Origin of the sequence: Pseudomonas sp. HMSC067G02 (assembly GCF_001813485.1) — a bacterium.
In the GTDB taxonomy this organism is placed as follows: domain Bacteria; phylum Pseudomonadota; class Gammaproteobacteria; order Pseudomonadales; family Pseudomonadaceae; genus Pseudomonas; species Pseudomonas aeruginosa.
In genome coordinates, this window is the sequence record NZ_KV812700.1 from 155,612 (window position 1) to 268,224 (window position 112,613).

Consider the following 112,613-nt stretch of genomic DNA (forward strand, 5'->3'; position numbering starts at 1 on the left):
CTGCAGGTCTATGCCGCCACCGCCATGGCCCTCATGCGCTGGGAACCGCGCATCCGCCTGAGCCGTGTCCAGATCACCGGCCAGAACCTGGCCGGCCAGGTGCTCATGGAGATTGACGCCACCCTGGTGGACAGCAACGAGCCACACAACCTGAGCATCCCCCTGCAGATGGGCGCCAGCGCATGACAACGAACTTCGTCGCCATCGACCTCAGCCAGTTGCCGCCACCACACGCGGTGGAGCAGTTGGACTACGAGCAGATACTCGCCGAGCGCAAGGCCTACGCCATCAGCCTCTGGCCGGAGGATCAGCAGGCGGAAATCGCCGCCCGCCTCGCCCTGGAGTCCGAACCGCTGACCAAGCTGCTCGAGGAAAACGCATACCGCGAAATGCTCTGGCGCCAGCGGGTCAACGAGGCGGCTCTCGCCAACATGCTGGCCAGCGCCCAGGGCGCCGACCTCGACCAGCTCGCCGCGAACTACAACGTCAGGCGCTTGGTCATCCAGCCCGGAGATCTGTCGAAGGTGCCGCCCGTGCCGGAACTGCTGGAGTCCGACGACAGCCTACGCGAGCGCGCGCAGATGGCCTGGGAAGGCCTCAGCACCGCGGGACCGCGTAACAGCTACATCTTCCACGCCCGCGCCGCCGACGGTCGCGTCGGCGATGCCTCGGCCGTCAGCCCATCGCCTGCCGTTGTCGTGGTGACGGTGCAGGCCGCCCAGGGCAACGGCAGCGCCCCGGCGGACCTGCTGGCCATCGTCGACGCCTACCTCAACGACGCCGACCGTCGCCCCGTCGCTGATCGCCTGACAGTCCAGTCCGCCCAAGTGTTCGAGTACCGCGTCGACGCGACGCTCTACCTGGCCACCATCGGCCCGGAGTCCGAGCCGATACTCGATGCCGCCCGGGCCCGCTTGACGGCCTACGTCCATCAGCGTCGACGCCTGGGCATGGAAGTGTCCGAATCGGCGGTGCATGCGGCCCTCCACGTGGAAGGCGTGCGCAAGGTCACGCTCAGCAACTGGTCGGACATCGCCGCCACACCAGCCCAGGCGCCCTACTGCACCGGAATTACGCTGACGCTGGGGGATGAGTGATGCCCAGCTTGCTCCCACGCAACGCCACCGAACTTGAGCGCCTGGCCGCCGAAGCCCTGGCGCAGATCGAACGGGTACCGATCCCATTGCGCCAACTGTGGAACCCCACCACCTGCCCGGTCGCCCTTCTGCCATACCTGGCCTGGGCGTTCTCCGTCGATCGCTGGGACAGCACCTGGCCGGAGCGTGTGAAGCGCCAGGTCATTCGGGATGCCTACCTCGTCCACTCCCACAAGGGAACCTTGAGCGCCCTGCGCCGCGTGGTCGAACCCGTCGGCTCGCTGACCGACATCCTCGAGTGGTGGCAACAGACCCCCGCCGGCGTCCCCGGCACCTTCGAAATCACCGTCGACGTCAGCGACAACGGTCTCGACGAGGAGACCGTGCTCGAGCTCGAGCGGCTGCTCGACGACGTGCGCCCAGTCAGCCGACACCTGACCCGCCTGGACCTGCGCATCACGCCGGACATCCTGGCCCGCCACGGCCTGGCGACGATCGACGGCGACACCCTGGAAATCAGCCCCTGGAAGCAGTGATATGACGACTCCCAAGTACGGCGGCCTGCTCACCGACATCGGCGCGGCAGCGCTGATCGCGGCGAGCGAAGCCGGGAAGAAGTGGCAGCCCACCCATATGCTCATCGGTGACGCCGGCGGCGCGCCCGGCGAGACGGCTGACCCCATCCCCTCGGCCGCTCAGACCAAGCTGATCCGCCAGCGCTACCGCGCTCAACTGAACCGTCTGTTCGTCTCCGAGCAAAGTGCAAACGTGCTGGTCGCCGAGCTGGTACTGCCGATGGCCATCGGCGGCTTCTGGATACGGGAGATCGGCCTCGAGGACGCCGACGGGAAGTTCGTGGCGGTCGCCAACTGCCCGCCCAGCTTCAAGGCCAGCGTCGAGAGCGGGAGCGCGCGCACCCAGACCATCCGCGTGCAGATCATCCTATCCGGCATGGAGCACGTCGAACTGATCATCGACGACGGCATCGTCTACGCCACCCAGGACTGGGTGACGGCGAAGGTTGCCGCGGACTTCAAGGGACGCAAGGTGCTGGCCGGCAACGGCCTGGTCGGCGGTGGCGATTTGTCTGCGGATCGCACCATCGCCTTGCCAGCCTCCGGCGTGGGTGCCGGCACCTACCGTGCGGTCACCGTCAACGCCAATGGCATAGTCACCGCCGGCAGCAACCCGACCACGCTGGGCGGCTACGGCATCACGGACGCACTGCATGCCAGCGAGGCGGTCACTACCCCGACGGCGAACAAGCTGCTCAGGCTGAACGCGGCCGGACTACTACCGGCCTCGATTACGGGCAACGCAGCCACTGCCAGCCGGCTTGCAGCGCCCATCACGCTCAGCGCGAGCGGCGATGCAACGTGGTCAGTTCGGTTCGATGGGGCCACAAACGTCAACGGAGTCCTGACGCTGGCCAACTCCGGCGTCACCGCCGGGACCTACGCGAAAGTCACGGTGAACGCCAAAGGACTGGTTACCGGAGCCAGTGGGCTTGTAGCGAGTGATATTCCGGCCCTTGATGCCGGAAAAATCACCTCCGGCATCTTACCTGCTGCCAGAGGCGGTACCGGCAATGGTATTGGTCAGGCTGCAACGGCGGTCAAACTCGCCGCCCCTCGTACGATCTACCTCGGTGGGGACGCCAGCGGCTCGACAACGTTCGACGGTAGCGCGAACGCTGGAATCACGGTCACGCTGGCGAACTCGGGTGTAAATGCCGGCTCCTACCCCAAAGTCACTGTTAACGCCAAGGGGCTGGTTACCGGTGGCGGTGGACTGACGGCAGCGGACATTCCTGCGCTGGATGCTTCGAAGATTGCTACCGGCCGACTCGATCTTGAGCGCTTGCCGTTGGTCTCTCAGGGACTGGCCACGGCTGTGCATACCAGCGTTGATCCCAACTCGGTAGTCATTCCGCTTGTGCTGACCAACCACGCGAATGGCCCAGTGGCTGGCCGCTACTACTACATCCAGACGATGTTCTACCCGAGCGTCGAAGGCAACGCGACGCAGATCGCAACCGGCTATGCCGGCGTGGCTGATATGTACGTTCGTTATGCCTACGGCTCCCCCGCAACGACCGATCCTTCCAAGCGAGAGTGGTCAGCATGGGTCCGCTGCGATCTGGGAGGGGCGTTCGCTCATGCGCCGGATGGCGTCCTGGGTGGCGGAGTCAACTTGGATTCAATGATTGCGTCGGGCTGGTGGCATCAACCGTTCAGCGCGAACGCACAGAACGGCGCGAACTATCCAGTGGGCGAGGCCGGCATATTGACGGTGCATGCTCCAACCTCCTCGATGATCTATCAGACCTATCGTGGCTATGCTGCTGGCGGTCTGTACTGGCGCTGCAGATACAACGACACCTGGGGAGGATGGTTCCGGGCATGGGACTCCGGCAACTTCAACCCGGCCAACTACGTGGCCAAGTCGGAGTACAACTGGTCTTCGCTGCCAGGGAAGCCGGCAACCTTCCCGCCGGCAGGGCATAACCATGACGCTAGCCAGATTACCTCCGGCATCCTGCCGCTGGCTCGAGGCGGCCTTGGGGCGAACAATGCCACGACGGCGCGTAGCAACATCGGAGCCGGCACCATCGCCACAGCATCCTTGGGAGCAAGCGGTTGGTGGAGGGACAACGATACGGGTTACATCCGGCAATGGGGCCGGGTGACTGTGCCTGGTGATGGTACCGCGGCGATCACCTTCCCCATCGCGTTCCCGAATGTCTGCTTGGGCGGGTTCGCTGGTCAAACTGCGAATTTCCACCCAGGAACCGACGCGAGCACCTCGTTCTATAACCCGTCGACGACAGGTGCAACTTTGGAAAACGGGTATCAATTCCAGGCGGTTTTGCTTTGGGAGGCATTCGGTCGATGAGCGCTAGCTATGTTTTCTCGCCGTCCGCGAGGGTCTTCTACCCCGTGTCCTTGCGCGAGGTCTACGAGGCCGGGATCGGCTGGCCGGATGACGGCGTCCCCGTCAGCGATGAAGTACACGCCCGCATTCTGCTAGAACAGGAGTCTGGCCGTGTGATCTGCGCGGACGCCGGTGGACAGCCAGCAACGAAAGAACCACCGCCGCCCACAGAGGAGGTGCAAGCCGCGATTGAGCGCAACTGGCGCGACCGCCAGCTCGTCGACACCGACGCCCTAGTCGTCCGTCACCGCGACGAGCTCGAGGTTGGTACCACGACGCTCAACGCGGAGCAGTACCAGGCGCTGCAGGCCTACCGCCGCCAACTGCGCGACTGGCCGGAGTCCGGTGAGTTTCCGCTCGCAGAACACCGGCCGACCGCACCGGACTGGCTTTATCACCAGATCGAAGACGGCGTCTTGTAGCTTCCCGCCGTACAAGCGTCCCACCTCGCCCCATCGCCGCGCGCGCGGCAGCCTGTGCAGTGTCATCCAACCACTGCACAGGCACACCCCATGGCCGCTGACCAATACCATCACGGTGTCCGGGTCCAAGAGATCAATGACGGGACCCGCCCCATTCGCACCATCGCCACCGCGATCATCGGCCTGGTAGCCACCGCCGAAGACGCAGACGCCACCGCCTTTCCACTCGATACACCGGTACTCATCACCAACGTGCAGGCCGCCATCGGAAAAGCAGGCACCAGCGGTACGCTGCCCGCAAGCCTGCAGGCGATCGCCTACCAGGCCAACGCAGCCACCGTTGTGGTACGGGTGAAGCCGGGCGAGGATGAAGCCGCGACCAATAGCGCCGTCATCGGCGGCGTCAGCGCCGAAGGCAAGTACACCGGCATGAAGGCCCTGCTCGCTGCCAAGGCCCGCTTGGGCGTGGTACCGCGCATCCTCGGCGTGCCGGGCCTGGATACACAGCCGGTCGCTACCGCACTCATCGCCATCGCACAGCAGTTGCGCGGCTTCGCCTACGTCTCCGCCAACGGCTGCAAGACCAAGGAAGAGGCCACCGCCTACCGCGAGAACTTCGCCGCGCGCGAAGCCATGGTGATCTGGCCGGACTTCCTGACTTGGAGCACCGTGGTCAACCAGACCGTACCTGCGCCAGCTGTTGCCCAGGCCCTGGGCTTGCGCGCCCGAATCGATCAGGAGGTCGGTTGGCACAAGACTCTGTCGAACGTCGCCGTCAACGGCGTGACCGGCATCAGCGCCGACGTGTTCTGGGACCTGCAGAGCCCCAGCACCGACGCCAACTACCTCAACGAGAACGAGGTCACCACCCTGGTGCAGGAAGGGGGATTCCGCTTCTGGGGTTCGCGCACCTGCAGCGATGATCCGCTGTTCGCCTTCGAGAACTACACCCGCACCGCCCAGGTGCTGGCCGACACCATCGCCGAAGCGCACATGTGGGCGGTCGACAAGCCCATGCACCCGTCGCTGGTGCGCGACATCCTCGAGGGCGTGAACGCCAAGTTCCGCGAACTCAAGGGGCTCGGCCTGATCATCGATGCCCAGGCCTGGTACGACCCCAGCATGAACGACAAGGACACGCTCAAGGCCGGCAAGCTGCGCATCACCTACGACTACACCCCGGTGCCGCCGCTTGAGGACCTGACCTTCTTCCAGAAGATCACCGACAGCTACCTCGTCGACTTCGCCAGCCGCGTCAACGCCTGACGCCCAGCGCTCCCCGGACGGGGAGCCGACCCACCTGATTTCCGGAGAGCCCCACAATGGCCATGCCGCGCAAGCTCAAGAACATGAACCTCTTCAACGATGGCGGTAGCTACCAGGGCCTCGTGAAGTCCTGCACCCTGCCCCCGCTGGCCCGCAAGATGGAGGCCTTCCGCGGGGGCGGCATGAACGGCCCGGTCAAGGCCGACCTCGGCCACGACGACGACGGCATCCAGTTCGAGTGGACCGTCGGGGGCCTGGATCTGACTGTCCTCAAGCAGTACGGCGCAGTCAGCGCCAGCGGCGTGATGCTGCGTTTCGCCGGTGCCTACCAGCAGGACGATACCGGCGCGGTCACGTCCGTCGAAATCGTCGTTCGCGGCCGGCACGAGACCATCGAAATGGGTGACGCCCAGCCCGGCGAAGACACCGAGCACAAGATCACCACCACCTGCAGCTACTACAAGCTCGTCGTCAACGGCGAGGAAATCATCGAGATCGACCTGCTGAACTTCGTCGAGAAGGTCAACGGCAAGGACCTGCTCGAGGCACAGCGCAAGGCCATCGGCCTGTAGTCCCTTCCCGCCGGCCCGGCCGGCGGTTTCTTTCCCCCTTGGATACCGAACCCATGAAAAACGAAAAAAACACCGCAACGCCGGCCGAACACCAGACCATCACCGACAACTTCGTAGTCCTTGACCAGCACATCAAGCGCGGGGAGCAAATCATCAACACCCTCACTCTGCGCAAGCCCTCATCTGGCGAACTCCGCGGCCTGCACCTGCTCGACCTGCTGCAGTTCGACGTGACTGCGACCATGAAAATCCTGCCGCGCATCAGCCAGCCGACCATCACCGAGCCCGAGGCCGCCGGCATGGACCCGGCTGACCTGCTCGCCTGCGGCCAGGTGATCGCCGGTTTTTTGCTGCAGAAGCGGGCGAAGGCGGCAGCCTCCCTGATCGCGTAGAAAACGCCATGGCCGACCTGGCCGTGACGTTTCACTGGGCGCCGGACCATATGGACCGGCTCTCGCTCACCGAACTGATGGAATGGCGCGAACGCGCCCGGGTACGGAGTTCCGCCGATGGCGAATGACCTGCAGCTGCGCGTGCTGCTCAGCGCGATCGACAGAGCCACCGCTCCCCTGCGTCGCATCATGCAAGGCAGCGACGCGACGGCCCGGGCGCTCAAGGCAACTCGCGAGCGCCTGAAGCAGCTCAACGCTCAGCAGAGCGACGTGCGCGCATTCCGCACCCAGCGCGGCGCCCTGGAGCAGGTCAGCACCGCGCTGGCCGCGCAACAGGCCCGGGTGAAAGCACTGGCCCAGCAGATGGCCACCGCCGGCAACCCCACCCGTGCGCTCACCCGCGACTACAACCGGGCCATCCGTGAAGCCGGTTTCCTCAAGCAGCAACACCTGCAGCAGAGCCAAGCCCTGCAGCAACTGCGCACGCGCCTCAGCAACGCCGGCATCAGCACGCGCAACCTCGGCCAGCATGAGCGCGACCTGCGGGCGCAGATCCAGGCGGCCAATGGCGCCATCAACAGCCAGGCGCAGCGCTTACGCAACCTCAGCCAGCAGCAGGAGCGCCTAACCCAAGCCCGCAACACCTACAGCCGTGGCATCCAGAGCGCTGCCGCGCTGGCCGGCACCGGCATGGCGGCGCGCGCGACGGGCATGTACACCGGCGACAAGCTGCGGCAGATGCTCGGCGTGGGCTACGAGTTCGACGCAACGATGTCGGCCACCCAGGCGGTGACCCGCATCGAGCGCAAGGACGATCCGCAGATGCAGGCGCTGCGGCAACAGGCCCGCACCCTGCCGCTGTCCAGCAAGTTCACCGACAAGGAAGTCGCCCAGGGCCAGTACTTCCTGGGCCGCACCGGCTACAACGCGAAGCAGATCCTCGGCGCAATGCCCGGCATGCTCAACCTGGCCGCCGCGGGCGACATGGACCTCGGCGACACTGCTGACATCGCCTCGAACATCCAGACGGCGATGGGTATTCCGGCCGAGAAGATGGACCAGGTGGCCGACGTACTGACTGCGGCGTTCACCCGGAACAACGTCGACATCCGCATGCTCGGCGACTCGCTGAAGTACTCCGCCGGCGTCGGCCGCGAGTACGGCCAGAGCCTGGAGACGGTCACCACCGCCACGGCCCTGCTCGGCAACGCCGGCGTCCAGGGCAGCATGGCGGGCACCTCGATGCGCTCTGTTCTGACCCGCCTGGGCACGTCCAAGGCGGTAGCCAAGCTGGGCGTCCAGACCAAGGATGCCAACGGCAACATGCGCGACATGCTGGACATCCTGAAGGACATCAACAAGAAGACCGCCGGCATGGGCAACGTACAGCGCGGCGCGATCTTCAAGGACATCGCCGGGCAGTACGCGGTGACCAGCTTCGGCACCCTGATGCGCGCCGTCGAGGGCGGCCAGTTCCAGACCATGCGCGAAAGCCTGAACAACTCCGAGGGCGAGGCCGCCCGGGTCGCGGCCACCCAGCTGGACAACCTCAAGGGCGACATGACCATGCTGCATGCGGCCCTGGAAAACATTTCGGTCGAGCTGTTCGACAAGAACAGCCCCTGGCTGCGCGAACTCGCCGCCGACCTCAGTCACCTGCTGCACAACGTCGGCGAGTTCCTGAAGGCCAACCCGCAAGTCAGCAAGGGCATCGTCATCACCGTCGCCGCGTTCTCGGCGCTGATGGCCATCGTTGGCAGCCTGGCCATCACCCTCGCCGGCATCCTCGGCCCGATGATCGCGGTCCGCTTCATGCTCAGCACCATCGGCATTCGCCTGCCCGGTCTGATCGGCTTGCTGAAACTGCTGTTCGCACCGATCCGCATGCTGGCCGGCCTGTTGATCGGCCCACTGGTGACCGCCCTGCGCGTCGTGAGCATCGCGCTGTGGGGCCTGGCCGCCAACCCGGTGGTCCTGGCAATTGCCGCCGTCGTCGCGGTGCTGGCCGGCGCCGCGTACCTGATCTATCGCAACTGGGACGCCGTCAAGGCGTACCTACTGGGGCTGTGGGAAGAGATCAAGGCAGGTTTCGACGGCGGCATCGGGGGCATTCTTTCAACCCTGATGAATTTCAGCCCCCTCGGTCTGATCTACCGTGCGTTCTCCGGCGTCCTGGGCTACCTGGGCATCGATCTACCGGCACGCTTCACCGATTTCGGCAACATGATCGTCCAGGGCCTGGTGAACGGCCTGCTCGCCGGCATAGGGCAGATCAAGCGCGCGGTCCAGCGCGTCGGCGGCGCCGCGATCGACTGGTTCAAGGACAAGCTCGGCATCCATTCACCATCGCGGGTGTTCGCCGATCTGGGCGGGTTCACCATTGCTGGCCTGGCTCAGGGCCTCGACGCCGGCCAGGCCGGCCCGCTGGGCGTAATTGCGCGTATCGGCCAGGGCCTGGTCAACGCAGGGCGCCAGGCTGTCGCCGGCCTGGACAGTGAGCTGACCCGAAGCGCCCGCCCGACGATCACCCCGCCGGCAGTGGTGACCGAACTGGTCGCGGCCCAGCGCCAACGCTCGCCGACGTTCGACCAGCCGCTGCTGGCCATGCTGGGCGACCTGGGCAAGAGCGCCGGCGCCATCGGTGCCCTGGTGCTCGGCGCCAGCGCCCCAGCGCAGGCCATCACCATCGACAACCGTCCCCCGGTCAGCTCGGCGCAAGCGGCAGTCAGCATCGGCGGCGACACCTACTACATCACCATCCAGGCCGGTGCGGGCAGCGACGCCGCAGATCTGAAACGCACGCTCAGCCAACTGCTGGACGAGCGCGAACGCAACAAGGCGGCGCGCCTGCGCGCCCGCCTGCAGGACCGGGAGTAACCACCATGATGCTGTCCCTCGGGATGTTCGTCTTCAGCCTGCACACGCTGGCCTACCAAGAGTTCCAGCGGCAGACCGAGTGGCGACACGCCAGCAGCAGCCGCATCGGTGCCCAGCCGGCGCGCCAGTTCGTCGGTCGCGGCGACGACGCAATCACCCTGCCCGGCGTGCTGCTGCCGGAGCTGGCCGGCAGCGCGTTGAGCCTGGACGTGCTGCGGCAGATGGCTGACACCGGGTCGGCCTGGCCCATGGTCGAGGGCACCGGACGCATCTACGGCCTGTGGGTGATCGAGCGTGTCACCGAGACGCGGACACTCTTCTTCGCCGACGGCACCCCGCGGCGGATCGAGTTCTCCCTCGAGCTCAAGCGCATCGACGACGGCCGCACCGATCTGCTCGGCTCGGTCCTCGGTACCGCCGGCAACCTGCTGAGACGCCTCCTGTGATCGATGCCGCCCTTGCCCGCGTGACGGGCTACCTGACCAGCGCCGTCGACCAGCTGCAGCGCGACGCCGGCTACCCGGTGCCGGTGTTCCGGCTCACGGTCGACGGCAACGACATCGCCCAGCTCATCAGCCCACGACTGATCGCCCTGGACCTGACCGACAATCGCGGCCTCGAGGCCGATCAGTTGAGCGTGACACTCAGCGATCATGACGGGCTGCTCGCGATCCCCCCGCGCGGCGCCGTGCTGCACCTCTGGCTGGGCTGGAGTGACAGCGGACTGGTCGACAAGGGCACCTACACCGTCGACGAAACCGAGCACAGCGGCGCGCCGGACGTGCTCAGCATCCGCGCCCGCTCGGCAGACCTGCGCAAGGGACTGAAGGTCAAGCGCGAGCGCAGCTGGAGCAGCCCGAAGACGTTGGGCGACGTGCTCACCGACATTGCCCTCGGCAACAACCTGAAGCCGGTGCTCGCGCCGGCGCTGGCGGGCCTGCCGATCCTGCAACTGGACCAGGCCAACGAGTCAGACGCCAACCTGCTGACCCGCCTGGGCGAGGACTTCGATGCGGTGGCCACCGTGAAAGCCGGCTGCCTGCTCTGCCTGCCGGCCGGCGGCGGCAAGACTGCCAGCGGCCTGGCGCTGCCGCACATCATCCTCACCCGCCAGGATGGCGATCAGCACCGCTACCTGCAGGCCGACCGCGACAGCTACGACGGCGTGCGCGCGTACTTCTACGACGTGAACAGCGCGAAGAAGCAAGAGGCCATCGCCGGTGCCAAGGGCGACAACCTGAAGGACCTGCGCCACACCTACAGCGACCGCCAGAGCGCCCTGCGCGCCGCCCGCGCCGAGTGGAACCGCCTGCAGCGTGGCAGCGCCACGCTCAGCTACGTGCTCGCCAGAGGCCGGGCGGACCTGATCCCGGAGCTGACCTACACCCTGCAGGGCGTGAAGACGGAGATAGACGCGATCATCTGGTACGGCGGCAATGTGCAGCACAGCCTCAGCGCCGACGGCGGCTACATCACCAGCCTGGAGCTGGAAAGCAAGTTGCCCGAGGACCTGGTCAGCGACCTGGCCGACGACACCGGCGGCGACTACACCGGCATCATCGCCTACTACCGCGACGAGAAGAGCGGGAAGGAGAAGACCATCACCGCGGGAGACCAGAGCAAGCCACGCCGCCTGCGCTACCTGTACAGCACCAAAGCGACGGCGAAACGTGCGGTGGATCGGGAGTGGAAGCGGCTGCAAGCAGGCACGGCACGGCACGGATATGGCACCAGCTAAGGATGCGGACGAACGAGGCTGGGCGAATTTTCTGAGGTGGTTCCCAAGCCTGCCTTGTCTCAAAAATTTGGTTTGTTGAAATGAGGATCGACGTGTAGTCTTATCTCAATAAGCCTATTTTTTGAGACTCGTCATGCTGAAAAATCCACCTCCGACGATCATGAACCCTTTCCTAAAGCTAGACTTTAAAAACCCCGTGCTATTGAGGGAATACATGGCCCTGCATAGCCCGCTCGATTCGAAGGGCCGGTATCTCCACTATGACAAGCTTCGATTCAGACTCCATAAGGAACTGGATCACACCATTGCTTGGTCGCTCGTAAAACAGGCTAGAAGAAGCCAGTTAAAAGAGGTTATCAAGTTAGGAGAGCCAGCGCAGCCAGGTCACTTGCTCCTGACCCCAAACATACAGCGGGCAATTTCCGAGTGCGACAGGAGAACTACTACTGCCGCATTAGAGTGGATGTGCAATAAAATTGGCGAACAGCAGCACTTAGAATATCTACTAAATGACTTAGTAGAAGACGAAGCTATTAGTAGCAGTCAGCTAGAAGGGGCCGCAACAACTACCCAAATCGCGAAAGATATGTTAAAGCGGAAGCGTCAACCCCGGACCCCTTCCGAGAAAATGATACTTGGCAATTTCAAGATGATGAACTTTGCCTGGAAGAATAGAAATCTCCCCTTGAGCTTAGATCTGATTGCTGAACTCCACTCAACAGGGGTAGAAGGAATTGACGACGAAAAATACCGGCCTGGCACTTTTAGGCAAACCGATGATGTTGTAGTGGTCGACGGAGAAGGCAATACAGTTCACATACCGCCACCTGCGGACGGCCTTGAAGAACGGCTCCAGCGACTGGTTGACTGGGTGAATACTGACCACTGCCACGCAAAGGATGACCACTATATTCACCCGCTGGTAAAAGCAATCATAATTCACTTTTCCATAGGCTTTGAGCATCCCTTTCATGATGGAAACGGCCGAGTTGCAAGATCATTGTTTTACTGGCTTTTGTTCAAGCACGAATTTGGCGCTTTCAGATACATTGCCATAAGCACCCTATTGAAATCAGCACCAGCCAAGTACGGCAAAAGCTACCTATATACTGAAACCGACAATCTCGACTTGACCTACTTTATTGATTACCAGTGCGACATCATAAGCAGGGCAATCGATGCTTACATGGACCAATACAACAAAACCTTAAGAGACATCGAAGAATTTAACGCCTTTCTCTATAAATCCGGCCTCTACGGGGAGCTTAGCGACAAACAAAGAACCATCTTTCAAGTAGCAAAAAATGGACGCGCAACCAACTTCACAGCCCAAAATGTTCGTGAAAACCTACGCTGCTCTTACAATACCGCTTCAACGGCACTTAATGGACTAGTAGAGAAAGGCCTCTTCACGAAGTACAAGGAAGGAAGGGAGTGGGTCTTCTCCATGCTTCCCCGTGGCGACATCATCAGCAATTGGAAAAGATAGCGTCGGCCCGACTATGGTGGAATCACCACAACTGGCGGCGATGGAGGACCGTACGGCGTGAATTCCATGCCCCGATGGAACAAGATTCTGCCACCAACCGTGTGTGCCACACACATGGTTGCCAACGACAGAAAGATGCGGGAGGCCGCAACCATTCTTGGGTGTCCAAAAGGCTCATGTCCCAAGGGAAAAAACAGAAGCCCAGCGCTGGGCCGGGCTTCTGATGGAGTGTCGTGAGTTGGCTACCCGCCGGGTATGAATCGTGCGGCGGTAAAAGCAATGCCGGCAAGAACAACAGCCGTACCAACGAACCACTTGGTCTGAGAGCCGAACTCAGAGGCAATGGCCGCCTTGAGTTCAGCCATGTCCGTCTTGGTGGCCATCGTCTTCTCTATGCCATCGAGTTTGGTTTCGACACGCGCCAACCGCTCCCTCATATCAGGAAGCAGTTTCTCCAACGTCTCTATGCGCTTTTCCAAGTCGTCACCTCCGGGTGGCTGGCTACCCGTAGTATCGCCACCACCACGTCGTCCTGTCCAATGAGCCTGGATTATCTCACCCACGCTGGTCCCTGCCTTCTTTGAATGCCGCGATCTTGTACATGCTGATCAGCGAGAAATGCCCGCATTGGGGGCACGTCACACCAGCACACTTCGTCCAACCATCGGCCTTGTCCGCCATACCGATACAGAAAGGAATCAACACAGGATCGTCATCCGACTTGCCCGTCTCAGGATCGATCTTAATGTGGAAATCCCAAGTTCCATCATGGTCACAATGGGGGCATTTCGAGTAGCGGCCGGCATGCTCGAAGAAGCGAATTAAGTCGCTAGCCCTAAGCACACCCATTCGGGATTCATCAATTTTCATGGTGGTCATAGGGACGTTATCCGTTGTTCACCTAGGTCAGCACTGACGTAACGGCAGTCCATGTCACGTTCTCAACGGGAACAGATCATGCCAGCCTTTTAACATCAGCGACAACGGCCTCCAGCTCCGCAAGGCGCTGCTCCAGAATTTTCAGACGTTTCTTTTCCTCAGCAGCAAGCTGTATTTCTCGCTGCTCGCCCTCGTCTAGTTCGCGCCAAAGTGCCAGCAGGGCCTGCTCACGAGGGTTCTCCGCCCCACCGGGCGCTTCTCCTACGGATACGCCTCTGAGCATCCGGCCATCCCCTGTAAGCAGCCAGTCAACAGAGATACCCAATCGAGAACTTATCGTTCCCAAGGCCTCAGCGTTCGGCTCCCGCAGCCCCAGGGTATAGTTCTGGAACGATCTGTACGGTATTCCGCAGGCTTCTGCAGCTTCCTTTATCGAAAGCCCCTTGGCTTCCAAGGCCGCACGCAGCCGCACAGAAGTTTCCATTTGTGCATTTTTATCTGTTGACATTTCCAAACGAGTGCCTAACATATGTCCGAGTGAGTACATCTTATCTATATGGGAACACTCGATCTATGACCCCTAATCAGATCCGTGCACGTCTCGTCGAAAAGGGCAGCAGTTACCGGAAGTTCGCCCTGGCTCGCGGCTACGAGCCACGCAATGTCACCCAGGTAGTGGCTCGCTGGGCAGGAGCGGATCGCTTTCCTAATGGCCGCCTCGCCTACGCGATTCTCAAGGACCTATCTGAAGAGATAGGGGCAGATGTTGTCCCCGGTATCCGCCGAGCTGCAGACAAACAGTAATGGCCACCGCCCTGGAGAGACACCAGAAGATGAAACGCCCGCTCCTAGAAACGCGGCGCCAGGTAGTCAGCGCGATCATCGGTGCCTACCCCGGCGGTCGCGAATGCGCCGCCGCCCGCCTGGGCCTCGATCTGAAGAAGTTTGACAACCACGCTTATGAGAACGCCGGCAGCAAGCCGCTCAGCGACGACCAGTTGCGCTTGCTTGAGCAGGAAACCGGCACCAGCCACTTCCCCGAGTACGTCGCACACCTGTATGGCGGCATGTTCGTACAGATGCCCGATCCGGCTCAGCTGGACAACCTCGACCTGTACGCGAGGGGCGTCGCCACCGCCATCAAGCGTGGAGAGGTCGACCGCATCATCGCCGAGGCGCTGCGCGATGGTGAGATCGACGAAGCCGAACTCGCTGAAATCATTGTCGCTCACCGCCAACACCTGGCCGCACGGCACGCCGAGGTCGGCGCAGTGATCACCCTGCACAGGAGGGTCAAGGCGTGAGCGTCTACAAGCTAGTCTGCCCCTGCTGCCACAGCCGGATGCGAATCCGCTCCTCCGAAGGCCAGACCCCGTGCTTCCGCTCGATGTACGCGCAATGCACAAACGCGCTCTGCGGCGCCACCTTCGCCGGCTCCCTGAGCTGGGACTACCAGCTCAGCCCCTCGGGCCTCGAGCGGCCACTGCTGGTGCTCCCCATGGCACCTTCGAAAACCCGTCAACTGGCACACCGCGACCTCGCGGCCGCAACCAACCAGTTGGACCTGCTGGACCACATGGAGTGCATGCAATGAACGGCAGCAACGACTATCGCAGCACCATGCAACAGGCCGCCGCTGCCTACTTGCGGAGCAACGCGAACCAGTACCTGTCCTCCGGCTCCGACCGGCTGTTCAGCGCCTGCGTCAATCATCTGGTCAAGGGCCTCGAGGTTCCCCAGTTCATGGCCGAGCGACTCGCCCAGCGCGCCTGGGACCAGCTCTTCGCAGGTCCGGAGCCGATCTGGCTGGGTATCGACTGGGGCGAGGGTGACAACGAAGTGGTCTACCTGATCGACACCCGCAGCCACTGCCGCTTCCCGATCCCGGCCCGCTACCTGCCGGACCATCTGCTCAAGCAGCGCCCGCAGCACACCCCGTAACCACCCTGAAATCGACCCACCCACTGCCGTGGGTTTGGGGAAGTTACGCCCAGAATTCGAGGTATTCCGCCATGAGCGGCCACATTTCAATCACCGTCGAAGTCGACCAGAACCAGGCTGAGAAGTACCTGCTCTGGCTGGTCAGCCAGTACGAAGCCGCCATGGCCGAGTGCTGGTACGACGACCGCTACCGCTATACCCCGCAGGGGCTACGCGGCAAGCGCATCCTCGAGGATCGCCCACACATTGCCGGCATCTGCCGGACCATCCGCGAACTGCGCAAGCAGATTCGGGGGCGCGCATGAAGGAAATGGACCGCGAACTCAAGGCCGACGTGCTGCGCCGCCTGCAGGATCAGTACGGCCTGACGCCGATCAAGGGCACGAAGTACATGCGCAAGGGCGAGTGCCCGACGTGCGGCAAAAAGGAGCTCTACACCCTGGTCGACAGCCCCTGGTTCATCCGCTGCGGGCGCGGCAAGTGCGGCGACACCTGGCACATCAAGGAAATCTACCCGGAGCTCTTCGACGACTGGAGCAAGCGAGCGCCGGCCACCGACAAGGAACCCGCCGCCTCGGCCCGGGCGTACCTGGCACATGCCCGCGGCTTCGACTTGACGCTGATCGATGGCTGGTACAGCCAGGAAAACTACTGGGACCGCGACCTTGAGATCGGTAGCGCGACAGTACGCTTCCCGCTGAAGAAAGGCGGCTACTGGGAACGCCTGATCGATCGCCCGAGCCGCTTCGGCAAGAAGAAGGCGCGCTTCAAGCCGGGCGACAGCCCGCGCGGTGTCTGGTGGTGCCCACCCAGCGTCGACCTGCAGGAGGTGAAGGAGCTGTGGATCGTCGAAGGTATCTTCGACGCCATCGCGCTGCTGCACCACGGCATCGACGCCGTGTCGGCCATGAGCTCCAACGCCTTCCCCGAGCAGTCCTTGCGCGAGCTCGCGGCAGCCCGTGGCGGCAAGCTGCCGAAACTGATCTGGGCGCTGGACAACGAACCAGGTGCCCACAAGTACACCCGGCGCTGGGTGACCGAGGCGCGTGCCCTGGGCTACGTCTGCGAAGCGGCCCAACTACCGCAGCGCAACAACCGCAAATTCGACTGGAACGACCTGCACCAGCGCTGGATGTTCATCGATGACGCGGCCGAGCGCGCCGCACAGATCGAGAAGGACCTCAAGACCGCGCGTCATGAGGGCGCGCTGCTGATCGCCGAGAGTGCGGCGGAGAAGGCCCTGCTGATGTACGACTGGGGCAAGCGCGGTGAATTCCACTTCCGCTTCGCCAACCGCCTCTACTGGTTCAAGCTGGATATCGAGAAGTTCAACAAGGCCATGCAGAGCCTGGAGGACAGCGACAACCACGACGACCAATTGCTGAACCAGAAACAGATGCGCGACAAGGCCCTGCAGCAAGCCGGCGGCGTCGTGGAAATCGCCAACTGCTTCCCCCAGGCCCTGTACTTCCAGCGCAACGAGGTCACAGACGAGAGCTGGTACTACTTCCGCATCGATCGCCCCGACGACGAGAGCGTGAAGAACACCTTCACCAGCGCCCAAGTCGCGGCGGCCAGCGAGTTCAAGAAGCGCCTGCTCGGCGTGGCAGCCGGGGCGATCTTCACCGGCAGCGGCGCGCAGCTCGACCAGATCATGAAGCTGCAACTCACCGGCCTGAAGACGGTGGCCACCATCGATTACCTGGGCTACAGCCGGGAGCATGCCTGCTACGTCCTGGGCGACGTGGCGGTGCGCGGCGGCGTGATCGAGAAGGCCAACGCCGAAGACTTCTTCGAATTCCAAAAGCTGCGCCTGAAGACCCTGCAGCGTTCGATCAAGCTGCAGATCGCCACCGACGCCAAGGACTACCGCCCGGAGTGGCTGGACTGGCTGTGGACCTGCTTCGGCGCCAAGGGCCTGGTGGCGCTGGCATTCTGGTTCGGCTCGCTGTTCGCGGAGCAGATCCGCGCCGAGTTCCAGTCCTTTCCGTTCCTCGAGGCCACCGGCGAGGCCGGTGCCGGCAAGTCCACGCTGATCACCTTCCTGTGGAAGCTGCTCGGCCGGGCGGACGAGGAAGGCCAGGACCCGTCGAAGATGACCAAGGCGGGCCTGCGCCGCTGGCTGACCCAACTGTCGAACATGCCCATGGTCATGCTCGAGGCCGACCGCAGCGACAACAGCCGCGCCGGCGGCGCCGCCAAGTCCTTCGACTGGGACGAGTTCAAGCCGCTGTTCAACGGCCGCGCGTTGGGCGTGACCGGCCAGAAGACCGCCGGCAACGAGACCTACGAGCCCCCCTTTCGCGGCACTCTGGTGATGAGCCAGAACGCCACGGTGCAGGCCTCCGAAGCGATCATGACCCGTATCGTGAAGCTGCACTTCATTCGCCCAGAGATCACCCGCGAGAGCCAGGCCGCGGCCGACAACCTCAACCACCTGGACGTGCTCGAGGTCAGCCACTTGCTGCTGATGGCCATCCGCTCCGAGGCCCGCGTGCTGGAGTGCTTCCGCGAGCGGCTGAAGGTTCACAGCGCGACGCTGCGCGGTCTGAAGCAGATTCGTATCGAGCGGCTGATCCTCAACCACGCGCAGATGATGGCCCTGGTCGACGCGCTGCGCCTGGTGGTGCCGCTGTCCGAGCACCAGCTCGCCTGCGCTCAGCAGACCCTGATGACGATGGCCCTGGAGCGCCAGGACGCCGTCAACGCCGACGCGCCCGAGGTGGCCGAGTTCTGGGAGGTCTACGCCTACCTCGAAAACCTCAGCGAAGAGCCGGTGCTCAACCACAGCAAGAACCCCGGAACCATCGCCATCAACCTTAATGAGTTCGTGAAGCTGGCCGCCGACCACCGCCAGAAGGTGGCCGACGCGGCAACCCTGCGCGACCTGCTGAAAGAGTCCCGCCGGCACAAATTCATCGAATACAAGGCCGTCGACAGCGCAGTGCGGGCGGCACACGCCCGCCAGAACCCTTTCACCAACCGACCCAGCACCGTCAAGTGCTGGATTTTCCAAGCCTGACCGGCGCGGCAACGCCGGAACTGCAATCCCAAAGGAGAGACACCATGCAACTGAACGTAGAACGCGGCGCACGGATGACCGGCAAGACCATTCGCCTGCGCCAGACCGCACGTAAGGCCGGTCAGGAAGAGCACCAGATCATCAGCGGCAGTCTCTACACACCGTTCGACCTAGAGCTGTTGGTGCGCCACCGCATCAGCCACGGCGCCAAGGTGATCTGCATCGACGAATGCAGTGAGCAACAGATCAAGCACCTGCGGCACCTCAAAGGCGATATCCCCAGCGACCTCACCATCCACGCCGTTGTAGCGAACTGACCGACGACCTTCGACCCGGCGCGGCAACGCCGGGACCACAAACCGATAGGAGAGACACCATGCAACCCCTCCCCCACGACTATCTGCAGTTGATCCACGACTTCCAGGCCAGGCAGCAGGAGAACGAGGTAGCCGGCATCACAGCGTTGAAACGCCTGCTCCCGATCGCACAGCGCGACAGCGGCCAGAGCGGCGTGATCGGTCGGTTCCTGCTCGGCCTGTACAACGGCCAAGCCCACCGCTTCGACCTCACCGAGCTACGCCGCCTCGACCCAGCTCTGTTCGATGCGTGCCTGTCCGTGCTGCGTATGGACTACGCCCCGAAACAGGAAGTGCATGAGTACTTCGAGGACGGCGACGCGATCTGGCAGGACCTGCGCAAACGCTGGGCCGCAGCATCGCTGCCGGCATAGGGAGACTGACTGTGGATGTGATCGACCAGGCCAACGAACGGGCCGAGAACATGATCCAGGCCGCCCTGGCCCAGCGGACGAACACCCGCCTGGCGCCCAGCGCCCTCTGGTGCGAGGACTGCGGCGAGCAGATACCCGAGGCCCGCCGCCAGGCCGCCCCAGGCTGCGAGTGCTGCATCAGCTGTCAGGAACTGCGCGAGCACCCCGCGCGGCGCTGAAGAAGAGGCGCCAGGGAGCGGCAACTCCCTGGCGCCGACCACCCCAAAGGAGAGACACCATGCAAGCGAATCAACCCCAAGGCGGCGACGCCAAGGCTAGCACAGCCACGTCAGCCACCCACACTCGTCCAGCGATGGCCAGCAAGCGGCTGGACCTTCCGAGCACCTGCGACATCTGCGGCAACGCGCGTTCCACCGGCAAGCACCAGCGCTGCAGCCGGATTCGCCAACAGGCCAAGGCGGTCGAGTGGGCCAGCTACATGGCCAACCTGGCGGCCAAGAAAGCGCAGGGAGGGCGTCGGCATGCTTAAGCGTACCCTCTACCACTTCCACTTCTGCTGCGGCCTCGGCGGCGGCGCCGCAGGCTTCAACCGGGCGCGTCCGCGGGTCGGCAACGTCGAGGCCGAATGGGTCTGCCTCGGCGGGATCGACGTGGACCCTGCCGGCCTGCGCGACTTCGAGCGACTGGCTGGTGTCCCGGGCACCCTGCTGGACCTCTTCACCCGCGACCAGTACGTGCGGTTCCACGGCAAGGAGCCGCCGGCGGGCTGGCGGGAGGCAACCCCGGAGGACATCCGCCGCGCCGCGGGCGGGCGCCGACCGGACGCCGTGTTCATTAGCTCGCCCTGCAAGGGTGCCAGCGGCCTGCTGTCGGAGAAGATGAGCCTGACCCCGAAGTACCAGGCGCTGAACGAGTTGACGCTGCGCTGCATCTGGCTGATGGGCGAGGCATGGGCCGATGACCCGGTGCCGCTTATCGTCTTCGAGAACGTCCCGCGCCTGGCGAGCCGCGGCCGGCACCTGCTTGACCAGATCAACAGCCTACTCGGCGGCTTCGGCTACGCCGTGGCGGAAACCACTCACGACTGCGGCGAACTCGGCGGCCTGGCGCAGTCCCGGAAGCGCTTCCTGCTTGTCGCCCGCCACGTCGAGAAAGTGCCGCCCTTCCTGTACGAACCAGAGAAGAAGTCGCTCCGCGCCGTCGGCGACATCCTCGGCCGCATGCCGCTTCCCGGCGACATCGAGGCCGCCGGCCCAATGCACCGCGTACCGTCCCTGCAGTGGAAGACCTGGGTGCGCCTCGCCCTGGTGCGCGCCGGCAGCGACTGGCGCAGCCTGAATGACCTGGCCGTCGAGGACGGCTACCTGCGCGATCTGATCATCGTGCCGGAGTACCACCGGGGCGTCCTGGGCGTGAATCACTGGGGCGATTCGTGCGGCGTTGTCGCCGGCGCGAGCCGCCCGATGAACGGGCGGTTCTCAGTCGCGGATCCTCGCGCGCCGGCAAACGCCCTGCAGTACCAGCAGTACGGCGTGCGCCGCTGGACTGACACCTCGGGCGCCATCATCGGCGTCAAGTCGCCCGGCCAGGGCACGTACTCCGTCGCCGATCCCCGCGGCCAGAGCTTCGGCAAGTACCCCGTCACCGACTGGGACGGTCCGTCCGGCACCGTGATCGCGGCCAGTACTACCGGCCAGGGCGCATTCGCCGTGGCCGACCCGCGCCCAGGCGGCGTCCGGCACAACAACGTGTTTCGCGTCGTCAGCATGGGGAGCCACGCCGGAACCGTCACCGGCGGGCACTCACCCAGCTCCGGCGGCCAGGCTGTTGCCGATCCCAGGTACCACAACTGGCACCCAGGGGCGAGCAGCCGCAAATTGCACGTCGGCGAGTGGGGAAGCGCTACCGGCACGGTCACCGGCTCCCAGCAGGTGGCCAGCGGCGCGCTGTCGATCGCTGATCCGCGCGTGCTCGATCGCACCAAGGGCGACGCCTACCTGACCGGCGGCCACTACGGCGTAGTTGGGTTCGACCAATCCGCCGGCGCGGTGTCGGCCAGTGCGAGGCACGACAACGGTCGATGGAGCGTGGCCGATCCGCGCATGCCGGAGGCGAACGACCGGCTGACCTGCATCATCCAGTCGCTGGACGGCACCTGGCACAGGCCGTTTACCACCCTGGAACTCGCCGCACTGCAGAGCTTGGTCGACCCCGAAGAGCAGTTGGCCCTCGACGGCCTGAGCGACAGCGACTGGCGCGAGCGGATCGGCAATGCGGTTCCGCCGGCTGCGGCCGAGGCCATCGCCGGCGTGATGGGCACCACCCTGTTGCTGGCTGAGGCTGGCGAGACCTTCCTGCTCAGTAGTACGCCAATCTGGGTGCGTCAGGTCGCCGTTGGACTGAGTATTTCAGAACCTGCTGGGAGTCTCTGAGGAGAAGCAACATGCACGAACTATTGAAGATGTTAGACAGCCCGAGGAGCCTGCTGAACTTCTCGCTGGCAACCCTGGCCGTCCTGGCCTTGTGCTTCGTAGTGGCGGCCGGTCGGTAGAGAGCTACCAGAAACAGGCAACGAATCTTCTTGGCCCGCTTGCGGGCCTATTTTTTGGAGGCTTGATAGCCTGAACGCTTGGTGTGGATCAGGGGAACCAGATGGCAGACGGAGTCGAGGTACGCGGAAACCGGATCAGGATCTACTTCCGCTACCAGGGCGAGCTGTGTAGGGAGTCCATACCAGGGGACGCAACGCCCGAAAATATAGCCAATGCCGAACGGCTGGCCGGCATCATCAACTACGAGATCAAGCAAGGAGTCTTCAACTACAGCCGACACTTCCCGGACTCACCCCGGGTGAAAAGCAACACCCTCGGCCATTACATCGACCTCTGGCTCGATATCAAACGCAACCAGATCGCCGCCAGCGGCTTCCGCGGCTACACCAGCCGCGTGGAAACCCACATCCGACCCCGCTGGGGTGACAGCCAGGCCGACAGCATCGACCACCTGGACATTCAAGACTGGGTGCAGAACACGCTCATGCCCAAGCTGCACAACAAGACGGTGCGAGAGATCGTCAGCAACCTGCGGCAGATCTTCCGGCTGTATCGAACTCGGAACCGGACCGCGCACGACCCAACAGACGGCATCGTGATCACTCTCCCGGATGCGGATGACCCAGACCCATTCACTCGAGAGGAAATCGACCTCATCCTCGGTACCGAAACCGCGCGCATCGGTGAGCTGAACCTGGCGGAATTCATGATCTGGAGCGGCCCCCGCGTCAGCGAGGCCATAGCTCTGGCCTGGGAAGATGTCGATTTGGACACGGGGACCGTGGTTTTCCGCCGCGCCCGTGTACGCAGCCAGTACAAGGTCACCAAGACTCGCCGATCGACGAGGAAGGTCCAGCTACTGGCCCCGGCGCTGCGCGCACTGCAGCAGCAGGCCAAACTAACCAGACGCCTTCCGCCCGTACAGATCGAGGTGATAGACCGCGACAACCGGACCAGAAAGGCTCAACGGGTACGCTTCGTGTTCCACAACAGTGCTAGCGGGGCGGCGTACTCCACGTCGGATACGCTGCGCAACGGCTGGTGGCATGGCCACCTCAGGAATGCGGGCGTCCGCTCGCGTGGTCCCAATCAGTGCCGTCACACCTTCGCCAGCCAGATGCTCAGCAGCGGCATCGCCACTCCCGAATGGATCGCGGACCAGATGGGGCACACCTCGACGGCGATGATCTTCAAGCATTACGCCAAGTGGATCAGCAAGGACGGCCCCGACATCGTAGGTCTGCTGAACCAGGCGCTGAAACTTTCCTGAAGCAACGAAAAAGGGGCCCTGCAGGGCCCCTTTTTTCTGCGCCTCGTTCCCAGTTTGTTCCCAAATCGTTCACTCCTGAGAGTGGATCGAATGAAAACATCAATGAAAACAGAAGGTTATATGGCGGAGGCGGTGAGATTCGAACTCACGGAAGAGTCTCCCCTTCGACGGTTTTCAAGACCGTTGCCTTAAACCACTCGGCCACACCTCCGCATCGCGGGGCGCCATAGTACCGGATAGCAACACACTGTCAAACTCTATCGATTGGCCCTGGCAGAGGCTTTGCTATCATGCCCATCAGTACGTCATGGACCCGTTCCCGTTAAGGAGTACCCACACCATGCAAGAACAGCAATATCAGCTGAACTCCGCCGTCGCGGAACAGCGTGAAGTCAGCGGCGTTCTGCGCAATACCTACGGCCTGCTGGCACTCACCCTGGCCTTCAGCGGCCTGGTGGCCTACGTTTCGCAGCAGATGCGCCTGCCCTATCCGAACGTGTTCGTGGTGCTGATCGGCTTCTACGGCCTGTTCTTCCTTACCGTGAAGCTGCGCAACAGCGCCTGGGGCCTGGTCAGCACCTTCGCCCTGACCGGCTTCATGGGCTACACGCTCGGCCCGATCCTCAACATGTACCTCGGCCTGCCCAACGGCGGCAGCGTCATCACTTCGGCGTTCGCCATGACCGCCCTGGTGTTCTTCGGCCTGTCCGCCTATGTGCTGACCACCCGCAAGGACATGAGCTTCCTGTCCGGCTTCATCACCGCCGGCTTCTTCGTCCTGCTGGGCGCCGTGCTGGTATCGCTGTTCTTCCAGATCAGTGGCCTGCAACTGGCGATCAGCGCCGGCTTCGTCCTGTTCTCCTCGGCGATGATCCTCTACCAGACCAGCGCGATCATCCACGGCGGCGAACGCAACTACATCATGGCCACCATCAGCCTGTACGTGTCGATCTACAACCTGTTCATCAGCCTGTTGCAGATCTTCGGCATCGCCGGCGGCGACGACTGATAGAAAGCGCCTCCGGAAAAGCCCGTCCCCGCGACGGGCTTTTTCATTTGCGGACCGGCAAAACACAGGCATTGGTTTATCATTCGAAGAAATCCTTCGCGTATCGCAGCATGAAATTCGCCATCGCCCTATTCGCCCCCCCCCACTCCCCCGCCGCCCGCCGCGCGCTGCGCTTCAGCGAAGCCGCGCTGGCCGGCGGGCACGAAATCGTCCGCCTGTTCCTCTACCAGGACGGCGTGCACAGCGCCTCGGCCAACGTCGTGAGCGGCCAGGACGAGTTCGACCTGCCCGCCGCCTGGCGCGAGTTGGTCGAGCGCAACGGCCTGGACGCCGTGGTCTGCATCGCCGCCGCCCTTCGCCGCGGCGTGCTGAACGCCGAGGAAGCCGAACGCTACGGCCGTCCCGGCGCCAACCTTGGCGCACCATGGGAACTGTCCGGACTCGGCCAGTTGCACGAGGCGGCGCAAACCGCGGACCGCCTGGTCTGCTTCGGAGGCGACCGATGAGCCAGTCGCTGCTGATCATCAGCCGCCAGTCGCCCTGGTCCGGCCCGAGCGCCCGCGAGGCGCTGGACATAGCCCTGGCCGGCGGCGCCTTCGATCTACCGGTCGGCATGCTGTTCCTCGACGACGGCGCGTTCCAGCTGGCTCCCGGCCAGCATCCTGCGCACCTGCAGCAGAAGGACCTGCAGGCCAACCTGCAGGCCCTGCCGATGTTCGGCGTGGACGACCTCTACGTCTCGGCCCGCAGCCTGCGCGAGCGTGGCCTGGCGGAAGAGCGCCTGGCCCTCGCGGTCGAGGTGCTCGACGACCAGGCCCTGCGCGACCTGCTGCAACGCTACGACCAGGTGATTACCCTCTGATGGCCACGACCCTCCACGTACTGTCCCGCTCGCCGTTCAATGACGGCCGCCTGGGCAGTTGCCTGTACCTGCTCAACCCCGGCGACGGCCTGCTGCTCTGCGGCGACGCCGTGCACGCCTTGCTGGCCGGCAGCCACGCCTGCCAGGCCCTGGAACTGATGCCGGCGGAAATCGAACTGTTCGCCCTGCTGGAAGACCTCCAGGCGCGCGGTATCGAGGACGTCCCCGCTCGCCTGGTGGCGGTGGACTACCCCGGCTTCGTCGAACTCGCCACCCGCTTCGACAAGGTCAACAGTTGGCTATGACGCTCCTTACGCTGGAAGGCCGGGAAATCCGGCTGGACAAGGACGGCTACCTCGCCGCCCTCGACGATTGGTCGGAGCCGGTGGCGGAAGCCCTGGCCGCCCGCGAGGAGCTGGCCCTGACCGCCGAGCACTGGGAGATTCTCCAACTGCTCCGCGAGTTCTATGCGGAGTTCCAGCTGTCTCCGGCCAACCGCCCGCTGATCAAGTACGTCGCCCAGCGACTGGGGCCGGACAAGGGCAACAGCCTGCACCTCAACCACCTGTTCAAGGGCGCCCCGGCCAAGCTTGGCGCGAAGCTGGCCGGCCTGCCGAAACCGAGCAACTGTCTATGACTCTCTCGACTCCCGCCGAACATCCGTTCGCCCAGTTCGTCCGCATCCTCGGCAAAGGCAAGCGCGGAGCGCGCAGCCTGACCCGGGAGGAAGCCCGCGAGGCCCTCGGCATGATCCTCGACGGCAGGGTCGAGGACACCCAGCTGGGCGCCTTCCTCATGCTCCTGCGGCACAAGGAGGAAAGCAGCGAGGAACTGGCCGGTTTCACCGAGGCGGTGCGCGAGCGCCTGCAAGTCCCGTCCTTGCGCGTCGACCTCGACTGGCCCAGTTACGCCGGCAAGAAGCGCCACCTGCCCTGGTACCTGCTGGCCGCCAAGTGCCTGGCCGGCCATGGCGTGCGCATCCTCATGCACGGCGGCGGCGCGCATACCGCCGGACGCCTGTACAGCGAACAGTTGCTGGCGGCGCTGGAGATCCCGCTCTGCCACGACTGGCTGCAGGTAGAACAGGCCCTGGAGCGCGGCCACCTGGCGTTCATTCCGCTCGGCGCCTGGATGCCGGTGCTGCAACGTATGATCGATCTGCGCAATACCCTCGGTCTGCGCTCGCCGATCCATTCGCTGGTTCGCCTGCTCAACCCCCTGAATGCGGATTGCATCCTGCAGAGCATCTTCCACCCCGGTTACCAGGAAACCCACCGCGAGGCCAGCCGCCTGCTCGGCGACCGGGCCATCGTCATCAAGGGCGAAGGCGGCGAGATCGAAGTCAACCCGGACGTCGTCGCCCACCTGTATGGTTGCGACCAGGGCGAAGCCTGGGACGAGGAATGGCCGGCATTGTCGACGCACCGGCACATGAAGCCGGAACAGCTCGACCCGGGTTTCCTTCGGGCCGTCTGGGACGGCCGCGAAGGCGACGCCTATGGCCACCTGGCGGTGCTCTCCAGCATGGCCCTGGCGCTACGGGCCCTTGGCAAGAATCGCGAAGAAGCCTTCAAGGAAGCCGCACACTACTGGGCGACCCGAAACGAATCGATCTGATCGATACGAATAGCCCTTTATTTATATAAATTTATCGATCAACCGACACTAGACTGTTCCTCCAACGACGTATGGAGGAACCCGCTCATGGGACAGTTGATCGATGGCCGCTGGCACGACCAGTGGTATGACACACAGAAAGACGGCCGCTTCCAGCGCGAAAACGCCCAGCGCCGCCATTGGCTGGGCGAGCCGGCGTTCCCCGCCGAGGGCGGGCGCTACCATCTCTATGTCTCGCTGGCCTGCCCCTGGGCCCATCGGACCCTGATCGTGCGCAAGCTGAAGGGGCTGGAGTCGCTGGTGGATGTTTCGGTGGTCAGTTGGCTGATGCGCGAGAACGGCTGGACCTTCGACCCCGCCCACGGCTCCACTGGCGATCGCCTCGACGGCCTGGCCTTTCTGCACCAGCGCTATACCCGCGACGACCCGCACTACAGCGGCCGGGTCACGGTGCCGCTGCTGTGGGACAAGCAGGCGCAGAAGATCGTCAACAACGAATCAGCCGATATCGTCCGCATCTTCAACAGCGCCTTCGACGCCATCGGCGCCAACGCGCTGGACTTCTACCCGGAGCCGCTGCGCGAGGAGATCGAACGCCTCAACGGACGCATCTATCCGGCGGTCAACAACGGCGTGTACCGTGCCGGCTTCGCCACTCGCCAGGACGCCTACGAGGAGGCCTTCGTCCAGTTGTTCGAGGAGCTGGACTACCTGGAAGGCTTGCTCGGCGAACGCCGCTACCTGGCCGGCGAATACCTGACCGAGGCCGATATCCGCCTGTTCACCACCCTGGTGCGCTTCGATGCGGTGTACCACGGACACTTCAAATGCAACCTGCGGCGCATCGAAGACTACCCGAATCTCTCCGGCTGGCTGCGCGAGCTGTACCAACGCCCGGGCATCGGCGAGACAGTGGACTTCGAACATATCAAGGGGCACTACTACGCCAGCCACCGTACCATCAACCCGACCGGGATAGTACCGCTGGGCCCGCGCCTCGACCTGGCGCGCGCGCCAGGCCGGGAACGACTTCCCGGCAAGGGCATCTGGGGAGAAGGCTGAAGGCTCAGGCGTCCTCGCGGGCGCCTTCGAACCAGGCCAGCTTGTCGCGCAGTTGCACGACTTCGCCGACGATCACCAGGGTCGGCGCATGCACTTCGTGCTCGGCCACCAGCTGCGGCAGGTTTTCCAGGGTTCCGGTGAATACCCGCTGCTGGACGGTGGTCCCCTGCTGGATCAGCGCCGCCGGGGTCTGCGCGGAGCGACCGTGGACGACCAGTTGCTCGCAGATCACCGGCAATCCCACCAGGCCCATGTAGAACACCAGGGTCTGGCCAGGCGCTACCAGGTCCTGCCACGGCAGGTCGGTGGTGCCGTCCTTCAGGTGACCGGTGACGAAACGAACCGATTGCGCATGGTCGCGATGAGTCAGCGGAATCCCGGCGTAGGCCGCGCAGCCGCTGGCCGCAGTGATTCCCGGCACGACCTGGAAAGGTATGCCGTGGGCAGCCAGTTCGTCGATTTCCTCACCGCCGCGGCCGAAGATGAACGGGTCGCCGCCCTTCAGGCGCAGCACGCGCTTGCCCTGGCTGGCCAGCTCCACCAGCAGGCGGTTGATCCGATCCTGCGGCACCGCATGTTCGGCGCGGCGCTTGCCGACGTACAGACGTTCGGCATCGCGGCGGCATAATTCGAGGATCGAAGGCGCCACCAGGCGATCGTAGAGCACCACGTCGGCCTGCTGCATCAGGCGCAGGGCACGGAACGTCAGCAGGTCCGGATCCCCCGGCCCGGCCCCGACCAGATATACCTCGCCCGTGGCTATGTGCGCGAGGCCGCCGGCCAGGCGCTCTTCCAGGAGACGCTCGGCTTCCGCCGGACGGCCGGCCAGGACACGCTCGGCGATCTCGCCCTGGAACAGGTTTTCCCAGAACACCCGGCGCTGCTGCAGGTCGGGTAGCAATTCCTTGACCCGGTGGCGGAAGCGGCTGGCGAGTCCGGCCAGTTGCCCGTAGGTCGAGGGAATCCAGGTTTCCAGCTTGGCCCGGATCAGCCGCGCCAGCACGGGCGCATCGCCGCCGCTGGAGACCGCCACCACCAGCGGCGAACGGTCGACGATGGCCGGGAAGATCACGCTGCACAGGGCCGGCGCGTCCACCACGTTGACCGGTATCCCGCGCGCATTGGCCGCTCGCGACACCTCGGCGTTCAGCGGTTCGTCGTCGGTGGCGGCGATGATCAGGGCGCAGCCGGGCTGGTCGCCGTCCTGGTAGTCGCGTTCGAGCAGCTCGCCGCCGCCCTGCTCCACCAGATGCCGCAGTTCGATGTGGATCTGCGGCGCGACCACGCGCAGGCGCGCGCCGGCGTCGGCCAGCAGGCGCGCCTTGCGCAGGGCGACTTCGCCGCCGCCGACCACCAGCGCGAGGCGCCCTTGCAAGGAGTGGAACAGCGGCAGGAAATCCATGTCAGCCGATCACCTCGATGCCAGCCATGTAGGGCTTGAGGACTTCCGGCACACGGATCGAGCCGTCCGCCTGCTGGTAGTTCTCCAGTACCGCCACCAGGGTGCGACCGACGGCCAGGCCGGAGCCGTTGAGGGTGTGCACCAGCTCGGGCTTGCCGGTTTCCGGATTGCGGTAGCGGGCCTGCATGCGCCGGGCCTGGAAGTCGCCGCAGTTGGAGCAGGAGGAAATCTCGCGGTACTTGTCCTGGCTGGGAACCCAGACTTCCAGGTCGTAGGTCTTGGTCGCACCGAAGCCCATGTCGCCGGTGCACAGCGCCAGCACCCGATACGGCAGCTCGAGCAGTTGCAGGACGCGCTCGGCGTTGGCGGTCAGGCCTTCCAGCGCCTCGTAGGAGGTGGCCGGATCGACGATCTGCACCATCTCCACCTTGTCGAACTGGTGCTGGCGGATCATGCCGCGGGTATCGCGCCCGGAGGCACCAGCCTCGCTGCGGAAGCACGGGGTATGGGCGACGAACTTCAGCGGCAACTGCTTGGCATCGAGGATCTGCCCGGAGACGATGTTGGTCAGCGAAACCTCGGCGGTCGGGATCAGGTAGAGGTCGGCTTCGCCGTCGCGGCCGATCTTGAACAGGTCCTCCTCGAACTTCGGCAACTGGCCGGTGCCTTGCAGCGCCGGAGCCTGGACGAGATAGGGGGTGTAGGCCTCCTCGTAGCCATGCTCGGCGGTATGCAGGTTGATCATGAACTGCGCCAGGGCGCGATGCAGGCGGGCGATCGGGCCGCGCATGAGGGCGAAGCGCGCGCCGGAAAGCTTGGCGGCGGTCTCGAAATCCAGCCAGCCGTGCCGTTCACCGAGGGCGACATGGTCCTTGACCTCGAAATCGAAGGTCTTCGGCGTGCCCCAGCGACGCACTTCGACGTTGGCGTCCTCGTCGGCACCGACCGGCACCGACTCGTGCGGCAGGTTGGGAATGCCCAGCAGCATGGCATCCAGTTCGCCCTGGATGGCGTCCAGCTGGCGCTTGCCTTCCTCCAGCTCGGAGCCCATGCGGTCGACATCGGCCAGCAGCGGCGCGATGTCCTCGCCACGTTGCTTGGCCTGGCCGATCGCCTTGGAGCGCGCGTTGCGCTCGGCCTGCAGTTGCTCGGTACGGGTCTGTACCGACTTGCGCTGCTCTTCCAGCGCTTCGATGCGCGCGACATCCAGTTGGAAGCCACGGGTGGCCAGGCGGGCAGCCACTTCTTGCGGCTGGGTGCGTACCAGTTTGGGATCGAGCATGCTCTTTTCTCGTCTCGTGTCGGTTATCGGCGGTTCGTGGCCCGGTTGGCGCTTCGCCGGCCCCGGCGACGTCATCGACGCCGTCGCGGAAGCCTGGCTAGCTCCGCCGAGCCCATACCGCTCAGGATTTTCTGCGTTGGCGGGGACTGGTGCGATCCAGCTCGGCCAGGTGTTCCAGCTTGTCGCGGATCTTCAGTTCCAGGCCCCTCGGCACCGGTTGATAGTAACGCCGCGGCTCCAGATCCTCGGGGAAATAATCCTCTCCGGCGGCATAGGCATCCGGCTCGTCGTGGGCGTAGCGGTATTCCTCGCCATAGCCGAGGCTCTTCATCAATTTGGTCGGCGCGTTGCGCAAGTGCAATGGCACTTCCCGCGAGCCGCTTTCGGCGACGTCGCGCATCGCCGCGTTGAACGCGCTGTACACCGCATTGCTCTTCGGCGCGCAGGCCAGGTAGACGATGGCCTGGGCCACCGCCAGCTCGCCTTCGGGGCTGCCCAGACGCTCCTGCACGTCCCAGGCCGACAGGCACAGGCCGAGAGCGCGAGGATCGGCGTTGCCAACCTCCTCGCTGGCCATGCGCACCACCCGCCGGGCGATGTACAGGGGATCGCAGCCACCGTCGAGCATGCGCGCGAACCAATAGAGTGCCGCGTCGGGATTGGAGCCGCGCACCGACTTGTGCAGCGCGCTGATCTGGTCGTAGAACGCCTCGCCACCCTTGTCGAAACGCCGGCGGGTGTCGCCGAGCAGATTCTGCAGCAGTTCGGGACTGATCTCGCTGCCGTCCTCGGCGAGGTCGGCAGCATTCTCCAGCAGGTTCAGCAGGCGCCGCCCATCGCCGTCGGCGGCGGCCAGGAGAACCTGGAAGCTCTCCTCCGGCAGCCTCAGCTTGCGCTTGCCGAGGCCCTTGTCCTCGTTCAGCGCGCGGCCCACCAGCTTGCGCAGGGCGGCTTCGTCGAGGCTCTTGAGGACATACACGCGAGCCCGCGAAAGCAGCGCATTGTTCAACTCGAAGGACGGGTTCTCGGTGGTCGCGCCAATGAAGATCAGCGTGCCGTCTTCCACATAGGGCAGGAAGGCATCCTGCTGGCTCTTGTTGAAGCGGTGCACCTCATCGACGAACAGGATGGTCCGGCGCCCGTATTGCGCCGCGTGCTGCTTGGCCACCTCGACCGCCTGGCGGATCTCCTTGACCCCGGACAGCACCGCGGAAATGGTCTCGAAATGGGCGTCCGACACCTGCGCCAGCAGCCGCGCCAGGGTGGTCTTGCCGACTCCCGGCGGGCCCCAGAAGATCATCGAGTGCAGCGCGCCCTGCTCCAGCGCCTCGCGCAAGGGCTTGCCGCGGGCCAGCAGGTGTTCCTGCCCCACGTACTCGTCCAGGTTTGCGGGCCTCAGCCGTGCCGCCAGGGGCTGCGCGACGGGCTCGCTGCGGAACAGATCCACGGCTTGCGCTTACTCCTGGATCACGTCGACGCCCGGCGGAACGTCGAAGGTGAATTGCTTGGCATCCAGCGCCTCGTTCATCTTCACGTCGAAGAACAGGATGTTGGTGCGCTGGCCGACGCCATCGATCATCTGCATGTCGTTCACCTTGCCGCTGCGGAACGACAGGCGCAAGGTGTCGAAGAGGGTGTCCTTGGTCTTCGGCTTGAGCACGAAATCGACTACGTTGCCGCCTTCCTTGTAGGTGATGGCGAAGCTTTCGCTGATCTTCGAGATGTCGCCGGAGAGCAGCAGCGCCGGCGTCTGGGTCAGGCGCTGATCGAGCTTCTGGATGGTCACCTGCTCCAGGTCCGGGTCGTACAGCCAGACCTTCTCGCCGTTGGAAATGAGCAATTGCTCGTTCGGCGCATCGGTATGCCAGCGGAACAGTCCCGGCCGCTTCAGGCTCAGTTGGCCGGCGGTTTCCTGCAGGCGCGTGCCGCTACCGTCCAGGGTCAGCTGGGAAAAACGCGCGGTCAGGGTCTGGGCCTTGTTCAGCAGGCCGGTCAGGCGCTGGACGGCGGCGCTGTCGTCGGCATGGGCCAGCGAAGCGCCCATGGCCAGGGCGGCAACGAACAACGTGCGGATCAGTCGCATCGGAATCCTCTAAAACCTGTCGGGTTCAATCACGAACCGGCGCCGGCGCGATGACTTCGCGGGAGCCGTTGGTATTCATCGGGGTGACCACGCCGGCCATCTCCATCGCCTCGATCATCCGCGCGGCGCGGTTGTAGCCGATCTTCAGCTTGCGTTGCACGGCGGAGATCGATGCCCGGCGACTCTCGGTGACGAAACGTACCGCCTCGTCGTAGAGCGGGTCGTCCTCGCTGCCTTCGCCGGAGCCGTCGCCGCCATCGAAGGAACCGCCACCGCCGCCGCCTTCGTCGACGCCAGCGAGGATGTCCTCGATGTAGTCGGGCGCGCCGCGCAGCTTCCAGGCCTCGACCACCCGGTGCACCTCGTCGTCGGAAACGAAGGCGCCGTGTACGCGAATCGGCAGGCCTGTGCCCGGCGGCAGGTAGAGCATGTCGCCGTGGCCGAGCAGTTGTTCGGCGCCCCCCTGGTCGAGGATGGTGCGCGAGTCGATCTTGCTGGAGACCTGGAAGGCGATCCGGGTCGGGATGTTGGCCTTGATCAGGCCGGTGATCACGTCCACCGACGGCCGCTGGGTCGCCAGGATCAGGTGGATACCGGCCGCCCGCGCCTTCTGCGCGATACGGGCGATAAGCTCCTCGACCTTCTTGCCGACGATCATCATCATGTCGGCGAATTCGTCGACCACCACCACGATGGTCGGCAGGGTGCTCAGCTGCGGCGGCTCGTCGTCCGGGCTTTCGCGACGGAACAGCGGGTCGGTCAGCGGCGTGCCGGCCTCCTCGGCGTCCTTCACCTTGCGGTTGAAGCCAGCCAGGTTGCGCACGCCCATGGCCGCCATCAGGCGGTAGCGCCGCTCCATCTCCGCCACGCTCCAGCGCAGGGCGTTGGCGGCTTCCTTCATGTCGGTGACCACCGGGCAGAGCAGGTGCGGGATCCCTTCGTAGATCGACAGTTCGAGCATCTTCGGGTCGATCATGATCAGTCGCGCCTCGCTCGGCGTGGACTTGAACAGGATCGACAGGAGCATGGCGTTGACCCCCACCGACTTACCGGAGCCGGTGGTACCGGCCACCAGCAGGTGCGGCATCTTCGCCAGGTCGGTGATGATCGGCCGACCGCCGATGTCGTGGCCCAGGGCCAGCGGCACGGTGGACTTGTGCTCGTCGTACTCCGGCGACGACAGCACTTCGGAGAAGCGCACCATCTGCCGGTCTTCGTTGGGAATCTCGATGCCGACGGTGGTCTTGCCGGGAATCACTTCCACCACCCGCACGCTGATCACCGCCAGCGAGCGCGCCAGGTCCTTGGCCAGGTTGGAAATGCGGCTGACCTTGACCCCCGCCGCGGGCTGGATCTCGAAACGGGTGATCACGGGGCCCGGATGCACCGAATCCACGCTGACCTCGACGCCGAACTCCTTCAGCTTGATCTCCAGCAGGCGCGACATCGCCTCCAGCGACTCGGGCGAGTAGCTCTTCTGCTTCACTTCCGCCGGGTCGAGCAGCGACAGCGGCGGCAGGGTGCCCTCCACCGCCGTATCGACGAACAGCGGCGCCTGCTTCTCTTTCAGCACGCGCTTGCTCGGCTCCGGGGCCTTCGGCGGCGGTGGCGGATCGATCTTCGGCGGCGGGCGCTTCTCCCGCTCGCTCATGTGCTTGGCCAGGGCCTCTTCGCGTTCCAGCAGGCGCTCCTTGGCCTTGGACTGTTCGCGGCGGTCCGGCACGCTCGGCGCCACCACCTCGGCGACACGCTCGTCGACCTCGCGCAGTTGCGCGACCAGTTGCTTGCGCTCGGCGCGCGCGCCCATCCAGCGATTGAAGGCGTTCTGGATCAGTTCGAAGAAGTCCAGGGTGATCTTGCCGGTGACATCCATCACCTTGAACCAGGAGAGGTCGGCGAACACCGTCAGGCCGAAGAGGAACAGGGCGAAGAACACCAGCGTGCTGCCCTGCACGTTCAGCGCATCCACCGCGACGCGGCCCAGGCTCTGGCCGATGGCGCCGCCGGCCGAGGCGCTGGCCGGCATGTGGCCGCTGGCGTGGAAATGGATGTAGGCCAGTGCCGAGCCGGCCAGGATCAGGAAGATCAGCCCGACCAGGCGCCAGGAAAACAGCCAGGTGTTCCATTCCCACGGCAGGTTGCGGCGGCGGAATACCTGCCAGGTCTTGATGCCCAGCAACAGCGGAAAGAGGTAGGCGAAGTAGCCGAGCGTCATGAACAGGATATCGGCGGATACCGCACCGAGCCGACCGGCGGCATTCTGCACCTGGTCAACCTGGCTCGAGTGACTCCAGCTCGGATCGGCCGGGTCATAGGTGAGCAGAGCCATCCACAAGTAGAGGCAGAGCGCGCCCAGCGCGATCAGGACCCCTTCCTTCAGGCGGGAATGCAGTTGCTGACGCCATGCGGCGGCATGGCTCGCGGTGGTCGAATCCTTCAAATCGCTATTTTTCCTGCGCACGGCTGGTGCTTTAGAAGCTGTCTTGGTCAAAACGCGCCTATTGTACGGCTTTAGGGAAACTCTGAAAAATCACACCCGAAATCAGCGGCAATCCGTGCGTGGCTGATCCCGGCCCCGGGGTTTTGCCGGCCTTTTGCGGATAGGTGTAGCATAGCCGGCAGAACTCTTCAGGCGGCTCCATTGGAGCACGCATTTTCTTATGTGACAAAGGCTTATGGAGTCTTTTTATGAGTGAAGTCAAGCATTCGCGCCTCATCATCCTGGGCTCCGGTCCGGCCGGCTATACCGCCGCCGTGTACGCCGCACGCGCCAATCTCAAGCCAGTGGTGATCACCGGCATCCAGCCAGGCGGCCAGCTGACCACCACCACCGAAGTCGACAACTGGCCGGGCGACGTCGAAGGCCTTACCGGCCCGGCGCTGATGACCCGCATGCAGCAGCACGCCGAGCGTTTCGACACCGAGATCGTCTACGACCACATCCACACCGCCGAGTTGCAACAGCGCCCCTTCACACTGAAGGGCGATAGTGGCACTTATACCTGCGATGCATTGATCATTGCCACCGGTGCCTCCGCGCAATACCTGGGCATGTCGTCGGAAGAAGCCTTCATGGGCAAGGGCGTTTCCGCCTGCGCCACCTGCGACGGCTTCTTCTACCGCAACCAGGTGGTCTGCGTGGTCGGCGGCGGCAATACCGCCGTCGAGGAAGCGCTGTACCTGGCCAACATCGCCAAGGAAGTCCACCTGATCCACCGTCGCGACAAGCTGCGTTCGGAGAAAATCCTCCAGGACAAGCTGTTCGACAAGGCCGAGAACGGCAACGTGCGCCTGCACTGGAACACCACCCTGGACGAGGTGCTGGGCGACGCCAGCGGCGTCACCGGCGTACGCCTGAAGAGCACCATCGACGGCAGCACCAGCGAACTGTCGCTGGCCGGCGTGTTCATCGCCATCGGCCACAAGCCGAACACCGACCTGTTCCAGGGCCAACTGGAAATGCGCGACGGCTACCTGCGGATCCACGGCGGCAGCGAAGGCAACGCCACCCAGACCAGCATCGAAGGCGTGTTCGCCGCCGGCGACGTGGCCGACCACGTCTACCGCCAGGCCATCACTTCCGCCGGCGCCGGCTGCATGGCCGCGCTGGATGCCGAAAAATACCTCGACGACCATTGATCGGACCCGGGGGAGGCCCGCCCTCCCCTACCCCGCCATGCTGACCTGGCTTTCCCGCACCGACTTCGACTTTCCGCCCCTCGACAAGGCCCTGCAGGAGCCCAACGGGCTGCTCGCGGCCGGAGGCGACCTCAATCCGCAACGCCTGGTCGCAGCCTATCGCCACGGCTGCTTCCCCTGGTACCAGGATGGCCAGCCGATCCTCTGGTGGTCGCCCGACCCGCGCACCGTCCTGTTCCCCGACGAACTGCACGTTTCCCGCAGCCTGGCCAAGTGCCTGCGCCAGCAACGCTTCGAAGTCACCTTCAACCGTGACTTCCGGGCGGTGATCCAGGCTTGTGCCGCGCCGCGCGACTACGCCGACGGCACCTGGATCACCACGCCGATGCAACTGGCCTACCAGGAGCTGCACCTGCGCGGAATTGCCCACTCCGTGGAAGTCTGGCAGGAGCGACAACTGGTCGGCGGCCTCTACGGCCTGGCCATGGGCAGGCTGTTCTTCGGCGAATCGATGTTCAGCCGCGCCGACAACGCTTCCAAGGTCGGCTTCGTCACGCTGGTCCGCCATCTGCGCGACGCCGGCTTCGTCCTCATCGACTGCCAGATGCCGACCCGCCACCTGCACAGCCTGGGCGCCCGCGCCATCGGCCGGGGGGAATTCGCCGACTACCTGCAACGCTATCGCGACCAGCCTCCTACCGGCGACCTGGATTTTTAGGCGAGTTTCCGTGCCTGGCATAAACTTGCTTATGGGTCCCTGCTGGAGTTCACCATGACCGAACTCGCCCGACTGAAGTTCTACGCGACGCAACCGCACCCGTGCAGCTACCTGCCCGAGGAGCAGGCAACCACCCTGTTCCTCGATCCCAGCCAGCCCATGGACACGCAGCTGTACGCCTCGCTGTCGGAAGTCGGCTTCCGCCGCAGCGGCGACCATCTCTATCGTCCGCACTGCCAGCATTGCACCGCCTGCATCGCCGCGCGCATACCGGTCGCCGACTTCAGCCCGAACCGCCAGCAGCGGCGCATCCTCAAGCGCAATGCGGAACTGGAGGTGATCCGCAAGCGACCGAGCTTCAACGAGGAGTACTACGACCTCTATCGGCGCTACATCGAGCAACGCCACGCCGACGGCGACATGTATCCGCCCAGCCGCGACCAGTTCGCCACCTTCCTGGTCCGCGACCTGCCCTTCTGCTGCTTCTTCGAGTTCCGCCTGCATGGCCGCCTGCTGGCCATAGCCGTGACGGACGTGCTGCCGAACGGACTCTCGGCCGTCTATACCTTCTACGATCCCGACGAAGAGCAGCGCAGCCTGGGACGCTATGCGATCCTCTGGCAGATCGCCGAGACCGAACGCCTGGGCCTGCAGGCCGTCTACCTGGGCTACTGGATCAAGAATTGCCGCAAGATGAACTACAAGACCCAGTACCGGCCCATCGAACTGTTCGTCAACCAGCGCTGGGTCGCCCTCACCTGATAGCCGTGTGGCGCTATTGTCGATTTTCTGGCACAATGCACGCCGCTTTTCACGGCCCACCTCTCATTGAAAGGGCCACCCATAGATACCGAGGGCTCTACTGCATGTCGAAAGAAGACAGCTTCGAAATGGAAGGTACTGTCGTCGACACCCTGCCCAACACCATGTTCCGTGTGGAGTTGGAAAATGGGCACGTCGTCACCGCGCACATCTCCGGCAAAATGCGCAAGAACTACATCCGCATCCTCACCGGCGACAAGGTCCGCGTGGAACTGACGCCCTACGACCTGAGCAAGGGCCGCATCACCTACCGCGCCCGCTGAGTCGACACGAGCCGCTGCGGCTCGCCGATTGCAAAAGAAAACGCCCGGCATCTGCCGGGCGTTTTCGTTGCCGCGCTCGGATCAGGCGGGCTCCGCCGCCGTGATCTCGAACTCGAAGGCCAGCTCGTCGCCCTTCAGGTCGACATGCACCAGGCCGCCATGCTCGGCCAGCTCGCCGAACAGGATCTCCTCGGCCAACGGCCGCTTGATCTTGTCCTGGATAAGCCGCGCCATCGGTCGCGCACCCATCTGCACGTCGTAGCCCTTCTCCGCCAGCCAGCCGCGCGCCGCATCGCTGACCTCGAGCTGGACGCGCTTGTCCTCCAGCTGCGCCTGCAGCTCGGTGAGGAACTTGTCGACCACGCTCTTGATCGTCTCGGTGCTCAGGCGGCCGAACTGGATGATGGTATCCAGGCGGTTGCGGAACTCCGGGGTGAAACTCTTCTTGATCACTTCCATCGCATCGGTGGTGTGATCCTGCTGGTTGAAGCCGATCGACGCGCGCGCCGCCACTTCCGCGCCGGCGTTGGTGGTCATGATCAGGATGATGTTGCGGAAGTCCGCCTTGCGCCCGTTGTTGTCGGTCAGGGTGCCGTGGTCCATCACCTGCAGCAGCAGGTTGAAGACCTCCGGGTGAGCCTTCTCGATCTCGTCGAGCAGCAACACGCAGTGCGGGGTCTTGGTGATCGCCTCGGTGAGCAGGCCGCCCTGGTCGAAGCCGACGTAGCCCGGAGGCGCACCGATCAGCCGCGACACGGTATGCCGCTCCATGTACTCGGACATGTCGAAGCGCACCAGTTCCACGCCCAAGGCCTTCGCCAACTGCCGCGCCACTTCGGTCTTGCCCACGCCGGTGGGACCGGCGAAGAGGAACGAGCCGACCGGCTTGTCCGGCGCCTTGAGCCCGGCCCGGGACAACTTGATCGCGGTGGACAGCGACTCGATGGCGTCGTCCTGGCCGAACACGGTCAGCTTGAGGTCGCGTTCGAGGTTGCGCAGCAACTCCTTGTCGGAGGTGGTGACGTGTTTCGGCGGGATCCGCGCGATCTTCGCCACGATATCCTCGACCTGCGCCACCTCGATGCGCTTCACGCGCTTCTCTTCCGGCTGCAGGCGCTGGTAGGCGCCCGCCTCGTCGATGACGTCGATGGCCTTGTCCGGCATGTGCCGGTCGTTGATGTAGCGCGCCGCCAGCTCGGCCGCGGCGCGCAGCGCCTCGTCGCTGTACTCGATGTGGTGATGCTGCTCGAAGCGCCCCTTGAGACCCTTGAGGATGCCATAGGTGTCTTCCACCGACGGCTCGGTCACGTCGACCTTCTGGAAGCGCCGCGCCAAGGCCCGGTCCTTCTCGAAGATGCCGCGGAACTCCTGGAAGGTGGTCGAGCCGATGCAGCGGATCTCGCCCGAGGACAGAACCGGCTTGAGCAGGTTGGAGGCGTCCATTACCCCGCCGGATGCCGCACCGGCACCGATGATGGTATGGATCTCGTCGATGAACAGCACCGCGTGCGGGCGCTTGCGCAACTCGTTGAGCAAGGCCTTGAAGCGCTTCTCGAAGTCGCCGCGGTACTTGGTACCCGCGAGCAAGGCACCCAGGTCGAGGGAGTAGACCACGCTGTCGGCCAGCAGGTCCGGCACCTGGCCATCGACGATGCGTTTGGCCAGGCCCTCGGCGATGGCCGTCTTGCCGACCCCCGCCTCACCTACCAGCAACGGGTTGTTCTTGCGCCGACGGGCAAGGATCTGCGCCACCCGCTCGACTTCATGCTCGCGCCCCACCAGCGGGTCGATCCGCCCCTGGCGAGCCAGTTCGTTGAGGTTGCTGGCATAGGCGTCCAGCGGATGGTTGGACGTGGCCGACTCGCCACCTTCCTCATCCTGCATATCCTGCTCCCCATCCTGCGGATGTTCGGCATGCCCGGGCACCTTGGAGATACCATGGGCGATGTAGTTCACCACATCGATACGCGCGATGCTCTGCTGCTTGAGCAGGAACACCGCCTGGCTTTCCTGTTCGCTGAAGATCGCCACCAGGACATTGGCCCCGGTCACTTCGCGCTTGCCGGAACTCTGCACGTGGAACACCGCACGCTGCAGGACGCGCTGGAAGCCCAGCGTCGGCTGGGTTTCGCGCTCGTCGTCGTGCTGCGGGATCAGCGGCGTGGTGGAATCGATGAATTCCTGCAGGTCGCGCCGCAGCTTGTCCAGGTTGGCACCGCACGCACGCAATACCGTTGCCGCCGCCTCATTGTCCAGCAAGGCCAGCAGCAGGTGCTCAACCGTCATGAATTCATGGCGTTTGGCCCTCGCCTCCTTGAAGGCGAGATTGAGGGTGACTTCGAGCTCTCGATTCAACATGGCTTCACCTCGCTCCCAAACATCCGATCAACTGTCTTTCTCTATCTCGCAGAGCAATGGATGCTGGCTCTCCCGTGCATACTGATTGACCTGCATCGCCTTGGTTTCGGCCACGTCCCGGGTAAACAAGCCGCAGACCGCCTTACCCTGAGTATGTACCGTCAACATGATCTTGGTGGCTTTTTCCCGGTCCATGTTGAAGAACACTTCCAGCACTTCAACAACAAAGTCCATCGGCGTGTAATCGTCGTTGAACAGTACCACCTTATACAACGGTGGCGGCTGTAATACAGGCTTCGACTCCTGTACCGCGAGCCCCGCCCCTTCGTCCTCGTGTTCATGAGGCTCGGGATGGTCCTGATTGAATGTTAGTCGAATCTGGCTAGGTGCATGCATGAGGAAAAAAAGCTTTGCCTTTCTGGAAAGTTATGGACCGACATGATGTTGATCCGTTTCTCAGGCGTATGGTTCAGCGCCTTGACTAACTGCAAAAGGGTGTTACAAACAATGGAATACCCCTACAGGGTATCAGGGGTTCCGCACCCGTCTCGACCCAGGTCGGACGCGGGATCGTAGTGGATGATACTCCAGCGTTGGAGTCCTTTGCAGAGGGATATGAGCATGCTCAGCGGTAAGGTCAAGTGGTTCAACAACGCCAAGGGCTACGGGTTCATCCTGGCCGAGGGCCGAGATGAGGACCTGTTCGCCCATTACTCGGCCATTCAGATGGACGGTTACAAGACACTCAAGGCGGGCCAGCCGGTCAATTTCGAGATCATCCAGGGACCGAAGGGACTGCATGCCATCAACATCAGCCCCGCCACCGCGACAACCGCCGCACCCTCCGCCCCCGCCCCGCAGGAAGAGCCGCAGGCGACGCCCATCGAAGCCTGACCCCCAACGCGGATGCGGAAATGAAAAAGGCCGGTGCGAACCGGCCTTTTTCTCGTTCGGGCGCTAGCCCTTCCTACATCTTGGCGATCATCGCGTCGCCGAACTCCGAGCAGGACAGCAGGGTCGCGCCGTCCATCAGGCGTTCGAAGTCATAGGTCACGGTCTTGGCGGCGATCGCCCCGTTGGTGCCCTTGATGATCAGGTCGGCCGCCTCGGTCCAGCCCATGTGGCGCAGCATCATCTCCGCGGAGAGGATCAGCGAACCCGGGTTGACCTTGTCCTGGCCGGCGTACTTCGGCGCGGTGCCGTGGGTCGCCTCGAACATGGCCACCGAATCGGACAGGTTGGCGCCGGGCGCGATGCCGATGCCGCCGACCTCGGCCGCCAGGGCGTCGGAGAGATAGTCGCCGTTCAGGTTCAGGGTGGCGATCACGTCGTACTCGGCGGGGCGCAGCAGAATCTGCTGCAACATGGCGTCGGCGATCACGTCCTTGACCACGACGTTCTTGCCGGTCTTCGGGTTCTTGAACTGCATCCACGGACCGCCGTCCAGCAGCTCGGCGCCGAATTCATCGCGCGCGACTTCGTAACCCCAATCCTTGAAGGCACCCTCGGTGAACTTCATGATGTTGCCCTTGTGCACCAGGGTCACCGAACTGCGGTCGTTGTCGACGGCGTATTGCAGGGCCTTGCGCACCAGGCGCTTGGTGCCTTCCTGGGAAACCGGCTTGATGCCGATGCCGCAGTTCTCGGTGAAGCGGATTTTCTTGACGCCCATTTCCTCGGTGAGGAACTTGATGACCTTCTCCGCCTCCGGCGAACCGGCCTTCCACTCGACGCCGGCATAGATGTCCTCGGAGTTCTCGCGGAAGATCACCATGTCTACGTCGCCGGGCTTCTTCACCGGGCTGGGCACGCCTTCGAACCAGCGTACCGGGCGCTGGCAGACGTAGAGATCGAGTTGCTGGCGCAGGGCCACGTTCAGGGAGCGGATGCCGCCACCGACCGGGGTGGTCAGCGGGCCCTTGATGGAAACCACGTAGTCGCGCACGGCGTCCAGGGTTTCCTGGGGCAGCCAGGTGTCCTGGTCATAGACCTGGGTGGCCTTCTCGCCGGCGTAGACTTCCATCCAGGCGATCTTGCGCTCGCCCTTGTATGCTTTTTCCACTGCAGCGTCGACAACCTTGATCATGACCGGGCTGATATCGACGCCGATGCCATCACCCTCGATGAACGGGATGATCGGGTTCTTCGGTACGCTCAAGGACATGTCGGCATTCACAGTGATTTTGTCACCGGTCGCCGGCACCTGGATCTTTTGGTATCCCATGCTGAACTCCGTGTTGTGGTTAAAACCCTGTTGCAGCCTTCTAGGGTAGCCCAGTTGTCCGCCCGGAAACCACATCTTCCTTAGTCTAAACAGGCGAGCGCATCAGCCCGGCGAGAGGGTGGTATACTGCGCGCCATGACTTCGCAGTCATCGAGGTCCGAGCAGTCTGGGACCAGACCCTCTCCCCTCGCAGCGTCGGGTTCGCCACCATGAGCCCGCCGTACAACGCTCTACTGGCGCCCCTATATCCCGCGGCATATCTCGATTTCGATTCAACCCGATGTTGAGCGAAGGCATCGCGTCCACCAACGCGTATCGAGACTCTGTGCGCGCCCAGCAAAAAAGAGAGTTACCGTAGATGTCCATCCGCTCGAAGATCACCTACACCTTCACCGACGAAGCACCTGCGCTCGCCACCTACTCGCTCCTCCCCATCGTCAAGGCCTTTGCCGCGTCCGCCGGCATCGACGTCGAGACCAGCGACATCTCTCTTGCAGGACGCATCCTGGCCAACTTCGCCGACCGCCTCGACGCCGACCAGCGTATCGAAGACGACCTCGCCCGCCTGGCGGTCCTGGCCACCTCGCCCGACGCCAATATCATCAAGCTGCCCAACATCAGCGCCTCGGTGCCCCAGCTGAAAGGCGCAATCGCCGAGCTGCAGGGCCTGGGCTACAAGGTTCCCGACTTCCCGGAAGACCCGCAGACCGACGAAGAGAAAGAGGTTCGCGCACGCTACGCGAAGATCCTCGGCAGCGCCGTGAACCCGGTCCTGCGCGAAGGCAACTCCGACCGTCGCGCGCCTGCCGCGGTGAAGGCCTACGCCCGCAAGCACCCGCACTCCATGGGCAAGTGGAGCATGGCCTCGCGCTCCCACGCCGACTACATGCGCGGCGGCGACTTCTTCTCCAGCGAACAGTCCATCACCATGGCCAAGGCCGGTGACGTGCGCATCGAGTTCGTCGGCAAGGACGGCAAGGTCGAGGTCAAGAAGCAACTGAGCCTGCAGGAAGGCGAAGTGCTCGACAGCATGTTCATGAGCTGCGGCAAGCTGCGCGACTTCTTCGAGAAGACCCTGCAGGACTGCAAGGAAACCGGCGTCATGTGGTCCCTGCACGTCAAGGCGACCATGATGAAGATTTCCCACCCGATCGTCTTCGGGCATGCGGTGAGCGTCTACTACAAGGACGTCTTCGACAAGTGGGGCCAACTCTTCGAAGAGCTCGGCGTGAACCCGAACAACGGTATCTCCAGCGTCTACGACAAGATCAAGTCGCTGCCCGCCTCCCAGCAGGAAGAGATCCTCCACGACATCCACGAGGTGTACAGCCACCGCCCGGAAATGGCGATGGTCGACTCCGTGAAAGGCATCACCAACCTGCACATTCCGAGCGACGTCATCGTCGACGCCTCGATGCCGGCGATGATCCGCAACTCCGGCCAGATGTGGGGCAAGGACGGCAAGCAGAAAGACACCAAGGCGGTAATGCCGGAAAGCACCTACGCCCGCATCTACCAGGAGATGATCAACTTCTGCAAGACCAACGGCGCCTTCGACCCGACCACCATGGGCAGCGTGCCGAACGTCGGCCTGATGGCGCAGAAGGCCGAGGAATACGGCTCCCACGACAAGACCTTCGAAATGACCGCCGACGGCACCATGCGCGTGGTCCTGGCCGACGGCAGCGTGCTGATGCAGCACGACGTGGAGACCGGCGACATCTGGCGCGCCTGCCAGACCAAGGACGCACCGATCCGCGACTGGGTCAAGCTGGCCGTCACCCGCGCACGCCAGTCCGATACCCCGGCGATCTTCTGGCTGGACCCGGAGCGCGCCCACGACCGCGAACTGCGCAAGAAGGTCGAGCTGTACCTCAAGGACCACGACCTGACCGGTCTCGACATCAGCATCATGGGCTACAACGAGGCCATTCGCGTCAGCATGGAACGCCTGATCCGCGGCAAGGACACCATCTCGGTGACCGGCAACGTCCTGCGCGACTACCTGACCGACCTGTTCCCGATCATGGAACTGGGCACCTCGGCCAAGATGCTCTCCATCGTTCCGCTGATGGCGGGCGGCGGCATGTACGAAACCGGCGCCGGCGGCTCGGCACCCAAGCACGTCCAGCAACTGGTGGAAGAGAACTACCTGCGCTGGGACTCCCTGGGCGAGTTCCTGGCCCTGGCCGTGTCCCTGGAGGAAACCGGGATCAAGACCGGCAACGCCAAGGCCAAGCTGCTCGGCAAGGCGCTGGACGAAGCCACCGGCAAGCTGCTGGACAACAACAAGTCGCCGTCGCGCAAGGTCGGCGACATCGACAACCGCGGCAGCCACTTCTACCTGGCGATGTACTGGGCCCAGGCCCTGGCCGCCCAGGACGAAGACGCCGAACTGAAAGCGCACTTCGCACCGCTGGCCAAGGCCCTGACCGAGCAGGAAGCGACCATCGTCGCCGAACTCAATGCGGTCCAGGGCAAGCCGGCCGAGATCGGCGGCTACTATCGCTCCAACCCGGAGCTGACCAGCAAGGTGATGCGCCCCAGCGCCACCTTCAACGCGGCGATCGACAGCCTGGCCTGACAGCGTCACGCTGACGAAGCAGAAACCCCGGGCCTACGCTCGGGGTTTCTTTTTATCGAGGCCTTTTCCGTACCGAGGAGACATCCATGAGCTGGCATCCCCATGTCACCGTAGCGACCATCGTCGAGGACCAGGGCCGCTTCCTGCTGGTCGAGGAACAGGCCGACGGCCGCGAGGTGCTGAACCAGCCCGCCGGGCACCTGGAGCCCGCCGAAAGCCTGCTCGAGGCCGCCCTGCGCGAAACCCTCGAGGAAACCGGCTGGGAGGTCGAGCTGAGCGCCGTCACCGGCATCTACCTGTACACCGCGCCGTCCAACGGTGTCACCTATCAGCGCGTATGCTTCGCCGCCCGCCCCGTGCGCCACCACCCCGAGCGCGCCCTCGACGACGGCATCATCGGCCCGCGCTGGCTGAGCCGCGACGAACTGGCCGCCCAGCCGCAGCGCTGGCGCAGCCACCTGGTGCTGCGCTGCATCGACGACTACCTGGCCGGCGGCCGCTATCCCCTGGCGCTGATCCGCGACACCCACGTGTCGCCCTCCCTGCCCCAGGCCTGATAGAATCCGCGTTTTACGAATTCGCCCGTGACGCCTGATCGCTATGTCTGAATCCGCCCCCACCCCACGCCGCGAGCGCGTGATCGTCGGCATGTCCGGCGGCGTCGACTCGTCCGTCTCCGCCCTGCTCCTGTTGCAGCAGGGCTATCAGGTCGAAGGCCTGTTCATGAAGAACTGGGACGAGGACGACGGCACCGAATATTGTACCGCCCGCGAGGACCTGGCCGACGCCCAGGCCGTCTGCGACCGGATCGGCATCAAGCTGCACACGGCGAACTTCGCCGCGGAATACTGGGATAACGTGTTCGAGCACTTCCTTGCCGAGTACAAGGCCGGCCGTACGCCGAACCCGGACATCCTCTGCAACCGCGAAATCAAGTTCAAGGCGTTCCTCGACTACGCGCTGATGCTCGGCGCGGACCTGATCGCCACCGGCCACTATGTGCGGCGCCGTGACCGCGACGGGCGCACCGAGCTGCTCAAGGGCCTGGACCCGAACAAGGATCAGAGCTACTTCCTGCACGCGGTGGGCGGCGAGCAGATCGCCCGCAGCCTGTTCCCCGTCGGCGAACTGGAGAAGCCGGAAGTCCGCGCCATCGCCGAGAAGCATGGCCTCGCCACGGCGAAGAAGAAGGACTCCACGGGCATCTGCTTCATTGGCGAGCGACGCTTCACCGATTTCCTCAAGCAGTACCTGCCGGCCCAGCCGGGCGACATCGAGACCACCGAAGGCAAGGTCATCGGTCGCCACAGCGGCCTGATGTACCACACCATCGGCCAGCGCCAGGGCCTCGGCATCGGCGGCCTCAAGGAGGCCGGCGACGATCCCTGGTACGTACTCGGCAAGGACCTGCAACGCAACGTGCTGCTGGTCGGCCAGGGCAACGACCACCCGCTGCTGTTCTCCCGCGCCCTGCTGGCCTCGCGAATCTACTGGGTCAACCCGGTCGAACTGGAGCGGCCGCGCCGCCTGCGGGCCAAGGTGCGCTACCGGCAGAGCGACCAGGACTGCGTCCTGGAGAAAACCGCCGAAGGCTACCGCGCGGTGTTCGACGAACCGCAGCGCGCAGTGACCCCGGGGCAATCGGTGGTGTTCTACGACGGCGACGTCTGCCTCGGCGGCGGCGTGATCGAAACGGCGGAAGCCTGGGATTTCGGAGGACGCCCGTGAGCGATCCGCGACAGCAACTGATTGCCCTCGGCGCCGTCTTCGAATCCGCAGCCCTGGTCGACAAGCTGGCACGCACCGGGCAGATCAGCGAAGCCCCGCTGGGCTGCATGCTCGGCAGCCTGCTGGCGCGCAACCCGGCCAGCACCCTGGACGTCTACGGTGGCGACAGCCTCAACCTGCGCGACGGCTTCAAGGCCCTGGCCAGCGCCCTGGAGCGCAAGCCCGGCAGCCTGCAGCGCGAACCGCTGCGCTACGCCCTGGCGATGCTGACCCTGGAACGGCAACTGGACAAGCGCGGCGACATGCTTGACCTGATCGGCCAGCGCCTCGACCAGGTCGAACAGCAGGTCCAGCACTTCGGCCTGGTCCACGAGAACGTCATCGCCTCGTTCGCCAGCATCTACCAGGACACCCTCAGCACCTTCCGCCAGCGCATCCAGGTACACGGCGACATGCGCCATCTGCAGGTCAGCAGCAACGCCGCGCGGATCCGCGCCCTGCTGCTCGCCGGCATCCGCTCGGCGCGGCTCTGGCGGCAACTGGGCGGCAGCCGCTGGCAGATGGTGTTCAGCCGGCGCCGGCTGCTCAACGAACTCTATCCCCTGCTGCGCGGCTAGCCATGGCCATGGCCGGAAGCCAGCCGCAACGGCGCAACAGCCCGACCCAGGGCGCTGCCATGCTGGCTCTTTCGGCGCTGTTCTTCGCCCTGATGGGCGGCCTGATCCGCGAGGCTTCCAGCACCGTCAACAACGAAACCGTGGTGTTCTTCCGCAACCTCGTCGGCGTGCTGTTCTTCCTGCCCCTGGCGCTGACTCGCGGCATCGGCCCGCTGCGCACCCGCCGCCCGCTATCGCACCTGCTGCGCACCACCTACGGCCTGGGCGGCATGTACTGCTACTTCTACGCCCTCGCCCACCTACCGCTGACCGACGCCATGCTGTTCAGCTATGCCGCGCCGGTGTTCACGCCGCTGATCGCACACCTGTGGATCAAGGAGCCGCTGACCCGCCGCATGATGGTCGCCACCCTGGTCGGCTTCCTCGGCGTGCTGCTGGTGGCCAGGCCCAGCGGCGTGGTAGTGGCGCCGATCGCCCTGGTCGGCATCGCTTCCAGCCTGATGGCCGCCTGTGCCTTCGTCTCGATCCGCGAAATGAGCGACAGCGAGCCGGCCTATCGCATCGTCTTCTACTTCGCCCTGTTCGGCACCCTGTTCTCCGCCGTGCCGCTGGCCTGGGCCTGGCAGCCGCTGAACGGCCAGGAACTGCTCCTGCTGCTCGGCGCCGGACTGTTCGCCAGCCTCGGCCAACTGACCATGTCGCAGGCCTATGCCCTGGCCTCCCCGGGAGTGATCGGACCGATCGCCTACATGGCCATCGTTTTCGCCGGGGTGATCGCCTGGCTGCGCTGGGACGAACTGCCCAGCCACACGTCGCTGCTCGGCGCCGCCCTGATCTTCGCCGCCAGCCTGATCCCCCTGCTGGGCAACCGCCCCGCCGAAAGGCCCCGCTGAATGCCCCACCGGGGCGCACCTTTCATGTATGATATGCGCCCCTTTTTCGTTGACTTCCAGCCACGAGAACGTCTCATGCAGCTTTCCTCGCTCACCGCGGTATCCCCCGTCGATGGCCGCTATGCCGGCAAAACCAGCAGCCTGCGTCCGATCTTCAGCGAATACGGCCTGATCCGTTTCCGCGTCATGGTGGAAGTCCGCTGGCTGCAGCGCCTCGCCGCCCACGCCGGGATTCCCGAGGTCGCGCCGTTCTCCGCCGAAGCCAACGCCCTGCTCGACAGCCTGGCCAGCGACTTCCAGCTGGAACACGCCGAACGCATCAAGGAAATCGAGCGCACCACCAACCACGACGTGAAAGCCGTGGAGTACCTGCTCAAGGAACAGGCCGCCAAGCTCCCGGAGCTGGCCGCGGTCAGCGAGTTCATCCACTTCGCCTGCACCTCCGAGGACATCAACAACCTGTCCCACGCCCTGATGCTCCGCGAGGGTCGCGACAGCGTGCTGCTGCCGCTGATGCGCCAGATCGCCGAGGCCATCCGCGAACTGGCGGTGAAATTCGCCGACGTGCCGATGCTCTCCCGCACCCACGGCCAGCCTGCCTCGCCGACCACCCTGGGCAAGGAACTGGCCAACGTCGTCTACCGCCTGGAGCGGCAGATCAAGCAGGTCGCCGGGATCGAGTTGCTGGGCAAGATCAACGGTGCCGTGGGCAACTACAACGCCCACCTGTCCGCCTATCCCGAAGTCGACTGGGAAGCCAACGCCCGCCAGTTCATCGAAGGCGACCTCGGCCTGACCTTCAACCCCTACACCACCCAGATCGAGCCGCACGACTACATCGCCGAGCTGTTCGATGCGATCGCCCGCTTCAACACCATCCTCATCGACTTCGACCGCGACGTCTGGGGCTACATCTCCCTCGGCTACTTCAAGCAGAAGACCGTGGCCGGCGAGATCGGCTCCTCGACCATGCCGCACAAGGTCAACCCGATCGACTTCGAGAACTCCGAGGGTAACCTCGGCATCGCCAACGCGCTGTTCCAGCACCTGGCCAGCAAGCTGCCGATCTCGCGCTGGCAGCGCGACCTGACCGACTCCACCGTGCTGCGCAACCTCGGCGTCGGCATCGCCCACAGCGTCATCGCCTACGAGGCCAGCCTGAAGGGCATCGGCAAGCTGGAGCTGAACGCCCAGCGCATCGCCGAGGACCTGGACGCCTGCTGGGAAGTCCTCGCCGAGCCGGTGCAGACCGTGATGCGTCGCTATGGCGTGGAAAACCCCTACGAAAAGCTGAAGGAACTGACCCGCGGCAAAGGCATCAGCGCCGAAGCCTTGCAGACTTTCATCGAAGAGCTGGCGATTCCCGCCGAGGCCAAGGTCGAGCTGAAGAAGCTGACCCCGGCCGGCTACGTCGGCAATGCCGCCGCCCAGGCCAAGCGCATCTGAGCACGCAACCCTTTTGCACGCCCGGCTGCGCCGGGCGTTTTTGTTTCAAGGACTTAACCATGAATGCTGATACTCCCCTGCAACTTCTGGGCGGACTGACCGCTGCCGAATTCCTCCGCGACTACTGGCAGCGCAAACCGCTGCTGGTCCGCCAGGCAATCCCGGACTTCGAAAGCCCGCTGTCCGCCGACGAGCTGGCCGGGCTGTCGCTGGAGGAATCGGTGGAATCGCGCATCGTCCTCGAACACGGGAAAACCCCGTGGGAAATGCGCCGTGGCCCGTTCCAGGAGGAGGACTACCAGCACCTGCCGGAACAGGACTGGACCCTGCTGGTGCAGGCGGTCGACCAGTTCGTCCCGGAAGTCGCCCAACTGCTGGAGCAATTCCGCTTCCTGCCCAGCTGGCGGATCGACGACGTGATGATCAGCTACGCCGCTCCCGGCGGCGGCGTCGGTCCGCACTTCGACAACTACGACGTATTCCTGCTTCAGGGCCACGGACGCCGGCGCTGGAAAGTCGGACAGATGTGCAGCAGCGACAGCCCGCTGCGCGAGCACGCCGACCTGCGCATCCTCGCCGACTTCGAACAGAGCGACGAGTGGGTCCTGGAGCCCGGCGACATGCTCTACCTGCCCCCGCGCCTCGCCCACTACGGCATTGCCGAAGACGAGTGCATGACCTACTCGATCGGCTTCCGCGCGCCCAGCGCCGCCGAAGTGCTGACCCATTTCACCGACTTCCTCGGCCAGTTCCTCTCCGACGAGGAGCGCTACACCGATGCCGGCCTACAACCGGTAGGCGACGATCCGCACCAGATCCAGCGCGACGCTCTGGAGCGCCTGCAGGGCCTGATCCAGGAGCACATGAGCGACGAGCGCCTGCTGCTGACCTGGTTCGGCCAGTTCATGACCGAGCCGCGCTATCCTGAACTGGTTGCCGGCGAGGATATCCCCGAAGAGGAGCTATTCGGCGCCCTCGAGGATGGCGCGCTGCTGGTGCGCAACCCCAGCGCCCGCCTGGCCTGGAGCGAGATCGACATCGGCCTGGTGCTGTTCGCCAGCGGCCAGAGCGTACTCCTGCCCGGCCAGCTCAAGGAACTGCTGAAGCTGGTCTGCTCGGCCGATGCGTTGCATCTGGAAAACCTCGGCCAATGGCTGGCCGACGACGATGCGCGTAAGCTGTTGGCGGAGTTGGTCAAACAGGGCAGTTTGGAGTTTGCAGATGAATAAGATCCGCGTACGCGTAGCCGACTGGCAGAAGGACAATGCCGAGCTGCGCCGCATCCGCGAAGCGGTCTTCATTGCCGAACAGTCGGTTCCGCCGGAACTGGAGTGGGACGCCGAAGACGACGAAGCCGTGCATTTTCTCGCCTATGAAGGCGAATACGCGATCGGCACCGCGCGCCTGCTGGGCGACGGGCACATCGGCAGGGTCTCGGTACTCAAGGACTGGCGCGGCCTGAAGGTCGGCGACGCGCTGATGCGCGCGGCCATCGAGGAAGCCGAGCGACGCGGCCTGAAGCGCCAACTGCTGACCGCGCAGGTCTATGCCATACCCTTCTACGAGCGACTGGGCTTCAAGGTCGACAGCGGCGAGTTCCTCGACGCCGGCCTGCCCCATGTCGACATGGTTCGCGACAGCGACTGAGGCCCGATGAGCGACGCCCCGGAGACCTCGCCGGCCGACCTGCCGGCCATCGAATTCAGCTCTCCGGGGCGCTTTGCGGTACGCAACCCGGCCAGCGCCGCGCTGCCTGCGGAACGCTGGGAACCAGCGCCATTCCGCCTCGGCGAACATGAGCCGCTGGAGCGCTTCGAGCATCCGCAGGAAGCCCGCGCCCATGCCCTGGCCCTCCTGCAGCAGGCCCGCCGCTCGCTCTGCCTGCACAGTCCCGACCTGGAAAGCTGGCTCTATCACCACAGCAGCATCCAGGAAGCCTGCACCCGTTTCCTCCTGGCCAATCCACGCAATCGCCTGCGTATCCTCGTTGGCGACAGCGCCCAGGCCGTGCGCAACGGCCACCGCCTGATCAGCCTTTCGCGCCGCCTGTCGAGCAACTGCCTGATCCGCCGGCTCAACCCGGACTACCCTAAAGAGGACGACGCCTTCCTCCTGGCCGACGACCAGGGCCTGCTACTGCGCCCGAAACCGGCGCAACCGGCGGGCTACGCCTGCTACCGTGCCGCCGGGCGGGTGCGTCAACTCCAGGCCCGCTTCGAGCAGGCCTGGGACACCAGCCTTTCCGACCCGGACCTGCGGAGCTTCCTCCTGTGACCCTGTTGCGCACCACCCTGCTCTCCTCGCTGCTGGCGACGGTCGTTCTCGGCGCCTCGGCCGCCCCGCGCACCGAAGTGATCCCGCTCAACTACCGCACCGCCGACGACGTGATGGCGGTGGCCCAGTCGGTCATCGGCAGCGAAGGCAAGGTCACCGCCTATGGCAACCAGCTGATCGTCAATGCCGAGCCGGCGAAGATCCGCGAGTTGCAATCGGTCCTGCAGCAGATCGACTCGCGCCCGCATCGCCTGCTGATCACCGTGGATACCAGCGAGAACCTGCAACAGGACAGCCGCGGCTATTCGGTGGATGGTTCGGCCAGCGCCGGCAACATCGAGATCCAGAGCGGCCGCGGCGAGGTCAACGGCAAGGATCGCGTCCGCATCATCCGTCGCTCCACCGACAGCCGTTCCGGCGGCAGCCAGCAGGTCCAGGCCACCGAGGGCTACCCGGCGCTGATCCAGGTCGGCCAGAGCGTCCCCATCACCAGCACCGCCACCGGTCCCTACGGGCAGATCTACAGCCAGACCGAATACCGCAACGTCAACCGCGGCTTCTACGTCACCGCGACGCTGACCGGCAATCTGGTGCACGTCACCATCAGCTCCAGCAATGACCACCTCAGCCAGAGCCATCCCGGCGTCATCGATACCCAGAGCACCGACACCCGGGTCAGCGGCAAGCTCGGCGAGTGGATCACCCTGGGCGGCGTCAGCGAACAGAACCAGGCCGACCAGCGCGGCTTCGTGCGTCGCTACTCGACCCAGGGACGCGACGACACCAGCCTGCGCCTGAAAGTCGAAACCCTCGACTGACCGACGGCGCTCTTTCCAGCGCGAATTGCCTCCCGCTCCGGCAAAGCCGCGGGGCGCGGGCTCTTGCGGGCATTTTCGATGCAAACGGAAACATCTCGACCAGACAAGACCATCCGGTCACTCTTAGACCTTCGTGTAGTAGTCTTGAAAAAACACTACAAAACGTTTGACGACGGATTTTTTCCAGAGCATGATGGCCCCGCTCCCGCTAATCAGGGGCTCTGAAACGACGAGCTCCCGGTGCCTGCGCCGATACGCCCTCGGCCTCCACCGTGTTGATCTGCCCACAAGGCGGCTTGACGAGATTGCGACTGGAACGAAGTTGTCCTGAGGGACGGGGAAGCGTTTACGTATCAGCCAGATCGAAAGACTCGACAGCGAGTCGCCCACCGGCAACCACGAGCCGAACGGCACTTGAGCCAGTCGAGAAGCACGGTCCGCGAACTGTTCGTCTCCACCCCCTCCTCGGCGTCATTCTTCGCCACGGTCATTCTCTCGCCATGCAGCGGTGAGCCACCCGCAAGACAACCTTCACCAGCAGGTTTTGAGTGGGTCAGTCGGTGCTCAACCAATACATTTCTTGAAGGATTGACCATGTCCGCATATCAGAACGAGATCAAGGCAGTTGCCGCGCTGAAAGAGAAGAACGGCAGCAGCTGGAGCGCGATCAACCCCGAGTACGCAGCTCGCATGCGTATCCAGAACCGCTTCAAGACCGGCCTGGATATCGCCAAGTACACCGCGGCCATCATGCGCAAGGACATGGCCGAATACGATGCGGACTCCTCCGTCTACACCCAGTCGCTGGGTTGCTGGCACGGCTTCATCGGGCAGCAGAAGCTGATCTCGATCAAGAAGCACCTGAAGACCACCAACAAGCGCTACCTCTACCTGTCCGGTTGGATGGTCGCCGCGCTGCGCTCCGACTTCGGCCCGCTGCCGGACCAGTCCATGCACGAGAAAACCGCGGTTTCCGGCCTGATCGAAGAGCTGTACACCTTCCTGCGCCAGGCTGACGCCCGCGAGCTGGACCTGCTGTTCACCGGCCTGGACGCTGCCCGCGCCGCTGGCGACAAGGCCAAGGAAGCCGAGCTGCTGGCCCAGATCGACAACTTCGAAACCCACGTGGTGCCGATCATCGCCGACATCGACGCCGGCTTCGGCAACGCCGAGGCGACCTACCTGCTGGCCAAGAAGATGATCGAAGCCGGCGCCTGCTGCATCCAGATCGAGAACCAGGTGTCCGACGAGAAGCAGTGCGGCCACCAGGACGGCAAGGTCACCGTTCCGCACATCGACTTCCTCGCCAAGATCAATGCCGTACGCTACGCCTTCCTCGAGCTGGGCGTGGACGATGGCGTGATCGTCGCCCGTACCGACTCCCTGGGCGCCGGCCTGACCAAGCAGATCGCCGTGACCAACGAGCCGGGCGACCTGGGCGACCTGTACAACTCCTTCCTGGATTGCGAAGAGATCTCCGAGGCCGAGCTGGGCAACGGCGACGTCGTGATCAAGCGCGAAGGCAAACTGCTGCGTCCGAAGCGCCTGGCTTCCAACCTGTTCCAGTTCCGCAAGGGCACCGGCGAAGATCGCTGCGTCCTGGACTGCATCACCTCGCTGCAGAACGGCGCCGACCTGCTCTGGATCGAAACCGAGAAGCCGCACGTCGGCCAGATCAAGGCAATGGTCGATCGCATCCGCGAAGTGATTCCGAACGCCAAGCTGGTCTACAACAACAGCCCGTCCTTCAACTGGACCCTGAACTTCCGCCAGCAGGTGTTCGATGCGTTCGTCGCCGAAGGCAAGGACGTTTCCGCCTACGACCGCAACAAGCTGATGAGCGTCGAGTACGACGACACCGAGCTGGCCAAGGTCGCCGACGAGAAGATCCGCACCTTCCAGCGCGATGGCTCGGCCCACGCCGGCATCTTCCACCACCTGATCACCCTGCCGACCTACCACACCGCCGCGCTGTCCACCGACAACCTGGCCAAGGGCTACTTCGCCGACGAAGGCATGCTGGCCTACGTGAAGGGCGTGCAGCGCCAGGAACTGCGCCAGGGCATCGCCTGCGTCAAGCACCAGAACATGGCGGGCTCCGACATCGGCGACAACCATAAAGAGTACTTCGCTGGCGAAGCCGCTCTGAAGGCCAGCGGCAAAGACAACACCATGAACCAGTTCCACTAAGGAACAGGGGCCAGCCGGGCAGCCACGATCTGCCCGGCCCGCCTCGCGAAAACCCCGGCTCCGGCCGGGGTTTTTCATTTCCGGATCATGGCAAAAGGCCTCGAGTGCCTGTCATCGTCCCGTCGCTTTCAGCGGTTAGCGTCAATGCTCCGTCGATCAGCCCACAAGGAGCACGTCCGTGAGCCTGGAGAAAAAAGATGCCATCCTGTTCGGTGATGGCGACGAGTTGCCCAGCAACCATTCGAACAACCCGCACATGAACGACCTGATCGCCGGCCTCGGCCGCCGCCAGGTCCTGGCCGGCGGCGCGGCGCTCGGCGCCCTCGCCTTCCTCGGCGTCGCGCTCCCCGCCAGCGCCGCTCCCGCCGAAGCGCAGGCGCCCGCCGCGGAAGGCCTGCGCGGCTTGCCTTTCAAACGCCGCAACCGCTTACCCTTCGAAGCCCTCGCCAGCGGCCGCGCCGATACCATCCGGGTGCCCGCCGGCTACAAGGCGACGCCCTTCATACCCTGGGGCACCCCGATCAGCGGCAGTTATCCGGGATTCCTCGACGACGCCAGCAACAGCGCCCAGGACCAGGCCGAACAGATCGGCATGCACCACGACGGCATGCACTTCTTCCCGATCGACGCGCAGTTCGGCTTCGGCGGCGGACACATCAGCAACCATGGCCTGCTGGTGCTCAACCATGAATACATCGACGCGCCGCTGCTGCACACCAATGGCCCGACCGTGGTCGATGGCAAGCGCACCGTCGCCGATGAAGTGCGCAAGGAAATCAACGCCCATGGCGTTTCCGTCGTGGAGATCCGTCGCAACGTGCGTGGCGAGTGGAATGTCGTGCCGTCGCAACGCAATCGGCGGATCACCGCCGCCACGCCGATGCGTATCGCCGGCCCGGCGCGCGGCCACGAACTGCTGCGCACCCGCCACAGTCCGGACGGCACCCGCACCCGCGGCACCCACAACAACTGTTCCAACGGTTTCACCCCCTGGGGCACCTACCTCACCTGCGAGGAGAACTGGGTCGGCTATTTCTCCACCCAGGACAGCGAACTGCCGCGCGAACTGACCCGCTACGGCATTCGCAACACCAGCCGTTTCGGCTGGGAGACCCTGGCGGGCGACGAGTTCGAGCGCTTCGACGCCACCCGCAAGGGCAAACAGGCTCAGGACGACTACCGCAACGAACCGAACAACTTCGGCTGGATCGTCGAGATCGACCCGTTCGACCCGCAATCGGTACCGGTCAAGCGCACCGCTCTCGGCCGCTTCGCCCACGAAGGCCTGGTCTTCGCCCCGGTCAAGCCGGGCCGCCAGGTAGTCTGCTACTCTGGCGACGACTCGCAGAACGAGTACATCTACAAGTACGTCAGCCGCGACAAGTTCCGTCCGGGTCGCAGCAACGCTCGCCTGCTCGACGAAGGCACCCTCTACGTCGCCCGCTTCAACGCCGATGGCAGTGGCCAGTGGCTGCCGCTGGACATCGCCGACGGCAACTTCCGCGCGGCCTGTCGCAAGGCCGGGGTGAGCTTCGCCGACCAGGGCGAAGTGCTGATCAACACCCGCCTGGCCGCCGATGTCCTCGGCGCGACCAAGATGGATCGCCCGGAGTGGGGCGCGGTCAACCCGGACAACGGTGACGTCTACTTCACCCTCACCAACAACACGTCGCGCACCGTCGCCGACGCGGCCAACCCACGGGTGAAGAACGCCTACGGCCATATCATCCGCTGGCGCGAACGCAGCCGCGACTATGCCGGCCAACGCTTCACCTGGGACCTGTTCATGCTCGCCGGTCCCGGCGAAGACAGCCGCGGCCCGGACGGCAAGCCGCTGAACCAGGACAATATCCTGGCCAGCCCCGACGGCCTCTGGTTCGACCCGGAAGGCCGCCTGTGGATCCAGACCGACATGAGCGGCAGCCAGTTGAGCAGCGGCCCGTTCGGCAACAACCAGATGCTGGTGGCCGACCCGCGCACCGGCGAACTGAAGCGCTTCCTCACCGGTCCGCTGGGTTGCGAGGTGACCGGCATTGCCGCGACGCCGGACTTCCGTACGCTGTTCATCAACATCCAGCACCCGGGGGAAGGCTCGACCGCCGATAACCTCCTCAGCACCTGGCCGGACGGGCCGGGCCGCCGGCCACGCTCGGCCACCGTGGTGATCACCCGCGAAGACGGCCGACGCCTGCTCTGACGCGCCACGACGACCTGCGTTGGCCGGAATGCCGGCGCAGGTCGCCGCTACAGCCGTGGGCAAGCCCGGGCAAAGCGGGTGGAATGCAGGCTCCCCTCTCTATGGAAGGACGCCAGCATGCCCAAGCGCAATCGTCTCAGCCGCGCCGTCGGCGCCATCAACCTCCTCCCCCGCCGCCTGCGCAGCCGCAGCCTGACGCTGCTGCTGGGCTCCCAGGTGCGCTTCGCCGGCACGGCGAGGGTGCGCATCCATGAACTGGGGCAGGAGCGCGCCATCCTCAGCCTGAAGAACCGTCGACCGGTGCAGAACCACATAAAAGGTATCCATGCCGCAGCGATGGCCTTGCTCGCCGAGTCGGCCAGCGGCTTCCTGGTCGGAATGAACGTACCGGACGACAAGCTGCCGCTGATCAAGACCATGAAGATCGACTATCTCAAGCGCGCCCAGGGCGACCTGACCGCCATCGCGACGCTGGAGGCCGGACAGATCGAGCAGATCCGGCAACAGGACAAGGGCGAGGTCCGCGTGGCGGTGCTGGTCAGCGACGAGAACGGCAACCAGCCGATCGCCTGCGAGATGGTCTGGGCCTGGGTCGGCAAGAAACCCCGGGACGCTACCGCAGCCCCTAGGTAGCGCACCTCCAGAGCGACTACATCTGCGCTGCGAAGCTAACCGCCGCAAACCTTGCCCAGCGCCTTCGCATCCGTCACGAAGAACCGCGGGCGCAGCCCCAGGCGGCGCCACAGCCGGGTTGTCATGGTGCGGAAAGAAGAAAAACCGCCAGGCGCCCGGCCCGGAAAATATTCCCGGTTTAATGCAATAACGGATTGATCGCGAGTAATTACCAATAAAAGGGTAAACAATAGTAACGCGGCGAAGAATATATGTAGCGAAGTTATACGGATGCGACATTGCAAACGATATTCATTATCGTTTGAGGTCTTGCAAAGAGCCCTCCCCCACGCTTCGCGGCAATACGACCAAAAGCCAGCCAGGCCGCGCCATTTCTCGCAGAGACAGCATTCACGAGGCTTTCGGGGATTAACCAAAGCGCTGGAAAAAGCAGAGAAGCGTCTGTTTGTGTTAGAAAAATTTACTTGTCCGGCGCTTTGGGCATAAAATCGGAAAGATACATACAACCCTTAGCTCACTACGCAGCGGGTTGCACAAGAAGTCGGGCATTGCGCCCAGAACCCACGATCTTATATATCCGGTACAGAAGGAGTATCAGCATGCCAAACCCAGCTGAACTTGCAGCTCATCACTGGGGATTCGCTGCCTTCCTTCTAGGGGTCGTTGGCCTTCTCGCCTTCATGCTAGGGGTTTCGTCCCTGCTTGGCAGCAAGGCATTTGGTCGCAGCAAGAACGAACCCTTCGAATCCGGGATCGTCCCCACCGGAGGCGCACGCCTGCGTCTCTCGGCAAAATTCTATCTGGTCGCGATGCTCTTCGTGATCTTCGACGTCGAAGCCCTCTTCCTCTTCGCCTGGTCGGTGTCGGTTCGCGAAAGCGGCTGGGCCGGCCTGATCGAGGCAACCATTTTCATAGCAATTCTGTTGGCGGGTCTTGTCTATCTTTGGCGGATCGGTGCGCTCGATTGGGCTCCCGAAAGCCGTCGCAAGCGGCAGGCGAAGCTAAAACAATGAGGCTTTGGCGATGCAATACAAACTTACCCGGATCGATCCCGATGCGGCCAACGACCAATACCCGATAGGCGAACGGGAAACCGTAGCCGACCCGCTGGTCGAGGGCCAGGTTCACAAGAACATCTTCATGGGCAAGCTCGAGGATGTGCTGAACTCCACCGTCAACTGGGGTCGCAAGAACTCGCTCTGGCCCTATAACTTCGGGCTGTCGTGCTGCTACGTGGAGATGACCACCGCCTTCACCGCGCCGCACGATATCGCCCGCTTCGGCGCCGAAGTGATCCGGGCGTCGCCGCGCCAGGCCGATTTCATGGTCATCGCCGGCACCTGCTTCATCAAGATGGCCCCGGTCATCCAGCGCCTCTACGAGCAGATGCTCGAACCCAAGTGGGTCATCTCCATGGGCTCGTGCGCCAATTCCGGCGGCATGTACGACATCTATTCGGTGGTCCAGGGGGTCGACAAGTTCCTCCCCGTGGACGTCTACATCCCCGGCTGCCCGCCCCGTCCGGAGGCGTTCCTGCAAGGCCTGATGCTGCTGCAGGAATCCATCGGCCAGGAGCGCCGCCCGTTGTCCTGGGTCGTTGGCGACCAGGGGGTCTACCGCGCCGAAATGCCGGCCCAGAAAGACCTGAAACGCGAGCAGCGCATCCAGGTGACCAACCTGCGCAGCCCCGACGAAGTGTGATCCGGAACTCCCGGCCAGCCCCGCTGGCCGGCCGAGACCAGCCGCGTTCACCCCACCGTTGACCGAAAGCGACCGAGACCATGACTGCAGACTCCGCTCTGTACATCCCGCCTTACAAGGCAGACGACCAGGATATCGTCGTCGAACTGAATTCCCGCTTTGGCGCCGAGACCTTCACCGTCCAGCCCACCCGTACCGGCATGCCGGTGCTCTGGGTCCCGCGCGAAAGACTGATCGAAGTCCTGACCTTCCTCCGTCAGGTACCCAAGCCCTACGTGATGCTCTACGACCTGCACGGCGTCGACGAGCGGCTGCGCACCCATCGCCGCGGCCTGCCGAGCGCCGACTTCAGCGTGTTCTACCACCTGATGTCGCTGGAGCGTAATAGTGACGTGATGATCAAGGTCGCCTTGTCCGAGCGCGACCTCAACCTGCCCACCGCCACCCGTATCTGGCCCAACGCCAACTGGTACGAGCGCGAAGTGTGGGACATGTACGGCATCACCTTCACCGGCCACCCGCACCTGACCCGCATGCTGATGCCGCCGACCTGGCAGGGCCATCCGCTGCGCAAGGACTACCCGGCGCGCGCCACCGAGTTCGATCCCTACTCCCTGTCCGCCGCCAAGCAGGACCTGGAGCAGGAGGCCCTGCGCTTCAAGCCGGAAGACTGGGGCATGAAGCGCCACGGCGAGAACGAGGACTACATGTTCCTCAACCTCGGCCCGAACCACCCGTCCGCCCACGGTGCGTTCCGCATCATCCTGCAACTGGACGGCGAGGAGATCATCGACTGCGTCCCGGAGATCGGCTACCACCACCGCGGCGCCGAGAAGATGGCCGAGCGCCAGTCCTGGCACAGTTTCATCCCCTACACCGACCGCATCGACTACCTCGGCGGGGTGATGAACAACCTGCCCTACGTACTCTCGGTGGAGAAGCTCGCCGGGATCAAGGTGCCGCAGCGGGTCGACGTGATCCGGATCATGATGGCGGAGTTCTTCCGCATCCTGAACCACCTGCTGTACCTGGGCACCTATATCCAGGACGTCGGCGCCATGACCCCGGTGTTCTTCACCTTCACCGACCGCCAGCGCGCCTACAAGGTGGTCGAGGCCATCACCGGCTTCCGCCTGCACCCGGCCTGGTACCGCATCGGCGGCGTCGCCCACGACCTGCCGCGCGGCTGGGACAAGCTGGTCCGCGAGTTCCTCGACTGGATGCCCAAGCGCCTCGACGAGTACGAGACCGCGGCCCTGAAGAACAGCATCCTGCGCGGCCGGACCATCGGCGTCGCCCAGTACAACACCAAGGAAGCCCTCGAGTGGGGCACCACCGGCGCCGGCCTGCGCGCCACCGGTTGCGACTTCGACCTGCGCAAGGCCCGCCCCTACTCCGGCTACGAGAACTTCGAGTTCGAGGTACCGCTGGCCCACAACGGCGACGCCTACGACCGCTGCATGGTCAAGATGGGCGAGATGCGCCAGAGCCTGCGGATCATCGAACAGTGCCTGAAGAACATGCCGGAAGGCCCGTACAAGGCCGACCATCCGCTGACCACGCCGCCGCCGAAAGAACGCACGCTGCAACACATCGAAACCCTGATCACCCACTTCCTGCAGGTTTCCTGGGGCCCGGTCATGCCGGCCAACGAAGCCTTCCAGATGATCGAGGCGACCAAGGGTATCAACAGCTACTACCTGACCAGCGACGGCAGCACCATGAGCTACCGCACGCGTATCCGGACGCCCAGCTTCGCGCACCTGCAACAGATCCCCTCGGTGATCAACGGCAGCATGATCGCGGACCTGATCGCCTACCTGGGTAGCATCGATTTCGTTATGGCTGACGTGGACCGCTGACATGAGCCAGAGCAACCTGATTCAGACCGACCGTTTCGTCCTCAGCGAAACCGAGCGCTCGTCCATCGAGCATGAAATGCATCACTACGAGGACCCGCGCGCGGCGTCCATCGAAGCCCTGAAGATCGTCCAGAAGCAGCGCGGCTGGGTGCCGGACGGCGCCATCCCGGCGATCGGCGAGGTGCTGGGGATCCCGGCCAGCGACGTCGAAGGCGTCGCCACCTTCTATAGTCAGATATTCCGCCAGCCGGTGGGCCGCCACATCATCCGCGTCTGCGACAGCATGGTCTGCTACATCGGCGGCCACGAGTCGGTGGTCGGCGAGATCCAGAAGCAACTCGGCATCGGTCTCGGCCAGACTACCGCCGACGGACGCTTCACCCTGCTCCCGGTCTGCTGCCTGGGCAACTGCGACAAGGCCCCGGCGCTGATGATCGACGACGACACCCATGGCGACGTGCGTCCCGACGGTGTCGCCAAACTGCTGGAGGCCTACGTATGACCCTTACCTCCATTGGTCCGGCCAACCGCATGGCGCGTTCGGCGGAAACCCATCCGCTGACCTGGCGCCTGCGCGAAGACGCCCAGCCCATCTGGCTCGAGGAATATCAGAGCAAGGACGGCTATGCCGCGGCGCGCAAGGCGCTGACCCAGATGGCCCAGGACGACATCGTCCAGACCGTCAAGGACTCCGGCCTCAAGGGCCGCGGCGGCGCGGGCTTCCCCACCGGCGTGAAGTGGGGCCTGATGCCGAAGGACGAGTCGCTGAACATCCGCTACCTGCTGTGCAACGCGGACGAGATGGAGCCGAACACCTGGAAGGACCGCATGCTCATGGAGCAGCTGCCGCACCTGCTGGTGGAAGGCATGCTGATTTCCGCGCGTGCGTTGAAGGCCTACCGCGGCTACATCTTCCTGCGCGGCGAATACGTCGACGCGGCGCGCAACCTCAACCGCGCCATCGACGAAGCCAAGGCCGCCGGCCTGCTCGGCAAGAACATCCTCGGCAGCGGCTTCGATTTCGAGCTGTTCGTCCACACCGGTGCCGGCCGCTACATCTGCGGCGAAGAGACCGCGCTGATCAACTCGCTGGAAGGCCGCCGCGCCAACCCGCGTTCCAAGCCGCCCTTCCCCGCCGCCGTCGGCGTCTGGGGCAAGCCGACCTGCGTGAACAACGTGGAGACGCTGTGCAACGTGCCGGCCATCGTCGGCAACGGCGTGGACTGGTACAAGACCCTGGCCCGCCCCGGCAGCGAAGACATGGGCACCAAGCTGATGGGCTTCTCCGGCAAGGTGAAGAACCCCGGCCTGTGGGAACTGCCGTTCGGCGTCAGCGCCCGCGAGCTGTTCGAGGACTACGCCGGCGGCATGCGCGACGGCTTCCAGCTCAAGGCCTGGCAGCCCGGCGGCGCCGGTACCGGCTTCCTGCTCCCGGAGCACCTGGATGCGCAGATGTTCGCCGGCGGCATCGCCAAGGTCGGCACCCGGATGGGCACCGGCCTGGCCATGGCGGTGGACGACAGCATCAACATGGTTTCCCTGCTGCGCAACATGGAAGAGTTCTTCGCCCGCGAGTCCTGCGGCTGGTGCACCCCCTGCCGCGACGGCCTGCCGTGGAGCGTAAAGCTGCTGCGCGCCCTAGAGCGTGGCGAAGGCCAGCCCGGCGACCTCGAGACCCTCGAGCAACTGGTCAACTTCCTCGGCCCAGGCAAGACCTTCTGCGCCCATGCGCCGGGAGCCGTCGAGCCGCTGGGCAGCGCCCTCAAGTATTTCCGTGCCGAATTCGAGGCGGGCATCTCCCGCCAGCCTTCGGCCGCGCCGCGCCCGGCAACGGTCGGCGCCTGATGCTTTGCAGCCGGACGGCCAGCCGTCCGGCGATGTTTCGTCGTCGTGCCGCGGCCCGGCCGCAGGCCCGACGGAACCGTGAGTTTCTATTAGCCACGCCCGCTGACAACGGGCCAACGAAGACTTGAACCATGGCCACTATCCACGTAGACGGCAAGACGCTCGAAGTCGATGGTGCAGACAACCTCCTGCAGGCCTGTCTGTCCCTCGGTCTCGACATTCCCTACTTCTGCTGGCACCCGGCGCTCGGTAGCGTCGGCGCCTGCCGCCAGTGCGCGGTGAAGCAGTACACCGACGAGAACGACAAGCGTGGTCGCCTCGTCATGTCCTGCATGACCCCCGCCACCGACAACACCTGGATCTCCATCGAAGACGAAGAGGCCAAGCAGTTCCGCGCCAGCGTCGTCGAATGGCTGATGACCAACCACCCGCACGACTGCCCGGTGTGCGAGGAAGGCGGTCACTGCCACCTGCAGGACATGACGGTGATGACCGGCCACAACGAGCGCCGGTACCGCTTCACCAAGCGCACCCACCAGAACCAGGAACTCGGCCCGTTCATCGCCCACGAGATGAACCGCTGCATCGCCTGCTACCGCTGCGTGCGCTACTACAAGGACTACGCCGGCGGCACCGACCTCGGCGTCTACGGCGCCCACGACAACGTCTACTTCGGACGGGTCGAGGACGGCGTGCTGGAAAGCGAGTTCTCCGGCAACCTCACCGAGGTCTGCCCCACCGGCGTGTTCACCGACAAGACCCACTCCGAGCGCTACAACCGCAAGTGGGACATGCAGTTCGCCCCGAGCATCTGCCACGGCTGCTCCAGCGGCTGCAACATCAGCCCCGGCGAGCGCTACGGCGAGATCCGCCGCATCGAGAACCGCTACAACGGCTCGGTCAACCACTACTTCCTCTGCGACCGCGGTCGCTTCGGCTACGGCTACGTCAACCGCGAAGACCGTCCGCGCCAGCCGCTGCTGGTGCTGAGCAAGCAGAAGCTGAGCCTGGACGGCGCCCTCGACCAGGCCGCCGCCCTGCTGAAGGAGCGCAAGGTGGTCGGCATCGGTTCGCCGCGCGCCAGCCTGGAAAGCAACTTCGCCCTGCGCGAGCTGGTTGGCGAAGGCAACTTCTACAGCGGCATCAACGAAGGCGAGCTCGACCGCCTGCGCCTGATCCTGCAGGTCATGCAGGAAGGCCCGCTGCCGGTGCCGAGCATCCGCGACATCGAGGACCACGACGCGGTCTTCGTCCTCGGCGAGGACCTGACCCAGACCGCCGCCCGCATCGCCCTGGCCCTGCGCCAGTCGGTGAAGGGCAAGGCCGTCGAGATGGCCGCCGACATGAAGGTCCAGCCGTGGCTCGACGCCGCGGTGAAGAACATCGCCCAGCATGCGCAGAACCCGCTGTTCATCGCCAGCGTCAGCGCGACCCGCCTCGACGACGTGGCCGAGGAAACCGTCCACGCCGCGCCGGACGATCTCGCTCGCCTCGGCTTCGCCGTGGCCCACGCGATCGACCCAAGCGCCCCGTCCGTGGCCGACCTCGACCCGCAGGCCCAGGCCTTCGCCCAGCGCATCGCCGATGCCCTGCTGGCGGCCAAGCGTCCGCTGGTAGTGTCCGGCAACTCGCTGGGCAACAAGGCATTGATCGAAGCCGCGGCGAACATCGCCAAGGCCCTCAAGCAGCGCGAGAAGAACGGTTCCATCAGCCTGGTGGTCGGCGAAGCCAACAGCCTCGGCCTGGCGCTCTTCGGCGGCGACTCCGTGGAAGCCGCGCTCGAGCGACTGACCTCCGGACAGGCCGACGCCGTGGTGGTGCTGGAGAACGATCTCTACCGCCGCACCGACGCCGCCCGTGTCGACGCAGCCCTGGCGGCGGCCAGGGTGGTGATCGTCGCCGATCACCAGCAGACCGCCACCACCGCCAAGGCGCACCTGGTGCTGCCGGCGGCCAGCTTCGCCGAAGGCGACGGCACCCTGGTCAGCCAGGAAGGCCGCGCCCAGCGCTTCTTCCAGGTGTTCGACCCGACCTACTACGACGCCAGGAACATGGTCCGCGAGGGCTGGCGCTGGCTGCATGCGATCCACAGCACCCTGCAAGGCAAGCGCGTCGACTGGACCCAGCTGGACCACGTCACCGAAGCCGTGGCCGAGGCCAAGCCGATCCTGGCCGGTATCCGCGACGCCGCACCGGCCGCCTCGTTCCGCATCAAGGGCCTCAAGCTGGCCCGCGAACCGCACCGCTACAGCGGGCGCACCGCCATGCGCGCCAACATCAGCGTGCACGAGCCGCGCACCCCGCAGGACATCGACTCGGCGTTCGCCTTCTCCATGGAAGGCTACTCCGGCAGCCAGGAAGACCGTCAGCAGATCCCGTTCGCCTGGTCGCCGGGCTGGAACTCGCCGCAGGCCTGGAACAAGTTCCAGGACGAGGTCGGCGGCCACCTGCGCGCCGGCGACCCCGGCGTGCGCCTGATCGAACCGAAGGGCGAAGGCCTCGACTGGTTCCAGGCCGTGCCGGTGCCGTTCAGCGCCAAGGCCGACAGCTGGAAGGTAGTGCCTCTGTACCACCTGTTCGGTAGCGAGGAAAACAGCTCGCGGGCCGCGCCGATCCAGCAGCGCATCCCGGAGACCTACGTCGCCCTGTCCAAGGAAGACGCGGACCGCCTCGGCGTCAACGACGGCGCGACCCTCGGCTTCCAGCTCAAGGGCCAGGCCCTGCGCCTGCCGCTGCGCATCGATGAACAACTCGGCGCCGGCCTGATCGGCCTGCCGGTCGGCTTCGCCGGCATCCCGGCGGCGATCGCCGGCTGCTCCGTGGAAGGTCTGCAGGAGGCTGCACAATGAGTTGGCTGACTCCCGCTCTGGTCACCATCATCCTCACCGTGGTCAAGGCCATCGTGGTGCTGCTCGCCGTGGTCATCTGCGGCGCCCTGCTCAGTTGGGTCGAGCGCCGCCTGCTCGGCCTCTGGCAGGACCGCTACGGCCCCAACCGGGTCGGTCCGTTCGGTGCGTTCCAGCTCGGCGCGGACATGGTCAAGATGTTCTTCAAGGAGGACTGGACCCCGCCGTTCGCCGACAAGATGATCTTCACCCTGGCCCCGGTGATCGCGATGGGCGCCCTGCTCGTCGCCTTCGCCATCGTGCCGATCACCCCCACCTGGGGCGTGGCGGACCTGAACATCGGCATCCTGTTCTTCTTCGCCATGGCCGGCCTGACGGTGTACGCCGTGCTGTTCGCCGGCTGGTCGAGCAACAACAAGTTCGCCCTGCTCGGCAGCCTGCGCGCCTCGGCCCAGACCATCTCCTACGAGGTGTTCCTGGCCCTGTCGCTGATGGGCATCGTCGCCCAGGTCGGCTCGTTCAACATGCGCGACATCGTCCAGTACCAGATCGACAACGTCTGGTTCATCATTCCGCAGTTCTTCGGCTTCTGCACCTTCATCATCGCCGGCGTCGCCGTGACCCACCGTCACCCGTTCGACCAGCCGGAAGCGGAGCAGGAACTGGCGGACGGCTACCACATCGAGTACGCCGGGATGAAATGGGGCATGTTCTTCGTCGGCGAGTACATCGGCATCGTGCTGGTCTCGGCGCTGCTGGCGACCCTGTTCTTCGGCGGCTGGCACGGTCCGTTCCTGGACACCCTGCCCTGGCTGTCGTTCTTCTACTTCGCCGCCAAGACCGGCTTCTTCATCATGCTCTTCATCCTGATCCGCGCCTCGCTGCCGCGTCCGCGCTATGACCAGGTGATGGCGTTCAGCTGGAAGGTGTGCCTGCCGCTGACCCTGATCAACCTGCTGGTGACCGGCGCGCTCGTGCTGGCCGCGGCCCAGTAAGGAGAACCACCGTGATCAAAGAAATCATCAACGTCGTGCATGGCACCTTCACCCAGCTTCGCAGCCTGGTGATGATCTTCGGCCATGCCTTCCGCAAGCGCGATACCCTGCAATACCCCGAAGAGCCGGTCTACCTGCCACCGCGCTATCGTGGCCGGATCGTCCTGACCCGCGACCCCGACGGCGAGGAACGCTGCGTAGCCTGCAACCTGTGCGCCGTGGCCTGTCCGGTTGGCTGCATCTCCCTGCAGAAGGCCGAGACCGAGGACGGTCGCTGGTATCCGGAGTTCTTCCGCATCAACTTCTCGCGCTGCATCTTCTGCGGCCTGTGCGAGGAAGCCTGCCCGACCACCGCGATCCAGCTCACCCCGGACTTCGAGATGGGCGAGTTCAAGCGCCAGGACCTGGTCTACGAGAAGCACGACCTGCTGATCTCCGGGCCGGGCAAGAACCCGGACTACAACTACTACCGCGTTGCGGGGATGGCGATCGCCGGCAAGCCGAAAGGCGCCGCGCAGAACGAAGCCGAACCGATCAACGTGAAAAGCCTGCTGCCATAAGGAGACGTCGCGTGGAATTCGCTTTCTATTTCGCTGCCGGCGTCGCCGTACTGGCCACGCTGCGGGTCATCACCAACAGCAACCCGGTGCATGCCCTGCTCTACCTGATCATTTCCCTGCTGGCCATCTCGATGACCTTCTTCAGCCTCGGCGCACCCTTCGCCGGAGCCCTGGAGATCATCGTCTACGCTGGCGCCATCATGGTTCTGTTCGTCTTCGTGGTGATGATGCTCAACCTCGGCCCGGCCGTGGTCGAGCAGGAGCGCAAGTGGCTCACGCCCGGCATCTGGGTCGGGCCTTCGGCCCTGGCCCTGGTCCTGCTGGTGGAACTGCTGGTGGTCCTCGCCCGCACCCCGAGCGGTGCCGGCATCGGCCATACCACGGTAGACGCCAAGGCGGTCGGCATCAGCCTCTACGGCCCGTACCTGCTGGTGGTCGAACTGGCCTCCATGCTGTTGCTCGCGGCCCTGGTCGCTGCCTATCACCTGGGTCGTCAAGACGCCAAACAATAAAGGTTCGGCGGGCGCCCTGCGCCCGCCCCAAGGGAACGTAACGCTATGAACGCAATACCACTGGAACACGGCCTGGCCCTCGCCAGCGTCCTGTTCGCCCTCGGACTGGTCGGCTTGATGGTGCGACGCAACATCCTGTTCGTACTGATGAGCCTGGAAGTGATGATGAACGCCGCCGCCCTCGCCTTCGTGGTCGCCGGCAGCCGCTGGGGCCAGCCCGACGGCCAGGTGATGTTCATCCTGGTGCTGAGCCTCGCGGCCGCCGAAGCGAGCATCGGCCTGGCGATCCTGCTGCAACTGTATCGCCGCTTCCACACCCTCGATATCGACGCTGCCAGCGAGATGCGCGGATGAACCTTCTACCTCTTACCTTCCTGTTCCCCCTGGTCGGCTTCCTGCTGCTGTCGTTCTCCCGCGGCAGGTGGTCGGAAAACCTTTCGGCGCTGGTCGGCGTCGGCTCGGTCGGCCTCTCCGCCCTGAGCGCGGCCTGGGCCATCTTCAGCTTCCACAGCAGTCCGCCGGAAGGCGGCGCCTACAGCCTGGTGCTGTGGCAGTGGATGGCGGCCGGCGACTTCAGCACCAACTTCACCCTGTACCTGGACGGCCTCTCGGTAACCATGCTCGGCGTGGTTACCGGCGTCGGCTTCCTGATCCACCTGTTCGCCTCCTGGTACATGCGTGGCGAAACCGGCTATTCGCGCTTCTTCGCCTACACCAACCTGTTCATTGCCAGCATGCTGTTCCTGGTGCTGGGCGACAACCTGCTGTTCCTCTACTTCGGCTGGGAAGGCGTGGGCCTGTGCAGCTACCTGCTGATCGGCTTCTACTACAGCAATCGCAACAACGGTAACGCGGCGCTCAAGGCATTCATCGTCACCCGCGTCGGCGACGTGTTCATGGCTTTCGGCCTGTTCATCCTGTTCCAGCAGTTCGGCACCCTGAACATCCAGGAGCTGCTGGTGCTGGCGCCGCAGAAGTTCCCGGAAGGCAACCTCTGGCTGACCCTGGCGACCCTGGCCCTGCTCGGCGGCGCGGTCGGCAAGTCCGCCCAACTGCCGCTGCAGACCTGGCTGGCCGACGCCATGGCCGGCCCGACCCCGGTCTCCGCGCTGATCCACGCCGCCACCATGGTGACCGCCGGCGTCTACCTGATCGCCCGTTGCCACGGCCTGTTCACCCTGGCCCCGGACATCCTCGAACTGGTCGGCATCGTCGGCGCGGTGACCCTGGTCCTGGCCGGCTTCGCCGCCCTGGTGCAGACCGATATCAAGCGCATCCTCGCCTACTCGACCATGAGCCAGATCGGCTACATGTTCCTCGCCCTCGGCGTCGGCGCCTGGGACGCGGCGATCTTCCACCTGATGACCCACGCCTTCTTCAAGGCCCTGCTGTTCCTCGCCTCGGGCGCGGTGATCATCGCCTGCCACCACGAGCAGAACATCTTCAAGATGGGCGGCTTGTGGAAGAAGCTGCCGCTGGCCTACGCCAGCTTCGTGGTCGGCGGCGCGGCGCTGGCCGCCCTGCCCTTCCTCACCGCGGGCTTCTACTCCAAGGACGAGATCCTCTGGGAGGCCTTCGCCAGCGGCCATCGCGAACTGCTGATCGCCGGCCTGGTGGGTGCGTTCCTGACCTCGATCTACACCTTCCGCCTGATCTTCGTCGCCTTCCACGGCGAGCCGAAGACCGAAGCCCACGCCGGCCACGGGATTTCCCACTGGTTGCCGCTCAGCGTGCTGATCGTCCTGTCGACCTTCGTCGGCGCCCTGATCACCCCGCCGCTGGCTGGCGTCCTGCCGGAAAGCGTCGGCCACGCCGGTGGCGAAGCCAAGCACAGCCTGGAACTGGCCTCGGGCGCCATCGCCATCGCCGGCATCCTGCTGGCCGGCCTGCTGTTCCTCGGCCAGCGCCGCTTCGTCAGCGCCCTGGCGAAGAGCGCCCCGGGTCGCTTCTTCGGTACCTGGTGGTACCACGCCTGGGGCTTCGACTGGCTGTACGACAAGCTGTTCGTGAAACCCTACCTGCTGCTCTGCCAATTGCTGGGGCGCGACCCCATCGACCGTACCCTGGGCGTCGTTCCGTTCAGCGTGCGCGGCGGACACAACCTCCTCAGCCTCACCGAGAACGGCCGCCTGCGCTGGTACGCCGCTTCCCTGGTGGGTGGCGCCGCCATCCTGCTCGGCGCGCTGCTGCTGGCCTAACGAATTCACGGAGAGACTGAGCCTGTCATGATTCTGCCCTGGCTAATCCTGATCCCCTTCATCGGCGGTTTCCTCTGCTGGATCGCCGAACACAGCAGCAAGACCCTGCCCCGCTGGATCGCGCTGCTTTCGATGACCCTGGTCCTGATCCTGAGCCTGTGGATCTGGGCCACCGGCGACTTCCAGCTGGCGCCCGCGCCCGGCGGCGAGCCGGAATGGACCCTGCAATTCAAGGTGCTGTGGATCGAGCGTCTCGGCATCAGCGTCCACCTGGCGATGGATGGCCTGTCGCTGCTGATGGTCGCCCTCACCGGCCTGCTCGGCGTGCTCTCGGTCCTCTGCTCGTGGAACGAGATCCAGCGCCGCATCGGCTTCTTCCATCTGAACCTGCTGTGGATCCTGGGCGGTGTGATCGGCGTGTTCCTCGCCATCGACCTGTTCCTGTTCTTCTTCTTCTGGGAAATGATGCTGGTGCCGATGTACTTCCTCATCGCGCTGTGGGGACACAGCTCCGATGACGGCAAGAAGACCCGCATCTACGCCGCCACCAAGTTCTTCATCTTCACCCAGGCCAGCGGCCTGGTGATGCTGGTGGCGATCCTCGGCCTGGTGTTCGTCAACTTCAATGCCACCGGCGTGATCACCTTCGACTACGCCACCCTGCTGAAGACCCAGCTGAGCCCCCACGTGGAATGGCTGCTGATGCTCGGCTTCTTCGTCGCCTTCGCAGTGAAGATGCCAGTGGTGCCGGTGCATTCCTGGCTGCCGGACGCCCACGCCCAGGCGCCCACCGCCGGCTCCGTGGACCTCGCCGGCATCCTCCTGAAGACCGCCGCCTACGGCCTGATCCGCTTCGCCCTGCCGCTGTTCCCCAACGCCTCGGCGGAATTCGCGCCGATCGCCATGTGGCTCGGCATCATCGGCATCTTCTACGGTGCCCTGCTGTCCTTCGCGCAGACCGACATCAAGCGCCTGGTCGCCTACTCCAGCGTTTCGCACATGGGCTTCGTGATGATCGGCATCTACTCCGGCAGCCAGGTCGCGCTGCAGGGCGTGGTGGTACAGATGATCGCCCACGGCCTCTCCGCCGCGGCGCTGTTCATCCTCTGCGGCCAGCTCTACGAGCGCCTGCATACCCGCGACATGCGCAAGATGGGCGGCCTGTGGTCGCGCATGCCCTACCTGCCGGCGATCAGCCTGTTCTTCGCCTCGGCGTCGCTGGGCCTGCCCGGCACCGGCAACTTCGTCGGCGAGTTCCTGATCCTGATCGGCGCCTTCAAGGTGGTCCCGGTGATCATCGTGATCGCCACCTTCGGCCTGGTCTTCGCCTCGGTCTACTCGCTGATCATGATCCACCGCGCCTACTTCGGACCCAGCCAGTCCGACGAGCCGATCCTCGGCCTCGACGCCCGCGAACTGAGCATGGTGCTCGGCCTGGCGGTCCTGCTGGTCCTGCTCGGGGTCTACCCGCAGCCGGTGCTGGACATCTCCGCGGCCAGCATGCACGGCGTGCAGCAATGGCTGGGCGCAGCCCTTTCCACCCTTGCAGGACGGTAGTCGCGAAATGACCTTTACGATCCAACACTTCATCGCGCTCCTGCCACTGCTGATCACCAGCGCCACCCTGGTGGTGGTGATGCTGGCGGTAGCCTGGAAACGCAATCACTCGTTCACCGCCACTCTCTCGGTGATCGGCCTCAACCTGGCCCTGCTGTCGCTGCTGCCGGTCCTCGGCGTCACCCCGATCGAGGTGACCCCGCTGGTGCTGGTGGACAACTACGCCTGCTTCTACATGGCCCTGGTGCTGGTCTCCGCCCTGGCCTGCGTGACCCTCGCCCACGCCTACATGGAAAGCTATCCGGGTAACCGCGAAGAGCTGTACCTGCTCCTGCTGCTGGCCACCGCCGGCGGCCTGGTGCTGGTCAGCGCGCAGCACCTGGCCAGCCTGTTCATCGGCCTGGAGCTGCTCTCGGTCCCGGTCTACGGGATGGTCGCCTACGCCTTCTTCAACAAGCGCTCGCTGGAAGCCGGCATCAAGTACACCGTGCTCTCGGCCGCCGGCTCCGCCTTCCTGCTGTTCGGCATGGCCCTGCTCTACGCCGAGTCCGGTACCCTGGGCTTCGCCGGCCTTGGCGCCAAGGTCGCCGAGCATGTGCTGAGCGGTCCGCTGGTCAGCGTTGGCGTCGGCATGATGCTGGTCGGCCTGGGCTTCAAGCTGTCGCTGGTGCCCTTCCACCTGTGGACCCCGGATGTCTACGAAGGCGCCCCGGCGCCGGTCTCGGCGTTCCTCGCCACCGCCAGCAAGGTCGCGGTGTTCGCCGTGCTGCTGCGGCTGTTCCAGATCGCCCCGGCGGCCCTGGACAACCAACTGCTGAACATCTCCCTGAGCGTCATCGCGGTCGCCTCGATCCTCTTCGGCAACCTGCTGGCACTGACCCAGAGCAACATCAAGCGCCTGCTCGGCTACTCGTCCATCGCCCACCTGGGCTACCTGCTGGTCGCCCTGATCGCCAGCAAGGGCATGGCCGTGGAAGCGGTCGGCGTCTACCTGGCCACCTACGTACTGACCTCCCTCGGCGCGTTCGGCGTGATCACCCTGATGTCCACCCCGTACAGCGGCCGCGACGCCGATGCGCTGTTCGAGTACCGCGGCCTGTTCTGGCGCCGGCCGGTGCTGACCGCGGTGATGACCGTGATGATGCTGTCGCTGGCAGGCATCCCGCTGACCGCCGGCTTCATCGGCAAGTTCTACGTGATCGCGGTCGGCGTCGAGTCGCACCTGTGGTGGCTGATCGGCGCCCTGGTGCTGGGCAGCGCCATCGGCCTGTACTACTACCTGCGGGTCATGGTCACCCTGTTCCTGGTCGAGCCCGGCATCCGCCAGCACGACGCACCGTTCAACTGGGGCCAGCGCGCCGGCGGCATCATGCTGGTGGCCATCGCCCTGCTGGCGTTCTTCCTCGGCGTCTACCCGCAGCCGCTGCTGGAAATCCTCCAGCATTCCGGCCTGGCCCTCGCCGGCTGAGTCGCCCGCTCCACGAAAACCCCGCCTCGGCGGGGTTTTTCTTTGGCCCGCCCCACGCACCCTCCCCCGCTGCCGTGGCATGCTCCGCGCTCCATGGATGAACCCGGAGGCCTCATGCCCACCTTCCACGATATCGACGTCCTGCGACACAACAGCGCCAGTTGGGACGCCCAGGCCGCCCGTGACTGCGAATGGTCGCGACCGGTCAGCGCCGAGGAGGTCACCGCCGCACGCCGCGGCGACTGGGCGGTGAAGCTGACCCCGGGCGCGTTACCCACTCACTGGCTGGGCGACGTACGCGGCCGCGAGATCCTCTGCCTGGCCTCGGCCGGCGGCCAGCAAGCGCCGATCCTTGCCGCCGCCGGCGCACGGGTCACGCTGTTCGACGCCTCGGCGGGACAGCTGGACAAGGACCGCCAGGTCGCCGCCCGCGACCGCCTCGAACTGGCCTGCGTGCAGGGCGACATGCGCGACCTCTCGACCTTCGCCGATGCCTCCTTCGACCTGGTCTTCAATCCCATCTCCAATCTCTACGTCGACGATGTCCTGCCGGTCTGGCGCGAATGCGCGCGGGTGCTGCGGCCGGGCGGCAAGCTGCTGGCGAGCTTCTACAACCCGGCGCTGTTCATCGAGGACCGCTCGCCGGAACTGGCAGAGCAGGGCCTGATCCGGCCGCGACATCGCCTGCCCTACTCCGACCTGGAAAGCCTCTCCGCCGAAGCCCTCGCGGCGAAGCGCGAGAAAGGCGAAGCCCTGGTGTTCGGCCATAGCCTGACCCAGCAGATCGCCGGCCAGCTCGCCGCCGGCCTGCTGCTGCAGGATTTCTACGAAGACTGGCAACCGCACCCGCGCTTCGTCATCGACCGCTTCATGCCGACCTTCCTCGCCACCTGCGCGCTCAAGCCGAAGTCCGCCGCCGGTTGACAGCGGCGCGCGCGGACCTTAGAGTCCGCGCTCCCTTCCCGCCTGTGCTGCTGAGCGGAAAGACGCCAGCCTCCGGTTTCCACCGGACGGCTTCGCATCGTCTGTAGAGCGGCACTGTCATGTCCAAACATTCCCGGCTTGAAAAAGCCTTCCTGCGCAGCGGCATCCTCGTCGACCGCCAGCAGGACATCGTCACCCTCACCCGTCGTCACGACGGTACTTCGGCCCAGGTCCTGCTGCCCGCTAGCTTCGCGCTGGAGGAAAAGGCCGTGCGCCAGTTGCTCGACTTCGCCTCGGTCCAGGCGCCCGGCGACACCGGGCACGTCTGCAAGGCCTGCGCCACGCCGGACTTCCATCCCGGTAGCATCGCCCCGGTCGGCTCCATCGTCGCCAGTACGGCGGACTTCGTCATTCCCGCTGCCATCGGCACCGACATCAATTGCGGCATGCGCCTGCTGCGTACCGGCCTGACCCTGTCCAGCGCCGAGGAGCACAGGCAAGCCCTGGTCGCCGGCCTGACCCACGTCCTGCTGCGTAACGGCCGCGACGTACCATTGCGGGTCCAGGCGTTCGAAGCGCTGTTCGCCGAAAGCCCCGGGCACTGCCTGGAGCGTCTCAGCGAAGACGGCCTGTGGGCCGAGGTCGACCAAGCGCGGCTGTTCCGCGAGCTACAGGGCTGCATCGGCCTGGATGAATTCGGCGGGCGTCTCGAGTATGCCCCCGAGGCCTTGCGCGATCGCCGCCGCAGCCTGATCCGCGATCCCGGCCTGGGTACCACCGGTTCCGGCAATCACTTCGTCGAGTTGCAGGTGGTGGACCGCCTGCTCGACCGCCACCAGGCCTTCGCCCTGGGCCTCAGGGCCGACGAACTGGTGGTGATGATCCACAGCGGCTCGCGCGATGTCGGCTTCCACGTCGGCCAGCGCTGGATGGACCGTGCCCGCACCGCCTGGCCGCGCGGCCGACGCCACCCCGCGTCCGGCCTCTACGCGCTGGGCGGCGAGCTGGCCGGAGAATACCTCCAGGCCATGGGTGGCGCTGCGCGCTATGCCTGGCTGAACCGGGTGGTGCTGGCGGAGCTGGTGCGCAAGGTCTTGCGCGAGACCTTCCAGCGCGACGACAGCGCCCTGCTGGTGGACGTCCCGCACAACGTGGTGCTCCAGGAACAGGGCCTGAATCTCCACCGCAAGGGCGCCACGCCGGCCCGCCAGGGCGACCTGCTGCTGATTCCCGGCTCGATGGGCGACTACTCGTACATCGCCAGCGGCCTGGGCCACCCGGACTGGCTATGGTCCTGCAGCCATGGGGCCGGCCGCAGCATCCGCCGGCAGGCGCTACGAGCGCTGAAAGGCCCGGGCGACAGCGCGCTGCCCTGGCACTGTGTGACCCTCCGTGAGGAGCGCCGCATCGAAGAGGCCCCGGGCGCCTACAAGCCGGTGGGGCCGGTGATCGATACCCAGGAGCGTGCCGGGCTGATCCGGCCGCTGGTGCGCTTGCGTCCGTGGCTGACCTTCAAGGCCTGAAACGAACAAGCCCCGCATTCGCGGGGCTTGTCTGCCACGGGCGCGACTCAGGCCTGTGGTTCTTCCTCGCGACCAGTGAACAGGTCCCAGCTGGCCATGAACAGCGCGGCGATCAGCGGGCCGATGACGAAGCCGTTGAGGCCGAACAGGGCCATGCCGCCGAGGGTGGAGATCAGCACCACGTAGTCCGGCATCTTGGTGTCCTTGCCGACCAGGATCGGGCGCAGGATGTTGTCCACCAGGCCGATCACCACCACGCAGAACAGGATCAGCACTACGCCCTGCCAGATCGCCCCGGTGAGCAGGAAATAGGCCGCCACCGGCGCCCAGATCAGCGCCGCGCCGATGGCCGGCAGCAGCGACAGGAAGGCCATCAGGGTGCCCCAGAGCAAGGCGCCCTCGATGCCCAGCACCCAGAAGATCAGGCCGCCGAGAGCGCCCTGGGTGGCAGCCACGGCGATGTTGCCCTTCACCGTGGCGCGGATCACCGTGGTGAACTTGGCGAACAGGTGGTGCTTGTGTTCCTGGCTCAGCGGCACCGCCTGCTTGATCCGCCGGCCGAGCACGCGACCGTCGCGAAGGAGGAAGAACAGCAGGTAGAGCATGATGCCGAAGCTGATGACGAAGTCGAGGGTGTTCTGGCCGATGCTGAACGCCTTGGTCGCCACCACCTGGCTGGCCTGCATCGCCACCGAGGAGAGCTTCTCCTGCAGGCTCGAGAGATTGGCCAGGTCGAAGCGCTCCAGCCACTGGTGCACCGATGGCGGCAAGGCGGCCACCGCCTGCTGCAGGTAGGCGGCGAAGTTCAGTTCGCCGGACTTGACCCGCTGGTAGACGCTCGCGCCTTCCTGCACCAGCGAACCGGCGATGAAGATCACCGGGATGATCACGATCAGCACGCAGATCAGCAGGGTGATCAGCGCGGCGAGGTTCTTCCGATCCCTCAGACGCACCTGCAGGCGGCGTTGCACCGGGGCGAAGATGATCGCCAGGATGGTGCCCCAGAACACCGCGCCGTAGAACGGCAGCAAGAGCCAGCCGAAGGCGAGCGTGACCACCGCCAGCAACAGGAGAAAAGTCCGGGATTCCAGTTTCGTGTCGAGCATGTCCAATCCATCTGGCAGTGGGAAGCAAAGCATTAGTCAGCCGGCGGAGGTGGATCGTTCACGACTGCCGGCCGACTCCGCCGAATAATGACAGGAAGGCTCTGTGGCGCACCACTGCCGGCTGGCTCTTTTGCCGGCAGCGGTCGCGCGGGGAAAGGGTCAGATGCGGAACTGACCGACCAGCCGGCCCAGGCCCTGGCCCAGTTGCGCCAGGCTGCGGGCGGTCTGCGCGCCCTGCTGGGCCTCGTCGGCGACGCTGTCCACCGCGCCGGCGATCTGGTGCACGCTGCGGTTGATCTCCTCGGCCACCGCGGTCTGTTCCTCGGCGGCGCTGGCGATCTGCGCGTTCATCGCGTTGATGGTGGCAATCAACTGGGCGATGGCGTCCAGCGAATCGCCGGCCTGGTTGGCCTGGTTGCTGGTGCCCTCGCCGGCCTCGCCGGAACGGCGCATGGCGTCGACCGCGGCGTTGGTGCCCTGCTGCAGGCGATCGATCATGCCCTGGATTTCCTGGGTGCTCTGCTGGGTGCGGCTGGCCAGCGCCCGCACTTCGTCGGCGACCACCGCGAAGCCACGTCCGGCCTCGCCGGCACGGGCCGCCTCGATGGCCGCGTTGAGCGCCAGCAGGTTAGTCTGTTCGGCAATGGAGCGGATCACCCCGAGCACGCTGACGATCGACTGCACGTCCTGTTGCAGGCTGTCCAGCGAGGAACCGCTGTCGCGGATCTCGTCCACCAGCGCGTGGATGCGCTCGATGCTGCCGTCCACCACGCGCTTGGCCGCCTGGCCTTCGTGGTCGGTCTGCTGCGCGGCCTCGGCGGCGCGCTGGGCGCTCTGCGCCACTTCATGGGCGGCGGCGGACATCTCGTTGATCGCGGTGGCGACCTGATCGGTCTCGTGGCGCTGGCGCTCCATGGCCTGCTCGGAACGCTCGGCCTGGGCCGACATCTGCTCCACCAGTTGCTTGAGGTCGCCGGTCATCCCGGCGATCTGCCGCACCAGACCGTGGATCTTCTCGACGAAGCGGTTGAAGGAACCGGCCAGCTCGCCCAGCTCGTCGTGGCTGGTCACCGGCAGGCGGCGGGTCAGGTCGCCCTCGCCGGCGGCGATGTCGTCGAGGTTCTGGCGGATCTGGTGCAGCGGACGCAGCATCGCGTTGGCCACCGCCAGGCCGATCACCAGCAGGACCACCAGGAGGACCCCGGCGATCGCCACGATGCTGGCGATCAGGGTGCCGATACGCTCGTCGATGGCTTGCTTGATCTCCACCAGTTGGGCCTCGACGCCGTCGAGGTTGATCGCCGAGCCGATCACCATGTCCCACTTCGGCAGGTACAGGGTGTACGACAGCTTCGGCACCATGACGCTTTCGTTACCTGGCAGCGGCGAGGTATAGGTCACGTAGTGGCTGCCGTTCTTGCCTGCCTCCACCAGTTCGCGGTTGAGGTAGACGCCGCTGGGATCGCGGCGGTCGCGGAAGCTCTTGCCGACGTCCACCGGGCTGTCGCCACGGAACAGGCGCACCACCTGGGAGTCGTAGCCGAAGATATAGCCGTCCTTGCCGTACTTGACCTTCGACAGGCGCGCAATGGCCTCGGCGCGGGCGTTCAGGTCGCCGTTGGCCGAGCGGTCGTACTCGGCCTGGATACTGCCCATGGCGATCTGCACATAGTGCTCGAGTTCGGCACGACGGTCGCCGAGCAGGCGCTCGCGGGTATCCTTGACTTCGGTATCAGCCTGTTTTTTCAGGATCAGCACCGCTCCGCCGCTGAGCACCAGGGCGAAGAGCAGCACCGGCACCATGGCCAGCAGGAGGACTTTGGATTTCAGGGTCAGACGCATCATCAACTCCTAGCATGACGCCCAATAAAAAACGGGATTCCCGTTTCATCGGCAATCCCGTCGGAAGCTTAAGCGGCCGGCCCGACATTCCGTCAGGCGACCGCCCGAAATGGGACTCAGAGCAACATCGCGGCGGCCCAGCCGAACACCAGCAACGGCAGGTTGTAGTGCAGGAAGGTCGGCACCACGGTGTCCCAGATGTGATTGTGCTGGCCGTCGACGTTGAGCCCGGAGGTCGGCCCGAGGGTCGAGTCCGACGCCGGAGAACCTGCATCCCCCAGCGCGCCGGCGGTGCCGACGATGCTGACGATGGCCAGCGGGCTGAAGCCCAGTTGCACCGCCAGCGGGACGAAGATCGCGGCGATGATCGGCACGGTGGAGAACGACGAGCCGATGCCCATGGTGACCAGCAGGCCGACCAGCAGCATCAGCATGGCGCCGACCGCCTTGCTGTTGCCGATCCAGGCCACCGAGGCGTCGACCAGGCTCTGCACCTCGCCGGTGGCCTTCATCACCTCGGCGAAACCGGCCGCGGCGATCATGATGAAACCGATGGTGGCCATCATCTTCATGCCTTCGGTGAACAGGTCGTCGGTCTCCTTCCAGCGCACCACGCCGGACAGCGAGAAGACCACGAAACCGACCAGCGCGCCGATGATCATCGAGTCCAGCCACAGCTGCACGACGAACGCGGCGACGATGGAGACCCCGGCCACCGCCAGGCTTTTCGGGCTATAGCTGACATCGACGCGTTCGGCCTGCTCGATCCGCTGCAAGTCGTAGACGCGCTTGCGGCGGTAGCTGAACAGCACCGCGATGAGCAACCCGGCGAGCATGCCCAGGGCCGGGATGAACATGGCGTGGGTGACGTTGATCCCGCTGACGTCGACGCCGTTGCGCGCCACGTTGGCCAGCAGGATTTCATTGAGGAAGATGTTGCCGAAGCCCACCGGCAGGAACATGTACGGGGTGATCAGGCCGAAGGTGATGACGCAGGCGATCAATCGCCGGTCGATCTGCAGCTTGCTCAGCACATAGAGCAGCGGCGGCACCAGCAGCGGGATGAAGGCGATGTGGATCGGCAGGATATTCTGCGAGGATACCGCCACGCAGAGCAGCAGGCCGACCAGGATCCACTTGAACGCACCGGCGCCCTTGCCCTGCTCGTCGTGCCGGCCGAGCAGCGCCAGGACCTTGTCGGCCAGCGCATGGGCCACGCCGGAGCGAGCGATGGCCACGGCGAAGGCGCCGAGCATGGCGTACGACAGGGCCACCGTGGCGCCGCCGCCGAGGCCGCCGTTGAAGGCCTTGAGAGTCCCCTCCAGGCCTAGGCCACCGAACAGTCCGCCGACCACCGCGCCGATGATCAGCGCCAGCACGACATGCACACGGCAAAGGCTGAGGACGAGCATCAGTGCGACCGCCAGCACCACTGCGTTCATCGTTGAACTCCTTGCAAATGAAACGAACCCGGCCGCCTGCGACCGAAAAAAGGGGCGTACTCTGCTACAGCCATCCCCGCCTGTCAAAGCCGCGCATGGGCGAATGTCGCCTGGCTATAAACCGTTGTGCACGGTTCTTGCGTGCGATTCGCCGCACGACGGCAATCCGGCGCCAGCGAACGAACCGTCGTCAAGAATGGGCGAGCCCTGCCGATAAGCCTTGGGCCCCCGCAGTTTCTTCGTACAAGGACCCCTCCCATGTTCCTTCGCCGCCTGTCCATCCAATGGAAGATCACCCTGCTGGCAGGCCTCTGCCTGCTCGGCGTGGTCGCCTTGCTGGTCGGCCTTTCGGTCTACCGCATGCAGCACAGCAGCGTACTGGTGAAAGGCGCCAGTACGCAGATGCTCGACGAATCGGCGCGCCTGCGCCTGGAAGCCCGCGGGGAATTGCAGGCGTTGCGCATCCAGCGCTATTTCATGGATGCCTTCCAGTACGGCAAGGGTTTCTCCCGGCAGATCCTGTTCCTCCGCGACCAGGCGCAGAAGCGCTTCCTCGACGCCTACGACCTGCGCGAAGACCTGACCCGCCAGGTGCGCACCGCGCTCGCCGCCAATCCCGAGGTGCTCGGCCTGTACGTGGTCTTCGAACCCAACGCACTGGACGGCAAGGACGAACTGTTCGTCGACCAGCCCGCCCTGGGCAGCAACGACAAGGGACGCTTCTCCCTGTACTGGGCGCAGGCCACGCCGGGACAGCTGGAGTCCGAGTCGATGGTCGAGTCCGAACTCGCCGACACCAGCAGCGGGCCCAGCGGCGCGGCCTACAACGCCTGGTACACCTGCCCGAAGGAAAGCGCTCAACCCTGCGTGCTCGATCCCTACTTCGACAAGGTCGGCGAGCGCCAACTGCTGATGACCAGCATCGCCTTCCCCCTCGAACTGGATGGCAAGGTGATCGGCGTGATGGGCCTGGACATCAACCTGAGCAATCTGCAGGCGCTCAGCGAACAGGGCAACCGCGAACTCTACGACGGCGTTGGCCAGGTCGGCATCCTCAGCCCGGCCGGGCTGTTCGCCGGCAACAGCCGCGACGCCGGCCTGCTCGGCAAGAACCTGGCCAAGGCGGATCCGCAGCACGCCGGCGAACTCCTGCAACTGCTGGCCGCCGGCAAGAGCCAATTGTTCAACGAGAACGACGACCTCAAGGTGCTGCAACCGTTGCAGCCGATTCCCGGCGCCAAGCCCTGGGGCGTGCTCCTCGAAGTGCCGAAGAGCGCCCTGCTCGGCCCGGCCCTGGCGCTGGAGCGGCAACTGGACGACATGCGCCGCGAAGGCACCTGGGTCGAACTGGGCCTCGGCCTCGGCGCCGCGGTGCTCGGCCTGCTGGTGCTGTGGCTGACCGCCCGCGGCGTAACCCGGCCGATCCTCGGCGTCGCCCACATGCTGCGCGACATCGCCAGCGGCGAAGGCGACCTGACCCAGCGTCTGCCGCACACCGGGCGCGACGAGCTGGGCGAACTGGCCGGTTGGTTCAACCGTTTCCTCGACAAGCTGCAGCCGATCATCCGCGACGTGAAGGTCTCGGTGCGCGATGCGCGCAGTACCGCCGACCAGTCGGCGGCGATTTCCAGCCAGACCAGCGCCGGCATGCAGCAGCAGTTCCGCGAGATCGACCAGGTCGCCACCGCATCCCACGAGATGACCGCCACTGCCCAGGACGTCGCCCGTAGCGCCGCCCAGGCCGCCGACGCCGCGCGCGGTGCCGACCAGGCGACCCGCGACGGCCTGGCGCTGATCGACCGCACCACCCAGGGCATCGACAGCCTGGCCGCCAACCTGACCAGCGCCATGGGCCAGGTCGAGCAACTGGCCAGCAGCAGCGAGGAAATCGGTTCGGTGCTGGAAGTGATCCGCGCCATCGCCGAGCAGACCAACCTGCTGGCGCTCAACGCGGCCATCGAGGCGGCCCGCGCCGGCGACGCCGGCCGCGGCTTCGCGGTGGTCGCCGACGAAGTGCGCAACCTCGCCCGGCGCACCCAGGACTCGGTGGAACAGATCCGCGGGGTGATCGAAGGCCTGCAACAGGGCACCCGCGACGTGGTCGACGCCATGCACGGCAGCCATCGCCAGGCCCAAGGCAGCGTCGAGCAGGTGGATGAAGCGGTGGCCGCGCTGCAACGGATCGGCGAGGCGGTGACGGTGATCAACGACATGAATCTACAGATCGCCAGCGCCGCCGAGGAACAGAGCTCGGTAGCCGAGGAGATCAACCGCAATGTCGCGGCGATCCGCGACGTCACCGAGTCGCTGTCGAGCCAGGCCGAGGAATCGGCCCAGGTCAGTCAGTCGCTGAACCGCCTGGCCAACCACCAGCAGGGCCTGATGGAACAGTTCAAGGCCTGACCGTTCACGGCCTGAATAGCGCCGGGGGGCCGTAGGTCCCCCAGATCGCCAGGCGGGCCAGCGAGCGCAGCCAGCCACGCAGACGCGCCGGGGCTCCCGTCTCGGCCACCTTCGCTGCCGCTGTCCCGGCCTGTCGCGGCTCGCCGCGCTCGCTGCGCAACGCGTTTTCCACGGCCTGCTCGTAGCGAGCCTGCGCGGGTAACCGCGGCGACCGCCCCTCCTCTCGCTGTCCACTGGACTCGCCCAACAGGAACACCAGCACCGGCAGCATCAGCGCCCAGCGCCAGCGGCCCGTACCCGTCCGCCGTTTCATCGTCCAAGACCTCCTTGCAAGAAGCCCGGGATGCTAGGGAAAGCGCAGGAGGAAATCTTGCCGGGACTGTCGGCAAATGGTGAAGAACTGTTAAGCCCTGGCGGCGCGGCCGCTCTTCTGCAACGACAACTCGATGCTCACTCGCAGGCCGCCCAGCGGGCTGTCTTCGAGACTCAGGCGGCCACCGCAGGCCTCGGCGATGTCGCGCGCGATGCCCAGGCCCAGGCCATGGCCGCTGACCTGTTCGTCGAGCCGGGTACCCCGCTCGAGCACCGCCTGGCGCTGGTCGGGGAGGATGCCGGGGCCGTCATCGTCGACCTTCAGGCGGACCATGCCCTCGCCCTGCGCGACAGTCAGGCGGACTTCGCTATCGGCCCACTTGCAGGCGTTGTCCAGCAGATTGCCGAGCATCTCCAGCAGGTCCTCGCGGTCCCATGGCAGGCGCAGCCCCGGTGGCGCGCTCCAGCTCACCCGCAGGTGCGGGCCGTGGATCAGGCGCAGGGTGTCGCACAGCGACGGCAACTCCTCGGCGCAATCGAAATGTGCGCCAGGCAGCGCTTCGCCGACCAGGCGCGCCTTGCCCAACTCGCGACCGAGGCGCTGCTGGATCTGTTCCAGCTGTTCGCGCAGGACCTGTTGCAACTCCGGCTGGCGCGCCATCTCCTCGCGCTCGGCGAGGCTGACCAGCACCGCCAGCGGCGTCTTCAGGGCGTGACCGAGGTTGCCCAGGGCGTTGCGCGAACGCTTCAGGGTCTCCTCGGTGTGCGCCAGCAGGTGGTTGATCTGCTCCACCAGCGGCTCCAGCTCCTCGGGAGCCTGGTTGTCCAGTTGGCTACGCTGGCCCTGCTGCAGCTGGGCGATCTGCAGGCGCACCTCCTCCAGCGGACGCAGCGAACGACGCACGGTCAGGCGCTGCAACAGCAATACCAGGAGCAGCGCCAGGGCGCCGGCGCCCAGACCCATCCACTGCACGCGGGCGAAGCTTTCCAGGATCGGCGTATAGTCCTGCGCCACCACGATCCGCAGCTTCTGGCCCATGCGCTTGTAGTGGCCGCGGAACACCAGCAGTCGCTGCTCCTCGGGCCCATCGACCAGGCCCTGCACCAGCCCTTTCTTGTGCGGCACCTCCAGCTCGCTGTCCCACAGGGAGCGTGAGCGCCAGGTGTCCTTTTCCAGCTCGATGACGAAATAGCGCCCGGAATACGGGCGCTGGAACGCCGGGTTGAGGCGTTGCTCGTCCAGTTGCATGCCGTTCGGCCCGCGCACCATGGCCACCAGCAGGTTCTCCGCCTCCTCGCGCAGGTTGCCGGCGAAATAGCGCCGCAGGCCCTGGTCGAACAGCCACAGGCCGGTCTGCGCGAGGACCAGCCCGACCACCAGCAGCACCGCGAACAGGCCGACGCTCAGGCGCCGCTGGATCGACCTCATCCGGCGGCCACCCCGGCGTAGCGGTAGCCCTGGCCACGGCGGGTCTCGATCACCTCGCGGCCGAGCTTGCGCCGCAAGTGGTTGACGTGGACCTCGATGACATTGGAATCGCGTTCGGTCTCGCCGTCGTACAGATGCTCGGCCAGGTGCCCCTTGGACAGGACCTGGCCGGGGTGCAGCATGAAATAGCGCAGCAGGCGGAATTCGGCGGCGGTCAGGTCGACGTCGGCGCCGTTCAGGCACACGCACTGGCGCTGCTCGTCCAGGCGCAGCCCAGCGGCCTCCAGCTGGCTCTGGTTGGCCAGCCCATGGGCGCGGCGCAACAGGGCCTGGATGCGCAAGGCCAACTCTTCCGGATGGAACGGCTTGGTCAGGTAGTCGTCGGCACCGGCCTTGAGGCCATCGATGCGTTCGGCCCAGGAACCGCGCGCGGTGAGGATCAGCACCGGAGTCGCGAGTCCCAGCCCACGCCACTCCTGGAGTATCTCCAGGCCGGGGCGCCCGGGCAGGCCGAGGTCGAGGATGATCAGGTCGTAGGGCTCGCTGGCGCCCTGCACCGCCGCGTCGCGGCCGTCGGCCAGCCAGTCCACCGCGTAGCCCTGGCGGGTCAGGCTGGCCATCAGTTCGTCGGCCAGGGGAACGTGATCCTCAACCAGCAGCAACCGCATCAGTCGTCTTCCTCGTCCTTCAGGATGCGGCCGTTGCGGGCATCCAGTTCCAGTTCACGCACGACGCCGTCGCGGGTGAGCAGTTCCACCTCGTAGACATAGACGTCGTCTTCCTCTTCCAGCTCGACCTCCAGCAGGCGCGCCCCGGGGTAACGCCCCAGGGCTTCCTGCATGAGGGATTCGAGCGGCTGTATCACACCGTCCTGGCGCAGGCGCAGGACCTCGTCCTGGTCCAGGTCGCGCGCCATCGCCTCGAGGCTGATGACCGCCAGGACCAGTGCGACGATCCCGGCGTAGCGCATGAGCCACTTCATCAGTCGTCCTGGTGGTCCTTGAGCACGGCGCCGGTAGCGGCATCCAGCTCCAGGTCCCACTTCACGCCCTGCGGGTCGCGCAACTCGACCTGGTAGATGTAGCGGCCGTATTCCTCTTCCAGCTCGGTATCGTGGACGCTCGAGCCGGGATGCTTGGCGATGGCGTTCTTGTTCAGCTCTTCGAAGGACTTGATGGTCCCGGCGTCACGCAGCTTCAGCGCCTCGTCCGGGCCGAGGTCGCGGGCCTGGGCCAGGCCGGCAGTCAGGGCGATGGCGGTGGCGGCGAACAGGGCAGTCAGTTTCTTCATGGGAATCTCTCCGTGGGAATCAATCGTGTTGCTTTCGACGGTTTGCAGATTAACCGGGCGCTCTTAATTGAAGCTGAATTTGCCGCAAGGACATGGCCGGGGCGCGCCATAGGGTAACGGAAAGCCTCTGCGATGGGGCTCGCCGGCGTTCGAAAGCGCTTGGTCCTGCGACAACTCGTCCTATAATCGCCGGTCCGCAAGGGAGAAGACCAGCATGCCAGCCATCCAGATCAAGTCCCCCGCACTGACCCTCAAGGCCGGTCGCCGCGCCCTCGCCCGCATCCGCGAGCGCGGCCTGCAGCCGACCGACGTCGGCATCGTCCCCGGTGCCGCCGGCGGGCCAAAGGCGCTGGGCATCCAGGGACTGGACCTGGCGATCTTCGGCGAGTGGCTGCCGCGCGCCCCGCGCGAACGCTCGCTGATCGGCGCCTCCATCGGTTCCTGGCGCTTCGCCAGCGCCTGCCTGCCCGACGCCGTGGCCGGCCTCACCCGCCTCGGCGAGCTGTACACCCGGCAGCGTTTTCCCAAAGGCGTGAGCATCGCCGAAGTCTCGCGCAAGTGCGCGGCGATGCTCGACGACCTGCTCGCCGGCCAGGACGCGCGGATCCTCGACAACCCGCTGTACCGCCTCAACGTGGTGGTGGTGAAGAGCCACGGGCGCCTCGCCCACGACCACAAGGCCAGCCTCGGCCTGGGGCTGTCCTCGGTGATCCGCGACAACCTGATCGGCCGCCGCCACCTGCACCGCCACTTCGAACGGGTGATCCTGCATGACGCCCGCCAGGCGCCGCCGCTGGCCACGCTGACCGACTTCCCGTCGCGCTACCTGCACCTGGACGGCGGCAACCTGCGCCAGGCGCTGCTCGCCTCCGGCTCGATCCCGATGGTCATGGAAGGCGTCCGCGACCTGCCTGGCGCCGGCCCCGGCACCTACCGCGACGGCGGCCTGCTCGACTACCATCTCGACCTGCCCTACGAGGACCGCGGCGTGGTGCTCTACCCGCACTTCACCGACAAGGTGATCCCCGGCTGGTTCGACAAGGGCTTGCCCTGGCGCCGTGGCGACGCCGGGCGCCTGCAGGACGTGCTGCTGCTGGCGCCGTCGCGCGAGTACCTGGCGCGCCTGCCGCACGCCAAGCTGCCGGACCGCAAGGACTTCACCCGCTACCTCGGCGACGACGACGGCCGCGAGCGCTACTGGCGCCAGGCGATGGCGGAAAGCCGCAGGCTCGGCGACGAATTCCTCGAACTGGTCGACGGCGGCCGGCTCGGCGAACGCCTGCAAGCGCTGGACTGAGCCGCCACCGACGAGAAGGATCCTGCATGAAACTGGCCGTAGCGCTGATCCACGGCATCGGCGACCAGCCCGATAGCCGCGACGAGGACGGTCTGCACAGCTACGCCCGCGAACTGGTGGCGGCGCTGCGCCGACGTCTCGGCGCGGAAGCCGGCGAGGTGGCCTTCCAGAGCCTGTACTGGGCCAGCGTGCTGGACGCCCGCGAGCTGGACTACCTCAAGCGCATCGAGCGCGAGCCGCTGGGCTGGCGCTGGCTGCGCCGGGCGGTGACGCTGTTCCTCGGCGACGCCAGCGGCTACCGCAAGGTCAGCGCCGCCTACGACACCACCTACCAGCAGGTCCACCAGCACGTGCGCAGCGGGATCATGGCCCTGCGCGCGAAGGTCGGGCCGCAGACGCCGCTGGTGATCCTCGCCCACTCCCTGGGCGGGCACATCGTATCCAACTTCATCTGGGACCAGCAGAAACTCAACCGCACGCCGAGTTGCTCGATCGACCCCTTCCTCGGCCTGGAAACCCTGGCCGGGCTGGTCACCTTCGGTTGCAACATCCCGCTGTTCACCTTCGCCTACGAGAAGGTCTGTCCGATCCGCTTTCCCGGCCACTGCCTGCCCCCGGCCATCCGCCAGCAGGCACGCTGGCTGAACGTCTACGCGCCGGCCGATCCGCTCGGGTATCCGCTGCGGCCGTTGCAGAACTACACCGCGGTCGTCCACGAGGACCTCGCCCTGCCGGTCGGTCCCTGGTACAAGCGGCACACCCCGTTGAGCCACATGGAGTACTGGAACGATGCGCGCTTTCACGATTACCTGGCGGACTACCTGCGCCGCCTGTTGGCTGCTGGCCTCGAGCCTGCCGGCGCTGGCCGCGCCCTCCCCGCAGGCGAGCCAGGAGATCGGCCGCTTGCTGAGCTTTGTTGAAGACAGCGGCTGCACCTTCATCCGCAACGGCAGCGAATACCCGGCCGCGGAAGCCCGCGCCCACCTGCAGAAGAAGCTCGACTACCTGGAGCGCAAGGATCTGGTCGCCAGCAGCGAGGACTTCATCGAGCGCGCCGCGACCCAGAGCAGCCTCAGCGGCAAGCCCTACCAGGTGCGCTGCGCCGGGCAGACGCGCAACTCCGCCGACTGGCTGAACCAGGAGCTGCGGCGTCTGCGGCAAGCCCCCTGATCAACCGGGATGGCCGTCGACCCGCGGACGACACAGCATCGGCGCGTAGCACCAGGCGAATAGCAGGAACGCCATCGCCCACAGTCCGCCTGCCAGGGGCAGCGCCCAGTTCGCCGGCAACAGGCTGGGCAGGAACACCCGCGCCGCGCAGCCGAGATTGAGCAGGGCGAAAGCCCAGGGCATCGCTGCCGGCGGTTGCAGCGCGCGACCGGTATGGCCGAGAGTGACCCGTGCCAGCATCGCCAGGATCAACCCGCCCATGCCGCCCACCGCCAGCGCGTGCAGCGCCTGGCTCGGCGCCAGCGCCAGGCCCAGGCTCCAGAGCGCCATGCCGAGCGGCGCCACGGCGATCCAGAAATACGCCAGGTGCAGTGACCAGAGCAACGGCACCTGCCAGATGCCGCGATCGCGCCAACGCCACAGGCGCCACAGTTGCGCACCGCCGAGGGCGGCGAACAGTCCTGCAAGCCAGGGCGTCGGCTGCGCCGTGACGCCCGCGGCGGTGAGCAGCGCCACCAGCACGCAGCCCAGCAGGATGCCATTGTCCAGCCAGGCGATCGCCGGCACCTGCTGCTGACGGCCGAGACCGCGCTGGGTGAAGAACGGGATCACCCGCCCGCCGATCAGGTTCATCATTCCGGCGATCAGCCATAGCGCGGCGATGGAGGCACGCCGTTGCCAGTCGTCGTTGCCCTCGAACAGGCCGAGCAGGACCAGGGCGTCGGCCAGGGTCAACAGCAGCAACAGGCCCACCACCGGGTAATTGCGCCTCTGCCGCACCCGCCACAGGCTGCGACCGATAGCCCAGGCCAATAGCGGCAGGAAGCTCAGTTGCAGCACCAGCAGCAGCGCCAGCGGCGCATCGAATAGCCAGGCCAGGCGCGCCGCCAGCCAGAGCCCGGCGAGCAGGGCCAGGGGTTTGCCCTGCAGGCCGGGTACGCCGGTCCAGGTCTGCACGGCGGTCAACAGGAAGCCGGCGATGATCGCCACACCGAAACCGAAGAGCATTTCGTGACGATGCCAGGCCAGCCAGCCTCCGACCGGTTGCCAGCCGCTCCAGAGCCCGGCCAGCGCCGCCAGCCAGAGCGCGATGGCGAGCACCGCGAACAGCGCGCCGCCGAGGAAGAACGGGCGGAAGCCCAGGCGCCAGATCGGCGGTATGGCCATCAGCCTGGAACGATCAAGCACTTGCACAGCAGACCTCCCAACCGGGTCGACGCATGCGGAACAGCGCGCTCAGGCGCATCACGTAGCCAATCTTCAACAGGGTCGGGCCGAGGATCACCAGCGCATGGGAAAACACCAGCGCCGGCATGTTCAGGTAGCGGTCGAGGAAATAGGCGGCGATCACGCCGGCGACGAGCAGCGCCAGGCCGGCCGCCAGCAGCCCGTGACCGATCCGCAGCACCCGCCGTGGACAATCGAACAGAGCGTTCATCTCGATCTCCTTTTTCCGAAAAGGGCCGACGCACCTCGCGCCGGCCCGTCGCTTCAGGCGTCCAGCGCGGCGGCCGGACCGAAGAACTCGTAGTGGCATTGCTGCGAGGGTACGCCGAGGTCGGCCAGGTGGCGCTTGACCTGCGCCATGAAAGGCCGGGGTCCGAGGAAGTAGGCGTCCAGGTCGCGCTCCTGCGGCAACCAGTCGGCCAGTTTCTCGCGGCTCAGCAATCCCTCGGCGTCGGCACTGTCGCCGGCGCGCGGTTCGCTATAGCAGAAGAAGTGCTCGACCTGCTCGTGCTGCGCCGACACGTCTTCGATCCAGTCGCGGAAGGCATGCACGCCGCCATGCCGGGCGCAATGGATGAAGCGGATCGGCCGCGCCTGCGGCAGCGCTTCCTGCAACATGGCCAGGGCCGGGGTGATGCCGACGCCGGCGGTGATCAGCACCAGCGGCTTGTCGCTGTCACGCAGGACGAAATCGCCAGCCGGCGGAAACAGATCCAGCTCGTCGCCCTCGGCGACCCGGTCATGCAGGTGATTGGAGACCCGTCCACCCGCCTCGCGCTTGACGCTGATGCGGTATTCGCGGCCGTTGCTGGCAGCGGAAAGCGAATAGTTGCGGCGCACTTCCTCGCCGTCGATGTCCAGCCGCAGGCCGATGTACTGTCCCGGCTGGAACGCCAGCAGCGGCTGGCCGTCCACCGGCTCCAGGTAGAACGAGGTGATTTCCTCGCTCTCCGCCTGCTTGCGTGCCACGTGAAAGCGCCGCACGCCGCGCCAGCCGCCATCGGCCTGGGCGCTGGCGGCATACACCGACTCCTCGGCCTCGATCAGCAGGTCGGCCAGTTGCTGGTAGGCCGCGCCCCAGGCTTCGAGGACTTCGTCGGTGGCGATCTGTTCGCCGAGGACCTCGCGGATCGCCCGCAACAGGCAAGTGCCGACGATCGGATAGTGTTCGGGCAACACCTGCAGGGAGACATGCTTGTTCACCACCTTGGCCACCAGCGGGCCGAGTTCCTGCAACTGGTCGATGTGCCTGGCGTACATCAGCACGCCATTGGCCAGCGCCCGCGGCTGGTCGCCGCTGGCCTGGTGGGCCTGGTTGAACAGCGGGCGAACCTCGGGGTACTCGCCGAGCATGGTGCGGTAGAAATGGGTGATCAGCGCTTCACCGCCGGTCTCCAACAGCGGTACGGTGGCTTTGATGAGGGCACGTTGGGCATTGGACAACATAGATGACTCCTGACGCATGCAAGGTTTTGTTTCACCTCGAAGCATTTCAGGAAGCGTGCCAAGGCAAACTACCAGAATTCACGGGCCTTGCAGGCCGGCATAGGTCATAATGACTGCAACCATTCAGAGTCATTAGGACTGCAAAGAGGTCGAAATGACCACCAATCCCTTGCTTGCCACCCTGATCCCGCTGGTTGCCGACCTGTCCCGCGACCTGCCGGAAGACGAACGCTACCGCCGCCTGCTCCAGGCCCTGCGCGACCTGCTGCCCTGCGACGCCACCGCGCTGCTGCGCCTGGACGGCGAATACCTGATCCCGCTGGCGGTGGACGGCCTCAGCCCGGACACCCTCGGCCGGCGCTTCCGGGTCGGCGAACATCCGCGCCTCGAGGCTCTCCTGGAGCGCCGCGGGCCGACCCGCTTCCCCGCCGACTGCGGCCTGCCCGATCCCTACGACGGTCTGGTGGAAGGCCTCCACGGCCACCTGGAAATCCATGATTGCCTGGGCTGTCCGCTGTACCTCGACGACCAGCCCTGGGGCTTGCTGACCCTGGATACCCTCGATCCGTCGCGCTTCGCCAGCGCCGACCTGGATACCCTGGAGGCCTTCGCCAGCCTCGCCGCCGCCACGGTCAAGGCCAGCGAGCGGATGCGCGACCTGACCCGCCGCGCCGAGGACGAGCACCAGCGCGCCGAGGCCTATCTCGAAGCCGCTGGCGAGCGGCCACGGGAAATGATCGGCCAGAGCGCCGCGCACAAGGCGCTGCTGGAAGAAATCCGCCTGGTCGCCAACAGCGACCTGAGCGTACTGATCACCGGCGAGACCGGGGTCGGCAAGGAACTGGTGGCGCAATCCATCCACCGGCATTCCATGCGCAGCGGCAAGCCGATGATCAGTCTCAACTGCGCCGCGCTGCCCGAGACCCTGGTGGAAAGCGAATTGTTCGGCCATGTGCGCGGCGCCTTCTCCGGCGCGGTCAACGAACGGCGCGGCAAGTTCGAACTGGCCGACGGCGGCAGCCTGTTCCTCGACGAGGTCGGCGAGTTGCCGCTGGCGGTGCAGGCCAAGCTGCTCCGCGTGCTGCAGAGCGGGCAGTTGCAGCGGGTCGGCTCCGATCGCGAGCACCGCGTCGACGTACGCCTGATCGCAGCCACCAACCGCGACCTGGCCGAGGAAGTACGTGCCGGGCGCTTCCGCGCCGATCTCTACCATCGCCTCAGCGTCTATCCCTTGCGCGTGCCGCCGCTGCGCGAGCGCGGCCGCGATATCCTCCTGCTGGCCGGCTACTTCCTCGAGGAAAACCGACCGCGCCTGGGACTGCGCAGCCTGCGCCTGGACCACGAGGCCCAGGCCGCGCTCCTCGACTATCGCTGGCCGGGCAACGTGCGCGAACTCGAGCACCTGGTCGGCCGCGCCTCGCTCAAGGCCCTCGGCCACAATCCGGAGTGGTCGCGGATCGTCACCCTGCATCGGCAGGATCTCGACCTGCCCGCGGAAACCCCCGCGCCACCTCGCAGCGTGGTCGAGCCCGCGCCCGCCGCGCCAACGACCGGTCACTCGTTGCGCGCGGCCACCGACGCCTACCAACGCCACCTGATCCAGGACTGCCTGGCCCGTCACCAGGGAAGCTGGGCCTCGGCTGCACGCGAGCTGGGCCTGGATCGCGCCAACCTGGCGCGCCTGGCGCGCCGCCTGCAACTCAGGTGAACGACCGCCCGGTCGGAGCAGACCGGGTCCGGCGCGCAAACCTGCTACCATGGCGCCCCCATTCCGGTTGTCCGATAACCCCGATCCAGAGCGCACTACAGTGGAACTCTTCAAAGAATTCACCTTCGAATCCGCCCATCGCCTGCCCCACGTCCCCGAAGGCCACAAATGCGGGCGCCTGCACGGCCACTCGTTCCGTGTCGCCATCCACATCGAAGGCGAGGTCGATCCGCATACCGGCTGGATCCGCGACTTCGCGGAAATCAAGGCGATCTTCAAGCCGATCTACGAGCAACTCGACCACAATTATCTGAACGATATTCCAGGCTTGGAAAACCCCACCAGCGAAAACCTCTGCCGCTGGATCTGGCAACAACTCAAGCCGCTGTTGCCGGAACTCTCCAAGGTCCGCGTCCACGAAACTTGCACCAGCGGTTGCGAATATCGGGGCGATTGATTCGCCCGACTCTCCCCTGGCGCTTCGCCATCTGCTCTAAAACGGGCTTCCACACAACGGGCCCGTTCTGCCATCTCTCTCCCATGGGTTGTACGAAGCATTATCCCCACGGACATAAAGGTTTCATATTCTTCCGGGAAACATCCGGCAAGCTGTCCCCACAGTCCGTTAGTCAATAAAACCGTGCAACTATATTGTTCTTCCAGTAGATAAAGACTTATCCTTTGCCGCGGACACGGAAAGTCCGTAAAGCCACTATAAATGCACCAAAACCCAGCACCATATTTTTAGAACGGGAGTGAAACGAATGTCCAAACTTGCCGAGTTCCGCGAGGCAGAGCGCAAACTTCAGGAGCAACTGGCCCTGCTGGAAAAGCTGAAAAGCGACAGCAGCCTGAAGCAGGAACTGGAATTCAAGGACAAGTTGCAGGCGTTGATGGACAAGTACGGCATGACCCTGCACAACATCATCGCCATCCTCGACCCCAAGGCTCCGGTCACCGTCAGCGCCGCTCCGCAGCGCCGTGCCCGCGCCCTGAAAGTCTACAAGAACCCGAACAACGGTGAAGTCGTCGAAACCAAGGGCGGCAACCACAAGGTTCTGAAAGCCTGGAAAGAACAGTACGGTTCCGAAACCGTCGAATCCTGGCTGCAACGCTAAGCCGGTTTTCCCGACGGCATCCTGCCGATGCCGTCGGAAACCCCACTGGCTACTTTCGCTCCCCTCCTCGCCAGATCAATTCTGCGACTTCGATTCGCAAGCGCTCCTGATCTTCTGCGCCGCCAGGTTGTTCTCCACCCCCGGCAGGTTCTCCAGCAGACACTCGTAATAAGCCTTTTCCCGCGACAGCAGGAAGGAGCCGTCGTTATACAACTTGTCGCAGGCCTGGGTGATGAAGTGAACCGCCACCCCGCTCTTCGCCGTGCGTTGGTAGTCGAGTATGCATTGGTCGTAGTCCTTGTCGTCGGCGAGAGCGGAAAGCGGGAATAACAGCAGCAGGGGCAGCAGGAACTTCATGGCAATGGTATCCATGGGAAAGTTGTGCTCCAGCATGGACGAGCCGGCTCGGAGTGCCAAGCCGACCATGAAGTAAAATTTTGCACTTGTTTACAGGCCGGACCAGACTGGCCGTTCTTCGCTGCGCGAATGCGACAATGGCGGGCCGGAGAGCCGAATCGCAGGCGTCCCGAGCGGATTCGGTTTCCCGGCCGCCTGGCGGCAACTCGCTCCATCGAAGGGCACCGCCCTCCGCCGAACTCTTCCAGCAAACGGGTGCTGCCCGATCCGCATCCGCTTCAATAGGCCGCTACGAACAGGAACGACAATTGTAGATTGAGCATGGGCGACGACATATTGTTCAGTTCCAGAAACTCCACCGATACTTGCCGCTGCTCCGCTTCTATATCCTGCAACAACCGACTGAACGAGGCTGGCTGCAACTGCCCGCGAACCTGGGCCTCGATACGCGCGATCGTCCCTTGCTTCTCGAAGCCGCGAGGAAGCAGTACGCTCACTTCCGCGTCAGGGACGCCCGCCAGGCGAACCCGCTCGGTCAGCCAGGCCTGCACATCGGCCCTCGCCTGCGACGCATTCGGCGCCTGCCAGAAGCGCTCTCGCTGAAGGTTCAGTACCTGCTCTGCCTGCATCGCCCGCTCCGGCCAGGCGGTCTGCCGGGAAACGTCCTGGAGCTTGAGCCATTCCCCGGCCAGACGACGATATTCCTCCCCTCGTTCCTCCCTCCAATCCATGCTGAGCATGACCAGATGCACAACCAGCAGCAGGCACAGGCTCCAGATGGCCATGCGCAAGAGTGGTTTTTCCTGCCATTGTCGTTGCAGGTTCCGCCCCTGGAACTGCAGTGATCGCTGGAAGTCCGACATCAGGCACCCTCCCCCGGCGTACGCAGGACCAGGCTCAGCGATAGCCCCTCGCTCTGCGAAGGTTCCACCCTGACATCTTCGAAACTCCCCGACTCCATGAAACGCCTCACATAGAGACGCGGGTCGACACTGTCGGTGCCAATCCGCAACTCCAGCTCGGAGCCTCGATAGCGCCAGGCGAGCAACCGACTGTCCTTCGGCAACAGTTCCGCTACCTGTCCCAGCAGCGCCACCTGCGAGCGATGCTGCAAAGCGCGCCCCAGCTCCGTGGCCATCCGATTGGTCTGCAAGGCCTGGTTGCGTGCGCTGAGGATCGGCGAGACCTGGCCGCTCAGCTGGTCGTACTGCGTTCGCAGCGCACGCTCGGCCCACCACCAGGACAAACCTTCCCCCAGATTGAATCCGCATCCCAGCAACAGGGTGGCTATGAGCCCATGCGGCAACCAACGCTCCCATCGCAGCAGCGTTGCTTCCGCCGCCGGAACGGCCCAGGGACGGCCCAGCGCTTCCCCAGGCTCGGCAACCAGGCTCTCCGGAATGCGTATTCCCGCCAGCCCCCGGAGCAACCGAACCCATTGTTCTGGCTGGGGTGGGCTGGGAAAGAAATGGCTCAGGACAAGGCAGTCATCTCTCCAGACCTGCAGATCCAGCCCGGAGCGAACCCGAAGCAGCCGAACCGTCTCGCCTTCCGCGACCGACCGAGGGGGAGCCTGCAGGAGGGATTCGGGGATACAGCGATAACGCCGAGGTTGGTCGACGCAGTCTTCGGCAACGGCCTCCCGGACCTCCTCATCCCAGAACCAGACCAGAGCATGGCCACCCCGCCAGGCTACGTAATGGCCTGCGCGGCGAAAAGGCGCCAGGGCGGCAAGCTTCAACGCCAGTGCCTGATACCGGTCAGAGCGCGGCACATGATTGAGATCGAGACAGCGATAGACACACCACGCCCGATCCACGATCCACTGCGCTGGGGCGCGCCGCGCCAACCCTGTACCTCTACGTACCCACTCAAGCTGCGCCCGGCCATCCTTACCACGGCCTTGCCACAAGCGGGGCGGCAAGAACCCCGGGGGCGATATCGGGATGCAGCGGAGGATTCGAGTAGCGATCATTTATCTTCACGGACCTCTTCGAGAGAAGCTGCCAGGGTGGCAGCAGGCGGTGCTCTGAGTTGAAGCGGACCTCGTATTCCGTCCCCTGCTCGGCTCCTGGCGGGTAGAGCCGAATCGACAGGACCGGACTGGCCAGGCGCGCCCAGCCATCCTCGGGAACCAGCCTCGCATGCCCCCCGAGGACGTCATGCAGGTCCGACATCCGGGTGAACGGACGCTGCCAGCGGGCTTGCAGCAGTCGGCCGACAGCGTCCTCCGGTAGTCCCCAGGCAAGAGACAGGATTCGGGCATCCGCGGTGTTGATGTTCAGCGCCGCCTCGTCCGCCGCAACCAGATCGCGCCAACCGGCGTCGAGCAAATGCGCTTCCCAGGGGCGCCAGGCCTCCAGCCGGAAGACTTCCATCACCGAGCGCAACGGACGGCGCCGGGCCTGGCCCGGAGAGGACCTGTCGCTGGCTTGCGCGGCGCTACCCAGTCGTGGAGCGGCGCCGGGATAGAGATAGCTGAACCATTGGGCGACCATGACCTGCACCTGCTCGGCGGGAACCCCCAACCCCGCCAGCAGCCTGGACAGTACCCGCGGATCGATGCCGGAAAGACTGAGGCGCGCGGAGCGATCGAGCAGCGCAATGCACCAGCCATTGGCCATGCAGAACTCCCGGCCATCCAGAGGCAGCTCCCCGCCAATGGGCAGGATCGAAGTGTCCATGTCCACCTTGCTCGGCGCGGCGCCAGCATTTCCCGGTACGCTCAGGCCCGCGACGGTATAGCGCTGGGTAGCCACCAGCCATTGGACCCGCGCCAGCAAGGCATGCTCCTCCAGCTCACGAAGCAGCGCCTTGCGCCGGTTTTCCGTGGCATCCAGCGAGCGCCCGACCCAGAGTACAGCGGCACTGGCCAGCAGGGTCATGATGGCCAGGAACCAGACCACTCCGACCAGAACGAAGCCAGACGAGCGGGCAGACGCCGCATGTCGGCATGCGCCATCAGAAATCATGTTCGGCGGGCCTCGCTCTGGGCAGCGCGACCGCGACAAGGACAAACAGGCGCTCCTCGGGAGCCGTCAGTGCCATCGCCTCGGGAAGGGTATCGGCCAGTTGCGCGCTCGGCGGCCAGTCCCGGAGCCACTGGCCGTGACCGTCCAGATAGCGGAAGCGAGCTTCGCCGCGCAGATGCAGGAGGGGCCAGCGACTGTCCTCCAGCCTTCGCACATAGATCAACTCGGTCCGGTCCTCTCCTGCCCGCCGCTCGAGCCGGAAGGCCAAGGGCGTCGGGATGCCCGCACGGCGATCCAGGGCCGCGGCAGACATGGCCTCGAAACTGAGTTCGTCCCCTCGCAAACGCCAGCGGACCTCGCCAGCCTCGGGAGCGACCAGGTTCTCCACCGCATCACGGAACCAATCGAAGGTCAGCGCCCGGACCTGTCCGCGCCCCAGGTTCTGGTGCAAGGACTGGTTGGCCTTGCTGGCATAGCTCAACCCTTGCATGAGCAACGTGCCGATGAAGGAAACGACCAGCAGCACCACGATCATCTCGAGCAGGGTGAATGCACCCTGTTTTCGTCGCGAGCGGATCATGGTCCATCACCCAGTCGCGCTGGGATGACCACGTAACCGGGAAGCTCCAGTTGCAGCGTCTGCGGCGTTCCATCGCCGGCCCGGATGCTGGCGACGACCCTGAACAAGGTCACGTCGTAGATGCCCGGACTGCCGCTATGGCGGCCCACCGCCGCTTTCGATGCGGACAGTGGCGAACTTCGCCACTCCAGCCGGTAATGCCCCAGCCGGACCCTGCCTGCGGGTTCGAGCGCAGGGTTCATGCGCTCCAGATAGGCCATCGCCACCCGGGCCGTCTCGATGCGCAGCTCGGCCGCCTCGACCCGCTGCATGCTCCGAAAGGCACTGTTGAGCCAGGCGAAAAGCGCACCGCCGACCACTGCCAGAAGCGTCAGCGCAACCACCGCCTCCAGGAGCGTGAAGCCTTCCTGCCGCGCCGGCATCAGCGGATCGTCCCGGGCGCGCAGAGGGGGGGCTGAAGCAGCAGCGTATGTGTCGCGCGCCCATGATGGACCTGCAACTTTCCGCCCAGGCAAACTCCGTTTGCCATGTAACGTATCGGCGGCCGAGCAGTAACCGTCCAGCCATCGGGCAGTCGCAGCAACTGCTCGGGAACCGCCCCGCTCTCATCAATGAGCAGCTCCCGCCCGTCGCTGCGCACGCGATAGCCCAGGGTCTGTAATTGATTGAACAGATCGTCCAGCGCGGTCCTGCGCGCCCAGGTCTCCTGCATCCTCACCAGGCCGGGCAACGCCACCGCAGCAATGGCCCCGACGAACACCAGCACTATCAGCAGTTCGAGCAAGGTGAACGCGGCCTGGTCAACGTTTGGGCGCGTAACCGACATCGGCATCCAGGCCTTTCCCACCGGGCTGCCCATCCGCGCCCTGGCTGTAGAGAGTGAAGGGTTGTTCGGCACTCGGCCTGTCGCTGTACAGGTAAGGCCGGTTCCAGGGGTCCAGCGGTACGCCGCCCTCGAGGTAGGGCCCGTGCCAGAAGGCCCCGAGACGTTCATCGGAAGGCGGCGTGTTGAGTAGCGCCAGGCCTTCTTCTTCGGTCGGCAGCCGGCCGATGTCCAGGCGCATGGTGAGCAACGCGCCCTTGAGCATCTTCACCTGGGTATCCGCCGTCTGCGCCTTCGCCTTGTCGGCCTGACTGAACAGTCGCGGCCCGACGAGCCCCATCAGCATGCCGATAATCACCAACACCACAATCATCTCGAGCAGGGTGAAGCCCTGTTGTGCAGCTCTGTTCATACGGTTTCCACTTCACGTCTCATCCAACCAGCCGCGGCATCGATACCCGGCATTCAAAGCACCATGTCGTTGGCGCTGGTAATCGCCAGTACCACGCCGGTAATGATCAGGCCGAACACAGAGCCGATCAGCAGGATCGCCAGAGGCTCGATCAGCACCAGGGCCTTTTTCATTCGCGCCTGCCCGGCCTCTCCATAGAGCGTCGCCAGGCTCTGCAGCATCTCCGCGAGCTGCCCGGAGGCCTCTCCAACCCGCACCAGGCTCGAACCGATGGACGTGACCGCCTGGCGCTCCTCCAACGCTGCCGACAAGGCGATGCCGGCCCGCACATCCTGGGTGACTCGCTCCAGGGTCCGGCGCTGCCGGGCAATGCGGACGCCAGCGGCGGAAAGCGCCAGGGCCTCCACCAGCGGCACACGATTTCCCAGCAGGGTTCCAAGCACCTTCGACCATTGCGCTATTTCCGCCTGCATCAACCATTCCCCGACTACGGGCAGGCGCACCAACTGGTCGAGCGCATGGGCGCGGAGCGCCGGATTGCGCAGCGCCACGGCAATGCCGCCAGCAAGCAGCAGGACGGCGAACGCCAGCAAGCCGGAACTCTCGTTGCTCCATACCCCGATGCTCAGCACTGCCCAGGCAAGCCACGGAAGCTGGGCGGTCTCGTTCAGGAGATTGGCGAATTTCGGAACGACGAAGACGAACAGGGTCGCCACGGCGAGCACCCCGCTGAGCACCAGAATCGCAGGGTAGATCAGCGCCCCTTGCAACTCGGCGCGGGTTCGCCGTTCGTATTCCATCTGCGTGGCACAGTCCCTCAGGGCTCCTGCGAGGTTTCCGGTCATCTCGCCGGCCGCCACCAGTTGATATACATAGCGCGGCAGGTCGAGGCCGGCGCTCTCCAGCACCACGGGAAAGGACTGCCCCTGGCGCAGACCATTGGCCATCGCCTGCAGGGCGGAAATCAACTTCGGGTGGCGCGCGCCTCGCTCCTGGGCCTCCACCGCGTCGGCCATGCTCACTCCCGCCGCGAGCATGGTGGCCAGCTCGTGGATGGCCATGTTCAATTCCTCGGCCTTGAGCCGACGTCGCGAGCCCAGGTTGCGGCGTTTCACCTCCAGGCTGAGCGGGGTGAGCCCCTGGCGCTGCAACTGCCGCAGCGCATCCTGGCGCGTGGGGAGGCAGAGTTCGCCACGAACGCGCCTGCCCTTGCGATCGACGGCTTGGTAGATGAAATTCATGGGCTTAGCCGCTGGTCACGCGATGCACCTCGTCAAGACTGGTCATACCCAACCAGGCCTTGATCAAGCCATCTTCACGCAGATTGCGCTGTCCCTGGCTGGCGGCAAGCCGATGCATCTGTTCGAGGGAAGCTCTCTGCACGATCAGGTCGCGCATCTCGGAAGACAGATCGACGAGTTCGTAGATGCCCACACGGCCGCTGTAGCCGGTACCTTCGCAGCGGCCGCAGCCTCGCGCCACGCGCCATTGCGCTGCCTGCCCCGGGAACAGCCGCGCGGTGGCCGCCTCGGTCGCTGCCAGATCGGCCGCAGCAAGGGTTGGCTCGCAAGGTTCCGCGCAGTGGGCGCACAACCTGCGCACCAGTCGCTGGGCCTGGACACCGCGCACCGGCGAAGCCACCAGGAAGGGTTCCACGCCCATGTCGATCAAGCGCGTGAAGGCACTCACCGCATCGTTGGTATGCAGGGTCGAAAGCACCAGGTGACCGGTGAGCGAGGACTGTACGGCGATCTCCGCCGTCTCCAGGTCGCGTATCTCCCCGATCATGATCACATCGGGATCCTGCCGCAGGATCGAGCGCAAGGCGGCAGCGAAGGTCAGGCCGATGTCGGCATGGACCTGGACCTGGGTGATGTTGGGCACCTGGTACTCCACGGGATCTTCCACGCTGATGAGCTTGCGCACGCCATCATTGATTTCCTCCAGCGCGCCATAGAGCGTCGTGGACTTGCCCGATCCGGTGGGGCCGGTCACCAGGATGATGCCGTGGGGTTCCGCTACCCATGCACGCATCCTCCGCAAGTGGTCCGGGAGCATCCCGAGCCGGTCCAGGCACAACCCCTCGCGCTCCTTCGGCAACAGGCGCATGACCACCGATTCGCCATGCACCCCTGGCAAGGTGGAGACCCGCACGTCGAGCTCCGTACCGCTGACCCGGATGCTCATGCGTCCATCCTGCGGCAACCGTCGCTCCGCGATGTCGATGGCGGAGATCAGCTTGATCCGCGAGACGACCGCCGCGAATCGCTCGCGGGGAAGGCTCAGTTGGTCGTGCAGGACGCCGTCGACGCGGAAGCGGATACGGAAGTCGAACTCCCGGGGTTCGATGTGAATATCCGAAGAGCGCTTTTCCATGGCCTGGCTCATCACGTTGTTGACGAGTTCGACTACCGGCGCCTCCTCCGCCAGCTCCCGCAGGTAGCGGATGTCTTCGCTGCCGTAGGCGTGCCGATCCGCACCTTGCCGGGCCAGGTCCAGGGAATGCTCCAACCAGCCGTCCAGATCCTGGGAGCGGCACAGCACTGCTTGAATCGAGCGCTCCGGATAGAAATAGCCCAGGGTTTCGCGTATCGAAGGAGATAACGGATCACGCGCCGCGAACAGCAGTTGCTCGCCCTCCTCCCAGACCACCAGTTGCTCTTCGACGAACCAGTCGGTATTGATCGGGGTGCTGAGCAGGAATGCGGCGATGGACTCTTCGCTCGGCTTCCGCAGGTCGTCCCCCACCAGCGGCAACCGCAGTTGCTCCGCCAGCACCTGCATGAGGGTATTTTCCGAGATGGCTCCGGAACGCACGAGAATACCTCCCAGGCGGCCGCCAAGCCGGCGTTGCAGGTCGAGCGCCCGCTCGAGTTCCTGGCCGCTCACCAACCCACGTTCGAGCAAACGCTGCCCCAGCGGTATCCACTCGGCCGTCACCTGCGGGCCCGGGGAAACGGCCTCAGAGGACATCTGCAAAACCTTCCTGTACCCGACGGAACCAGAGGAAGCCCGATGAACAGACCAGCAGCGACGCAACGCAATAAACGCTGAAGACCCCAAGGGTCGGATAGGGAGCATCGAAAAGGATCGCCCTGACCATTTCCACCGGGATCGTCAGCGGATTGAGGTACAGGTAGGGCTGCATTACCGGTGGCAAGGATGACAGCGGATAGAACACCGGGCTGATGAATAGCAGAAGCACCAGGAGAAACTGGACGAACTGCCCTATGTCGCGAACATAGACCCCGAGCCCCGCGAGGAACCACGCCAGCCCCGTCACGCAGAGCAGGAAGGGGAGCAGGGCAAGCGGTAGCAGGACCAGTTGCCAGCCCGGCTCGACGCCGCTGAAGAGAAGAAAGATACAGAGCACCAGGTAGCCGAGCATGGCGTTGAAGAAAGCGGCCAGCAGCGGTGTGAGGGGGAGTATCTCCAGGGGAAAAACCAGCTTCTTCACGTAGTTGGCGTTGGCCTGGATGATAGTCGGGGCCCTGGACAGGCTTTCAGCGAGGATCCCGTTCAGCAGGAGTCCGGAAAACAGGGTCAAGGCGAAGGAAAGCGTGCTCTGGCTTCCGCCCCAGCGCGACTTCAGCACGAAGCCGAAGACAAACGTATAGATCAGCAAGAGCAGGAACGGCGAGACGATGATCCAGATGCGGCCCAACATGGCGTCGCGATAACGCAGTTCGACCTCGCGCCGGGTCATGACCAGCAGGAGCCTGATGCGACTGGCGAGACTGGCCGGTACCAAGAGGGAACCACTCACAGAAAAACTCTCCACGGCGAAGAAGAACAGAACCCGCTAACCATGAAGGATCGAAGCGAGCAGGGCCATCAGCCCCCACTACTTCTGGCGTAAGGTTTTTCTGATTCAAGAAGAGTCTTCAGAAGGCCGGAGCAAGCCGGCACTCTCGCCAACTCGATCTCCCATCGGCTCCGTACCTGCTGGAAAGCACGTGGGTAACCCCGGCAATGGCAACGACTCTCAAGGTGTGGGGCCGGACTGCGCGGAGTGCACCCTCGATTCAGCAGCCAGCGGCAGTGAAACCGGGACGAAAGCAAGACTCATCCTGCAATCGGGGCGATTTCTTCATAGCGCTGGAAAACCTGGCTCAGTGAAACGAAAGCACGCACTGAGCGCCCCGTACGCCAGGGACTGGCAACCTGCACGCCGACCCGCCCTGGGGCGGCATGGCGAGTTCGACGAATACGACTCGGCGCACCACCTGCCCCCTACCCGCGCTCAAGCGACGCCGCGGCTGCCAGGGGGTTGCAGCGACCTGCGTAGACGGCAGGCGGACGCGATCGGCGCTCTCCCCGCCGTCATGGTTGAGTTTCGGATTGCGTCCGATAGCTCAGCGGATCACCCCGGCGCGCACCGTCAGCGGCCAACTGACCCGATAGCGCGTCTGCGGGTCGCCCCAGGCTGCGCGCAGCTCATCGACGAACGCGGCGCCCGGATCCTGGCCAAGGGCCTTGCCGGCTTCCTTCACCGCCGACCAGGTACCGACATAGCCCAGCAGTTCGTCCAGGGTCCAGGCCACCTCGATGGCCAGGTCCGGCAGGCGGCGCTCCTCGAAGGGGAACGGCAGATTGCGGTAGCCCTCCTCCACGTGGCGCCGCTCGGCAGGCCAGTAGGGGCCGACGACCTGGTGGTAGAAGTGCTGGACCAGCGGTTCCATGGGGCCGTCGACATGCAATACGCCATAGGTAACCAGGGCCAGAATGGCGTCCGCACGGGCCACACGCCGGACTTCCTCGTAGAAGCGCGGCAGGTCCAGCCAGTGGGCGGCCTGGGCGACCGTCACCAGGTCGGCGCTGGCCGCCGCCAGCCCGCTGTCCTCGGCCAAGGCCACGCGATACTCGACCCGCTCGCGAGCCTGCGCCTTGTCGATCTGCGCGGCGCTGGCGTCGGTACCGACCACCCGTTCGAAACGCTCGGCCAACAGCACCGTGAGCTGTCCGGTGCCGCAGCCGCAGTCCAGGGCCAGGCGGGTGCCGGGGCAGAGTGCGGCCAGCTCGTCGACCAGCCGCGCCGGGTAGGTCGGACGATGTGCTGCGTAGTTCGCCGAACCGGTGGAGAAATGATCCTTGAAAGGTGCCGTCATGGGACTCTCCCGAAATGATCCCGGCGACCACAGGGACCATGGCCGTCCAGGCTGCCGCCTTACACTAGGCGAATCCCGTCGATACGGAAACACGACTTTCGGTCACCTTGGAGCACCGTCTCACTACTGCATGTGGTGCAGCAATCAACTGCAAAGAACCTACCTGGTCATCCCCAGATGCTTCATTAGACTGCCGGAACGACGAACGCAGCCAAGGAGACCGCCATGCCCAGTCGCATCACCCTCAACGCAAACGGAGGCCCCGAGGTCCTGCGCCTGGAGCAAGTCCAGGCGCAGCAACCGGGCCCCGGCGAGGTCTGGCTGGAGCAGGCCGCCATCGGCGTCAATCCGCTGGACCTCGGCCAGCGCTCGGGAGCGGTACCGATTCCGCTGCCGTCCGGCCTCGGCCTGGAAGGCGCCGGAGTGGTCGCCGCGCTGGGTCCGGGAGTCTCCGGACTGGCGCCGGGCGACCGCGTCGCCTATGCCACCGGCCCGCTGGGCGCCTATGCCAGCGCCCGGCTCTACCCCGCCGAGCGCTTGCTGAAGCTGCCCGACACACTCGCTTTCGAGGACGCGGCGGCGCTGCTGTTCAAGGGCATCACCGCGCACTACCTGCTGCACGCCACCTACCCCGTCGGGCCCGGCACACGCATCCTGCTGTACGGCGCGGCGGGCGCCGTCGGCCAGTTGATGGCGGCCTGGGCCCGGCACCTGGGCGCCTGGGTGATCGGCGTGGTGTCGAAGGCGGAAAGTGTCGAACGGGCCAGGGCTGCCGGCTGCGACGAGGTGCTGGTGTTCGACGCGGCCAGTCTCGCCGCCCAGGTCGCCGAGCTGACCGCCGGGCGCAAGGTCGATGTGGTCTACGACCCCATCGGGCGCGCTACCTTCGAGGCATCCCTGGACAGCTTGCGTCCGCGCGGCCTGCTGGTGTCCTTCGGCGCCACCTCCGGCGTGCCGCCAGCCGTCGAAGTCGCCACCCTCAACGCCAAGGGTTCGCTGTTCCTCACCCGTCCCTCGCTCGCCGCCCACACCGCCAACCCGGAGGAATACCGGCTACGCGCGCAGGCTGTGCTGCGCGCCCATGCAGACGGTGTCATCCAGCCCCGGGTCTGGCGGCGCTACCCGCTGGCCGAGGCGGCCGTGGCGCATACCGATCTGCTGGAGGGACGCTCGCAAGGCGCGCTGGTACTCTTGCCCTGACCCACCCGCAAGAGGCGCATGCATGCAACCGTTCGACAGCCGGCAGGCCGATGAAGTCGCCACGCTCCTGGCCCTGGTCGAGCACGGTTCGTTCGCCGCCGCCGGCCGCGCCCTGCAACGACATCCCTCGGTGCTCTCGAAGCGGCTCGGCGCACTGGAGCGCCGCCTCGGCATCCGCCTGGTCGAACGCACCACCCGGCAACTGCGCTTCACCGATGAAGGCGAGCGCCTGGCGAGCCGCTTCCGCCAGGCCGTCGACCTGCTCGACGAGGCCGAGCACGAAGCCAGCCTGGGCGCCGCGCAACTGCGCGGACGCCTGCGCATCGCCCTGCCGTCGGCGATGGGCCGGCTCTGGCTCGGTCCGCTGCTGGCGGAGTTCGCCCTGGCGCATCCGCAGGTGGTGCTGGAAACCGACTATTCGGAGCGCTTCGTCGACATCATCGCGGAAGGCTTCGACCTCGCGATCCGGGTCGGCGAACTGGCCGACAGCCGCCTGGTGGCCAGGCGGCTGTGCGCCCATCGGCGCATCCTCGGTGCCGCTCCCGACTACCTGGAGCGGCATGGGGTACCGCGTATCCCGGCCGACCTGGCGGCGCACAATTGCCTCGGCTTCAACGGACTGCACTCGTACCCGGAGTGGAAGCTGACCCGCCAGGACGAACAGCAGCCCGTGCGGGTACGCGGCTCGATGGTCAGCAACGACAACGAGGCCCTGCTCTGCGCCGCACGCCAGGGCCTGGGCATCTTCGCCGCCGGCGAGTGGCTGATGAGCCGCGACCTCGAAGCCGGCAGGCTGGTACGGGTGCTACCGGAGTGGCAACTGGACGCCGACGCCGGCGTCTACCTGGTGCGCCCCTCGGCGCGCTACGCCACGGCGGCGGCCAGCGCGTTCCGCCAATGGGTGGAAGCGCGGTTCGCCGCTGGCCCGCCCTGGCAGCGCCAGCGGGCCTGAGCGGTATCCGCGAGCGGCTCGCCGAGGAGCGCGCCGCCTCCCGCCCCTCGCTCCCGGACAATCCGGATACCCTCCCGCCAGCATGCGGATAGCCAATGACCCGCCGGCCGGTTCCTACTAGGCTGGTTCGCTTCGCTTTCCCGTTTTCCCACTCCAACAACAACCCGATGAGGAATCCAGGCATGGGACAGTACGTCAGCATCGCCGCGTCCGACGGCAGCGGCCGGTTCGACGCGTATCTCGCGCTCCCCGCCAGCGGCAAGGGGCCGGGCGTGGTGATCGGTCAGGAAATCTTCGGCGTCAACGCGAACATGCGCGCGGTGGCCGACCTGTACGCCGAAGAGGGCTACGTGGCCCTGGTCCCCGACCTGTTCTGGCGGCTGCAGCCGGGCGTCGACCTGGGCTACGACGAAGCGGCCTTCGCCAAGGCCATCGAGCTGTTCCAGCGCATCGACCTGGACGCCGCGGTGGACGACATCGCCGCCTGTATCGAGCACCTGCGCCAACGCGAGGAGGTGGTCCACGCCGGGATCGGCTTCGTCGGCTTCTGCATGGGCGGCAAGCTGGCCTACCTCGCCGCGACGCGCACCGACGTCTCCTGCTCGGTGGGCTACTATGGCATGGGCATCGAGGCGCTGCTCGACGAGGCGAAACAGATCAAGGGCCGGCTGGTGCTGCATTTCGCCGAACAGGACGCCTACTGCCCGCAGCAGGCCCGCGACGCGATCCTGCCCTGCCTGCGCAACCTGCCCAAGACCGAGTTGTACCTCTACCCCGGCGTCGATCACGCCTTCGCCCGCGTCGGCGGCATGCACTTCGACAAACCGGCCTACCTGATGGCCCACGAACGCAGCATCGCCGCCCTGAAGCGGGAGATCGGGCCGAACTTCGACCTCTCCGCGCTGTGGGACGAGCATGTGCGCCACGAGTTCGATACCCGCGACGTCGCCGCGACCATGGCGACCATGGTCGCCGAGCCCTACGTCAACCATGTCCCGACCCTCACCGGCGGCGTCGGCCAGCGCGAACTGAGCCGCTTCTACCGCCATCACTTCATCCACGGCAACCCGCCGGACATGACCCTCACGCCGATTTCGCGGACGGTGGGGGCGCTGCAGGTGGTCGACGAGTTCGTCATGCGCTTCACCCACAGCTGCGAGATCGACTGGCTGCTGCCCGGCGTCCCACCCACCGGGCGCTTCGTGGAAATCCCCATGCTCGGCGTGGTGCGCTTTCGCGGCGACCGCCTTTACCACGAGCACATCTATTGGGACCAGGCCGGCGTGCTGGTGCAGATCGGCCTGCTCGACCCGCAGGGCCTGCCGGTCGCGGGGGTGGAAAGCGCGCGCAAGCTGCTCGACGAAAGCCTGCCGTCGAACCGCCTGATGGCGCGCTGGGCAGCCAGCGAAGGACTCGGCCTCTAGCGGCCGGCTAGCCGCCGAGCAAGGCGCAGAAACGCGCCAGGTCGACGTTACCGCCGCTGAGCAGGATCCCGACCCGCTTGCCGCGCAATTCGTCCTTGCGCTGGCGGGCGGCGGCCAGGCCGAGGCAACCGGTGGGCTCGACCAGCAGCTTCATCCGCGCGGCGAGGAAGCGCATGCCATCCACCAGTTCGGCGTCGCTGGCGGTGAGGATGTCATCGACGTTGCGCTGGATCAGCGGGAAGGTGAGATTGCCCAAATGCTGGGTCTGGGCGCCATCGGCGAGGGTCTGCGGCGTATCGATATGCACGATGGCGCCGCTGCGCAGCGAACGCTGGCCATCGTTGCCGGCCTCCGGCTCCACCCCGTAGATCCGGCAGGCCGGCGCCAGCGCGCGGATCGCCAGGGCGCAGCCGGAGAGCAAGCCGCCGCCGCCGAGGGGCGCGAAGAAGGCGTCCAGCGGACCGACTTCTTCGAACAGTTCCTTGGCCGCGGTGCCCTGCCCGGCCAGCACGTCGGGGTGATCGTAGGGCGGGATCAGGGTCAGGCCATGGCGCTGCGCCAGGTCGCGGCCGATCTGCTCGCGATCTTCCGTATAGCGGTCATAGAGCACTACCTGCCCGCCGTAGCCACGGGTCGCCTCGATCTTCACCGCCGGCGCGTCGGCCGGCATCACGATGGTCGCCGGGATCCCCAGCAAGCGCGCCGAGAGGGCGATGGCCTGGGCGTGGTTGCCGGAGGAGAACGCCACCACCCCGGCGGCACGCTGCTCGGCGGAAAACCGCGACAGCGCGTTGAAGGCGCCGCGGAACTTGAACGCTCCCATGCGCTGCAGGTTTTCGCATTTGAAGAAGACTTCCGCGCCGAGTTCTTCGTCGAGGGTACGCGAGGACATCACCGGCGTGCGGTTGGCATGCCCGGCGATCCGCGCGGCGGCGGCGATCACATCGTCGTAGGTAGGCAGGTCGTGCATGGTCGGTTCCTTGAACGCGGGAAGGATGACTGGCCGGCGCCTCGCGCAGGGCGCATGGGCGAAACGCCCGTCCGCCGACCCGCCACAAGATTACCAGTGGGAAGCCGCCAGCAGAGCCTCGGCGAACGTATCGCGGGCGCCTGGAGAGCGAAGGCGTGCGACTGGTTCCAGCGGACGGGCTCGCCTGACCGATCAGTCGCGACTGGCGAACGAATCAGCCGTGAGCTGTTGACAGGACTCGTGTGTTGAAAATACTCTGCATACATTGCTGCACACAACATGGAACACAACGAAACACGCAGCGATAGGTTATTTGCCCTTCTGCCTACAAGAACAAATCAACGGAGAGGTCAAAATGGTTCGTTTGCTTCCTCGCTCCATCCGTCACCTACTGGTCTGTGCGGGTGCCCTCGGCATCCTGCTCGGCCACGCCCCTTCCCAGGCCGCCGACGATGCTTCTCTGTGGCAGAACGTACAGAAGGCCGGCGTGCTACGCTGCGGCGCCGCGGTCGCCGCGCCGTATGTCATGCGCAATGCCGGCAGCGGCCAATACAGCGGTTACTTCGTCGACCTGTGCCGCAACTTCGGTGAGAAAGTGCTGAAGGTCAGGGTGGAATTCGTCGACACCAACTGGGACAACCTCGTCGCCGGGCTGCAGAGCGGCAAATGGGACCTGGCCATGGCCCTCAACCAGACGCCGGAGCGGGCCCTGGCGGTATCCTTCTCCGCACCAGCGACCGATTACCAGGTGTCGCTGGTGGTCAACAAGGAAAACCCCAAGTTCAGCGGGGCAGGCAACGCCATCGCAGATTACGACAAGCCCGGTGTGACCTTTGCGGTGATGTCCGGCACAGCCCAGGATAAGGCGATTTCCAATGTCGTCAGGCAAGGCCGCGTGATGCGCCTGCCAGGCATGGACGAAACCCGCCTTGCCCTGATGTCGCGGCGTGCCGACGTGCTGGTCGATGCCAGCGACACCAACCATCTGTACACGCTGGCCAACGCCTGGGCGAAAGAGGTCCTGCCCCGGCCGGCGCTGGCCAAACAGGGCGTCTCCTTCGGTATGCGCCGCGACGTTTCGGCAGCGGACCTGCAGGTTCTCAACATCTACCTGACCCAACGCCGCGAGACCGGCGAGATCGACCGGCTGGTGGACGAGGCGTCCGCCCAGGTCAACGCCCAGGCTTCCGCCCAGTAATCCTGCTCAGCAGATCCCGACTCGCATAGCGGGCTGCCTCCCCACTGGCGGCCCCGGAGAAGTCCTGCAATGAACATTCCCCGTTTGGTGGCTACCCAGCCACAGGTTCCGCTCGCCTCGAACATCTCCCTCGACGGCGACTTCATCCAGTTGCGCGGCGTCCGCAAGGCGTACGGCGAACAACTGGTGGTAATGGACGACATGAACCTGGACATGCGCGCCGACGACCGCCTGGTGATCATCGGCCCGTCCGGTAGCGGCAAGAGTTCCCTGCTCCGGGTGCTGATGGGCCTCGAAGGCATCCAGGGCGGCACCATCTCCTTCCAGGGCAAGCCCTACATCAACGGCGAGCGACGCCACGGCAAGCCGCTGGACGAATCCCTGCGTACGCAGATCGGCATGGTCTTCCAGCACTACACCCTGTTCCCGCATCTATCGGTGCTGGGCAACCTGATCCTCGCACCATGCAGGGTCCGCGGCTGGTCCAGGGCCGAGGCCAGCGCAAAGGCTCACGCCTACCTTGCCCGCCTGGGCCTGGAAAACAAGTTGCACGCCTACCCCAGCCAGCTTTCCGGCGGCCAGAAGCAGCGCGTGGCGATCGCTCGCGCGCTGATGCTCGAACCCCGGCTGATGTTGTTCGACGAAGTCACTTCGGCGCTCGACCCGGAGATGGTCATCGAGGTGCAGAACGTGATGCTGCAACTGGCCGAGCAGAAGATGGCGATGATCATCGTCACCCACGACATGCATTTCGCCCGTCACATCGCCACCCGAGTGGTGTTCTGCGCGAATGGCAAGGTGGTCGAGCAGGGCCGCCCCGAACAGATATTCAGCCAACCCAGGGAAACCCGCACCCGCGAGTTCCTGGAAAAGGTCGTGCACCTGGACTGAGGAGGCGGCGTCGTGAACTACCAGTTCGATTTCCACTTTCTCGGCGGCAGCCTGCCGGCATTGCTCGATGGCCTGAAGGTCACTCTGGAGTTGGCGCTGGTGTCGAACCTGATCGGTCTCGTCGCCGGATTCGGCCTGAGCCTGATGACGCTCAGTCGCTGGTTCTTCATCCGCTGGCCGGCGCAGCTGTTCGTCGAATTCTTCCGCTGCACCCCGGCGCTGCTGCAGATCGTGTGGTTCTTCTACTGCTTACCGATGCTCTTCGGCCTGTTCATCGAGCCCATCGTCATGGGCTTTCTGGCCCTGGGTCTGAATCTCACCGCGTTCAACGCCGAAGCCTACCGGGCCGGCGTACAGGCGGTGCCGCGCGAACAGCTGGATGCCAGTACCGCCCTCGGCCTCAAGTCCTGGCAGCGCACGCTCCACGTGGTGCTGCCACAGGCTCTGCGCAACGCAGTACCGGTGCTGATGACCAATGGCATCGGCAGCCTGCAGCAGAGTGCTCTGGTGGCTATCGTCGCGGTTTCCGACCTGATGTACGTGGGCAAGAGCCTGGCCACCGAGGCCTACCGTCCGCTGGAAACCTACACCCTGATCGCCCTCGTCTATTTCGCCCTGTCGCTGCCCGTCGGCCAGTTGGTGCAGTACCTGGAGCGGCGCCAGGATCTGGCCGTGCAGCGCTGAGGAGAAACCGCCATGCAGCTCGACTTCACCCTCGTTTTCGCCTATTGGCATGTGCTGCTCAAGGGCCTGGGCCTGACCCTCGCTTTCACCCTGGGCTGCGCATTGCTCGGCAGCCTGGCCGGCTTCGGCCTGGCCCTGCTGCGCAACGTACGCAGCCGTCTGCTGAAGGTCCCGGCGATACTCTTCGTCGAATTCTTCCGCGGCACGCCATTACTGATCCAGCTGTTCTGGGTGTTCTTCTGCTTTCCGGTAGTGTTCGGCCTGGATATTCCGCCCTACGTCTCGGTGGCCATCTCCCTGACGCTGTTCATGACGGCGATCACCAGCGAGACCTTCCGCGGCGCGCTGAAATCCATCGCCGCCGAACAGCACGACGCCTGTGTCGCGCTGGGCCTGACCATGCGGGTCAAGGTGTTCTACGTGGTTTTCCCGCAGGCCCTGCTGCGCGCGGTTCCACCGCTGCTGTCGAACCTGGTCAGCCTATTCAAGGAGAGCGCTCTGATCTCCTCCGTCGGCGTCGCCGACCTGATGTTCGTCGGCCAGAACATTTCCAACAGTACCGCGCGGCCAGTGGAGTTCCTCTCCGCCGTCGCCGTCATCTATTTCCTCGTCGCCTTCCCGCTGACCCGCCTGGTCGGCGTGGTCGAGGCGCGGATGCTCAGACGCTTCGCCTATTGACCCACCCCACCGAACCGGAGACGCACCATGCACATGCAAGGCATCCTGCCCGCTCTCGTCACGCCCTTCGACAAATCAGGGGCCGTCGATCACGACACTCTCGCCTCGATCATCGAGTACCAGCTCGAGGCCGGCGTCAGCGGCTTCGTACCCCTGGGCTCCACCGGCGAGTACTACGCCCTGACCAACCCGGAGCGCCGCCAGGTGCTGGCTACCGTCAAGGAAGTGGTTGGCGACCGCGCCCTGCTGATCGCCGGCGCCAACGGCTCCTGCACCCGCGAGGTGCTGGAGCAGGTCAGGCAGACCGTCGATGCCGGCTACCACAACCTCCTCATCGCCCCACCCTACTATGCACTGCCGTCGCAAGCCGAGCTGATCCAGCACTACAAGACCATTCTCGAGGCCTTCCCCGAGATCAACCTGGTGCTCTACAACTACCCGGTGCGCACCAACGTGGAAGTCGGCTACGAGGTGCTCGGCGCGCTTGCCGACCACCCACGCGTGATGGGTATCAAGGAGAGCAGCGGCAACCTGCTGCGCGCCATCGAGATAGGCGAAACCTACAAGGGCAGGCTGCAACTGTCCTGCGGCTCGGACGACCAGGCCCTGGACTTCTTTATCTGGGGCGCCAGCAGTTGGATCTGCGGGCCGGCCAACTGCTTCCCGGACCAGGTGGTGGAC

At 65.2% G+C, this 112,613-nt stretch carries 113 protein-coding genes, 1 tRNA gene and 2 pseudogenes (2 of these 116 running past the window's edge); 80 read left to right on the forward strand and 36 right to left on the reverse strand.

Annotated elements, in window-relative coordinates; genetic code table 11:
* The 13 genes from HMPREF2914_RS21815 to HMPREF2914_RS21870 all read left to right on the forward strand — a co-directional run.
* Positions 1-186, forward strand: the 3' portion of a protein-coding gene (locus HMPREF2914_RS21815; protein WP_022580424.1) for a GPW/gp25 family protein. The gene continues 159 nt to the left of window position 1, outside the view; the window shows 186 of its 345 coding nt (coding positions 160-345); its start codon lies beyond the left edge, outside the window; the stop codon is at positions 184-186.
* A complete protein-coding gene (locus HMPREF2914_RS21820; protein ID WP_070702848.1) occupies positions 183-1,097 on the forward strand; it encodes a baseplate assembly protein in 915 nt (304 codons plus the stop codon). Before HMPREF2914_RS21815 ends, HMPREF2914_RS21820 begins: the two co-directional genes overlap by 4 nt.
* Positions 1,097-1,633 carry a phage tail protein I gene (locus HMPREF2914_RS21825; RefSeq protein WP_023091255.1) on the forward strand — a complete coding sequence of 179 codons (537 nt, stop codon included), beginning with the start codon at positions 1,097-1,099 and terminating at the stop codon, positions 1,631-1,633. The genes HMPREF2914_RS21820 and HMPREF2914_RS21825 overlap by 1 nt, the downstream gene beginning before the upstream one ends.
* A gap of 1 nt (position 1,634) precedes the next feature.
* Positions 1,635-3,992 (forward strand): phage tail-collar fiber domain-containing protein, encoded by a 2,358-nt coding sequence (locus HMPREF2914_RS21830; protein WP_139148222.1) that lies wholly within the window; start codon positions 1,635-1,637, stop codon positions 3,990-3,992.
* Positions 3,989-4,453, forward strand: coding sequence for a phage tail assembly chaperone (locus HMPREF2914_RS21835; protein ID WP_070702849.1), 465 nt, complete (start codon positions 3,989-3,991; stop codon positions 4,451-4,453). Before HMPREF2914_RS21830 ends, HMPREF2914_RS21835 begins: the two co-directional genes overlap by 4 nt.
* 90 nt (positions 4,454-4,543) lie before the next feature.
* The gene (locus HMPREF2914_RS21840; RefSeq protein ID WP_070702850.1) at positions 4,544-5,719 is read left to right on the forward strand and encodes a phage tail sheath protein; all 1,176 of its coding nucleotides are present in this window, start codon (positions 4,544-4,546) and stop codon (positions 5,717-5,719) included.
* A gap of 56 nt (positions 5,720-5,775) precedes the next feature.
* Complete coding sequence (locus HMPREF2914_RS21845) at positions 5,776-6,291, forward strand: phage major tail tube protein (protein WP_023089213.1); 516 nt, start codon at positions 5,776-5,778, stop codon at positions 6,289-6,291.
* A 53-nt stretch (positions 6,292-6,344) separates the two neighbouring features.
* Positions 6,345-6,683, forward strand: coding sequence for a phage tail assembly protein (locus HMPREF2914_RS21850; protein WP_070702851.1), 339 nt, complete (start codon positions 6,345-6,347; stop codon positions 6,681-6,683).
* A gap of 8 nt (positions 6,684-6,691) precedes the next feature.
* Entirely contained in the window at positions 6,692-6,811 is a 120-nt protein-coding gene (locus HMPREF2914_RS31855) for a GpE family phage tail protein (RefSeq protein WP_003098394.1), read from the forward strand.
* Entirely contained in the window at positions 6,801-9,560 is a 2,760-nt protein-coding gene (locus HMPREF2914_RS21855) for a phage tail tape measure protein (RefSeq protein WP_070702852.1), read from the forward strand. Before HMPREF2914_RS31855 ends, HMPREF2914_RS21855 begins: the two co-directional genes overlap by 11 nt.
* A gap of 5 nt (positions 9,561-9,565) precedes the next feature.
* A complete protein-coding gene (locus tag HMPREF2914_RS21860; RefSeq protein WP_070702853.1) occupies positions 9,566-10,006 on the forward strand; it encodes a phage tail protein in 441 nt (146 codons plus the stop codon).
* Entirely contained in the window at positions 10,003-11,298 is a 1,296-nt protein-coding gene (locus tag HMPREF2914_RS21865; RefSeq protein ID WP_070702854.1) for a phage late control D family protein, read from the forward strand. Before HMPREF2914_RS21860 ends, HMPREF2914_RS21865 begins: the two co-directional genes overlap by 4 nt.
* A gap of 133 nt (positions 11,299-11,431) precedes the next feature.
* Complete coding sequence (locus HMPREF2914_RS21870; RefSeq protein WP_042163804.1) at positions 11,432-12,787, forward strand: Fic family protein; 1,356 nt, start codon at positions 11,432-11,434, stop codon at positions 12,785-12,787.
* 242 nt (positions 12,788-13,029) lie between these two features.
* Here the strand turns inward: HMPREF2914_RS21870 and HMPREF2914_RS21875 are convergent, their stop codons facing one another.
* The 3 genes from HMPREF2914_RS21875 to HMPREF2914_RS21885 all read right to left on the reverse strand — a co-directional run bounded on the left by HMPREF2914_RS21875 (position 13,030) and on the right by HMPREF2914_RS21885 (position 14,174).
* Complete coding sequence (locus tag HMPREF2914_RS21875; RefSeq protein WP_024007748.1) at positions 13,030-13,266, reverse strand: hypothetical protein; 237 nt, start codon at positions 13,264-13,266, stop codon at positions 13,030-13,032.
* A gap of 76 nt (positions 13,267-13,342) precedes the next feature.
* Complete coding sequence (locus HMPREF2914_RS21880) at positions 13,343-13,666, reverse strand: hypothetical protein (protein ID WP_024007747.1); 324 nt, start codon at positions 13,664-13,666, stop codon at positions 13,343-13,345.
* Between the two features lie 76 nt (positions 13,667-13,742).
* Positions 13,743-14,174 (reverse strand): helix-turn-helix domain-containing protein, encoded by a 432-nt coding sequence (locus HMPREF2914_RS21885; RefSeq protein WP_226342740.1) that lies wholly within the window; start codon positions 14,172-14,174, stop codon positions 13,743-13,745.
* Positions 14,175-14,499: 325 nt separating this feature from the next.
* Here HMPREF2914_RS21885 and HMPREF2914_RS21890 point away from each other — a divergent pair, with 325 nt between their 5' ends.
* From HMPREF2914_RS21890 to HMPREF2914_RS21935, 11 genes are all read left to right on the forward strand, one after another.
* A complete protein-coding gene (locus tag HMPREF2914_RS21890; RefSeq protein WP_034086376.1) occupies positions 14,500-14,970 on the forward strand; it encodes a YmfL family putative regulatory protein in 471 nt (156 codons plus the stop codon).
* Positions 14,967-15,260 (forward strand): ogr/Delta-like zinc finger family protein, encoded by a 294-nt coding sequence (locus HMPREF2914_RS21895; protein WP_070702855.1) that lies wholly within the window; start codon positions 14,967-14,969, stop codon positions 15,258-15,260. Before HMPREF2914_RS21890 ends, HMPREF2914_RS21895 begins: the two co-directional genes overlap by 4 nt.
* A complete protein-coding gene (locus tag HMPREF2914_RS21900) occupies positions 15,257-15,607 on the forward strand; it encodes a hypothetical protein (protein WP_070702856.1) in 351 nt (116 codons plus the stop codon). Before HMPREF2914_RS21895 ends, HMPREF2914_RS21900 begins: the two co-directional genes overlap by 4 nt.
* Positions 15,608-15,678: 71 nt before the next feature.
* Positions 15,679-15,912 (forward strand): hypothetical protein, encoded by a 234-nt coding sequence (locus HMPREF2914_RS21905; RefSeq protein WP_003098410.1) that lies wholly within the window; start codon positions 15,679-15,681, stop codon positions 15,910-15,912.
* Positions 15,909-18,629 (forward strand): toprim domain-containing protein, encoded by a 2,721-nt coding sequence (locus HMPREF2914_RS21910; RefSeq protein ID WP_070702857.1) that lies wholly within the window; start codon positions 15,909-15,911, stop codon positions 18,627-18,629. Before HMPREF2914_RS21905 ends, HMPREF2914_RS21910 begins: the two co-directional genes overlap by 4 nt.
* A gap of 44 nt (positions 18,630-18,673) precedes the next feature.
* Positions 18,674-18,946, forward strand: coding sequence for a hypothetical protein (locus tag HMPREF2914_RS21915; RefSeq protein ID WP_059399976.1), 273 nt, complete (start codon positions 18,674-18,676; stop codon positions 18,944-18,946).
* 59 nt (positions 18,947-19,005) lie between these two features.
* The gene (locus tag HMPREF2914_RS21920) at positions 19,006-19,359 is read left to right on the forward strand and encodes a DUF7673 family protein (protein ID WP_033976929.1); all 354 of its coding nucleotides are present in this window, start codon (positions 19,006-19,008) and stop codon (positions 19,357-19,359) included.
* Between the two features lie 11 nt (positions 19,360-19,370).
* Entirely contained in the window at positions 19,371-19,577 is a 207-nt protein-coding gene (locus HMPREF2914_RS21925) for a TraR/DksA family transcriptional regulator (protein ID WP_023127425.1), read from the forward strand.
* A gap of 59 nt (positions 19,578-19,636) precedes the next feature.
* Positions 19,637-19,888 (forward strand): hypothetical protein, encoded by a 252-nt coding sequence (locus HMPREF2914_RS31865; RefSeq protein WP_083323309.1) that lies wholly within the window; start codon positions 19,637-19,639, stop codon positions 19,886-19,888.
* Positions 19,881-21,791 (forward strand): DNA cytosine methyltransferase, encoded by a 1,911-nt coding sequence (locus HMPREF2914_RS21930; RefSeq protein ID WP_070702858.1) that lies wholly within the window; start codon positions 19,881-19,883, stop codon positions 21,789-21,791. Before HMPREF2914_RS31865 ends, HMPREF2914_RS21930 begins: the two co-directional genes overlap by 8 nt.
* A 220-nt stretch (positions 21,792-22,011) precedes the next feature.
* On the forward strand, positions 22,012-23,181 hold the full coding sequence (locus HMPREF2914_RS21935) for an Arm DNA-binding domain-containing protein (protein ID WP_058139353.1): 1,170 nt from the start codon (positions 22,012-22,014) through the stop codon (positions 23,179-23,181).
* Between the two features lie 121 nt (positions 23,182-23,302).
* On the opposite strand, the gene HMPREF2914_RS21940 is transcribed toward HMPREF2914_RS21935, so the two are convergent.
* A tRNA-Ser gene (locus HMPREF2914_RS21940) sits at positions 23,303-23,392 on the reverse strand.
* A gap of 129 nt (positions 23,393-23,521) precedes the next feature.
* Here HMPREF2914_RS21940 and HMPREF2914_RS21945 point away from each other — a divergent pair.
* From HMPREF2914_RS21945 to HMPREF2914_RS21975, 7 genes are all read left to right on the forward strand, one after another.
* Entirely contained in the window at positions 23,522-24,190 is a 669-nt protein-coding gene (locus HMPREF2914_RS21945; RefSeq protein WP_003090386.1) for a Bax inhibitor-1/YccA family protein, read from the forward strand.
* 110 nt (positions 24,191-24,300) lie between these two features.
* Positions 24,301-24,696: a sulfurtransferase complex subunit TusD gene (gene tusD, locus HMPREF2914_RS21950; RefSeq protein ID WP_019485635.1), complete on the forward strand. Its 396-nt coding sequence runs from the start codon at positions 24,301-24,303 to the stop codon at positions 24,694-24,696.
* Positions 24,693-25,052: a sulfurtransferase complex subunit TusC gene (tusC, locus tag HMPREF2914_RS21955; protein WP_003090389.1), complete on the forward strand. Its 360-nt coding sequence runs from the start codon at positions 24,693-24,695 to the stop codon at positions 25,050-25,052. Before tusD ends, tusC begins: the two co-directional genes overlap by 4 nt.
* Entirely contained in the window at positions 25,052-25,357 is a 306-nt protein-coding gene (gene tusB, locus HMPREF2914_RS21960; protein ID WP_003090391.1) for a sulfurtransferase complex subunit TusB, read from the forward strand. The genes tusC and tusB overlap by 1 nt, the downstream gene beginning before the upstream one ends.
* On the forward strand, positions 25,354-25,689 hold the full coding sequence (locus HMPREF2914_RS21965; protein ID WP_003090393.1) for a TusE/DsrC/DsvC family sulfur relay protein: 336 nt from the start codon (positions 25,354-25,356) through the stop codon (positions 25,687-25,689). The genes tusB and HMPREF2914_RS21965 overlap by 4 nt, the downstream gene beginning before the upstream one ends.
* Entirely contained in the window at positions 25,686-26,669 is a 984-nt protein-coding gene (locus HMPREF2914_RS21970; RefSeq protein ID WP_003108776.1) for a glycosyl transferase family protein, read from the forward strand. The genes HMPREF2914_RS21965 and HMPREF2914_RS21970 overlap by 4 nt, the downstream gene beginning before the upstream one ends.
* A gap of 87 nt (positions 26,670-26,756) precedes the next feature.
* Entirely contained in the window at positions 26,757-27,731 is a 975-nt protein-coding gene (locus tag HMPREF2914_RS21975; RefSeq protein ID WP_003097628.1) for a glutathione S-transferase family protein, read from the forward strand.
* 4 nt (positions 27,732-27,735) lie between these two features.
* Here the strand turns inward: HMPREF2914_RS21975 and cysG are convergent, their stop codons facing one another.
* The 5 genes from cysG to ftsK form a co-directional block, all read right to left on the reverse strand.
* Positions 27,736-29,133, reverse strand: a complete 1,398-nt coding sequence (gene cysG, locus HMPREF2914_RS21980) for a siroheme synthase CysG (RefSeq protein ID WP_023091681.1) — start codon at positions 29,131-29,133, stop codon at positions 27,736-27,738.
* A gap of 1 nt (position 29,134) precedes the next feature.
* Complete coding sequence (serS, locus tag HMPREF2914_RS21985; protein WP_003097631.1) at positions 29,135-30,415, reverse strand: serine--tRNA ligase; 1,281 nt, start codon at positions 30,413-30,415, stop codon at positions 29,135-29,137.
* Between the two features lie 121 nt (positions 30,416-30,536).
* Entirely contained in the window at positions 30,537-31,862 is a 1,326-nt protein-coding gene (locus HMPREF2914_RS21990) for a replication-associated recombination protein A (RefSeq protein WP_003097632.1), read from the reverse strand.
* Between the two features lie 9 nt (positions 31,863-31,871).
* The gene (lolA, locus tag HMPREF2914_RS21995; RefSeq protein WP_003090414.1) at positions 31,872-32,498 is read right to left on the reverse strand and encodes an outer membrane lipoprotein periplasmic chaperone LolA; all 627 of its coding nucleotides are present in this window, start codon (positions 32,496-32,498) and stop codon (positions 31,872-31,874) included.
* Positions 32,499-32,523: 25 nt separating this feature from the next.
* Positions 32,524-34,959 carry a DNA translocase FtsK gene (gene ftsK, locus HMPREF2914_RS22000; protein WP_003131123.1) on the reverse strand — a complete coding sequence of 812 codons (2,436 nt, stop codon included), beginning with the start codon at positions 34,957-34,959 and terminating at the stop codon, positions 32,524-32,526.
* 227 nt (positions 34,960-35,186) lie between these two features.
* On the opposite strand from ftsK, the gene trxB reads away from it, so the two are divergent.
* The 4 genes from trxB (at position 35,187) to infA (ending at position 37,940) form a co-directional block, all read left to right on the forward strand.
* A complete protein-coding gene (gene trxB / locus HMPREF2914_RS22005; protein WP_003090421.1) occupies positions 35,187-36,137 on the forward strand; it encodes a thioredoxin-disulfide reductase in 951 nt (316 codons plus the stop codon).
* Positions 36,138-36,174: 37 nt separating this feature from the next.
* Positions 36,175-36,855 (forward strand): leucyl/phenylalanyl-tRNA--protein transferase, encoded by a 681-nt coding sequence (aat, locus tag HMPREF2914_RS22010; RefSeq protein WP_003090423.1) that lies wholly within the window; start codon positions 36,175-36,177, stop codon positions 36,853-36,855.
* A gap of 54 nt (positions 36,856-36,909) precedes the next feature.
* A complete protein-coding gene (locus HMPREF2914_RS22015) occupies positions 36,910-37,617 on the forward strand; it encodes an arginyltransferase (RefSeq protein WP_003090424.1) in 708 nt (235 codons plus the stop codon).
* A gap of 104 nt (positions 37,618-37,721) precedes the next feature.
* Positions 37,722-37,940 carry a translation initiation factor IF-1 gene (gene infA, locus HMPREF2914_RS22020; RefSeq protein WP_002553999.1) on the forward strand — a complete coding sequence of 73 codons (219 nt, stop codon included), beginning with the start codon at positions 37,722-37,724 and terminating at the stop codon, positions 37,938-37,940.
* Between the two features lie 81 nt (positions 37,941-38,021).
* Here the strand turns inward: infA and clpA are convergent, their stop codons facing one another.
* Both clpA and clpS read right to left on the reverse strand, forming a co-directional pair.
* On the reverse strand, positions 38,022-40,298 hold the full coding sequence (gene clpA / locus HMPREF2914_RS22025; protein ID WP_003090432.1) for an ATP-dependent Clp protease ATP-binding subunit ClpA: 2,277 nt from the start codon (positions 40,296-40,298) through the stop codon (positions 38,022-38,024).
* 27 nt (positions 40,299-40,325) lie between these two features.
* Entirely contained in the window at positions 40,326-40,694 is a 369-nt protein-coding gene (clpS, locus tag HMPREF2914_RS22030) for an ATP-dependent Clp protease adapter ClpS (RefSeq protein WP_003097649.1), read from the reverse strand.
* Between the two features lie 225 nt (positions 40,695-40,919).
* Between clpS and cspD the strand changes: the two genes are divergently transcribed.
* Positions 40,920-41,192 (forward strand): cold shock domain-containing protein CspD, encoded by a 273-nt coding sequence (gene cspD / locus HMPREF2914_RS22035; RefSeq protein WP_003090435.1) that lies wholly within the window; start codon positions 40,920-40,922, stop codon positions 41,190-41,192.
* A 73-nt stretch (positions 41,193-41,265) separates the two neighbouring features.
* Here the strand turns inward: cspD and icd are convergent, their stop codons facing one another.
* On the reverse strand, positions 41,266-42,522 hold the full coding sequence (icd, locus tag HMPREF2914_RS22040; protein WP_003090436.1) for an NADP-dependent isocitrate dehydrogenase: 1,257 nt from the start codon (positions 42,520-42,522) through the stop codon (positions 41,266-41,268).
* Positions 42,523-42,880: 358 nt separating this feature from the next.
* On the opposite strand from icd, the gene HMPREF2914_RS22045 reads away from it, so the two are divergent.
* From HMPREF2914_RS22045 to HMPREF2914_RS22180, 28 genes are all read left to right on the forward strand, one after another.
* Positions 42,881-45,106 (forward strand): NADP-dependent isocitrate dehydrogenase, encoded by a 2,226-nt coding sequence (locus tag HMPREF2914_RS22045; protein WP_023091680.1) that lies wholly within the window; start codon positions 42,881-42,883, stop codon positions 45,104-45,106.
* Positions 45,107-45,192: 86 nt separating this feature from the next.
* Entirely contained in the window at positions 45,193-45,663 is a 471-nt protein-coding gene (locus HMPREF2914_RS22050) for an NUDIX hydrolase (RefSeq protein ID WP_003090438.1), read from the forward strand.
* A 43-nt stretch (positions 45,664-45,706) separates the two neighbouring features.
* Positions 45,707-46,834 carry a tRNA 2-thiouridine(34) synthase MnmA gene (gene mnmA / locus HMPREF2914_RS22055; protein WP_003131114.1) on the forward strand — a complete coding sequence of 376 codons (1,128 nt, stop codon included), beginning with the start codon at positions 45,707-45,709 and terminating at the stop codon, positions 46,832-46,834.
* Positions 46,831-47,451 carry a high frequency lysogenization protein HflD gene (hflD, locus tag HMPREF2914_RS22060; RefSeq protein ID WP_003090440.1) on the forward strand — a complete coding sequence of 207 codons (621 nt, stop codon included), beginning with the start codon at positions 46,831-46,833 and terminating at the stop codon, positions 47,449-47,451. The genes mnmA and hflD overlap by 4 nt, the downstream gene beginning before the upstream one ends.
* Positions 47,452-47,453: 2 nt before the next feature.
* Positions 47,454-48,344 (forward strand): DMT family transporter, encoded by an 891-nt coding sequence (locus HMPREF2914_RS22065; protein WP_023091679.1) that lies wholly within the window; start codon positions 47,454-47,456, stop codon positions 48,342-48,344.
* Positions 48,345-48,419: 75 nt separating this feature from the next.
* Entirely contained in the window at positions 48,420-49,790 is a 1,371-nt protein-coding gene (gene purB, locus HMPREF2914_RS22070; RefSeq protein WP_003090442.1) for an adenylosuccinate lyase, read from the forward strand.
* Between the two features lie 59 nt (positions 49,791-49,849).
* Complete coding sequence (locus HMPREF2914_RS22075; RefSeq protein WP_003090443.1) at positions 49,850-51,019, forward strand: ribosomal protein uL16 3-hydroxylase; 1,170 nt, start codon at positions 49,850-49,852, stop codon at positions 51,017-51,019.
* Positions 51,012-51,437: a GNAT family N-acetyltransferase gene (locus tag HMPREF2914_RS22080; RefSeq protein ID WP_003090444.1), complete on the forward strand. Its 426-nt coding sequence runs from the start codon at positions 51,012-51,014 to the stop codon at positions 51,435-51,437. Before HMPREF2914_RS22075 ends, HMPREF2914_RS22080 begins: the two co-directional genes overlap by 8 nt.
* A 6-nt stretch (positions 51,438-51,443) precedes the next feature.
* Positions 51,444-52,064, forward strand: coding sequence for a DUF7931 domain-containing protein (locus HMPREF2914_RS22085; protein WP_023091678.1), 621 nt, complete (start codon positions 51,444-51,446; stop codon positions 52,062-52,064).
* Positions 52,061-52,882, forward strand: coding sequence for a secretin N-terminal domain-containing protein (locus HMPREF2914_RS22090; protein WP_023091677.1), 822 nt, complete (start codon positions 52,061-52,063; stop codon positions 52,880-52,882). The genes HMPREF2914_RS22085 and HMPREF2914_RS22090 overlap by 4 nt, the downstream gene beginning before the upstream one ends.
* Positions 52,883-53,476: 594 nt before the next feature.
* Positions 53,477-55,072 carry an isocitrate lyase gene (locus HMPREF2914_RS22095; RefSeq protein WP_003090447.1) on the forward strand — a complete coding sequence of 532 codons (1,596 nt, stop codon included), beginning with the start codon at positions 53,477-53,479 and terminating at the stop codon, positions 55,070-55,072.
* 178 nt (positions 55,073-55,250) lie between these two features.
* A complete protein-coding gene (locus HMPREF2914_RS22100; RefSeq protein ID WP_023091676.1) occupies positions 55,251-57,269 on the forward strand; it encodes a PhoX family protein in 2,019 nt (672 codons plus the stop codon).
* Between the two features lie 78 nt (positions 57,270-57,347).
* The gene (locus HMPREF2914_RS22105; RefSeq protein WP_003119967.1) at positions 57,348-57,902 is read left to right on the forward strand and encodes a DUF4442 domain-containing protein; all 555 of its coding nucleotides are present in this window, start codon (positions 57,348-57,350) and stop codon (positions 57,900-57,902) included.
* A 599-nt stretch (positions 57,903-58,501) separates the two neighbouring features.
* Entirely contained in the window at positions 58,502-58,915 is a 414-nt protein-coding gene (locus HMPREF2914_RS22110; protein ID WP_003090452.1) for an NADH-quinone oxidoreductase subunit A, read from the forward strand.
* Positions 58,916-58,925: 10 nt separating this feature from the next.
* The gene (locus HMPREF2914_RS22115) at positions 58,926-59,603 is read left to right on the forward strand and encodes a NuoB/complex I 20 kDa subunit family protein (RefSeq protein WP_003090455.1); all 678 of its coding nucleotides are present in this window, start codon (positions 58,926-58,928) and stop codon (positions 59,601-59,603) included.
* Between the two features lie 80 nt (positions 59,604-59,683).
* Positions 59,684-61,465 carry an NADH-quinone oxidoreductase subunit C/D gene (nuoC, locus tag HMPREF2914_RS22120; RefSeq protein ID WP_003090458.1) on the forward strand — a complete coding sequence of 594 codons (1,782 nt, stop codon included), beginning with the start codon at positions 59,684-59,686 and terminating at the stop codon, positions 61,463-61,465.
* Between the two features lies 1 nt (position 61,466).
* Positions 61,467-61,967, forward strand: a complete 501-nt coding sequence (nuoE, locus tag HMPREF2914_RS22125; RefSeq protein ID WP_003090460.1) for an NADH-quinone oxidoreductase subunit NuoE — start codon at positions 61,467-61,469, stop codon at positions 61,965-61,967.
* Positions 61,964-63,310 carry an NADH-quinone oxidoreductase subunit NuoF gene (gene nuoF, locus HMPREF2914_RS22130; protein WP_023091675.1) on the forward strand — a complete coding sequence of 449 codons (1,347 nt, stop codon included), beginning with the start codon at positions 61,964-61,966 and terminating at the stop codon, positions 63,308-63,310. Before nuoE ends, nuoF begins: the two co-directional genes overlap by 4 nt.
* Before the next feature lie 131 nt (positions 63,311-63,441).
* Positions 63,442-66,159, forward strand: a complete 2,718-nt coding sequence (gene nuoG / locus HMPREF2914_RS22135; RefSeq protein ID WP_003131098.1) for an NADH-quinone oxidoreductase subunit NuoG — start codon at positions 63,442-63,444, stop codon at positions 66,157-66,159.
* A complete protein-coding gene (gene nuoH, locus HMPREF2914_RS22140; protein ID WP_003090465.1) occupies positions 66,156-67,151 on the forward strand; it encodes an NADH-quinone oxidoreductase subunit NuoH in 996 nt (331 codons plus the stop codon). Before nuoG ends, nuoH begins: the two co-directional genes overlap by 4 nt.
* An 11-nt stretch (positions 67,152-67,162) precedes the next feature.
* Complete coding sequence (nuoI, locus tag HMPREF2914_RS22145; RefSeq protein ID WP_003090467.1) at positions 67,163-67,711, forward strand: NADH-quinone oxidoreductase subunit NuoI; 549 nt, start codon at positions 67,163-67,165, stop codon at positions 67,709-67,711.
* 11 nt (positions 67,712-67,722) lie between these two features.
* Positions 67,723-68,223, forward strand: a complete 501-nt coding sequence (gene nuoJ, locus HMPREF2914_RS22150) for an NADH-quinone oxidoreductase subunit J (protein ID WP_003090473.1) — start codon at positions 67,723-67,725, stop codon at positions 68,221-68,223.
* 45 nt (positions 68,224-68,268) lie between these two features.
* Complete coding sequence (nuoK, locus tag HMPREF2914_RS22155) at positions 68,269-68,577, forward strand: NADH-quinone oxidoreductase subunit NuoK (protein ID WP_003090475.1); 309 nt, start codon at positions 68,269-68,271, stop codon at positions 68,575-68,577.
* Positions 68,574-70,421 carry an NADH-quinone oxidoreductase subunit L gene (nuoL, locus tag HMPREF2914_RS22160; RefSeq protein ID WP_003090477.1) on the forward strand — a complete coding sequence of 616 codons (1,848 nt, stop codon included), beginning with the start codon at positions 68,574-68,576 and terminating at the stop codon, positions 70,419-70,421. The genes nuoK and nuoL overlap by 4 nt, the downstream gene beginning before the upstream one ends.
* Before the next feature lie 27 nt (positions 70,422-70,448).
* Positions 70,449-71,978, forward strand: a complete 1,530-nt coding sequence (gene nuoM / locus HMPREF2914_RS22165) for an NADH-quinone oxidoreductase subunit M (RefSeq protein ID WP_003090479.1) — start codon at positions 70,449-70,451, stop codon at positions 71,976-71,978.
* Between the two features lie 7 nt (positions 71,979-71,985).
* Positions 71,986-73,446 (forward strand): NADH-quinone oxidoreductase subunit NuoN, encoded by a 1,461-nt coding sequence (gene nuoN, locus HMPREF2914_RS22170; protein ID WP_003090482.1) that lies wholly within the window; start codon positions 71,986-71,988, stop codon positions 73,444-73,446.
* A 114-nt stretch (positions 73,447-73,560) separates the two neighbouring features.
* The gene (locus tag HMPREF2914_RS22175; protein ID WP_023091674.1) at positions 73,561-74,370 is read left to right on the forward strand and encodes a class I SAM-dependent methyltransferase; all 810 of its coding nucleotides are present in this window, start codon (positions 73,561-73,563) and stop codon (positions 74,368-74,370) included.
* Between the two features lie 119 nt (positions 74,371-74,489).
* Complete coding sequence (locus tag HMPREF2914_RS22180; protein ID WP_023091673.1) at positions 74,490-75,893, forward strand: RtcB family protein; 1,404 nt, start codon at positions 74,490-74,492, stop codon at positions 75,891-75,893.
* A gap of 47 nt (positions 75,894-75,940) precedes the next feature.
* Here HMPREF2914_RS22180 and HMPREF2914_RS22185 read toward each other — a convergent pair whose 3' ends face one another.
* From HMPREF2914_RS22185 to HMPREF2914_RS22195, 3 genes are all read right to left on the reverse strand, one after another.
* On the reverse strand, positions 75,941-76,999 hold the full coding sequence (locus HMPREF2914_RS22185; protein WP_003090487.1) for an AI-2E family transporter: 1,059 nt from the start codon (positions 76,997-76,999) through the stop codon (positions 75,941-75,943).
* A 159-nt stretch (positions 77,000-77,158) separates the two neighbouring features.
* Complete coding sequence (locus HMPREF2914_RS22190; RefSeq protein ID WP_003138923.1) at positions 77,159-78,844, reverse strand: methyl-accepting chemotaxis protein; 1,686 nt, start codon at positions 78,842-78,844, stop codon at positions 77,159-77,161.
* Between the two features lie 113 nt (positions 78,845-78,957).
* Positions 78,958-80,283, reverse strand: a complete 1,326-nt coding sequence (locus tag HMPREF2914_RS22195) for a Na+/H+ antiporter family protein (RefSeq protein ID WP_003090489.1) — start codon at positions 80,281-80,283, stop codon at positions 78,958-78,960.
* 477 nt (positions 80,284-80,760) lie between these two features.
* Here HMPREF2914_RS22195 and HMPREF2914_RS33200 point away from each other — a divergent pair.
* Together HMPREF2914_RS33200 and HMPREF2914_RS33205 are read left to right on the forward strand one after the other, a co-directional pair.
* Positions 80,761-81,828, forward strand: a pseudogene (locus HMPREF2914_RS33200) (HAMP domain-containing protein); the annotation flags it as partial.
* A 321-nt stretch (positions 81,829-82,149) separates the two neighbouring features.
* A pseudogene (locus HMPREF2914_RS33205) lies at positions 82,150-82,686 on the forward strand (methyl-accepting chemotaxis protein); the annotation flags it as partial.
* Positions 82,687-82,690: 4 nt separating this feature from the next.
* Here the strand turns inward: HMPREF2914_RS33205 and HMPREF2914_RS22205 are convergent.
* From HMPREF2914_RS22205 to HMPREF2914_RS22225, 5 genes are all read right to left on the reverse strand, one after another.
* Positions 82,691-82,999, reverse strand: a complete 309-nt coding sequence (locus tag HMPREF2914_RS22205; RefSeq protein WP_009313999.1) for a hypothetical protein — start codon at positions 82,997-82,999, stop codon at positions 82,691-82,693.
* 90 nt (positions 83,000-83,089) lie between these two features.
* Complete coding sequence (gene carS, locus HMPREF2914_RS22210) at positions 83,090-84,427, reverse strand: two-component system sensor histidine kinase CarS (RefSeq protein WP_009313997.1); 1,338 nt, start codon at positions 84,425-84,427, stop codon at positions 83,090-83,092.
* Positions 84,424-85,095, reverse strand: coding sequence for a two-component system response regulator CarR (gene carR / locus HMPREF2914_RS22215; protein ID WP_003090494.1), 672 nt, complete (start codon positions 85,093-85,095; stop codon positions 84,424-84,426). Before carR ends, carS begins: the two co-directional genes overlap by 4 nt.
* Positions 85,095-85,409, reverse strand: a complete 315-nt coding sequence (locus tag HMPREF2914_RS22220) for a PepSY domain-containing protein (RefSeq protein ID WP_003097704.1) — start codon at positions 85,407-85,409, stop codon at positions 85,095-85,097. The genes carR and HMPREF2914_RS22220 overlap by 1 nt, the downstream gene beginning before the upstream one ends.
* Positions 85,409-85,717 carry a PepSY domain-containing protein gene (locus tag HMPREF2914_RS22225; RefSeq protein WP_003090497.1) on the reverse strand — a complete coding sequence of 103 codons (309 nt, stop codon included), beginning with the start codon at positions 85,715-85,717 and terminating at the stop codon, positions 85,409-85,411. The genes HMPREF2914_RS22220 and HMPREF2914_RS22225 overlap by 1 nt, the downstream gene beginning before the upstream one ends.
* Before the next feature lie 214 nt (positions 85,718-85,931).
* On the opposite strand from HMPREF2914_RS22225, the gene HMPREF2914_RS22230 reads away from it, so the two are divergent.
* Genes HMPREF2914_RS22230 through HMPREF2914_RS31875 form a run of 3 tightly spaced genes read left to right on the forward strand, consistent with a single transcriptional unit; the run spans position 85,932 to position 88,184 of the window.
* Positions 85,932-87,014: a patatin-like phospholipase domain-containing protein gene (locus HMPREF2914_RS22230; RefSeq protein WP_003090498.1), complete on the forward strand. Its 1,083-nt coding sequence runs from the start codon at positions 85,932-85,934 to the stop codon at positions 87,012-87,014.
* A gap of 26 nt (positions 87,015-87,040) precedes the next feature.
* Entirely contained in the window at positions 87,041-87,934 is an 894-nt protein-coding gene (locus tag HMPREF2914_RS22235) for a hypothetical protein (RefSeq protein ID WP_003090499.1), read from the forward strand.
* Complete coding sequence (locus tag HMPREF2914_RS31875; protein ID WP_003090500.1) at positions 87,918-88,184, forward strand: YfeK family protein; 267 nt, start codon at positions 87,918-87,920, stop codon at positions 88,182-88,184. Before HMPREF2914_RS22235 ends, HMPREF2914_RS31875 begins: the two co-directional genes overlap by 17 nt.
* Here the strand turns inward: HMPREF2914_RS31875 and HMPREF2914_RS22240 are convergent, their stop codons facing one another.
* The 3 genes from HMPREF2914_RS22240 to hmpA are packed head-to-tail and all read right to left on the reverse strand — an operon-like array spanning position 88,185 to position 90,857.
* Entirely contained in the window at positions 88,185-89,378 is a 1,194-nt protein-coding gene (locus HMPREF2914_RS22240) for an NnrS family protein (protein ID WP_023091671.1), read from the reverse strand.
* Entirely contained in the window at positions 89,365-89,622 is a 258-nt protein-coding gene (ppyR, locus tag HMPREF2914_RS22245) for a psl/pyoverdine operon transcriptional regulator PpyR (protein WP_003090502.1), read from the reverse strand. Before ppyR ends, HMPREF2914_RS22240 begins: the two co-directional genes overlap by 14 nt.
* Before the next feature lie 53 nt (positions 89,623-89,675).
* Positions 89,676-90,857 (reverse strand): NO-inducible flavohemoprotein, encoded by a 1,182-nt coding sequence (gene hmpA / locus HMPREF2914_RS22250; protein ID WP_023091670.1) that lies wholly within the window; start codon positions 90,855-90,857, stop codon positions 89,676-89,678.
* A 154-nt stretch (positions 90,858-91,011) separates the two neighbouring features.
* Here hmpA and norR point away from each other — a divergent pair, with 154 nt between their 5' ends.
* From norR to mvaU, 3 genes are all read left to right on the forward strand, one after another.
* A complete protein-coding gene (gene norR / locus HMPREF2914_RS22255) occupies positions 91,012-92,565 on the forward strand; it encodes a nitric oxide reductase transcriptional regulator NorR (protein WP_023091669.1) in 1,554 nt (517 codons plus the stop codon).
* Positions 92,566-92,665: 100 nt separating this feature from the next.
* The gene (queD, locus tag HMPREF2914_RS22260) at positions 92,666-93,022 is read left to right on the forward strand and encodes a 6-carboxytetrahydropterin synthase QueD (protein WP_003090505.1); all 357 of its coding nucleotides are present in this window, start codon (positions 92,666-92,668) and stop codon (positions 93,020-93,022) included.
* 307 nt (positions 93,023-93,329) lie between these two features.
* Entirely contained in the window at positions 93,330-93,683 is a 354-nt protein-coding gene (gene mvaU, locus HMPREF2914_RS22265; RefSeq protein WP_003090506.1) for a histone-like nucleoid-structuring protein MvaU, read from the forward strand.
* 75 nt (positions 93,684-93,758) lie between these two features.
* On the opposite strand, the gene HMPREF2914_RS22270 is transcribed toward mvaU, so the two are convergent.
* The 12 genes from HMPREF2914_RS22270 to HMPREF2914_RS22325 all read right to left on the reverse strand — a co-directional run bounded on the left by HMPREF2914_RS22270 (position 93,759) and on the right by HMPREF2914_RS22325 (position 103,935).
* The gene (locus tag HMPREF2914_RS22270) at positions 93,759-94,055 is read right to left on the reverse strand and encodes a VF_A0006 family four-cysteine protein (RefSeq protein WP_003097713.1); all 297 of its coding nucleotides are present in this window, start codon (positions 94,053-94,055) and stop codon (positions 93,759-93,761) included.
* Between the two features lie 263 nt (positions 94,056-94,318).
* Entirely contained in the window at positions 94,319-94,903 is a 585-nt protein-coding gene (locus HMPREF2914_RS22275; RefSeq protein ID WP_003138910.1) for a GspMb/PilO family protein, read from the reverse strand.
* The gene (locus HMPREF2914_RS32785; RefSeq protein WP_003162130.1) at positions 94,903-95,286 is read right to left on the reverse strand and encodes a hypothetical protein; all 384 of its coding nucleotides are present in this window, start codon (positions 95,284-95,286) and stop codon (positions 94,903-94,905) included. Before HMPREF2914_RS32785 ends, HMPREF2914_RS22275 begins: the two co-directional genes overlap by 1 nt.
* 646 nt (positions 95,287-95,932) lie before the next feature.
* The gene (locus tag HMPREF2914_RS22285; RefSeq protein WP_003138906.1) at positions 95,933-97,012 is read right to left on the reverse strand and encodes a type II secretion system minor pseudopilin; all 1,080 of its coding nucleotides are present in this window, start codon (positions 97,010-97,012) and stop codon (positions 95,933-95,935) included.
* The gene (locus HMPREF2914_RS22290; RefSeq protein WP_004350096.1) at positions 97,002-97,592 is read right to left on the reverse strand and encodes a PulJ/GspJ family protein; all 591 of its coding nucleotides are present in this window, start codon (positions 97,590-97,592) and stop codon (positions 97,002-97,004) included. Before HMPREF2914_RS22290 ends, HMPREF2914_RS22285 begins: the two co-directional genes overlap by 11 nt.
* Positions 97,589-98,014: a PulJ/GspJ family protein gene (locus HMPREF2914_RS22295; protein ID WP_003110087.1), complete on the reverse strand. Its 426-nt coding sequence runs from the start codon at positions 98,012-98,014 to the stop codon at positions 97,589-97,591. The genes HMPREF2914_RS22290 and HMPREF2914_RS22295 overlap by 4 nt, the downstream gene beginning before the upstream one ends.
* Positions 98,014-98,424, reverse strand: a complete 411-nt coding sequence (locus HMPREF2914_RS22300) for a type II secretion system protein (protein WP_023981094.1) — start codon at positions 98,422-98,424, stop codon at positions 98,014-98,016. Before HMPREF2914_RS22300 ends, HMPREF2914_RS22295 begins: the two co-directional genes overlap by 1 nt.
* A complete protein-coding gene (gene gspG, locus HMPREF2914_RS22305; RefSeq protein ID WP_003090519.1) occupies positions 98,393-98,827 on the reverse strand; it encodes a type II secretion system major pseudopilin GspG in 435 nt (144 codons plus the stop codon). The genes HMPREF2914_RS22300 and gspG overlap by 32 nt, the downstream gene beginning before the upstream one ends.
* A gap of 53 nt (positions 98,828-98,880) precedes the next feature.
* Positions 98,881-100,068 (reverse strand): type II secretion system F family protein, encoded by a 1,188-nt coding sequence (locus HMPREF2914_RS22310; protein WP_003138899.1) that lies wholly within the window; start codon positions 100,066-100,068, stop codon positions 98,881-98,883.
* A gap of 4 nt (positions 100,069-100,072) precedes the next feature.
* Positions 100,073-101,800, reverse strand: coding sequence for a GspE/PulE family protein (locus HMPREF2914_RS22315; RefSeq protein ID WP_023091667.1), 1,728 nt, complete (start codon positions 101,798-101,800; stop codon positions 100,073-100,075).
* Positions 101,790-102,593 (reverse strand): ABC transporter permease, encoded by an 804-nt coding sequence (locus HMPREF2914_RS22320; RefSeq protein WP_003097732.1) that lies wholly within the window; start codon positions 102,591-102,593, stop codon positions 101,790-101,792. The genes HMPREF2914_RS22315 and HMPREF2914_RS22320 overlap by 11 nt, the downstream gene beginning before the upstream one ends.
* Positions 102,594-103,182: 589 nt before the next feature.
* Complete coding sequence (locus HMPREF2914_RS22325; RefSeq protein WP_015502784.1) at positions 103,183-103,935, reverse strand: class I SAM-dependent methyltransferase; 753 nt, start codon at positions 103,933-103,935, stop codon at positions 103,183-103,185.
* Between the two features lie 225 nt (positions 103,936-104,160).
* On the opposite strand from HMPREF2914_RS22325, the gene HMPREF2914_RS22330 reads away from it, so the two are divergent.
* The 3 genes from HMPREF2914_RS22330 (at position 104,161) to HMPREF2914_RS22340 (ending at position 107,511) form a co-directional block, all read left to right on the forward strand.
* Entirely contained in the window at positions 104,161-105,135 is a 975-nt protein-coding gene (locus HMPREF2914_RS22330) for a quinone oxidoreductase family protein (RefSeq protein ID WP_003110096.1), read from the forward strand.
* A gap of 22 nt (positions 105,136-105,157) precedes the next feature.
* Positions 105,158-106,087 (forward strand): LysR family transcriptional regulator, encoded by a 930-nt coding sequence (locus HMPREF2914_RS22335; RefSeq protein WP_023091666.1) that lies wholly within the window; start codon positions 105,158-105,160, stop codon positions 106,085-106,087.
* Positions 106,088-106,269: 182 nt separating this feature from the next.
* A complete protein-coding gene (locus HMPREF2914_RS22340; RefSeq protein WP_003113399.1) occupies positions 106,270-107,511 on the forward strand; it encodes a dienelactone hydrolase family protein in 1,242 nt (413 codons plus the stop codon).
* A 7-nt stretch (positions 107,512-107,518) separates the two neighbouring features.
* Here HMPREF2914_RS22340 and HMPREF2914_RS22345 read toward each other — a convergent pair whose 3' ends face one another.
* The gene (locus HMPREF2914_RS22345) at positions 107,519-108,481 is read right to left on the reverse strand and encodes a threo-3-hydroxy-L-aspartate ammonia-lyase (RefSeq protein ID WP_003090528.1); all 963 of its coding nucleotides are present in this window, start codon (positions 108,479-108,481) and stop codon (positions 107,519-107,521) included.
* Positions 108,482-108,836: 355 nt separating this feature from the next.
* On the opposite strand from HMPREF2914_RS22345, the gene HMPREF2914_RS22350 reads away from it, so the two are divergent.
* From HMPREF2914_RS22350 to dapA, 5 genes are all read left to right on the forward strand, one after another.
* Positions 108,837-109,679 carry a transporter substrate-binding domain-containing protein gene (locus HMPREF2914_RS22350; protein ID WP_003090529.1) on the forward strand — a complete coding sequence of 281 codons (843 nt, stop codon included), beginning with the start codon at positions 108,837-108,839 and terminating at the stop codon, positions 109,677-109,679.
* A 69-nt stretch (positions 109,680-109,748) separates the two neighbouring features.
* Entirely contained in the window at positions 109,749-110,570 is an 822-nt protein-coding gene (locus HMPREF2914_RS22355; protein ID WP_003090530.1) for an amino acid ABC transporter ATP-binding protein, read from the forward strand.
* A gap of 12 nt (positions 110,571-110,582) precedes the next feature.
* Entirely contained in the window at positions 110,583-111,254 is a 672-nt protein-coding gene (locus HMPREF2914_RS22360; protein WP_023091665.1) for an amino acid ABC transporter permease, read from the forward strand.
* Positions 111,255-111,266: 12 nt separating this feature from the next.
* A complete protein-coding gene (locus HMPREF2914_RS22365; protein ID WP_003090532.1) occupies positions 111,267-111,932 on the forward strand; it encodes an amino acid ABC transporter permease in 666 nt (221 codons plus the stop codon).
* 27 nt (positions 111,933-111,959) lie between these two features.
* On the forward strand, positions 111,960-112,613 hold the 5' portion of the coding sequence (dapA, locus tag HMPREF2914_RS22370; protein ID WP_003110100.1) for a 4-hydroxy-tetrahydrodipicolinate synthase. Its footprint extends 225 nt past the window's final position; only the first 654 of its 879 coding nucleotides appear in the window; its start codon is at positions 111,960-111,962; its stop codon lies beyond the right edge, outside the window.

Coding starts and splice junctions, on each gene's coding strand:
- HMPREF2914_RS21820 (WP_070702848.1), top strand. CDS start 183: ATGACAACGAACTTCGTCGCCATCGACCTCAGCCAGTTGCCGCCACCA.
- HMPREF2914_RS21825 (WP_023091255.1), top strand. CDS start 1,097: ATGCCCAGCTTGCTCCCACGCAACGCCACCGAACTTGAGCGCCTGGCC.
- HMPREF2914_RS21830 (WP_139148222.1), top strand. CDS start 1,635: ATGACGACTCCCAAGTACGGCGGCCTGCTCACCGACATCGGCGCGGCA.
- HMPREF2914_RS21835 (WP_070702849.1), top strand. CDS start 3,989: ATGAGCGCTAGCTATGTTTTCTCGCCGTCCGCGAGGGTCTTCTACCCC.
- HMPREF2914_RS21840 (WP_070702850.1), top strand. CDS start 4,544: ATGGCCGCTGACCAATACCATCACGGTGTCCGGGTCCAAGAGATCAAT.
- HMPREF2914_RS21845 (WP_023089213.1), top strand. CDS start 5,776: ATGGCCATGCCGCGCAAGCTCAAGAACATGAACCTCTTCAACGATGGC.
- HMPREF2914_RS21850 (WP_070702851.1), top strand. CDS start 6,345: ATGAAAAACGAAAAAAACACCGCAACGCCGGCCGAACACCAGACCATC.
- HMPREF2914_RS31855 (WP_003098394.1), top strand. CDS start 6,692: ATGGCCGACCTGGCCGTGACGTTTCACTGGGCGCCGGACCATATGGAC.
- HMPREF2914_RS21855 (WP_070702852.1), top strand. CDS start 6,801: ATGGCGAATGACCTGCAGCTGCGCGTGCTGCTCAGCGCGATCGACAGA.
- HMPREF2914_RS21860 (WP_070702853.1), top strand. CDS start 9,566: ATGATGCTGTCCCTCGGGATGTTCGTCTTCAGCCTGCACACGCTGGCC.
- HMPREF2914_RS21870 (WP_042163804.1), top strand. CDS start 11,432: ATGCTGAAAAATCCACCTCCGACGATCATGAACCCTTTCCTAAAGCTA.
- HMPREF2914_RS21880 (WP_024007747.1), bottom strand. CDS start 13,666: ATGACCACCATGAAAATTGATGAATCCCGAATGGGTGTGCTTAGGGCT.
- HMPREF2914_RS21885 (WP_226342740.1), bottom strand. CDS start 14,174: ATGTCAACAGATAAAAATGCACAAATGGAAACTTCTGTGCGGCTGCGT.
- HMPREF2914_RS21890 (WP_034086376.1), top strand. CDS start 14,500: ATGAAACGCCCGCTCCTAGAAACGCGGCGCCAGGTAGTCAGCGCGATC.
- HMPREF2914_RS21900 (WP_070702856.1), top strand. CDS start 15,257: ATGAACGGCAGCAACGACTATCGCAGCACCATGCAACAGGCCGCCGCT.
- HMPREF2914_RS21905 (WP_003098410.1), top strand. CDS start 15,679: ATGAGCGGCCACATTTCAATCACCGTCGAAGTCGACCAGAACCAGGCT.
- HMPREF2914_RS21910 (WP_070702857.1), top strand. CDS start 15,909: ATGAAGGAAATGGACCGCGAACTCAAGGCCGACGTGCTGCGCCGCCTG.
- HMPREF2914_RS21915 (WP_059399976.1), top strand. CDS start 18,674: ATGCAACTGAACGTAGAACGCGGCGCACGGATGACCGGCAAGACCATT.
- HMPREF2914_RS21920 (WP_033976929.1), top strand. CDS start 19,006: ATGCAACCCCTCCCCCACGACTATCTGCAGTTGATCCACGACTTCCAG.
- HMPREF2914_RS31865 (WP_083323309.1), top strand. CDS start 19,637: ATGCAAGCGAATCAACCCCAAGGCGGCGACGCCAAGGCTAGCACAGCC.
- HMPREF2914_RS21930 (WP_070702858.1), top strand. CDS start 19,881: ATGCTTAAGCGTACCCTCTACCACTTCCACTTCTGCTGCGGCCTCGGC.
- HMPREF2914_RS21935 (WP_058139353.1), top strand. CDS start 22,012: ATGGCAGACGGAGTCGAGGTACGCGGAAACCGGATCAGGATCTACTTC.
- HMPREF2914_RS21945 (WP_003090386.1), top strand. CDS start 23,522: ATGCAAGAACAGCAATATCAGCTGAACTCCGCCGTCGCGGAACAGCGT.
- tusD (WP_019485635.1), top strand. CDS start 24,301: ATGAAATTCGCCATCGCCCTATTCGCCCCCCCCCACTCCCCCGCCGCC.
- tusC (WP_003090389.1), top strand. CDS start 24,693: ATGAGCCAGTCGCTGCTGATCATCAGCCGCCAGTCGCCCTGGTCCGGC.
- tusB (WP_003090391.1), top strand. CDS start 25,052: ATGGCCACGACCCTCCACGTACTGTCCCGCTCGCCGTTCAATGACGGC.
- HMPREF2914_RS21965 (WP_003090393.1), top strand. CDS start 25,354: ATGACGCTCCTTACGCTGGAAGGCCGGGAAATCCGGCTGGACAAGGAC.
- HMPREF2914_RS21970 (WP_003108776.1), top strand. CDS start 25,686: ATGACTCTCTCGACTCCCGCCGAACATCCGTTCGCCCAGTTCGTCCGC.
- HMPREF2914_RS21975 (WP_003097628.1), top strand. CDS start 26,757: ATGGGACAGTTGATCGATGGCCGCTGGCACGACCAGTGGTATGACACA.
- cysG (WP_023091681.1), bottom strand. CDS start 29,133: ATGGATTTCCTGCCGCTGTTCCACTCCTTGCAAGGGCGCCTCGCGCTG.
- serS (WP_003097631.1), bottom strand. CDS start 30,415: ATGCTCGATCCCAAACTGGTACGCACCCAGCCGCAAGAAGTGGCTGCC.
- lolA (WP_003090414.1), bottom strand. CDS start 32,498: ATGCGACTGATCCGCACGTTGTTCGTTGCCGCCCTGGCCATGGGCGCT.
- trxB (WP_003090421.1), top strand. CDS start 35,187: ATGAGTGAAGTCAAGCATTCGCGCCTCATCATCCTGGGCTCCGGTCCG.
- aat (WP_003090423.1), top strand. CDS start 36,175: ATGCTGACCTGGCTTTCCCGCACCGACTTCGACTTTCCGCCCCTCGAC.
- HMPREF2914_RS22015 (WP_003090424.1), top strand. CDS start 36,910: ATGACCGAACTCGCCCGACTGAAGTTCTACGCGACGCAACCGCACCCG.
- infA (WP_002553999.1), top strand. CDS start 37,722: ATGTCGAAAGAAGACAGCTTCGAAATGGAAGGTACTGTCGTCGACACC.
- clpA (WP_003090432.1), bottom strand. CDS start 40,298: ATGTTGAATCGAGAGCTCGAAGTCACCCTCAATCTCGCCTTCAAGGAG.
- clpS (WP_003097649.1), bottom strand. CDS start 40,694: ATGCATGCACCTAGCCAGATTCGACTAACATTCAATCAGGACCATCCC.
- cspD (WP_003090435.1), top strand. CDS start 40,920: ATGCTCAGCGGTAAGGTCAAGTGGTTCAACAACGCCAAGGGCTACGGG.
- icd (WP_003090436.1), bottom strand. CDS start 42,522: ATGGGATACCAAAAGATCCAGGTGCCGGCGACCGGTGACAAAATCACT.
- HMPREF2914_RS22045 (WP_023091680.1), top strand. CDS start 42,881: ATGTCCATCCGCTCGAAGATCACCTACACCTTCACCGACGAAGCACCT.
- HMPREF2914_RS22050 (WP_003090438.1), top strand. CDS start 45,193: ATGAGCTGGCATCCCCATGTCACCGTAGCGACCATCGTCGAGGACCAG.
- mnmA (WP_003131114.1), top strand. CDS start 45,707: ATGTCTGAATCCGCCCCCACCCCACGCCGCGAGCGCGTGATCGTCGGC.
- HMPREF2914_RS22065 (WP_023091679.1), top strand. CDS start 47,454: ATGGCCATGGCCGGAAGCCAGCCGCAACGGCGCAACAGCCCGACCCAG.
- purB (WP_003090442.1), top strand. CDS start 48,420: ATGCAGCTTTCCTCGCTCACCGCGGTATCCCCCGTCGATGGCCGCTAT.
- HMPREF2914_RS22075 (WP_003090443.1), top strand. CDS start 49,850: ATGAATGCTGATACTCCCCTGCAACTTCTGGGCGGACTGACCGCTGCC.
- HMPREF2914_RS22080 (WP_003090444.1), top strand. CDS start 51,012: ATGAATAAGATCCGCGTACGCGTAGCCGACTGGCAGAAGGACAATGCC.
- HMPREF2914_RS22085 (WP_023091678.1), top strand. CDS start 51,444: ATGAGCGACGCCCCGGAGACCTCGCCGGCCGACCTGCCGGCCATCGAA.
- HMPREF2914_RS22095 (WP_003090447.1), top strand. CDS start 53,477: ATGTCCGCATATCAGAACGAGATCAAGGCAGTTGCCGCGCTGAAAGAG.
- HMPREF2914_RS22110 (WP_003090452.1), top strand. CDS start 58,502: ATGCCAAACCCAGCTGAACTTGCAGCTCATCACTGGGGATTCGCTGCC.
- HMPREF2914_RS22115 (WP_003090455.1), top strand. CDS start 58,926: ATGCAATACAAACTTACCCGGATCGATCCCGATGCGGCCAACGACCAA.
- nuoC (WP_003090458.1), top strand. CDS start 59,684: ATGACTGCAGACTCCGCTCTGTACATCCCGCCTTACAAGGCAGACGAC.
- nuoE (WP_003090460.1), top strand. CDS start 61,467: ATGAGCCAGAGCAACCTGATTCAGACCGACCGTTTCGTCCTCAGCGAA.
- nuoF (WP_023091675.1), top strand. CDS start 61,964: ATGACCCTTACCTCCATTGGTCCGGCCAACCGCATGGCGCGTTCGGCG.
- nuoG (WP_003131098.1), top strand. CDS start 63,442: ATGGCCACTATCCACGTAGACGGCAAGACGCTCGAAGTCGATGGTGCA.
- nuoH (WP_003090465.1), top strand. CDS start 66,156: ATGAGTTGGCTGACTCCCGCTCTGGTCACCATCATCCTCACCGTGGTC.
- nuoK (WP_003090475.1), top strand. CDS start 68,269: ATGAACGCAATACCACTGGAACACGGCCTGGCCCTCGCCAGCGTCCTG.
- nuoL (WP_003090477.1), top strand. CDS start 68,574: ATGAACCTTCTACCTCTTACCTTCCTGTTCCCCCTGGTCGGCTTCCTG.
- nuoM (WP_003090479.1), top strand. CDS start 70,449: ATGATTCTGCCCTGGCTAATCCTGATCCCCTTCATCGGCGGTTTCCTC.
- nuoN (WP_003090482.1), top strand. CDS start 71,986: ATGACCTTTACGATCCAACACTTCATCGCGCTCCTGCCACTGCTGATC.
- HMPREF2914_RS22175 (WP_023091674.1), top strand. CDS start 73,561: ATGCCCACCTTCCACGATATCGACGTCCTGCGACACAACAGCGCCAGT.
- HMPREF2914_RS22180 (WP_023091673.1), top strand. CDS start 74,490: ATGTCCAAACATTCCCGGCTTGAAAAAGCCTTCCTGCGCAGCGGCATC.
- HMPREF2914_RS22185 (WP_003090487.1), bottom strand. CDS start 76,999: ATGCTCGACACGAAACTGGAATCCCGGACTTTTCTCCTGTTGCTGGCG.
- HMPREF2914_RS22190 (WP_003138923.1), bottom strand. CDS start 78,844: ATGATGCGTCTGACCCTGAAATCCAAAGTCCTCCTGCTGGCCATGGTG.
- HMPREF2914_RS22195 (WP_003090489.1), bottom strand. CDS start 80,283: ATGAACGCAGTGGTGCTGGCGGTCGCACTGATGCTCGTCCTCAGCCTT.
- HMPREF2914_RS22205 (WP_009313999.1), bottom strand. CDS start 82,999: ATGAAACGGCGGACGGGTACGGGCCGCTGGCGCTGGGCGCTGATGCTG.
- carS (WP_009313997.1), bottom strand. CDS start 84,427: ATGAGGTCGATCCAGCGGCGCCTGAGCGTCGGCCTGTTCGCGGTGCTG.
- carR (WP_003090494.1), bottom strand. CDS start 85,095: ATGCGGTTGCTGCTGGTTGAGGATCACGTTCCCCTGGCCGACGAACTG.
- HMPREF2914_RS22220 (WP_003097704.1), bottom strand. CDS start 85,409: ATGAAGTGGCTCATGCGCTACGCCGGGATCGTCGCACTGGTCCTGGCG.
- HMPREF2914_RS22225 (WP_003090497.1), bottom strand. CDS start 85,717: ATGAAGAAACTGACTGCCCTGTTCGCCGCCACCGCCATCGCCCTGACT.
- HMPREF2914_RS22230 (WP_003090498.1), top strand. CDS start 85,932: ATGCCAGCCATCCAGATCAAGTCCCCCGCACTGACCCTCAAGGCCGGT.
- HMPREF2914_RS22235 (WP_003090499.1), top strand. CDS start 87,041: ATGAAACTGGCCGTAGCGCTGATCCACGGCATCGGCGACCAGCCCGAT.
- ppyR (WP_003090502.1), bottom strand. CDS start 89,622: ATGAACGCTCTGTTCGATTGTCCACGGCGGGTGCTGCGGATCGGTCAC.
- hmpA (WP_023091670.1), bottom strand. CDS start 90,857: ATGTTGTCCAATGCCCAACGTGCCCTCATCAAAGCCACCGTACCGCTG.
- norR (WP_023091669.1), top strand. CDS start 91,012: ATGACCACCAATCCCTTGCTTGCCACCCTGATCCCGCTGGTTGCCGAC.
- mvaU (WP_003090506.1), top strand. CDS start 93,330: ATGTCCAAACTTGCCGAGTTCCGCGAGGCAGAGCGCAAACTTCAGGAG.
- HMPREF2914_RS22270 (WP_003097713.1), bottom strand. CDS start 94,055: ATGGATACCATTGCCATGAAGTTCCTGCTGCCCCTGCTGCTGTTATTC.
- HMPREF2914_RS22275 (WP_003138910.1), bottom strand. CDS start 94,903: ATGTCGGACTTCCAGCGATCACTGCAGTTCCAGGGGCGGAACCTGCAA.
- HMPREF2914_RS22285 (WP_003138906.1), bottom strand. CDS start 97,012: ATGATTTCTGATGGCGCATGCCGACATGCGGCGTCTGCCCGCTCGTCT.
- HMPREF2914_RS22290 (WP_004350096.1), bottom strand. CDS start 97,592: ATGATCCGCTCGCGACGAAAACAGGGTGCATTCACCCTGCTCGAGATG.
- HMPREF2914_RS22295 (WP_003110087.1), bottom strand. CDS start 98,014: ATGCCGGCGCGGCAGGAAGGCTTCACGCTCCTGGAGGCGGTGGTTGCG.
- HMPREF2914_RS22300 (WP_023981094.1), bottom strand. CDS start 98,424: ATGCCGATGTCGGTTACGCGCCCAAACGTTGACCAGGCCGCGTTCACC.
- gspG (WP_003090519.1), bottom strand. CDS start 98,827: ATGAACAGAGCTGCACAACAGGGCTTCACCCTGCTCGAGATGATTGTG.
- HMPREF2914_RS22310 (WP_003138899.1), bottom strand. CDS start 100,068: ATGAATTTCATCTACCAAGCCGTCGATCGCAAGGGCAGGCGCGTTCGT.
- HMPREF2914_RS22315 (WP_023091667.1), bottom strand. CDS start 101,800: ATGTCCTCTGAGGCCGTTTCCCCGGGCCCGCAGGTGACGGCCGAGTGG.
- HMPREF2914_RS22325 (WP_015502784.1), bottom strand. CDS start 103,935: ATGACGGCACCTTTCAAGGATCATTTCTCCACCGGTTCGGCGAACTAC.
- HMPREF2914_RS22330 (WP_003110096.1), top strand. CDS start 104,161: ATGCCCAGTCGCATCACCCTCAACGCAAACGGAGGCCCCGAGGTCCTG.
- HMPREF2914_RS22335 (WP_023091666.1), top strand. CDS start 105,158: ATGCAACCGTTCGACAGCCGGCAGGCCGATGAAGTCGCCACGCTCCTG.
- HMPREF2914_RS22340 (WP_003113399.1), top strand. CDS start 106,270: ATGGGACAGTACGTCAGCATCGCCGCGTCCGACGGCAGCGGCCGGTTC.
- HMPREF2914_RS22345 (WP_003090528.1), bottom strand. CDS start 108,481: ATGCACGACCTGCCTACCTACGACGATGTGATCGCCGCCGCCGCGCGG.
- HMPREF2914_RS22350 (WP_003090529.1), top strand. CDS start 108,837: ATGGTTCGTTTGCTTCCTCGCTCCATCCGTCACCTACTGGTCTGTGCG.
- HMPREF2914_RS22355 (WP_003090530.1), top strand. CDS start 109,749: ATGAACATTCCCCGTTTGGTGGCTACCCAGCCACAGGTTCCGCTCGCC.
- HMPREF2914_RS22365 (WP_003090532.1), top strand. CDS start 111,267: ATGCAGCTCGACTTCACCCTCGTTTTCGCCTATTGGCATGTGCTGCTC.